This is a genomic window from Pseudoalteromonas maris (assembly GCF_049257235.1).
In the GTDB taxonomy this organism is placed as follows: Bacteria; Pseudomonadota; Gammaproteobacteria; order Enterobacterales; family Alteromonadaceae; genus Pseudoalteromonas.
The window spans coordinates 57,672-173,014 of the sequence record NZ_JBMMUF010000004.1 but is presented as its reverse complement, the minus strand read 5'-3'; the positions used below and the strand labels follow the sequence as shown (position 1 = coordinate 173,014).

The 115,343-nt window shown below is 45.5% G+C and carries 84 protein-coding genes, 1 tRNA gene, 1 other RNA gene and 1 pseudogene (1 of these 87 only partly in view); 31 read left to right on the top strand and 56 right to left on the bottom strand.

Features of this window, described 5'->3' with window-relative positions:
- Positions 1–142 precede the first annotated feature (142 nt).
- The gene (locus tag AAEU32_RS07600) at positions 143–355 is read right to left on the bottom strand and encodes a hypothetical protein (protein ID WP_421969929.1); all 213 of its coding nucleotides are present in this window, start codon (positions 353–355) and stop codon (positions 143–145) included.
- 70 nt (positions 356–425) lie between these two features.
- Here AAEU32_RS07600 and AAEU32_RS07595 point away from each other — a divergent pair, with 70 nt between their 5' ends.
- Positions 426–725, top strand: a complete 300-nt coding sequence (locus AAEU32_RS07595; RefSeq protein WP_421969928.1) for a prephenate dehydrogenase — start codon at positions 426–428, stop codon at positions 723–725.
- Here AAEU32_RS07595 and AAEU32_RS07590 read toward each other — a convergent pair.
- From AAEU32_RS07590 to AAEU32_RS07565, 6 genes are all read right to left on the bottom strand, one after another.
- Positions 722–1,648 carry a sulfite exporter TauE/SafE family protein gene (locus tag AAEU32_RS07590; RefSeq protein WP_421969927.1) on the bottom strand — a complete coding sequence of 309 codons (927 nt, stop codon included), beginning with the start codon at positions 1,646–1,648 and terminating at the stop codon, positions 722–724. The genes AAEU32_RS07595 and AAEU32_RS07590 overlap by 4 nt on opposite strands.
- Before the next feature lie 170 nt (positions 1,649–1,818).
- Positions 1,819–2,334, bottom strand: coding sequence for a DUF3016 domain-containing protein (locus AAEU32_RS07585; protein ID WP_421969926.1), 516 nt, complete (start codon positions 2,332–2,334; stop codon positions 1,819–1,821).
- A 227-nt stretch (positions 2,335–2,561) separates the two neighbouring features.
- Entirely contained in the window at positions 2,562–6,656 is a 4,095-nt protein-coding gene (locus AAEU32_RS07580; protein ID WP_421969925.1) for an Ig-like domain-containing protein, read from the bottom strand.
- A gap of 575 nt (positions 6,657–7,231) precedes the next feature.
- Entirely contained in the window at positions 7,232–8,875 is a 1,644-nt protein-coding gene (groL, locus tag AAEU32_RS07575) for a chaperonin GroEL (RefSeq protein WP_421969924.1), read from the bottom strand.
- Positions 8,876–8,931: 56 nt separating this feature from the next.
- Complete coding sequence (locus AAEU32_RS07570) at positions 8,932–9,219, bottom strand: co-chaperone GroES (RefSeq protein ID WP_105188484.1); 288 nt, start codon at positions 9,217–9,219, stop codon at positions 8,932–8,934.
- 113 nt (positions 9,220–9,332) lie between these two features.
- Complete coding sequence (locus AAEU32_RS07565) at positions 9,333–9,827, bottom strand: FxsA family protein (protein ID WP_421969923.1); 495 nt, start codon at positions 9,825–9,827, stop codon at positions 9,333–9,335.
- Between the two features lie 139 nt (positions 9,828–9,966).
- Between AAEU32_RS07565 and cutA the strand changes: the two genes are divergently transcribed.
- The 7 genes from cutA (at position 9,967) to AAEU32_RS07530 (ending at position 16,419) form a co-directional block, all read left to right on the top strand.
- Positions 9,967–10,287 (top strand): divalent-cation tolerance protein CutA, encoded by a 321-nt coding sequence (cutA, locus tag AAEU32_RS07560; RefSeq protein WP_421969922.1) that lies wholly within the window; start codon positions 9,967–9,969, stop codon positions 10,285–10,287.
- A gap of 11 nt (positions 10,288–10,298) precedes the next feature.
- Complete coding sequence (locus AAEU32_RS07555; RefSeq protein ID WP_421969921.1) at positions 10,299–12,113, top strand: protein-disulfide reductase DsbD; 1,815 nt, start codon at positions 10,299–10,301, stop codon at positions 12,111–12,113.
- A 421-nt stretch (positions 12,114–12,534) separates the two neighbouring features.
- Positions 12,535–12,987, top strand: coding sequence for a type II 3-dehydroquinate dehydratase (gene aroQ / locus AAEU32_RS07550; RefSeq protein WP_421969920.1), 453 nt, complete (start codon positions 12,535–12,537; stop codon positions 12,985–12,987).
- Between the two features lie 25 nt (positions 12,988–13,012).
- The gene (accB, locus tag AAEU32_RS07545; RefSeq protein ID WP_421969919.1) at positions 13,013–13,465 is read left to right on the top strand and encodes an acetyl-CoA carboxylase biotin carboxyl carrier protein; all 453 of its coding nucleotides are present in this window, start codon (positions 13,013–13,015) and stop codon (positions 13,463–13,465) included.
- Positions 13,466–13,492: 27 nt separating this feature from the next.
- Positions 13,493–14,833: an acetyl-CoA carboxylase biotin carboxylase subunit gene (gene accC / locus AAEU32_RS07540; RefSeq protein WP_421969918.1), complete on the top strand. Its 1,341-nt coding sequence runs from the start codon at positions 13,493–13,495 to the stop codon at positions 14,831–14,833.
- Between the two features lie 549 nt (positions 14,834–15,382).
- Positions 15,383–15,459: transfer RNA gene (locus AAEU32_RS07535), tRNA-Ile, on the top strand.
- Between the two features lie 246 nt (positions 15,460–15,705).
- The gene (locus tag AAEU32_RS07530) at positions 15,706–16,419 is read left to right on the top strand and encodes a zeta toxin family protein (RefSeq protein WP_421969917.1); all 714 of its coding nucleotides are present in this window, start codon (positions 15,706–15,708) and stop codon (positions 16,417–16,419) included.
- A 515-nt stretch (positions 16,420–16,934) separates the two neighbouring features.
- On the opposite strand, the gene AAEU32_RS07525 is transcribed toward AAEU32_RS07530, so the two are convergent.
- The 4 genes from AAEU32_RS07525 to AAEU32_RS07510 all read right to left on the bottom strand — a co-directional run bounded on the left by AAEU32_RS07525 (position 16,935) and on the right by AAEU32_RS07510 (position 39,499).
- Positions 16,935–19,028 (bottom strand): TonB-dependent receptor, encoded by a 2,094-nt coding sequence (locus AAEU32_RS07525; protein ID WP_421969916.1) that lies wholly within the window; start codon positions 19,026–19,028, stop codon positions 16,935–16,937.
- A 525-nt stretch (positions 19,029–19,553) separates the two neighbouring features.
- Complete coding sequence (locus AAEU32_RS07520) at positions 19,554–20,237, bottom strand: outer membrane beta-barrel protein (protein WP_421969915.1); 684 nt, start codon at positions 20,235–20,237, stop codon at positions 19,554–19,556.
- Positions 20,234–38,629, bottom strand: coding sequence for a tandem-95 repeat protein (locus tag AAEU32_RS07515; protein WP_421969914.1), 18,396 nt, complete (start codon positions 38,627–38,629; stop codon positions 20,234–20,236). Before AAEU32_RS07515 ends, AAEU32_RS07520 begins: the two co-directional genes overlap by 4 nt.
- Before the next feature lie 408 nt (positions 38,630–39,037).
- Entirely contained in the window at positions 39,038–39,499 is a 462-nt protein-coding gene (locus AAEU32_RS07510) for a TlpA family protein disulfide reductase (RefSeq protein WP_421969913.1), read from the bottom strand.
- 153 nt (positions 39,500–39,652) lie between these two features.
- On the opposite strand from AAEU32_RS07510, the gene AAEU32_RS07505 reads away from it, so the two are divergent.
- From AAEU32_RS07505 to yjjG, 3 genes are all read left to right on the top strand, one after another.
- Complete coding sequence (locus AAEU32_RS07505) at positions 39,653–40,510, top strand: HDOD domain-containing protein (protein WP_421969912.1); 858 nt, start codon at positions 39,653–39,655, stop codon at positions 40,508–40,510.
- 71 nt (positions 40,511–40,581) lie between these two features.
- Positions 40,582–41,142: an inosine/xanthosine triphosphatase gene (gene yjjX / locus AAEU32_RS07500; protein WP_421969911.1), complete on the top strand. Its 561-nt coding sequence runs from the start codon at positions 40,582–40,584 to the stop codon at positions 41,140–41,142.
- Complete coding sequence (yjjG, locus tag AAEU32_RS07495) at positions 41,142–41,825, top strand: pyrimidine 5'-nucleotidase (protein WP_421969910.1); 684 nt, start codon at positions 41,142–41,144, stop codon at positions 41,823–41,825. The genes yjjX and yjjG overlap by 1 nt, the downstream gene beginning before the upstream one ends.
- Positions 41,826–41,903: 78 nt before the next feature.
- On the opposite strand, the gene nagP is transcribed toward yjjG, so the two are convergent.
- The 6 genes from nagP to secA form a co-directional block, all read right to left on the bottom strand.
- Positions 41,904–43,211: an N-acetylglucosamine MFS transporter NagP gene (nagP, locus tag AAEU32_RS07490; protein WP_421969909.1), complete on the bottom strand. Its 1,308-nt coding sequence runs from the start codon at positions 43,209–43,211 to the stop codon at positions 41,904–41,906.
- Positions 43,212–43,450: 239 nt separating this feature from the next.
- Positions 43,451–46,066 (bottom strand): beta-N-acetylhexosaminidase, encoded by a 2,616-nt coding sequence (locus tag AAEU32_RS07485; RefSeq protein ID WP_421970094.1) that lies wholly within the window; start codon positions 46,064–46,066, stop codon positions 43,451–43,453.
- Positions 46,067–46,260: 194 nt separating this feature from the next.
- On the bottom strand, positions 46,261–47,970 hold the full coding sequence (ggt, locus tag AAEU32_RS07480; RefSeq protein ID WP_421969908.1) for a gamma-glutamyltransferase: 1,710 nt from the start codon (positions 47,968–47,970) through the stop codon (positions 46,261–46,263).
- Positions 47,971–48,155: 185 nt separating this feature from the next.
- Positions 48,156–50,243: a M13 family metallopeptidase gene (locus AAEU32_RS07475; protein WP_421969907.1), complete on the bottom strand. Its 2,088-nt coding sequence runs from the start codon at positions 50,241–50,243 to the stop codon at positions 48,156–48,158.
- Between the two features lie 270 nt (positions 50,244–50,513).
- Complete coding sequence (gene mutT / locus AAEU32_RS07470; RefSeq protein ID WP_421969906.1) at positions 50,514–50,903, bottom strand: 8-oxo-dGTP diphosphatase MutT; 390 nt, start codon at positions 50,901–50,903, stop codon at positions 50,514–50,516.
- Positions 50,904–50,959: 56 nt separating this feature from the next.
- Entirely contained in the window at positions 50,960–53,662 is a 2,703-nt protein-coding gene (gene secA, locus AAEU32_RS07465) for a preprotein translocase subunit SecA (RefSeq protein WP_421969905.1), read from the bottom strand.
- A gap of 420 nt (positions 53,663–54,082) precedes the next feature.
- Between secA and AAEU32_RS07460 the strand changes: the two genes are divergently transcribed.
- The gene (locus tag AAEU32_RS07460) at positions 54,083–54,583 is read left to right on the top strand and encodes a DciA family protein (protein WP_421969904.1); all 501 of its coding nucleotides are present in this window, start codon (positions 54,083–54,085) and stop codon (positions 54,581–54,583) included.
- A 40-nt stretch (positions 54,584–54,623) separates the two neighbouring features.
- Here the strand turns inward: AAEU32_RS07460 and lpxC are convergent, their stop codons facing one another.
- The 16 genes from lpxC to mraZ all read right to left on the bottom strand — a co-directional run bounded on the left by lpxC (position 54,624) and on the right by mraZ (position 72,426).
- A complete protein-coding gene (gene lpxC / locus AAEU32_RS07455) occupies positions 54,624–55,535 on the bottom strand; it encodes a UDP-3-O-acyl-N-acetylglucosamine deacetylase (protein WP_421969903.1) in 912 nt (303 codons plus the stop codon).
- 85 nt (positions 55,536–55,620) lie between these two features.
- Positions 55,621–56,898, bottom strand: coding sequence for a cell division protein FtsZ (gene ftsZ / locus AAEU32_RS07450; protein WP_421969902.1), 1,278 nt, complete (start codon positions 56,896–56,898; stop codon positions 55,621–55,623).
- Positions 56,899–56,921: 23 nt separating this feature from the next.
- Positions 56,922–58,151 carry a cell division protein FtsA gene (ftsA, locus tag AAEU32_RS07445; protein ID WP_421969901.1) on the bottom strand — a complete coding sequence of 410 codons (1,230 nt, stop codon included), beginning with the start codon at positions 58,149–58,151 and terminating at the stop codon, positions 56,922–56,924.
- On the bottom strand, positions 58,148–58,927 hold the full coding sequence (locus AAEU32_RS07440; protein ID WP_421969900.1) for a cell division protein FtsQ/DivIB: 780 nt from the start codon (positions 58,925–58,927) through the stop codon (positions 58,148–58,150). The genes ftsA and AAEU32_RS07440 overlap by 4 nt, the downstream gene beginning before the upstream one ends.
- Entirely contained in the window at positions 58,928–59,839 is a 912-nt protein-coding gene (locus AAEU32_RS07435) for a D-alanine--D-alanine ligase (RefSeq protein ID WP_421969899.1), read from the bottom strand.
- Positions 59,836–61,311 carry a UDP-N-acetylmuramate--L-alanine ligase gene (gene murC / locus AAEU32_RS07430; protein WP_421969898.1) on the bottom strand — a complete coding sequence of 492 codons (1,476 nt, stop codon included), beginning with the start codon at positions 61,309–61,311 and terminating at the stop codon, positions 59,836–59,838. The genes AAEU32_RS07435 and murC overlap by 4 nt, the downstream gene beginning before the upstream one ends.
- Positions 61,311–62,366: an undecaprenyldiphospho-muramoylpentapeptide beta-N-acetylglucosaminyltransferase gene (gene murG, locus AAEU32_RS07425; protein WP_421969897.1), complete on the bottom strand. Its 1,056-nt coding sequence runs from the start codon at positions 62,364–62,366 to the stop codon at positions 61,311–61,313. Before murG ends, murC begins: the two co-directional genes overlap by 1 nt.
- Positions 62,363–63,586 carry a putative lipid II flippase FtsW gene (gene ftsW / locus AAEU32_RS07420; protein WP_421969896.1) on the bottom strand — a complete coding sequence of 408 codons (1,224 nt, stop codon included), beginning with the start codon at positions 63,584–63,586 and terminating at the stop codon, positions 62,363–62,365. Before ftsW ends, murG begins: the two co-directional genes overlap by 4 nt.
- Positions 63,583–64,911: a UDP-N-acetylmuramoyl-L-alanine--D-glutamate ligase gene (murD, locus tag AAEU32_RS07415; protein ID WP_421969895.1), complete on the bottom strand. Its 1,329-nt coding sequence runs from the start codon at positions 64,909–64,911 to the stop codon at positions 63,583–63,585. The genes ftsW and murD overlap by 4 nt, the downstream gene beginning before the upstream one ends.
- Before the next feature lie 3 nt (positions 64,912–64,914).
- Positions 64,915–65,997, bottom strand: coding sequence for a phospho-N-acetylmuramoyl-pentapeptide-transferase (gene mraY / locus AAEU32_RS07410; RefSeq protein ID WP_421969894.1), 1,083 nt, complete (start codon positions 65,995–65,997; stop codon positions 64,915–64,917).
- Positions 65,997–67,382: a UDP-N-acetylmuramoyl-tripeptide--D-alanyl-D-alanine ligase gene (locus AAEU32_RS07405; RefSeq protein ID WP_421969893.1), complete on the bottom strand. Its 1,386-nt coding sequence runs from the start codon at positions 67,380–67,382 to the stop codon at positions 65,997–65,999. Before AAEU32_RS07405 ends, mraY begins: the two co-directional genes overlap by 1 nt.
- Positions 67,379–68,848 (bottom strand): UDP-N-acetylmuramoyl-L-alanyl-D-glutamate--2,6-diaminopimelate ligase, encoded by a 1,470-nt coding sequence (gene murE / locus AAEU32_RS07400; protein WP_421969892.1) that lies wholly within the window; start codon positions 68,846–68,848, stop codon positions 67,379–67,381. The genes AAEU32_RS07405 and murE overlap by 4 nt, the downstream gene beginning before the upstream one ends.
- Positions 68,841–70,664 (bottom strand): peptidoglycan D,D-transpeptidase FtsI family protein, encoded by a 1,824-nt coding sequence (locus AAEU32_RS07395; protein WP_421969891.1) that lies wholly within the window; start codon positions 70,662–70,664, stop codon positions 68,841–68,843. Before AAEU32_RS07395 ends, murE begins: the two co-directional genes overlap by 8 nt.
- On the bottom strand, positions 70,661–70,987 hold the full coding sequence (gene ftsL / locus AAEU32_RS07390) for a cell division protein FtsL (protein WP_421969890.1): 327 nt from the start codon (positions 70,985–70,987) through the stop codon (positions 70,661–70,663). Before ftsL ends, AAEU32_RS07395 begins: the two co-directional genes overlap by 4 nt.
- Positions 70,984–71,922 (bottom strand): 16S rRNA (cytosine(1402)-N(4))-methyltransferase RsmH, encoded by a 939-nt coding sequence (rsmH, locus tag AAEU32_RS07385; RefSeq protein ID WP_421969889.1) that lies wholly within the window; start codon positions 71,920–71,922, stop codon positions 70,984–70,986. The genes ftsL and rsmH overlap by 4 nt, the downstream gene beginning before the upstream one ends.
- Positions 71,923–71,967: 45 nt before the next feature.
- Positions 71,968–72,426 (bottom strand): division/cell wall cluster transcriptional repressor MraZ, encoded by a 459-nt coding sequence (mraZ, locus tag AAEU32_RS07380; protein ID WP_421970093.1) that lies wholly within the window; start codon positions 72,424–72,426, stop codon positions 71,968–71,970.
- A 421-nt stretch (positions 72,427–72,847) separates the two neighbouring features.
- On the opposite strand from mraZ, the gene AAEU32_RS07375 reads away from it, so the two are divergent.
- Genes AAEU32_RS07375 through AAEU32_RS07365 form a run of 3 tightly spaced genes read left to right on the top strand, consistent with a single transcriptional unit; the run spans position 72,848 to position 73,801 of the window.
- On the top strand, positions 72,848–73,153 hold the full coding sequence (locus tag AAEU32_RS07375; protein WP_421969888.1) for a DUF883 domain-containing protein: 306 nt from the start codon (positions 72,848–72,850) through the stop codon (positions 73,151–73,153).
- Positions 73,153–73,575 carry a hypothetical protein gene (locus AAEU32_RS07370; RefSeq protein ID WP_421969887.1) on the top strand — a complete coding sequence of 141 codons (423 nt, stop codon included), beginning with the start codon at positions 73,153–73,155 and terminating at the stop codon, positions 73,573–73,575. The genes AAEU32_RS07375 and AAEU32_RS07370 overlap by 1 nt, the downstream gene beginning before the upstream one ends.
- Entirely contained in the window at positions 73,562–73,801 is a 240-nt protein-coding gene (locus AAEU32_RS07365; RefSeq protein ID WP_421969886.1) for a hypothetical protein, read from the top strand. Before AAEU32_RS07370 ends, AAEU32_RS07365 begins: the two co-directional genes overlap by 14 nt.
- 106 nt (positions 73,802–73,907) lie before the next feature.
- Here the strand turns inward: AAEU32_RS07365 and AAEU32_RS07360 are convergent, their stop codons facing one another.
- From AAEU32_RS07360 to rsmI, 6 genes are all read right to left on the bottom strand, one after another.
- Positions 73,908–74,888, bottom strand: coding sequence for a glutathione S-transferase family protein (locus AAEU32_RS07360; RefSeq protein WP_421969885.1), 981 nt, complete (start codon positions 74,886–74,888; stop codon positions 73,908–73,910).
- A 12-nt stretch (positions 74,889–74,900) separates the two neighbouring features.
- Positions 74,901–75,740, bottom strand: coding sequence for a pirin family protein (locus AAEU32_RS07355; RefSeq protein ID WP_421969884.1), 840 nt, complete (start codon positions 75,738–75,740; stop codon positions 74,901–74,903).
- 148 nt (positions 75,741–75,888) lie between these two features.
- A complete protein-coding gene (locus AAEU32_RS07350) occupies positions 75,889–77,292 on the bottom strand; it encodes an MBL fold metallo-hydrolase RNA specificity domain-containing protein (protein ID WP_421969883.1) in 1,404 nt (467 codons plus the stop codon).
- Between the two features lie 125 nt (positions 77,293–77,417).
- The gene (locus tag AAEU32_RS07345) at positions 77,418–78,014 is read right to left on the bottom strand and encodes a hypothetical protein (RefSeq protein ID WP_421969882.1); all 597 of its coding nucleotides are present in this window, start codon (positions 78,012–78,014) and stop codon (positions 77,418–77,420) included.
- A gap of 242 nt (positions 78,015–78,256) precedes the next feature.
- Positions 78,257–78,607, bottom strand: an RNA gene (gene rnpB / locus AAEU32_RS07340) — RNase P RNA component class A.
- Between the two features lie 78 nt (positions 78,608–78,685).
- Positions 78,686–79,555, bottom strand: a complete 870-nt coding sequence (gene rsmI, locus AAEU32_RS07335; protein ID WP_421969881.1) for a 16S rRNA (cytidine(1402)-2'-O)-methyltransferase — start codon at positions 79,553–79,555, stop codon at positions 78,686–78,688.
- A gap of 42 nt (positions 79,556–79,597) precedes the next feature.
- Here rsmI and AAEU32_RS07330 point away from each other — a divergent pair, with 42 nt between their 5' ends.
- From AAEU32_RS07330 to dolP, 4 genes are read left to right on the top strand one after another with little or no spacing between them, the layout of a single operon-like run.
- A complete protein-coding gene (locus AAEU32_RS07330; protein ID WP_421969880.1) occupies positions 79,598–81,562 on the top strand; it encodes a penicillin-binding protein activator in 1,965 nt (654 codons plus the stop codon).
- Positions 81,507–81,878, top strand: a complete 372-nt coding sequence (locus AAEU32_RS07325; RefSeq protein ID WP_421969879.1) for a YraN family protein — start codon at positions 81,507–81,509, stop codon at positions 81,876–81,878. Before AAEU32_RS07330 ends, AAEU32_RS07325 begins: the two co-directional genes overlap by 56 nt.
- On the top strand, positions 81,879–82,469 hold the full coding sequence (locus tag AAEU32_RS07320) for an SIS domain-containing protein (RefSeq protein ID WP_421969878.1): 591 nt from the start codon (positions 81,879–81,881) through the stop codon (positions 82,467–82,469).
- Positions 82,470–83,039 (top strand): division/outer membrane stress-associated lipid-binding lipoprotein, encoded by a 570-nt coding sequence (dolP, locus tag AAEU32_RS07315; RefSeq protein WP_421969877.1) that lies wholly within the window; start codon positions 82,470–82,472, stop codon positions 83,037–83,039.
- 97 nt (positions 83,040–83,136) lie between these two features.
- On the opposite strand, the gene AAEU32_RS07310 is transcribed toward dolP, so the two are convergent.
- From AAEU32_RS07310 to AAEU32_RS07290, 5 genes are read right to left on the bottom strand one after another with little or no spacing between them, the layout of a single operon-like run.
- Entirely contained in the window at positions 83,137–85,269 is a 2,133-nt protein-coding gene (locus tag AAEU32_RS07310; protein ID WP_421970092.1) for a type IV pilus secretin PilQ, read from the bottom strand.
- A complete protein-coding gene (locus tag AAEU32_RS07305; RefSeq protein WP_421969876.1) occupies positions 85,253–85,789 on the bottom strand; it encodes a pilus assembly protein PilP in 537 nt (178 codons plus the stop codon). Before AAEU32_RS07305 ends, AAEU32_RS07310 begins: the two co-directional genes overlap by 17 nt.
- Complete coding sequence (locus AAEU32_RS07300) at positions 85,790–86,389, bottom strand: type IV pilus inner membrane component PilO (protein ID WP_421969875.1); 600 nt, start codon at positions 86,387–86,389, stop codon at positions 85,790–85,792.
- On the bottom strand, positions 86,386–86,952 hold the full coding sequence (locus tag AAEU32_RS07295; RefSeq protein ID WP_421969874.1) for a PilN domain-containing protein: 567 nt from the start codon (positions 86,950–86,952) through the stop codon (positions 86,386–86,388). The genes AAEU32_RS07300 and AAEU32_RS07295 overlap by 4 nt, the downstream gene beginning before the upstream one ends.
- Complete coding sequence (locus tag AAEU32_RS07290; protein ID WP_421969873.1) at positions 86,940–88,019, bottom strand: pilus assembly protein PilM; 1,080 nt, start codon at positions 88,017–88,019, stop codon at positions 86,940–86,942. Before AAEU32_RS07290 ends, AAEU32_RS07295 begins: the two co-directional genes overlap by 13 nt.
- Positions 88,020–88,153: 134 nt before the next feature.
- Here AAEU32_RS07290 and AAEU32_RS07285 point away from each other — a divergent pair, with 134 nt between their 5' ends.
- Entirely contained in the window at positions 88,154–90,736 is a 2,583-nt protein-coding gene (locus AAEU32_RS07285; RefSeq protein ID WP_421969872.1) for a penicillin-binding protein 1A, read from the top strand.
- Positions 90,737–90,797: 61 nt separating this feature from the next.
- Here AAEU32_RS07285 and metL read toward each other — a convergent pair whose 3' ends face one another.
- Entirely contained in the window at positions 90,798–93,143 is a 2,346-nt protein-coding gene (gene metL, locus AAEU32_RS07280) for a bifunctional aspartate kinase/homoserine dehydrogenase II (protein ID WP_421969871.1), read from the bottom strand.
- 10 nt (positions 93,144–93,153) lie between these two features.
- Positions 93,154–94,302: pseudogene (gene metB, locus AAEU32_RS07275) on the bottom strand (cystathionine gamma-synthase); the annotation flags it as partial.
- Positions 94,303–94,479: 177 nt separating this feature from the next.
- Here metB and metJ point away from each other — a divergent pair.
- Positions 94,480–94,800, top strand: coding sequence for a met regulon transcriptional regulator MetJ (gene metJ / locus AAEU32_RS07270; RefSeq protein WP_421969870.1), 321 nt, complete (start codon positions 94,480–94,482; stop codon positions 94,798–94,800).
- 88 nt (positions 94,801–94,888) lie between these two features.
- On the opposite strand, the gene AAEU32_RS07265 is transcribed toward metJ, so the two are convergent.
- Together AAEU32_RS07265 and rpmE are read right to left on the bottom strand one after the other, a co-directional pair.
- Positions 94,889–96,136, bottom strand: coding sequence for a malic enzyme-like NAD(P)-binding protein (locus tag AAEU32_RS07265; RefSeq protein ID WP_421969869.1), 1,248 nt, complete (start codon positions 96,134–96,136; stop codon positions 94,889–94,891).
- A gap of 471 nt (positions 96,137–96,607) precedes the next feature.
- The gene (rpmE, locus tag AAEU32_RS07260; protein ID WP_105253238.1) at positions 96,608–96,823 is read right to left on the bottom strand and encodes a 50S ribosomal protein L31; all 216 of its coding nucleotides are present in this window, start codon (positions 96,821–96,823) and stop codon (positions 96,608–96,610) included.
- Positions 96,824–97,101: 278 nt separating this feature from the next.
- Between rpmE and priA the strand changes: the two genes are divergently transcribed.
- From priA to AAEU32_RS07235, 5 genes are all read left to right on the top strand, one after another.
- Positions 97,102–99,273 (top strand): primosomal protein N', encoded by a 2,172-nt coding sequence (gene priA, locus AAEU32_RS07255; RefSeq protein ID WP_421969868.1) that lies wholly within the window; start codon positions 97,102–97,104, stop codon positions 99,271–99,273.
- 17 nt (positions 99,274–99,290) lie between these two features.
- Positions 99,291–99,821 (top strand): SPOR domain-containing protein, encoded by a 531-nt coding sequence (locus tag AAEU32_RS07250; protein ID WP_421969867.1) that lies wholly within the window; start codon positions 99,291–99,293, stop codon positions 99,819–99,821.
- A gap of 133 nt (positions 99,822–99,954) precedes the next feature.
- Positions 99,955–100,473: an ATP-dependent protease subunit HslV gene (gene hslV, locus AAEU32_RS07245; RefSeq protein ID WP_421969866.1), complete on the top strand. Its 519-nt coding sequence runs from the start codon at positions 99,955–99,957 to the stop codon at positions 100,471–100,473.
- 13 nt (positions 100,474–100,486) lie between these two features.
- On the top strand, positions 100,487–101,815 hold the full coding sequence (gene hslU / locus AAEU32_RS07240) for an ATP-dependent protease ATPase subunit HslU (RefSeq protein ID WP_421969865.1): 1,329 nt from the start codon (positions 100,487–100,489) through the stop codon (positions 101,813–101,815).
- A 39-nt stretch (positions 101,816–101,854) separates the two neighbouring features.
- The gene (locus AAEU32_RS07235) at positions 101,855–102,229 is read left to right on the top strand and encodes a gamma-butyrobetaine hydroxylase family protein (protein ID WP_421969864.1); all 375 of its coding nucleotides are present in this window, start codon (positions 101,855–101,857) and stop codon (positions 102,227–102,229) included.
- Between the two features lie 99 nt (positions 102,230–102,328).
- Here the strand turns inward: AAEU32_RS07235 and AAEU32_RS07230 are convergent, their stop codons facing one another.
- The 3 genes from AAEU32_RS07230 to AAEU32_RS07220 all read right to left on the bottom strand — a co-directional run bounded on the left by AAEU32_RS07230 (position 102,329) and on the right by AAEU32_RS07220 (position 105,799).
- Positions 102,329–104,209: a methyl-accepting chemotaxis protein gene (locus tag AAEU32_RS07230; RefSeq protein ID WP_421969863.1), complete on the bottom strand. Its 1,881-nt coding sequence runs from the start codon at positions 104,207–104,209 to the stop codon at positions 102,329–102,331.
- 136 nt (positions 104,210–104,345) lie between these two features.
- Positions 104,346–105,374: an MJ1255/VC2487 family glycosyltransferase gene (locus AAEU32_RS07225; protein WP_421969862.1), complete on the bottom strand. Its 1,029-nt coding sequence runs from the start codon at positions 105,372–105,374 to the stop codon at positions 104,346–104,348.
- Positions 105,371–105,799, bottom strand: a complete 429-nt coding sequence (locus tag AAEU32_RS07220) for a phosphatase PAP2 family protein (protein WP_421969861.1) — start codon at positions 105,797–105,799, stop codon at positions 105,371–105,373. Before AAEU32_RS07220 ends, AAEU32_RS07225 begins: the two co-directional genes overlap by 4 nt.
- 254 nt (positions 105,800–106,053) lie before the next feature.
- Here AAEU32_RS07220 and rraA point away from each other — a divergent pair, with 254 nt between their 5' ends.
- Together rraA and AAEU32_RS07210 are read left to right on the top strand one after the other, a co-directional pair.
- Positions 106,054–106,578, top strand: coding sequence for a ribonuclease E activity regulator RraA (gene rraA, locus AAEU32_RS07215; protein WP_421969860.1), 525 nt, complete (start codon positions 106,054–106,056; stop codon positions 106,576–106,578).
- A 4-nt stretch (positions 106,579–106,582) separates the two neighbouring features.
- Positions 106,583–107,632, top strand: a complete 1,050-nt coding sequence (locus AAEU32_RS07210; RefSeq protein WP_421969859.1) for a formimidoylglutamase — start codon at positions 106,583–106,585, stop codon at positions 107,630–107,632.
- A 44-nt stretch (positions 107,633–107,676) separates the two neighbouring features.
- On the opposite strand, the gene AAEU32_RS07205 is transcribed toward AAEU32_RS07210, so the two are convergent.
- Together AAEU32_RS07205 and hutI are read right to left on the bottom strand one after the other, a co-directional pair.
- Positions 107,677–109,407 carry an EAL domain-containing protein gene (locus tag AAEU32_RS07205; protein WP_421969858.1) on the bottom strand — a complete coding sequence of 577 codons (1,731 nt, stop codon included), beginning with the start codon at positions 109,405–109,407 and terminating at the stop codon, positions 107,677–107,679.
- Positions 109,408–109,476: 69 nt separating this feature from the next.
- Positions 109,477–110,715: an imidazolonepropionase gene (gene hutI, locus AAEU32_RS07200; RefSeq protein ID WP_421969857.1), complete on the bottom strand. Its 1,239-nt coding sequence runs from the start codon at positions 110,713–110,715 to the stop codon at positions 109,477–109,479.
- Between the two features lie 102 nt (positions 110,716–110,817).
- On the opposite strand from hutI, the gene hutC reads away from it, so the two are divergent.
- Positions 110,818–111,528: a histidine utilization transcriptional repressor HutC gene (gene hutC / locus AAEU32_RS07195; RefSeq protein WP_421969856.1), complete on the top strand. Its 711-nt coding sequence runs from the start codon at positions 110,818–110,820 to the stop codon at positions 111,526–111,528.
- Positions 111,529–111,536: 8 nt separating this feature from the next.
- Here hutC and AAEU32_RS07190 read toward each other — a convergent pair whose 3' ends face one another.
- Entirely contained in the window at positions 111,537–112,298 is a 762-nt protein-coding gene (locus AAEU32_RS07190) for a Rossmann-fold NAD(P)-binding domain-containing protein (protein WP_421969855.1), read from the bottom strand.
- Between the two features lie 66 nt (positions 112,299–112,364).
- On the opposite strand from AAEU32_RS07190, the gene AAEU32_RS07185 reads away from it, so the two are divergent.
- Together AAEU32_RS07185 and hemN are read left to right on the top strand one after the other, a co-directional pair.
- Positions 112,365–112,787 carry a BLUF domain-containing protein gene (locus AAEU32_RS07185; RefSeq protein ID WP_421969854.1) on the top strand — a complete coding sequence of 141 codons (423 nt, stop codon included), beginning with the start codon at positions 112,365–112,367 and terminating at the stop codon, positions 112,785–112,787.
- 138 nt (positions 112,788–112,925) lie between these two features.
- Complete coding sequence (hemN, locus tag AAEU32_RS07180) at positions 112,926–114,296, top strand: oxygen-independent coproporphyrinogen III oxidase (RefSeq protein WP_421969853.1); 1,371 nt, start codon at positions 112,926–112,928, stop codon at positions 114,294–114,296.
- Between the two features lie 102 nt (positions 114,297–114,398).
- Here the strand turns inward: hemN and AAEU32_RS07175 are convergent, their stop codons facing one another.
- Positions 114,399–114,899, bottom strand: coding sequence for a DUF2489 domain-containing protein (locus AAEU32_RS07175; protein ID WP_421969852.1), 501 nt, complete (start codon positions 114,897–114,899; stop codon positions 114,399–114,401).
- Positions 114,896–115,343, bottom strand: the 3' portion of a protein-coding gene (gene yihI / locus AAEU32_RS07170) for a Der GTPase-activating protein YihI (RefSeq protein ID WP_421969851.1). 131 nt of this gene lie beyond the right edge of the window; the window shows 448 of its 579 coding nt (coding positions 132–579); the start codon falls outside the window, past its right edge; its stop codon occupies positions 114,896–114,898. Before yihI ends, AAEU32_RS07175 begins: the two co-directional genes overlap by 4 nt.

Here is a 115,343-nt window from a genome sequence, read left to right as displayed (position 1 = left end):
GCAGCAATTTCTTTGTAGGTCGGGCTTTAGCCTGACAAACTAGCGATTCACCATGCAAGGCTAAAGCCTTGCCTACAACCGACTTTCACAAAAAAAGCCCGCAAATTGCGGGCTGTGGTTCATTACGGCGTATCTGCTGCGACTACACGTGGATATTAATATTATTACCCAAGGTTGATGTTACCCCTGCGCTTGGGCTTTGCGCCGCGCGGGTAACATTTGCAGCAGACTCAATCAGCGCAATAGCTGCCTGACCGTCAGCTTGCTGACGCTTCTTAGCAAGCGCTGCGCTATAGACTTCTGCGCCTTGACCGCCACTGTTCATCACAGGGAGAGAGCTTCCAGAGATATTCATAACGCTTACCTGACTTTTTAAATGAATCCACGTACCATATCGGCCAAATCCTCTAAACCTTTAGAAGAAAATGAACTCGATTATTGAAAAGTTAAACGACAACCTGAAAATTGTGTATCGCCAAGCGCTAGATGCAGACCAAAAGCTCGATCAACTTCAAAAGGAAGGGCACGGTAAATTCCAAGCGCTATTCACACAAGAAGCGGGCTTTGAATTCGAAGCCAAACGCTTCAAACCTTACGTGTTAGATGTTGCCGCTGATGTTGACGCTCTGAGTCAAAGTGAAGAGCTTGATGAAGAGCTACTTAAAAAAGCAGTATTAAAACTACAAAGCTTACTGACGCTGCTCGCTACCTTCAAAACGAACTAAGAAGACAGCTGCTTGCGGCTGCGCAATAAGCTAAATACAACAAACACAATAAGCCCTGCCAGCAGGGCTTTTATCATTGGTGCGAAGTCGATAATTAATAAAGTCGATACCACCTCCAGTGCAATGAGCAGATAGATAAAACGCATCACCACGCGCTCATGCACAATGGCCAGTATATATCCCCCCAAAGGCGCGCCCACAGCTACGATAGGTGCAGCGAAAAACCATGGCTCAAAAACCGCATGTTCAGGCGAAAAAGCACCACTGATAGTTAAGCTCGCAATACCGCATAGCGAAATCAGCGCCATAAAGCACACAGTAGTGGGAATAAGCGCTTTCGCACTCACTCGTTGGCGCAGTACAAGATAGAAAAACAATAAGGTATCTGCACCCGCCCCCACAAACGAACTTAATACACCGCCAAGCAAGGCGACTATGTATAAGCCAGTACTCCCACGCCACAGACCATCTTGCTCATTCATGCTTTTCACAAGTAAGTAACCAGACCCCAGCAAGAAGAAGCTATAAATTACCTTTAAATTGGTATTTGCGACGTTGAAGTGCAAGCCAATCGCCAAACCTAGTAAGGCAAATGGCATGATGCGCAGCAGTAAAGACCAATAGATAGTCACCCCGCGCGAGACAAAAAACAACGTAGCACAGCTCATACCCACTGCTTGGATAGCTAGCGAGAATACTTTGGCATCCATAGCGGAAAATTCTAAAAGCTTGGTAAACACGGGGAAGGCTACAGCGCCACCGCCAAGAGGGGTGGAACCCGCAACAAATGAGCCAAAAATCATAGTCACAGACGATGCCCAATTTGCCAGTAAATCACTCACACTAAATTGGCTAGCGAATACGCCAAGCCAAACACAGTACAGAATAATTAAAACACAGGGGTAGAGATAAGCTCTTTTCATGGACTATCGCACAAATGCGTAACGTAACTACAGAATAATACTGCGCGTTAGATTATCACTTGCGGTCAATCAAATCAGCACTGTTTTGTACCAATTCACTTAATTAAGTGAGTTGGTCTTACACAAATAAAAACAGCGCTGTAAAAGCGCTGTTTGCCGATAAGCAATTGTTATCGAAATTTTTTTGTTGGCTCAATACCTAGCTCTGGATAAAGCGTCTCATCGAACCATGAACTGATCAGGCGAAAATCGTAATAAAACTGCTTGTCAGCATTAAAGGTGCGGATCCTATCCATAAAGCCCATGTCTTTTATATTCACATCACCTTCACTGAGCACTTTGCCGTCTTTATCAGTTACGCTGTACGAAAACTTAATACGCGGTATATACAAATCTTCAATGATACGAAATTCATTCATGCCATAACGTACATCACCAGCAAGATCTAAGTCTTTGATCTCGGCATTGAACACATACCCTTCAGGCAAGTTATTTTGCGCCTCGAAATTAAAGTGTTTATCAAATTGCTTGATTAGGCGCTCATGAAACTTGCTTCTCACCTCATTCGCAGGGCGAGCGTCGGTGTAGTCATTTAAATCGCCCCATTTAATTTTTGCTTCTCCAGCATGAGAAGCAACTGAAGTGCACAGGGCTGTGGTAACGAGCAATAAGGTTGTTGCTTTCATCTCTATCTCCTAATTTGCCTACATAAATATAGACCTTTTTGTCACCAATTAGATTACATAACACCCAACAAGTTCGTTATCAAGTGTAATCAATGATTGCAGTTTGTATGTGAGGTATTTTTTATAACCACCCAATACGCAAAAACCCAGCCGAGGCTGGGTTTTATAGAAAATGATTTCTTGCCTCTTGCGCCATAAATCACTCTATATAGCCTAACAAGATCATATCATTTAAATGTGATACTCCAGCTTCTAAGCTCCCCTAAATTACCTCTTCTTTGATCTGACACTTTTAAACTCCACAGTCCCTGAGCTTCTGATTTTTGAGTGAGTTCTAGTTGCCAAGTTTGTCCTTTAGAATATTGCCCCGGATTGGAGAGGTTGTAGTGCTTACCTTCAGGTGAAATAAGCTGGACAGCAATATCACCGCTATCTGAATGGAATATGTCGGCTTTAACCATTACTGATTGCGCTTCAAATTGTGAAGGCACATCTATGCTAGATGTGATCCCGTATCCTCTATTGTCGGGAATAACATGCACAGTACTACTACGATACTCTGTACCGCCATCCGATAAAACATCGACATTAACCATCGCCTCATCTTTATTGCCACTGCTATCAATAATTGAGGCCGTAACCACGTGCTGACCTACGCTCAATTCAGCTGATACTTCAGCCCCACTTGCTATATCGCCATCCAGGTTTGAAGCCCAAGAAATATTCTGGCTGATATCGCCATCTTCGGGATCTATAGCAGTTGCAACAAATGCGATTTGCGTATTTTGTGGAAACTGTTGCCCCGAACTAGGTTGTTGAATTCTAATTGAAGGATAGCTGTCTGGTGGTTCTTGAATATTCACAATAACCACTCCTTGGACGGGTATAGAACCATCAGAAACGGTATAATTAAATTGCACTACGCCAATATAATCACTAGGTGCAAAGAAGTGCACTTTATTCATTTCTATCGCCACGCTGCCATAGTCAGGCTCAGTGATGTCAATGATCGTTAAAACATCGCCATTTTCGTCGAGGTCATTGGCAAGAACGTCAATCAACATAGACTGTCCCTGATAGAGAGTAACTGAGTCTGCGTAAGCAACTGGTGCAATGTTGTCATCAGTAACAGAAACGAATACAGATGCCTGACTCAAGCCACCATAACTATCATCTATTTGATAAGTGAATATGTCTTCGCCTATAAAATTGAAAGAAGGACTGTATATCAAGTTATTACCTAATAACGTAACTTCCCCGTTGCCCGGCTGGCTAAAACTTGTGATGCTAAGACTATCAGAATCGGTGTCGGTATCATTTGCCAAAACATCAATACTTACTGGCTCATTCTTAAATGTGGAAACATGGTCACTTTCAGCCACCGGAGCGACATTTACTCTAATAACTTTAACTATTACAGAAGCTCCGCTAATCCCACCATTTCCATCTGATATTTCATATGTGAAGTTATCTTCGCCAATAAAATCTTGGCGAGGTGTGTACACAAGAGTATTGCCAGATTGGGTTACGACACCTTGAGAGCCTTGTGTAAAGCTTGAAATATTAAGAGGATCACCGTCCGCATCTGTATCATTTTCAATGACATTAATTGCTATGGTTGTGGATTCAAGAGTTTCAACAACATCATTTTGCGCTTGAGGGAAGTTATTTGATACTGAGCTTTGTTCTATGTTTATCACAACGTTTCCGCTAGCCGTCCCGCCCTTAGTGTCTGAAATGGAATAACTGAATGAATCCTGTCCCACAAAGTCAATTTCTGGTAAGTAGCTAAACTCATTGTTTTGTATAGTTAATTCACCATTCAATGGTGATGTATAGGAATCTATGATTAACGCGTCTCCATCTTCATCATAGTCATTTTCCAATACACTAAACTCAACAGCTAAGTTCTGCTTCGTATAAACTAAGTCATCTATAGCGACAGGCGCTTTATTTGGAGCTTGGATGTTAATAACAACGCTACCAGTAGCCTCACCACCATGGCCATCAGCCACTTTATACTTAAAACCATCTTCGCCCTGCTGCCCGTCACGTGCTGTATAGAGAAATGTATCGTTTTCAACTTGCAATAGTCCCTTTAGAGGTAAGGTATATGCCGAAAGGTACAGCTGATCACCATCCTTGTCAGTGTCATTTTCAATAACATCAAAAATTGCAGTTTCACCCACATTTACAGCGTAGAAATCACTGTTCGCCACAGGCTGAGAATTAACAAACTCGATTACATTTAGGCTCACTTTCGCTGTATCTGAACCCTTTTTCCTTAAATTAGTTTCAACATCAAAGTCTTCTATCGTGTACTCAAAACTATCCGAGCCAATAAAGTTTTCAGCTGGTACGTATAAAATTTCATTCCCGTAGTTAATAACCGAGCCATTTGAAGGAGCGGTTATTTGGACGATATGTAATCGATCATTATCGAGATCAACGTCATTATCGAGTACTTTTAATGCGGATTGCTCCCCTGAGTAAACAGTGTAACTATCGTCGTTTGCAACCGGCGGGGCGTTCTTTACGACATCAATTATGACCGAAGCCGTATCAAAACCATTTTTTTTGACGTGGTTAGATGGGTAAACATCGACAATTTCATATGTAAATTTATCACTCCCAAAGAAGCCCTCGTTAGGAGTATATGTTATGTAGGAGCCATTATTTTCAATTGTGCCATTGGCAGGTTGAGTGACAGACTTGATATATAAGAGATCATCATCACTGTCTGTATCATTGTCTCGAACATGGAGTGTAATTGCCTCTCCAAATGAGACCGCATTGTCATCTACAGCATCGGGGTAGTTATTTGGCCCATCTTTACAACCAACAAATTGCCAACAGCTGTAAAAACGAGTCGTACCAACGAACTCCTCTTTGCCAGTCAAGTACTGAGTAAATTTTGCATGTATAAAGAAATCAGTCAGCGTCACTACTGTGCTTTCACCTGCCAGAGTGAACTCCCTTGCAGGCACCTTGTAGCGAATTTTGTTGACGCCTTTGTTTATATCAACTGAACTAACTCCAAAATTAGCTATACGCTGACCTTGAGAGTTTCTCGCTTTCACGGATATACCAAACTCCCCCTCAATTTGAGAATCCACTTCATAAGCGAGATTGATACCTTCGTATACGCCATCACCATTCTCATCTAACGGTGACTCTTCAAAGTTACCAATATACATTAACTCGGGACGCTCCCACTCTTCAAAGGAGTAGTAATTAGTCTGAGCAAACTCATTGTATGAAAAATGAACATCGCCTTTATAAGACAATCTCAAAGTATCGACTACGAATGAACCAGAGTACTCAGTTTGTCGTAACTCTCTTCCTGAAAACTCAAATATTAAATAATCACTTGTGCTGTCAGCGGTGATTTTTGCTCTTTGAGTAAGTCGAACCCCATCCTCTGTAACCAAACTCACTATAGCATTGAGGTGATCACTGAATGTACCAAGGTATGTGATTGCAAAAGAAATCTGGAGGATATCGAAATAGCCATCATCATCAGTATCAACCGTTTCTTCCAGTAGATTTTTAGATAGACCAATGTATTTTTCATACACACGAAACTTTTTAGTGAAATTAGTTACTAGTACTTCGCTATCAGCAGATAAATCAAAAATTTCAACATACAGTGTGTAAACTCCAACAGTTAAAGGTTCAAAATAAAAGCTATATAAGCCATCTTTAGCTTGAAAATCACCATACATGCCATTATCGGCTATGGTGAATTCGTGCATTTTTTGCCCCCCTGTACTGATCGTATACCTTACTTTTGCATCAAGATAAGGCTCAGTTCCCTGGTTAATTGCCGTATATATAGGGATTGGTGTATTAACAAAAACCTTAGTGTCCGACTCACCGATGTTGGTGAGGTAAGATAAAGGGTGTGCTTCATTGACTATATTAATTGAAAATTGATTAGCACCTGATATTTCCCCACGAAGTAAAAATTTCCCTACTGGGGCATTGTTTATTTCGATTACCCAACTAGCACTTGGTGATAATAATGCTTGAAGAATATTCTGAGGTTTAAAATCAATTATTTTCGTATTGAAGGAGCTAGAATTCATGGCGTTAACAACACTACCATCTGGCATCACAATCTCAATATTTGAAGTCTTGATGCTTGCGGTATTGGGAATTCTTATCATCAAATTTCCGCTCTGATAATTATCAAAGTTGCAGGTAAAATACCCCCCTTCAACTTCAACTTGCTTATTAAGACTTAACGAATTAAATGATATGAACGCGTATAAGTTGAACGATAAAAGAAACAAAAATAAGGGAATCTTAAAAATTTTCATTTTCCACCCCCCAATTCAAAACACCATCTAACCCTTGATTAATCACCTCATTCTGAGCACCCGTATGAGGACCATAAATATCGGTGTTAAACAGTATTGTTTTGTGATTCCCTAAACTCTCTAATTTTAATGTTGAATCAGAAGCTAAAGCACTGTAAATATCCACCATAGTATCGTTGTACTTATCTTCACCATTGTTAATAGGAACTGCGACATATTTAGTGATGGTAAAATGATGGCTAGAGGCTCCTCCCGATGAAAACGCAATTAACGAAACTTCTTTTTTCTCATACTTTGATCATATGGCGTATCTGAGCGCCCATAGTGAGATTTGTAAGTATCTGCGAAAGAACTAACAGTAAATATAAAAATTGAAAGCAATAGTAGCTTCATAACAACCTCCTTGTTGGTTATAAAATAAATAAAGCTCACAGCTCTTATTTTGTAAATAAAAAAGGAACAGGTGATTGTATTTAATTACTCTGAATAACTATCTCTAAGCTTGCACAATTAATTACCCCATAAAAAAACCCAGCCGAGGCTGGGTTTTTACGAAGCTAGATAGCGGGGGATGATTACATCATTCCCATGCCACCCATTCCGCCCATGCCGCCCATATCTGGTGCAGCTGGCTCATCTTTAGGAATTTCAGCAACCATTGCTTCGGTTGTGATCATAAGACCAGCAACTGATGCAGCGAACTGTAGTGCAGAACGCGTTACTTTAGTTGGGTCTAGGATACCCATTTCGATCATGTCATTGTATTCGCCGTTCGCTGCGTTGTAACCATAGTTACCTTCACCGCCTTTCACTGCGTTAACAACTACTGACGCTTCGTCACCAGCATTTGAAACGATTTGACGAAGAGGCGCTTCCATTGCACGCAGTGCAACGTTGATGCCGTGGTTTTGGTCTTCGTTTTCAGCTGTGAGTGATGCAATCTTAGACGCAACACGTACTAGCGCAACACCACCACCCGGTACAACACCTTCTTCAACCGCAGCGCGAGTAGCGTGTAGTGCATCTTCAACGCGGTCTTTCTTCTCTTTCATTTCTACTTCAGTTGCTGCGCCAACTTTGATTACTGCAACACCGCCAGCTAGTTTAGCCATGCGCTCTTGTAGCTTCTCTTTGTCGTAGTCTGAAGTTGCTTCTTCGATTTGTGCTTTGATTTGCGCAACACGGCCATCGATTGCGCCTTGTTCGCCGGCACCATCGATGATGGTTGTATCATCTTTTGTGATCACTACGCGCTTAGCTGTACCTAGGTCTTCTAGTGAAGCTTTTTCAAGCTCTAGACCGATTTCTTCAGAAATCACAGTACCGTTAGTAAGGATTGCGATGTCTTGAAGCATCGCTTTACGGCGATCACCAAAGCCAGGTGCTTTAACCGCAGCAACTTTCACGATACCGCGCATGTTGTTTACTACCAATGTTGCTAGTGCTTCGCCTTCAAGATCTTCAGCGATAATTAGCAATGGCTTACTTGTTTTTGCAACTGCTTCAAGTGTAGGAAGTAGCTCACGGATGTTAGATACTTTCTTATCAACAAGAAGAATATGTGGGTTGTCTAGTTCAACCGCACCTTTCTCTGGGTTGTTGATGAAGTAAGGAGATAGGTAACCACGGTCGAACTGCATACCTTCAACAACGTCTAGTTCGTTTTGCAGTGATTGACCTTCTTCAACAGTGATAACACCAGATTCACGGCCTACTTTTTCCATCGCTTCAGCAATGATGTCACCGATTTCTGAATCAGAGTTTGCTGAGATAGTACCAACCTGTGCGATAGCTTTAGTGTCTGAACATGGTACTGAGAGCGCTTTTAGCTCTTCAACAGCAGCGATAACCGCTTTGTCGATACCACGCTTAAGGTCCATTGGGTTCATGCCAGCTGCTACTGCTTTTAGGCCTTCGTTTACGATTGCTTGCGCAAGTACTGTTGCAGTTGTTGTACCGTCACCCGCTGCATCATTGGCTTTAGAAGCAACTTCTTTCACCATCTGCGCGCCCATGTTTTCAAACTTGTCTTCAAGTTCGATTTCTTTCGCTACAGATACACCATCTTTAGTGATTGTAGGTGCGCCGAATGATTTGTCTAAAACAACGTTACGGCCTTTAGGACCTAAGGTAACTTTTACTGCGTCTGCTAGTACATTCACGCCTTTTAGCATTTTAGTGCGTGCGTCATTTGCAAAACGAACTTCTTTTGCTGCCATTATTCTTTCCTCTAAATTCTGTTTAATTCGGGTCTTAAGAACATCAGGGAGGCGTATTAGCCTACGATACCTAGGATGTTATCTTCACGCATGATTAAGTATTCTTGACCTTCGATCTTTTCAGTTTTCTCAACGTAAGAACCGAAAAGTACTGTGTCACCTGCTTTAACTTCTAACGCGCGTACTTCGCCGTTATCCAATACACGGCCATTACCTACAGCAACTACTTCACCACGTGAAGATTTTTCTGCCGCAGAGCCAGTAAGCACGATGCCGCCAGCTGACTTAGTTTCTTCTTCAAGACGCTTAACGATCACGCGATCATGTAAAGGACGAATGTTCATTTGTTTAGTTCTCCTAACAGTTTCTGAACAACTACAGAAAAGTCTTAAAATTTGGTTGCTTTCATTTATGGGGGTGAGCAAATTAAAACCCAAGAGCTAAATTTAAAAATTTTTTACTCTTTGCGCTCAAATTCACCCTCAATTGTGGTATTCGATTGCTGGTGCTCTTTGTGCACCGAATGTTGCTCTGCTGAGTGATGACGTGTGTGGCTGCTCTGATAATGCGCACTAAAGCCACCACCTTGCGTCATATGCACCTGTGCGTGTGAAGCAAATGCTTTAGCCATGCGTTTGCGCACAGCTGGAGTTAGCAATAAAAAGCCAAATACATCGGTCATAATCCCTGGGGTAAGTAGCAGTACACCGGCAATAATCACACAGATGCCGGTAAACATTTGTTCTGCTGGTATTTGCCCTTGTGCCATTTGCACTTGTGCATCACGCATTGCGCCTACGCCTTGTTGCTTCACAAGCTTGGCGCCAATAATCGCTGTAATAACAATTAATGCGATGGTAGCAAAGCCACCAATCACTTCACTGACTTGAATTAATAAGGCGATCTCAACGATGGGAATAATGATAAAAAGTAAAAAAAGTGCTCTAAACATGAGTAGTCTCGTATAAGTCGATGAAATAAATGTGTGGTTGGCAAGGTCACTTTTCAAGTCTTCTGTCGAGACTCTATAGGCTTTAATCTTGCTATCCGCTAGTATGGGGTTAGAAAAAGAGCACACTAGAAGGTTCACTATGACAACACATTACCGGTTGATCTTCACAACCTGCGCAAATAAAGAAGAAGCCAGAGCCATGGCAGAGCAATTGGTGCAGCTTAAACTTGCTGCGTGTGCAAATATTCTTCCAGAGATTGAGTCTATCTTCTCGTGGCAAGGTGAAATCACGTATGCAAATGAGACCAAGCTGTTAATTAAAACTAAGTCCGAAAAAATGAACCAAGTGATTCAGACGATTAAGAAGCTACACAGCTACGAAGTACCTGAAATTCAGGTCGTCGATGTAACCACTGGCAACTTGGCATATTTTAACTGGATGGATGAGGTACTAGGTTAATGCGAATGCTAATGCGAGTACAGCTGTTACTACTCACGTTGCTATTTAGTTCGTTGAGCTTTGCGAGTAATTCGGTTTTAAGTAGCTTACTTGAACCTTCACAAAACACATTTTTACCTGTTGATGAGGCTTTTAAGGTCGACTTCGACCAACAAGGCAGCACCCTTTTTGTTGGCTGGGACATTGCGCCTGGGTATTACCTTTATAAGCACAAGCTTGAATTTATTGCCAAAGGTGCAGACTTACAAGGGCCAAACGACTTACCCGCAGGGCAGATGATTGAGGATGAATTCTTTGGTCGCACCGAAGTTTATTTTGAGTCTTTAAGCACACTCTCTAAAGTCACCAATATTAGTGATGGCGCTGTCGTAAAAATTCGCTACCAAGGCTGTGCAGAAGCCGGGTTGTGCTACCCACCTGAAGTGATTGAGATACCGCTGACAATGGTTGCCTCAGATACCCAAAGCACCGCGAGTGCAATTGAGAGCATGTCGGATTTTGTTGAGGGCGAACAACAAAGTGAGCTTTCTCTGACCGATAAGCTTGCAAGCCAAAGTCTCATGACAAACTTGCTGTTCTTCTTTGTCGTGGGCATTGGCTTGGCATTCACACCATGCGTATTCCCAATGTTTCCTATTCTATCTAGCTTAATCGCTGGGCAAAAGAATTTATCAACCAGTAAAGCGTTTAGCTTATCGTTTGTGTATGTGCAGGGTATGGCGATTACCTATGCCATTTTAGGGCTGGTAGTGGCATATTTTGGCGGCCATATCCAAGGGTATTTGCAGCATCCTTACGTACTTATTAGCTTTAGTTTGTTGTTTGTGTTGCTTGCCCTTTCGATGTTCGGCTTTTACGACATACGCTTGCCTCAGGGCATGATGGAAAAACTCACCAATGTGAGTAACAAGCAAAAAGGCGGCAATTATGCTGGTGTGTTTTTCATGGGCGTGCTCTCTGGGTTAATTGCATCTCCTTGCACCACCGCACCACTTTCTGCAGCTTTATTGTATGTGGCACAAAGCGGTGACTTTGTAGTTGGAGGCCTGACGCTTTATGCACTGAGTTTAGGCATGGGCTTACCTCTACTACTGTTGGGTACGTCAGGCGGTAAATTACTGCCAAAAGCCGGCGGCTGGATGGAGCAGGTAAAAACCTTGTTCGGCTTCTTGATGCTTTTCGTACCCTTGATCTTGCTTGAGCGTATCTTAGCGTTTGAGATCATTTTGCTCATGGCTGGTTTACTCGCGATTGCTACGGCAATTTATTTGCATCACTGGCAAAGCGGACAAACTCAAGGTGCAGGTAAAACAACCTTATGGAGCTTTGCAATGCTGCTGTTTGTGGGTGGTCTGTTACTCGTGCAAAACTATATTTGGCCAAACACGCCTGCAAACACAGTAAACCAAACGGTACAACCTGCGGGTGGTTCTCAATCGTCAGGCATTAAAACCAAAAAAGATCACTTTGTTCAGGTAGCAGATCTTAAAGAGCTTAACGAGCTGCTGGCAAATACCGATACTCTGGTGATGGTGGACTTGTATGCTGATTGGTGTGTAGCTTGCAAAGAGTTTGAGAATTACACCTTCCCTAAAGAACAAGTACAACAGCAGTTTGAACATTTCACCTTGGTGCAAATAGATTTGACTGAGACCAATGACACCACCATTGAGTTTATGGAAGAGTTCACGGTATTTGGTCTGCCAACGATTATGTTCTTCGATACCAATGACAAAGAGCTATCAACGCTGCGCGTTACTGGCTTTTTAGGTGCTGATGAGTTTGCTGCGCACTTACAAAAAGTACGCGATAAAAGCGCTAACTAAACTGCATTGCCAAAGGCGAGGTGCAACACGCGCTTCGCCTTTTCAAAATCCCTGCCTCCACACCTGCCCGTACATTGGCCCAATGAGTTCTCGAACATAAACATGTTACGTTAGCCTACCGATTTAGCCATTATTTGCGGTTTCTTCTGAGAAAACGCTAAATTTGGCAAAAATGAAGGTAATGCGTTTCGCCACGTGGCTAAATTCAATTTAAATTTGGCAATAAAGTATTATTTTGTTCCCGCACTCGCATGGAGCTCTGGGTGATTAGACCAGTATTTTGCTGCTATTTACCGCGAACTCACTATAATAGTGCGCTAAAGTGAGAAAAGTTTGCTATTCGCAGCTTTTACCCTTAAGTTTATTACAGACATTCGTATAAACACTTATAACTCACAAGATAAAGGATTTTAGTCGCAATATGGCTGCAAAGTTTAAGATTTTAGTTATCAACGGCCCAAACCTAAACATGTTAGGTCGTCGTGAGCCTGAGAAATACGGCTCGAAGACATTGGCAGAAATTACCGATGAGCTAAATCATGCAGCAGCGGCGCTCAATGTTGAACTTGAGCATTTTCAAAGTAACAGTGAAGCAGCCTTAATTGAGCGTATTCATGACGCATGGCAAAGTGTTGATAGCATTATCATCAACCCTGCGGCATTTACGCACACCAGCGTGGCGCTTCGCGACGCATTATTAAGCGTTGCCATTCCTTTCTTTGAAGTGCACCTGAGCAACATTCATCAACGGGAAGCCTTTCGCCATCACTCTTATTTTTCTGATGTGGCGCAAGGTGTGATCTGTGGTTTTGGAGCAATGGGCTATCAATTCGCGCTACAAGCAGCGGTGAGCCGGTTGCAAGATTCGAATTAAAAACTAACTAACAGGCGGGTTTTTCATGGACATTCGCAAAATTAAAAAACTAATCGAACTTGTTGAAGAAACAGGTATTGCTGAACTAGAAATCACTGAAGGTGAAGAGTCAGTACGTATTAATCGTCATAGTCCAGCACCAGTTGCTATGCCACAACAGTACAGCGTTCCTGCTCCAGCAGCTCCTGCACCAGTTGCAGCTCCTGCAGCAGAAGCACCAACAGCAGAGCCTGCTCAACCTACTGGTCACCAAGTTAAGTCACCAATGGTTGGTACTTTCTACTCAGCATCTTCACCTGAAGCTCCTGCATACGTAGAAGTAGGCGCTAAAGTAAATGTAGGTGACACGCTTTGTATCGTTGAAGCTATGAAAATGATGAACCAAATCGAAGCTGACAAAGCTGGTACCGTTAAGGCTATCTTGGTTGAAAATGGCGAGCCAGTAGAGTTCGATCAACCACTTTTCATCATCGAATAATCGCGCAACCTAAACAAGGCATCAACTATGTTAGATAAAGTTGTTATCGCAAACCGAGGTGAAATTGCACTTCGCGTGTTGCGCGCCTGTAAAGAGCTCGGCATTAAAACCGTGGCGGTACACTCTACCGCCGACCGTGACTTAAAACACGTGCTCCTTGCAGATGAGACTATTTGTATTGGTAAACCCGCAGCTTCTGAAAGCTACTTAGACATTCCGCGTATCATCGCGGCAGCTGAAGTAACTGACGCAGTAGCGATTCACCCGGGTTACGGCTTCCTTTCTGAAAACGCTGACTTTGCTGACCAAGTTGAGCAAAGTGGCTTTATCTTTATCGGTCCAAAGGGCGACACGATTCGTCTGATGGGTGACAAAGTATCAGCTATCGAAGCAATGCGTAAAGCGGGTGTTCCGTGTGTACCAGGTTCAGACGGCCCACTAACAGAAGACAACGAGCGCAATATGCAGATCGCTAAGCGCATCGGTTACCCTGTGATCATCAAAGCTGCTGGCGGCGGCGGTGGTCGTGGTATGCGTGTTGTTCGCAGTGAAAAAGAGTTAACTAACTCAATCGCACTTACACAGCAAGAAGCTAAACAGTTCTTCGGTAATGGCATGGTTTACATGGAAAAATTCCTAGAAAACCCACGTCACATTGAAGTTCAAGTACTGGCTGACGGCCAAGGCAATGCTATCCACCTAGGTGAGCGTGACTGTTCAATGCAACGTCGCCACCAAAAGGTTGTTGAAGAAGCGCCTGCGCCGGGTATCACTGCTGAGATGCGTAAGTACATCGGTGATCGTTGTACACGTGCATGTATCGAAATCGGTTATCGTGGTGCGGGTACGTTCGAATTCCTATATGAGAACGGTGAGTTCTACTTTATCGAGATGAATACGCGTATTCAGGTAGAGCACCCAGTGACGGAAATGGTTACAGGCGTTGATCTAATTAAAGAGCAGCTGAAAATTGCTGCAGGTCAGCCTTTATCAATCACTCAGGAAGACGTAGTGATCCGAGGCCACGCTATTGAGTGTCGTATTAACGCGGAAGACCCGAAAACCTTTATCCCTTCTCCGGGTAAAATCACTCGCTTCCACCCTGCGGGCGGTTTAGGTATTCGTTGGGACAGCCACATTTATGCGGATTACACAGTACCACCGCATTATGACTCAATGATTGGTAAGCTGATCTGTTACGGTGAAAACCGTGATGTAGCGATTGCACGTTCACGCAACGCGTTAAACGAGCTAGTGATTGATGGCATTAAGACCAACACTGAACTACACAAGATTATTTTAGCGGACGAGAACTTCAAAAATGGTGGCACAAACATCCACTATCTTGAGAAGAAGCTTGGCCTATAAATAACATGTTAAGCAAAGCAAAAGCCGACCCTGAGTCGGCTTTTTTTGTTTTAATGAACGCGTTAGCGCGGCAATACCAATCAGCATCACAATGTGAACCGATATAGCGTTGTATAAATAACGTGCTAACAAGGAAGTGTTTTCTTACGCCCTTGTTTTAAATGGAAAAGCTTTAGCGAGATGGGCACAATATTTAGCCCGCTAAAATGATTGGCTATTTAGGCTGATTGCTACAAAAACAGACCATCGTTTAATTAGTAAGCGATTGATTTATTCAAACATAAATAATCACCCGCTTGCTAGTGACAAGGCCTCTAAAACTTTTTATACTGCTCGGCGCTTGCTTAAGGATATCTCCTATCCTAGAAAATCATAGTGAGCGTCTAAGATACAAAATGGCCCTATAGCTTAGGTGATGAACGTAAGCTATAGGCTTTGAGAACTGATTTAACATCACTTCGAAAGTGAAGAACGCGAGGTCGTGGATGACCGAGCTGAGTGCAGATCATCATGGACGTGTATACTCCGACTGCACCAATGACAAAAAATGGCCCTATAGCTCAGTTGGTTAGAGCACACGACTCATAATCGTTAGGTCCCTGGTTCGAGTCCAGGTGGGGCCACCATTTTTCCTACTCTTCCATGTTATTAACGACTAACCGAATCCCTTCGGTGCTACCTCTGTGCTACTTTGCAGTATAGGTGAAGTGGACACCACCGCTCATGATGCCTTGGGCCCTTGGAAATACGAGTGACTGATTTCGTATAAAAGAGGCTCTGATGCGCTTCGATAAGGCATAAGTCGATAACAGAGATGAGCTTACTTGCTGAAAGCCACATTAATGACATAATGAAGTCAAATGGTGGGAAAAATGGATTTCATGGATAAAACTGAAGAACAGATCATCACCGATGCTATCGCTTTCGCTAAAGCCAACAAGACGAAAATAGCAAAAGAGCTTACGGATAAGTCTTTTTTTCTCCCAGATGATAAGCCCGTTTCTGTCTTTATGAGCGGCTCCCCTGGTGCGGGTAAAACGGAAGCCTCTAAAGCATTCCTTGAGGAGCTCGGTGATGACTGTGTTATCCGCTTAGATCCGGATGACCTAAGAGAGCGCTTTGATGATTATACAGGTGGCAACTCATACCTTTTCCATAGAGCAGTATCACTGCTTATAGAGAGAGCACTCGACCGTGCTTTCAATAATAAACAATCTTTTCTATTAGATGGTACGCTTTCAAGCTATAAGGTTGCAGAAAAAAACATTGAGCGCTCCTTGCGTAATAAAAGAGCTGTCTTGATTTTATTTGTATATCAGCACCCTGCGCTTGCGTGGGAATTTGTTCAAGCAAGGGAGCAAATAGAAGGCCGTAGGATATTACCAGCAACGTTTATCGATCAGTTTTTTGGCTCACAAGAAGTGATTCGGGAACTAAAAGCAAGATTCGGTAATAAGATAAAAGTAGACTTGCTAGTAAAAAACAATGTGGGCAAAACGCGCTTTTATCACGATAACATCCAAGCGGTAGAACACCATGTTGGTGAAAAATTTACTCGCGAAGAGCTTGAAGTGTTGATAAGATAATCATTCAGCTTAGAATTTTTAAGCCCTGAGAGGACTATAAATGTTAGCTACCTTATTAAAATCAAAGAGTTCGCATAGCTCAAAGCTGTCTGAATTTGTTCTTAACGCTAACTCGAGTGAGAAAAAGAGAGTTTATTCTCACGTAATAGACAAAGCAATTGCTTCCCAAAATCAAATTACCCATCAAAGCAGCCGCCCAAATAAGTAAAGAAGCGCCAACTTAGGCGCTTTTTTATTGCCCATCATAATCTCAACTCCAAGAGCATAAAATAGGTTGCCTTTACAGACATTACATCTGAAGGACCGGCCTTGCTCAACCATCTATCGCAACGCTCAATCTCACTAGGAGGTGCCTAGGAAATTAGTGTCGAGTGAAATAAAAAGTTAGGCGAGCGTGAAATGCAAGTGCTTTGAAAGGGAGTACTTGAAAGGGAGTACTTATTGGATAGGTGAACTCTGCGCAAGGGCGATAAAAGCAAGGTTAGCCACGGGGAGTGGCTAACCTTTTATGGTGCTTAGAATGTGCCTACAAGCGTCAGTTTAGCGTTTGCAGACTCACCTACTGTTGCTTGGTGAGTTGAGTGTGCTGTAGGGAAGTACAACTCATCTGTGAAGTTTTGAACATTCAATTGAATGCGCAGATCATCAGACACATCGTAGTAAGCAGCGGCATCAAAACGCGTGTAGCTTGGCAATACTGCGTTGTTACTATTATTGATGTAGCTCTCATCTTGATACGTCGCACCAATACCAAAGCCAAATACGTCATTCACTTGGTATGAACTCCATACTGAGAAAGTATTCTCAGGTAGCTCGCGTGGTGTTCTGCCCGTTGGGCCATTGCGGTCAACAATTTCGCCATCTAGTGTGCTGTAGTTAAGCGATAGTGACCAATCATCTGTGATGTTGCCAGCCAATTGCATTTCAAAACCAGAGATTTCAGAGTCAATTACATCCAATGTTTCTGGATCGTTGTCTGCAACTTGTGGTGAGCTTTGCGTGTTCTCAAAGATTGCCGCTGTGAAGCTCAAGCCGCGCTCAAAATCCCATTTAAGACCGATTTCACGGTTGGTGTATGAGTCTGGATCCAACTGGTTGTTATTGCCGTTGATATTCGCGTACTGCTCACCGCTTCGTGGTAGGAATGATTCACTGTAGCTTGCGTACAACGAAATGTTTTCTTGTGGCTTATAGATAAGGCCTGCACGTGGCGACACTTCTTCGTCTGTGCGAGTACGAGTTTCTAGAACACTTGGGTCAGCGTTGAATACTTCGATGTCAAAGCGGTCAAAACGTGCGCCAAGAACAACATCAAACTGCTCAGTAATTTCAATTTCATCCTGCATGTACAATGAAACTACATCTAGCTTAACGCGAGTGTCGTCATTTAAATCAGAGAACGCAACGGTGAACTCTTCACCACTGGCGTTCATGCCTGTTAGGCCGTCAAAGTTAAGTGGGCGCTCAACATTGAAATATTCTTTGTCTGAATTAGTGGTGCTAAATACAGGGTTGAAACGGTTTTGATCAGAGTTAGTTTTCACCCACTCACTACCAAACATCAAAGTGTGACCAATGTTGCCTGAGTTTAATTCTGCAATAATGTTACCTGATAAGATAAAGCTATCACGTACCGTGTTATCAACGTAGCCATCTAGCTGCACAACATTTGTTGACTCGTCATAGTTGTTTGCATAGAAGTTCGAGTAAACTTTATCGTAATCACCATAAAACGCGTTTAAGTTACCCTTCACTGAGTCATTAAACTGATGCGAAAGGTTGGCTCTGAACGTGTGAGCTTCGATTTCATGGAAGTTATTTTTAGGGTCTGCAAACACCACATCTTTTAATGACTCAACCGGACGGCCATCTTCACCCGTTGGGATACCACGGTCGATAAATCGCTCATGGTTGATGTATTCATAGCTCACGTCTAAAGCAGTGTCATTATCAAGTTCAAAGTGCATGGTTGGGTTAATGCCCATACGCTCACCGTCGTAAAAATCGCGATGATTCTCTAGCTGTTCGAACATGGCATTAATACGTAGCGCAGAGTTTTCGCTGGTTACAATATTGGTATCAACCTGACCACTGAAACCACCAAACGTGTCCAATGAACCTTGATAACCCGAGAACTGATTGTCTAGCTTCGCTTTCTTTGATACACGGTTTAAGATACCGCCTGTACCACCACGACCAAATAGTAACGCATTAGGGCCGCGCAGAATCTCTACTTGTTCGATGTTGTATAGCGCGCGGAAATATTGCACATCATCACGATTACCATCAATGTAGAAATCAGCTGTTGAGCGAACGCCACGAAATACAATTGAGTCACGGTGACCTTCACCTTGCGAGTTGTTTACGCCCGGTGTGTAATCAATAATTTGCCCAATGCTGTTAATACCACGCTCAGTGATTTCTTCTGATGTCATGATTGATAGGCTTTGAGGTACATCAATGATAGGAGTTGGTGTTTTTACTGAGTTAGACTCATTAATCGATAAGTAGCGGCCTTCAACAACAATCTTTTCAAAATCACCACTTTCAGCCAAAACGTTTTGGCTAAGAGCTAAGGCAGCAGCAACACAAGTCAATTTAAACTTCACAACTCAATCCTCTTATATTTTTCGCTTATAGCTACTCGCTAGATGAATCAGCTACGGCGATGTCATTAGTATTTTAACTGGCGAGGATCTTAATGATAATAATTACTATTTACAACATTATTAACGAAAAAAGATAGATCATTATGTTATATGTATCTAATCAAATAGAATTAATACTTATATTTATGTGGTAGCGTGGTACCGATGAGAAGCGTGGTTTTCGTGGCGCGAGCATACTTATAGAGACCCAGTTAGACCTAGGGCGTGTTGACCTTTGCTGTTTTTTTACAGCAGTCATTGGGGTATTTTGGCAAGGCAGAGCCTGCGTCGCATAGTCATTCTATGTAAGTCAGGTGATAACGCAGACAAAATCAAAAGCCCGCCGTAAACGCCTTTAAACACGGCATTGATAGTATGAGTATCAATACCAAGAGCTCTTTTACACTGCGCTCAGCAATAGAAGGTGCCCTGTGTTATGAGGAATATATGAAACAGATAGAAAAAAGCGCCACATTGGCGCTTTTCTCAAAACTGGTAACGGGCGCTAAGCCACACTGCATCGGATTCGTCTTTATCAAAGTTGATGCGCTCCCAGCTCAGACCAACGCGCCACTCTTGCGACAGCCGATACTCCCCTTTGATACCCAAAAACATATCAGTGCCACTGATTTTATCTCGACCTTTGAGCTCTCCCACATTAGTGGTTTTGAACTTCCCTTGCCAATCAAACAGACCTAGTTGTGGCGCAATAGTGAAATCATCATTGATGTAAAAGTGATAGCCAAGCGCAATAAATAGCCCATCACCGGACTCTGGGTGAATCTTTCTTATCTCATCAAAAAAAGCAACTTCATCGTCATAAGTCGCACTAATATTGATTTGCACTTCACCAATGTCTTTGTAGCCACCTTGCAAATACCAATGTTGATTAAAATCATAACCAAGGTACAAAGATACAGCCATGTCGCTGTTGTCCAACGCAGTCACACTTGCGTCTAAGCCGACGTTAGCAAACTGCCTATCGATACTGCCAATAGATGCATCACTACTGGCGTAACCGATTGCTCCGCCGACATACCACTTTTTGTCTTCGTCGCTCTGTGCTGATAGCGCCGGTGTTGATACCACCAGCAACACTGTGCTGATAAGTGACGCACGCCCAAACGGCTTTAACTTAGTGCGAGTGATAACCCGGTTGTTGTTCATCATATCCATTCTCCAAAGCGGCGTATGTTCGCGACACGCCTATGAGCAACGCATCGCCAAATACCAACCAGACATAACAGTAACCACCACATACCCAATGCTCCCCCCCCTTTGGTGACGATGTCGTCAGTTTGTGTTGGTGGTTCAGGTGTAACCTCGGTGGCTGTGATCGTAACGGTTACGACTGCACTTGCAGTCCCGCCTTGACCGTCACCTATAGCATAGGTAATTTCGTCGCTACCGACATATCCCGCTAATGGGGTGTATACCAATTCGCTGCTCTGGTTGATTTGCACCGAGCCAAGCTGCGCTGACGCTGCCAACACTGTTAAATTGTCACCGTCTGGGTCGCTGTCATTGGTAATGACATCAATCGTGACACTGGTGTCTTGTTCAATCGACACTTCGTCATTGAGCGCCACAGGTAGCTGATTCGCACTGATAAGAACAGCCACACCGCCTGGGTCAACAATGGTGCCATTAGCTTGGCCATCTGCATCATTAGGGCCGCCATCTTCAATAGTTAGCTGCACACACCAGTGGCCCGCGTTTAATCCTGCTTGCCAATCACTGCTCCCTGGAGGCGGACAGAAACCTTTATCCCCAGAGGCACTATGAAGCTGATTATTATCGTCTTCCATAAAGGTGAACCAACCAGCTTTAGCCGTAAACTTACGATATACAGCTAGCTCAGGAATGATCTGTCTTTGTGGAATGGTGATTTTATAACTGCTGCCAAACTCAGGTAAGCCACGGGCAATAAAGTCGAATACACCATCTACATGATCCGCCTCGTCGTCAGGCGTCAAATCATCACCTGGCTTGTTGATGTCTCCATCTGACAATTGTGCCCCTTTAAACTCGCCACTATGCGCATAGAAGCCAACGCGCAGACACACCCCAGGCTCACCTTCAACCAAGAATGCATCTTGTTCAGAGCCCTGCTCCATCAGCACATTACACTCATCTCTAGAGTCAAGGTAATCAGGAATGCCATCTTCATCTGCGTCGGCAAAGCCTTCAATATCATCAGGCAGCAAATCCCCATCGCTGTCTTGAGAACCCGGTTCAGGCAACTGCGCAACAACATCAAAGTACAAGTCTACTGTTTGCGATAATGCAGGAGCACCATCGTCAGTGACTGTCACTTGCACAACATAGAGGCCCTCTGGCATCAAACTTGGGTCAATCGTAAAGGTGCTATTCTGTGCATCGATATCAACAGCTTCACCTCTTAGCATCTGCCATTGATAGCTGTGTGTGTCAGACACATTAGGATCAAACACGTCCGCTGTAATAACGGCAGCCCCTTCACTTTGACTAATGGTCAAGCGCTCTTTGGTATTTTGCTCCATGATTAGTTCCACCCGCGGAGCGATATTACCTTCGGTGATAGTCATCACATGTTCGCGTTTGATACCTAAGTTACTCGCATCTGTTAGTGTAACAATCAGAGTTTCATCTTCTTCACTGATTGCATCTTCTAGGATAGAGACATTAATAACGCCTTGAGTACCCTCGTTAATAACTACTACACCCGATGCCAAGGTATGGTCGCTACTATCGCTGGTGCCAGACACGGTGTAGGGGATCTCCAACGGATAGCTTGGCGAGTAACCGTTGAGGTAGACACCAATTTGCACATTCATTCCTTCGGCAACAAACTGATCCTTAGCCAGCGATACAAGTGGTCTAACATATACAAGCTGCTCAGCGGTAGACACGTTACCGTCTGCATCGGTAGCTTGCCACAGCGCATAGTTAACGCCTGGTTCAAAGTATAATGAGCCACTCACAAATGACACAGGCAATGGGTTACCATTACGATCACGTGCTGATGCTACACCCAAATCTACTTTGGTATACAAAGCATTAGCATCAACAGTTACCGAATTAGGCGCTGTTACCACAGGCCCTTGCCCATCACCAATAACTGTTACGCTAACCACTGCTGTATCATAATCACCGCGCTCATTGCGCACCAGATAGCGAATAATCACGGTGCCGCTAAAGCCCGTCGGCGGTATGAATTGCACCTGAGAATCAACAATAGCGACCTCACCATAGGTGCTCGAAACAGATACTAGGGTTAAGGCGCTACCATCAGCACTGGTGTCGTTTGCTAGTACATCGAGCAATGAGCCACTATTTGCAGCCACCTCAAACTCATCGTCTACAGCGTTTACAGCTGGCTCAGCTTCGTTAACGATAATAGACACGGTTGCAATTGCCGAATCTTCAAATCCATCATTGACGTGATAGGTAAAGCTATCTTCACCAAAGAAACCTGGATTTGGTGTATATATCCAGCTTCTTGCAGAGCCTGACAACATGCCATTTTCTGGCTGAGTATCAATTATGTAAGTGAGAACATCACCATCAATATCTGTACCTTCAAGAGTGATGGGCAGTGCTTGATCTTGTGTAGTCACTAACGATAGCGGCAATGCCACTGGCGCATCGTCTACCGGACTCACTGTAATGGTGACCGTGGCAATATTAGACGTCGCACCTTGGTCATCAACTGCACTGAAGGCAAAGCTGTCTATACCAAAGAAGTTGGTATCTGGGGTATAAACAAGCTCAGGCGCGTTGCCAGAAAGGACACCATGACTAGGCTGAATATCAACGAGGTAGAAAGCAATCGCACCATCAACATCCGAAGCACTAAGAACAATACTTGAACTCGTATCTTCCAATGTTGTGATGCTCTGGTCTTGAGCAAATGGCGCGTCATTCACCGCCGTGATGGTTAACGTCACAGTGGCGATGTTACTCGCTAATCCGTTGTTATCATCCACTTGATAGGTAAATTCATCAGCACCGTTATACTCAGGCGCAGGTGCGTATCGTACTAACCCAGTTGCCGTATCAACGGATACAGAGCCAAATTGTGGTGCCGTTAATATAGTGAGCGAACTCGGGTTCAGCGTCCCATCAACATCGATATCATTACCCAGTACATTGATATCAAGCGGCGCATCCAGTTCTTCATGCACAATCACGTCGTTACGTGCCATTGGGGCGTCATTCACCGCATTAATGGTGATAGTCACGGTTGCTGGGTTCGAATGCAATGGCGGCTCTGACGGTGATGCATTGCCAGTATCATCAGCGAAGTACACAAAACTGTCTGTGCCAAAATAATCTTGCGCTGGGGTATAGGTGATCACACCGCTAGCCGCATCAATTGCCACGCTGCCATGCTCTGGCTGCTCAATAACATGCACCGTCTCTGGGTTTGGTTGACCATCTTCGATATCCGTATCATTGGCAAGCACGTTTATCTCAACAGCAATATCTTCATTGGTTTGCGCAATATCGTCTAATGCGACTGGCGCATCATTAATACCAGTGACTGTCACATAAACGGTGGCAATATTGCTTTCAAGGCCCTGTGAATCGGCCACTTTATAGGTAAAGGTATCGTTACCTACAAAATCCGGCTCAGGGATAAAATTGAGCTCGCCATCAACAAGACTAACTGCTCCGTGGCTAGGTTGTGCGGTGATAACAATACTGTTGCTATTAAGCGTATCACCATCAACATCTATGTCATTAACCAACACATTGATGTTAGTGGCTGTATCTTCTGGCATGGCTACGGCATCAGACTTAGCAATTGGCGCATCATTTACTGCACCAACATCAATGCTGACCGTTGCTTCATTAGAGGTTAGATCGGTACTGTCTTTCACCCGATACCTGAAGCTATCAGCGCCATTAAAGTTTTCGTCTGGGGTGTAAAATACCAGTCCGGTCGTTGGCGTAACAGACAACTGGCCATTCGCTGGCTGTACAGTGATCAACACACTTGAAGGTACAATATTACTCTCTGAATCAAAGTCATTGTCCAGAATATTGATCACAACTTGAGTGTCTTCCGGTGACGTTGCACTGTCATTAACAGCAATAGGCGCATCATCAACAGGATTAACGGTAACAGTAATGGTCGCTGCGCTTGAGATACCACCATCGTTATCAGTCACTGTGAATGTGAACGAGTCTACACCATTGAAATTATCAAACGGGGTATAAGTCACATTAGGTGCTGTGCCACTTACATCACCATTACTTGGCTGGGTTGCAATGTTATAGCCGGTGATGGAACCATCGCTGTCGCTGCCCGATAAGGTAATGGCAAGCGCCGAATCCTCGTTGGTCACCACATTTTGGGCAACGGCTGATGGCAAGTCGTTCACCGCGCCAACTGTCACCAATACGGTTGCGCTGGCAGTCCCGCCGTTACCATCTGATACGGTATACGTTATTGTCACCGTACCAAAGAAGTCAGGCACAGGCGTATAGTTCAATGTTCCATCTGAATTAATGCTGACTTGACCAGATGAGGCCTGAGCTGCAGTTACACTGAGCGTGTCACCATCAATATCACTGTCGTTACTCAAAACATCTATGGTGTTATTGAGGCTGTCTTCTGCCACTGTTGCACTATCATCTTGTGCGACTGGAGCATCATTGATTGCGCTGACAGTGATCGTTACGGTTGCCGTTTGGGTGCCACCATTGCTATCTGAGACCGTGTAAGTGATAGTCACTACGCCGTTAAAGTCAGGTGCTGGTGTAAAGGTCAGCGTACCATCTGAATTGATGCTCACTTGCCCTGAAGTTGCAGTTGCCTCAGTTACTTGCAGTGCATCACCATCTATATCGCTGTCATTGCTCAGTACATCAATAATGTTGGCAGTGCTATCTTCGGCCACTGTAACGGCGTCATCTTGGGCAATTGGAGTATCATTAACAGCATTGACAGTAATTGTGACAGTGCTTGCTTGCGATGCGGCGCCTTCGTTATCAATGGCAACAAAACTGAAGCTGTCTGCACCGTTGAAATTAGTATTCGGCGTATACACTAAGTTAGCGCCACTGCCAGAGAGCTGCCCAAAGCTTGGCTGCGTCTGTACACTATAGAAATCCACAGTACCGTCTACATCGGTGGCTTCGAGTACAATATTCAAACTTGTATCTTCATCTGTGCTCACAGACTGTTCTAGCGCCACTGGCGCGTCATTGACCGGCGTAATAGTGAGAAGTACATCGGCTACGTTACTCAATACGCCATTGTCGTCTGCCACTTGATAAGAGAAGGTATCATCACCGTTATATTCAGGAGCAGGGGTATACTTAACCAGCCCAGTAACGGTATCAACCGTCAACGTACCGAATTGTGGTTGAGTGATAATTGCCAATGAAGAAATATCAATTACACCATCTACATCAACATCATTACCAAGGACATTAATTCCGATTGGTTGATCGATTTCTTCATGAATAACAACATCATCAGCGGCGCGTGGCGCATCATTTATCGGATTAACAGTGATGGTCACGGTTGCTGGGTTTGAATGCAGCGGAGGCTCTACCGGTGACGTATTCCCTGTATCATCAACGAAGTAAACAAAGCTGTCAGTGCCAAAGTAATCGGCCTCAGGCGTGTAAGTTACCGCACCTGTAGTACTGTTGACTGTCACAGAGCCATGCTGTGGCGCCTGTATTACTTGCACAGTGCTAGAGTTTGGTTGGCCATCCTCAATATCAGTGTCATTACTTAACACCTCAATTTCAATCGCAGTGTCTTCATCAGTAGTTGCGGTATCATCAATGGCTGTAGGCTGATCATTAATGCCTACAACGGTTAGATAAACGGTTGCGATATTACTGTTGAGGCCCTGATCATCCGAGACTTGATATTCAAACGTATCGTTACCTGCATAATTGGCATCTGGCGTAAAGGTGAGAGTACCGTCAGCATAACTCAGTGAGCCATTAGCTGGCTGGCTCACAACCGTTACATTGTCAGCAAGTAACGCTGCACCGTCTATGTCCGAATCATTGACTAACACATTAATTTGCAGCGCGGTGTCCTCATCAGTACTGAGGGCATCGTTATTGGCAACCGGTGCATCATTCACCGCGCCAATATCAATGGCGACAGTCGCTATATTCGAGGTCAAGTTACCATTATCATTAACTTGGTAAGTAAAGCTGTCCGCACCATTGTAATTGGCATTCGGAGTGTAAATGACACGTCCGGTTGTTGGTGCAATTATTACCGAGCCATTGGTGGGCTGCTGAATAATAACTAAACTCGACGGCGTTAACGCATTTTCTGCATCTATATCATTCGCTAACACTTCAATCAGAGTTTGGGTGTCTTCTAATGTTGATACATTATCATCAACCGCGATAGGCGCATCATTAACCGCCGTCACAGTAATAGCCACTGTCCCCACTGCCGATGTGGTGCCTTGGTCATCGGTTACAGTGAAGGTGAAAGAATCCGCGCCGTTAAAATCTGTGCTTGGCGTGTAAGTCAGATTTGGTGCTGTTCCAGTTAAAGTTCCGTTAGACGGAGCTGTAACCACGGTATAGCTTGCAATCGAGCCATCAATATCAGCGCCAGCAAGCGTCACATTCAACGCCGTATCTTCTGCTGTGGACAGCGTTTGTGATGTCGCAATAGGTGCATCATTGACGGCTGTCACTGTGACCGAAATGATGGCTGCAGCAGAGGCTAGACCGCCGTTATCTGTCACAGTAAAGGTAAATGAATCTGCTCCACTGAATTCGGCACTTGGTGTGTAGTTCAAGTTCGGTGCTGTGCCACTCAAGGTGCCACTACTTGGCCCAGTTACCACAGCGTAACTGGCAATGGTGCCATCCACATCGAGGCCGCTTAATGTCACTGCTAGAGCAGCATCCTCTGTAGTGGTGACGCTTTGTGCAGTGGCAATAGGCGCATCGTTCACTGAGTTAACAGTGATGCTTACGGTTGCCGCTACTGAAGTTGCGCCTTGGTTGTCGGTAACGGTGAAAGTAAATGAATCACTACCATTGTAATTACCGTTTGGCGTATAGGTGAGGTTAGGCACTGTGCCACTCAAGGTGCCATTAGCTGGTGCATTGACCACTGCATAACTCACTATGGAGCCGTCAATATCTGTTCCGGCTAAGGTCACGGCTACAGCACTATCTTCATTTGTCGACACGGTTTGTGCAGTTGCAACCGGTAGATCATTAACCGAGTTCACCGTGATGCTGATGGTCGCCGTGTTAGAAGTCAAAACGCCATCAGAAACGGTAAATGTAAAGCTATCTCCGCCATTGAAATTTGCGCTTGGCGTGTAAGTCAGATTAGGAGCAGTCCCGGTTAAGGTGCCACTACTGGGTTGCGTTGCCACAGTGTAGCTCAGGTTATCACCGTCGACATCAGAGCCCGTTAAGGTAACGCTAATCGCGCTATCCTCGTTGACGGAAACACTCTGGTTATCGGCCACTGGGGCTTCATTGACATCAGTAACAGAGACTGTGATATCTGCCGTCGATGTGAGTGAGCCATCGCTTACGGTTATCGTCAATGTATACGATGCGGTGGTTTCAAAATCCAGTGCCCCAATCAGAGTAATTACCCCTGTATTAGCATCTATGGCAAACAGACCTGCGCCATTACCTGCACTAATGCTATAAGTCACAGCATCACCGTTATCATCACCGGATACTACTGTGCCTATCACGGTCGATGTCGCTGCATTCTCGGCCACAGTGAAAATCTCTGGGCGTGCCCAAGGCGCCACATTAATGAATTTACCAAAGCGCACGGTTGCCGTTTGCCCAGCCTCAGCATATAGCTGAATGCTCGTTACTGTTGTATCGGTATACCCTGACAAAGCGGAAATCGATACCGTATTGAGTCCGGGGGTTATGCCGCTTAAACGTACTAGCCCATTGACATCTGAAACACCGGTCTCGCCTGATAGCATAGAAACCGTAGCTCCGGCCAAAGGCGTTTCCTCACCGTCTTGAACGCCATTCCCATTCGCATCGCTAAATACGTAACCCAGAACCGTAGCATCTGGCTGTAAACCGTAGTTACTACTGCCATCATAAGCAGTCATATCAATAGTTTCAGGGTTGTTGTTAGTGGTCACTGCATATCCATTTGGCACCGCCGCCGACAGACTCAGACCACTGCCGCTCACTTTAACGAACTCAAAACTGCCACTGTTACTTGAGAGTGTGTCGACAAAGCCTGTGAGGCTCATCACAACGCCGGGTAAGCTTTGCTCTAGCGCATCTTGGGCACCATTGGCGTCTATATCCTCAAAAACAGTGCCTGCAACGACCCCTTGGAACTGATCGCCAAATGTCGCAGCTCTATCAGCACGACCATTAGCATCTAGGGTTACGGTAATGTTATTTGTGGTAGTACTTACATAGTTGGTCGGGTCTGTTTCAACTACTTCATAGGCTTGATTCGCTGTCAGCCCAGTGAAACTGTAATGACCATTAATAAGAGAGGTCGTTGTCGCACCACCATCAAGTGTGAGGGTTACGCCACCAATACCTTCCTCACCCGCATCACGGCGTAAATTACCATTGAGATCATGATAGATTTCACCATCAATAGTTCCTGATATCTTAACCCCGAACTGCAGGCCTGCATTGACATTAGTATCACTGATGGTTACAGACTGACTCTCTTGAGTGGTGGAAACAAATCCTGTTGGCACAGTCATCGTCAGTGTGTAACCGCCATCTGCAAGATTGCCAAAGTAGAAGCTACCATCTGATTGCGTTGTGTCGACTACTGGTCCTGAGGTTATGGTCATAGTCATACCATTAACGCCAGGCTCACCGGGATCTAATTTGCCATTGGCATTAAGATCATTAAATACCAAGCCAGTTACCACGCCCTGCTTCATATCAGCAAAGTTCGCGATAGTCTGGGTACTGGGTAATGTTACGTTCTTAGAATTTGAGCTTACACTGACATAACCAAGCGGGTCTGTCTCTTCAATGCGATAGCGTCCCTCAGGTAAAGTAGCCTCGTAGAAACCATCAGCATTAGTGCGAACTGCAGTAACAATGTCACCAGGTTGATAGCTTGTGCCACTAATCGAAATGGCGCTATTACCTTGGTTATAAATAGTGATGGTGACAAACTGCAAACCTTGCTCACCATCATCGACTCGACTGTTACCATTGTCATCACTGAAAACAAATCCCGATACTTTACCCTCTAAAACATCACCAAAGTTAATGACCGAACTACCACCAGAACCAAACGACGTTGGCAACAAGTCACTGGTAGTGCTGGCATATCCAGCAAGGTTCGATTGAGCAACATAATATTTAGTGTTCGGTGTTAAACCAGTGATTCGGTATGAACCATCGCTTCCTGTAGTAGCACTACCTACCACGGTGTCGGCTTCATTAGTCACCGTGATACTCACTCCTGACAACCCTGACTCAGAACTGTCTTTGGTCGCATCGCCGTCTTTGTCGTTGTAGACCACGCCCGATATTTCACCGGCCTTGACCACACCAAAACTGACAGACAAATTGGAGCCGCTAGTATAGTTTACGCTTACATTGACCGCTGAGCTGGCAACATAACCAGCAGGCACTGCGGCTTGTGTAACGGTATAAGGGCCATCGGCCTTGGCGGTAAAATCGATGGTGAGGAAACCACCACCAGCAGTATTACCTTGGCTAACGTTATCCAATTCAATACCAGCGCCATCAATACCAGACTCCCCAGCATCATAGAAGCCGTCACCGTCGAGGTCTTCATAGACGAAAACGGTTATTTCAGAGATGGCTCGCACAGGTATATCAATGGCTGCTGTCGCCGCGCCCTGTACCGTGACATTTTTAGTAAGCTGAGTAACCCCAGCTGATGCTGTATTTTGAATTCGATAATTACCTGCTGCTAGGTTTGTAACACCATAGCTATCGCCATTATCGGTAAAGGTGTAGTCTGTACCAGCGACAAGCTGCACACCTGCTTCGGTGAAAATATCAATGCTTTGAGTACTGTGTGCACTTTCAACAGCGCTTTGATAAAAATCGTCGCCATTACTATCTACAAAAACACTTCCTGCAATACTGCCTACTGGCGCTGCAAAACCGCCATTAACAGCTTCAAACGTATCTGGCGGTACATCACGGAAACCCTGCCAGTCTTTTTGCAATGGGTCGGTATTCGACGCTGATGACGAATAGAACACACCAATACCCACATTCGCATCATAGTTAGCGAAGCCATCAGGGAAATCGTCCACAGGAATTCGTACGTCAAGGAAGAAGTCATAACTGCTGCCGCACACAACCGACTGATCTTCTGTGATAGTCACAACTGATGTTGCTTGTTCTGCACTGGTTGCATTAGAGCCCGCTGCAATATAAGAATTTACCGCAGCACCATCGTCAATCGTGAAGTTGTTGTTATCGTCTTGATACATCCACACCCTATCGACTAGGTTCGACGCAAAGGTACCGTCAACATCAATGATGTAGTCGTTACTGCCATCGTTTTCGATATCGATCATGAAGTTCCAATGCGAGCTGATTAGCCCAGAACCGTTACGGCCACGCTCAGAAGGGTTTGCATCCAAACGCATACGCATTACGAGGTATGCATCATTGGTGGTATTTAGGTCGGTATCTGTATCTTCATACTTAATCCATGTACTTGGTTGATTGCCTGGGGTTGCCCCATCCGCTGAACAAGAACTAATGTCAATTTGTGTTGGTTGCACAGACGCACCGCCATTAGTTGGGTCACTCGAGCCTTCATGGTCATATACCGGCAAACCACTGACGGTATAAGGTATAAAGTTATTGATAGCTGAAGCCCCACCCGCTGCTGGGTCTCCAGGCTCGGGCTGAGCATTAACAATTACTTTGATAGACAACGTGTCTGACTCTGTGCCATCGCTGACGGTGAGCTCAAAGTAATCAACCCCGTAGTAATCAGCATCCGGGGTGTAATCTAAGGTAGCTGGGCTGCTGCCAGTTCCTGATACCAATGCAGTACCGTGTAAGCCGTCGCGACTAAGCGTCCAAGTAAGCGTGTCACCATCAAGATCACTAGCCACAACACTGGGTGATACCCAAGCTGTAGGGCTTTCATCTTCATCTATGGTTATCGTGAGCGGGCTGTTTTGAGCTATCACAGGAGGTGCATTTAAAGGGTTACCACCATTAGCAACTTCATCACCATCGGAAATGCCATCGCCATCGGTATCAACAACCAGAGGGTTTGTGCCAAGTGTTAACTCATCACTATCGCTAAGGCCATCATTATCATCATCCGTGTCGGTAATATCAGGTTCACCATCGCCATCGGTATCAATCAAAGGATCCATTGAGCCGGTCCAAACAGAAAACCCATCTAAACCAGACAAGGTCATGGTATTCGCTGTTGTATCAAGCACAGTTGCACTTTGGCTTGTCCATGTCGCACCACTATCTGTTGACTTATACAAGAGTAAAAAGTCTTCGTTGATACTATTGAGCTCGGTATCGTCATACTCAAACACCAGTGTTGCATTTAAGCCGGTATTCGTAGTGGGTGTGATGTTATATTGGCGCTTAATACTAACGGGATCTGTCAATGCCGCGTGGCTACGGGTTATTGTGGTAACGCCCATATTCGCAGTCGTCGTAAGTATGGCGCCCAGACCACCAACGTTTTCTGAGCTGATATTGCTTAATGCCCGAGTTGTAGTGATGCCGCCAAACTCGAGAGAATCGCTGATCAGTGCAGCTTCAAACAAGGTAGCAGTAGCTCCCAACGTAATTGTTTGACCATTTAAGTCGATATTACTATTTACAAAAAGATTGTTGGCAACCGTAAAGCCGGTGTTAATGGTCAGTACCGCGCTGTTTGACAGATACATATCATCAAACGCAATAGTGCCGCCCGTAAATATTGATGACGCATTAAAGCTTGGTGCATTTACAACACTCCCTGGCTGATCTCCTCCCGCTGAATCCAAGACGTCCCCATCAAGTTTATAGTAACCAACCAATCCACTCTCAGAGCCACTTAGTGTACGCTTCATGTTGTCGCGAATATCCCCCAGAGTTCGGGCGCTATCCCAAATTCTAAGTTCATCGATATCACCCGCGTAATAAAGGCTTTGTGGTGTAACGTACCAAGTGTTTCCTATTAGCATGGTTGCCAAAGACACTACGTACTCCGATGTTGTAGAGGCCGCCTCAATTTCTCCGTTGATATACAGGGTCACTTTGCCTGCGCTTGTAAACGTGACGGCAACATGAGTCCACTGCCCCGTTGGAATAGATTCAGTGCTGGATAAACTTAACGAACTCTCTGCAGAGCTTGCATTACTCATGTATATGTTGAGTTTGTCGCCGAGGAGCCTAAACTGCACATCAGCGGAATTGTCCGCTTTACCAAAACCGGCAATAACCTGCGTATCCGCTAAATCTGCGGGCTTAATCCACGCCTCTATCGTCGCCGTATTAGTATTACCAATATCAGCCAATGGGCTTGGTGTGACGTTGACGTACTGCGTAGTACCATTAAGCGTGATGGCACTGCCCGTGCTATATGCACTCGCAGCACTCATAATGGGCTGGTTAGCGGTGGTATAAATACCAATATTATCTTGCTCTATGGGTACGTTTTTGAGGCTCCAGTTACTCGGATCATGCCAATTTGTGCTGATACCCACCCAGTTGTTGAAGGCGGTGGAAGGCACCCAAGAGTGGAGCGTATCCATGTTAGTAAGGGTACCATTGGCACCAGTTACACTGGAGTCCACGGCTGTACCACCTGCACCATCATCTAACCGGTAATAAGCAACTAGATTGGCTTCATCCCCCTGTAGTTGCTGCATCATGAACGTACGAAGCTCTTCTTCAGAGCGGGCATCATCCCAGATGCGAACTTCATCGATCTGGCCTGGGAAGTAATCACCTCCTAGTGAGTGGCTACCAATGGTGAGATTTTTTTCAGCTAAACCACTTTTGTCTGCCATAGCGCCTGAAGTTTGAGTGCCTCTTAGTACGCCATCGATGTAAATACTAATATTGGCCCCATCATAAACACCCGCAATATGGTGCCAACGACCTACTTCAAGCGTTGATTCGCTGAATACATCCCAAGGCGCGACCTCACGGTGAAATTTAACCGTTAAATCATTATTTACTGCTAAAAACCAAAGCTCTCGTTGTCCACCACCTGGGGAAAACTTCGACAAAATATACCCAGTTGAAGCTGGCGCAGAGTCGAGCTTCACCCAAGCTTCCACTGAAAACAGTTGAGCAACTTGGAAATCAGCAACCCCTGTACCGACGTTGACATAGTCATTCACACCATCAAAAGCGAGTGCTAGTGCGGCGCCAGCCGTGTTCCTGTTAACTTCCAAACGATCTGCTATGCCGCTGCTGTCAGCGTCAGCAACCCCTTCAATGCTATCGGGAATATTGTCATTGTCTGAGTCGGTATCAATGTAATCGGCAATGCCATCACCATCGGTGTCAGTACTGGCAGTGCCAGTATTACTATAACCTTCATCAAAATCGCTAATGCCGTCATTATCGCTGTCAGCAGTAGTCACATCCGCGGCAGTCCAACTAGAAAAGCCAGATAACCCAGTAACTGTCAGGGTATTATTAGTGTCATCAAGTGTGGCCTCTACTCCTTGCCATGTTGAACCTGAGTCAGTGGACTTATATAAACCCAGATCGGTTTCCGTGATGCCATTAAGTTCATTGTCGTTGTAATTAAGCACCAGCGTCGCATTCAAGCTGCTGTTATTGGTAGGGCTAATATCATAGGCACGATTGATGCTGACAGGGTCACTCAGGGCGCCATGAGAGCGGGTTATGGTAGTGCTTCCCATATTCGCAGTGGTCGTTAACAACGCCTTTAACCCTGCGACATCTTCTGCACTGATATTTGCAAGCTCACGAGTTGCCACAATACCACCACTGCCCACAGAGTCAGTGAATAAGCCAGCCATTTCATACAAGTACCCCGTTTCGCCTAAGTCAACGGTGTTTCCGTTGAGGTCGAGGTTGTTATCCAAAAACAAATGACCGTTAACATCTATCGATGTATTCAGTGTGGGCGTAGCAGTAGACTGGACAAAAAGATGATGCACTGCAGGATTACCAATATACGCGGTTGACGTAACCCAGTCACTGTCATCCATGAACGTTAAGGTACCGTTGTTTCCATTCGCAGTGAGGTCTGTCAGAGTGGTTCCTGAACCCTCATCGAATTTGTAATACGCTATCAACCCCGCTTCAGAACCACTCAAGGTAACATTCATGGTGTCACGGATCTGAGCTTCAGTCCGCGCGATATTCCAAATACGAACATCATCGAGTTTACCCTCATGTTTGTATGTAGAGGGCGGCGGATAGCCTCCTATGCTGAGCCCATTAGCATTGCTACCCGTATCGGTATCAACACCACTACCCACAAAGATACCGTTTACGTAAATATTTACATTGCCACTGCCATCGCGGGATGCAGCAATATGATTCCATTGGTTATCTTTAAGCGCACCGGTGACAATCGTATCAGCGCCGGCAGATGTTGTTGTGCCATCACCGAAGTACATGGCAATATTTCCGGTGCTGCCCGTTTCTAAAGAAAACACACCATCTTTGGTGACTACAGCCGAGCCGTCAGGGTCGATACCCCACACCCATACTTCAATCGTCATGGCACTCAAACCATCAAGGATGTCGGCATCAGCAAAGGAGATATAATCATCAACGCCGTCAAAATCTAATGCACTTCCGGCTGCTCCTGAGCCATTTGCAGCTATTGTGGGACTGTTTATCGAAGCGTAAATGCCAACATTATCTGAATGCACGGGCACATTACCCAAACTCCAGTTCGCCGCATCGTTCCAATCTGTTGAGTTATCAAGCCAAGAGTTAAACGCGCGAGTGTCTATCCAATTACTGTCACTGCCAGTGAGGGTGCCATTGAGACCATTACCCGATACATCACTGACAAATGTGCCGCTGTCGTGCTCAAAGGTATAGTAAGCGACCAACCCCACCGAGTCGGCTGGTACAGTACGCATCATGTTTTCGCGGATTTGCTGCTCTGTGCGTGTGGTGCTCCATACCCGCAATTCATCCATACTACCAACGAACGGACTGCTACCATCGTAGTAACGACCAATTAACGCATTGACGCCAGAATTTGGAATGGTCAGATTTAACCCTGTTCCTACTGTGACGCAGTTTTGTACTTCTTCTTCAACACCGTCGATAAAAATACGAATGCCTACCCCGCTCTCAAACATCGCTGCAACATGATGCCATTTGCCATCGGCATTGGGGTCAGTTTGCGAGGTGCAGCGATAATGATTAGCAGTATCAGAAATATGCAGCATGAAGGCGTTATTACGGTAACGAAGCCCCCAAAGCAGCTGCACTGTAGCAGTAGAGTTATTATGACGCGTTATAATGTCACCATTAGCACTGCTATCGACTTTAAACCAACCTTCGATAGTTATGGTATTGCTAATATCAGCCCAACCGGATGTGGGCAAGGTCACGTATTGACTTGCACCATTAATCTTTAATGCTTTGGGTAATGATGCACTACTTTGACGATACACCACGTTGATACTTGAGGTAAAAGACAATCCGGAGCCATCGGAATTATAGAATGCACTGCCAGCGCCACCTGCAACTAGCCCCCCCAAACCAAATGAGTCATAATAATCACCAGTATAAACAGTGATTCTTCCACCACTGCCAACACTAAGATTACCCGAATTTAAAATAACATTACCGCCACTACTATCCCCTGCACCTGCAGCGTCACCGGCATTAAGCACGATAGCGGTACTATTTGTTGATGTAGTGGTAATATCCGCGCCAATTATAATATCTCCACTTTGTGTGCTGATATTAATATCTGCGCTACCAGCATCAAGTGCCCCATTAACGGTTATCGCCTCTGCGCCATCAGCATGATCCGTTTTATTAGAAATATAATTAACGCTACCACCAGTAGTGACCGTGCCAGACTGGATAATATCTGAGCCATAAACAGTGAACGTACCACCTAAGTTTGTATCTCCGGAGATAAGTACACCAGACTCGTTTGTTGCCTTTCCTATCACAACACCAGCCATGGTATCGGCGTTTTGGATAATGGTGTTGGCCAGACTCCCGCCGACTGTGATATCTGGTGATCCTGATGCAGACCAAGTGAATGAATCTTGATCAAACTCGCCATAATTAGCGTCTAAATCCGAATTGAAGCCAATATTGGTAGGTTCAACGGTAAATATGCCCGGAGTGCTGATTGTTAGTGTATTACTACTAACATTAAAGTCATTACCACTCAATGTGATATTGCCGCTGCCAGTAGTAATGCTATTAGTGCCTTGCAAGGTGAACTGATCATTGATTTGCGCACCTACTGAGGTTATGGAAATATTACCCGAAGTACTGGTAATACTTGCGCCATTGAGATTAATATCCCACACCGCATTAGTGCCTGATGAACCAACAAGGGTAATATCACCTCCCGCACTCAATGACGTGCCAATGACATCAATGCCACGATTAGCGCCTGAAGCAGGCCGCGTACTTGTAACTGACAATGTTCCTACTGCGCTCACATTCACGGCGCCCAGCGTGATCACATTACCTGTGCCAGTATGACCTCTGGAGAGCATAGAAATATTGCCGGTCCCTACCGTGGTAACGTTAGCCCCGATACTCATTGATACGACGCTGCCTGCAAGGTCACTCCCTGTATCGGCATCAAGAATTATGTCGCTGTTGTTAGCGCTAAGAGCTCCCGTTCCGGAAGTCGCAATACTTCCACCGTAAACCGAAATAGGTCCATTCACGTTGATGCTATTAGTTATTGAGACTGCACCGGTGTAATTGAATATCACTGGGCTCATGCCTGTGTAGTCACCGAGCGTAACCCCTGACAGAGCTGAAAAATCAGAGCCGAAGTAAAGGTAGTTATAGTCACCGCCAAAATTCAATAAGCCACCAGCATTCTCACCGTGCGACCAAGTCAGCGACTTAGATGGGGAGTTAGGTAACAGGGTAAAGTGCCCTTGACTCGAAATATTGAGCGACAATGAACCGGCTGTCGAATCCAGAATGTAGTCTGCTATCAGCGTGACGTTCCCTGTGCCTGCATCAATGGACGAGCCTCCTGCTGCATCAACTTGAATACCACTTCTGTTGGCGTCGTTACTAACGCCAGAGCCAGCCCAAATAAGGACATCGCCACCTGATGTGGCGATATTCGCGCCGAAATCAAGAGCGTTATTATTGTAACCGCTTGCTCCAATACTTGGGCCATCTCCAACAGTAAGGCCGTTCCAAGTGCTTTGTGTCGCCCCACCTGCGGTACTCCCTCCCGCCCAAACATGTCCGCCATAGGTGGTAATATTCGTTCCAACTAATGAAACACCACCTTGATCGCCGTCGTCGTAATCACTCCACAAAATGATATTGAGCGGGGAGCCAGAAACACTAGCAATATCACTGTAAACGCTGACTCTCGCAACACTTTTTAGGGTAAGAGTTGAAGTCGAGCCACCAGTTTTATAAATGCCCGAGTCAATTTGAATGCCAGCATTGGCGACGGTCTTACCTTGAATAAAAATGTCACCCGTATTAGAACTGGTGATTGAACCTGTACCATTGGTTAAAACCCGCCCGCCAATAAGAGTAATTGGACCTGCTGCTTCAAGACGATCACTAATGGTTATGGTACCCGTGTAGTTAAACGTCACCCCACTCATACCGGTATAATCGCCGAGTGTGATGCCGGTGACATTCGCTAGATTAATGATCCTTAGATAGTTGTATTGCGCATTATTGAAGTCAATGTCAGTTGCCCCTTCATTATGCGACCAACCGAGTGCTTGGGAAGAAGTGTGCGGTAAAAGCGTAAAAACGCCAGTGGTCGTGACAGGCATCGAACTAGCGCCAGAGCCTGATACGTTATCAGCGATAATAGTGACGTTACCGCTGCCTGAATTGATACTGTTGCTATTCGCTCCGTTGACAAAAACCCCGTTCACACCAGGTCCTGTCCCCGCCCAAATTAACACTTCACCACCAGCTGTGGTGATGTTAGCGCTCACCCACTGTAGCGCATTACTATTAACTCCTGAACCACCATTTGACGGGCCATTCCCCACGGTAATTCCATTCCAAGTACTGCTACCCCCACTACCATTGGTGCCACCAGCCCAAAAATGGCCACCGTTTGTGTTGATGTCTGCTTCTAATTGCACGCCGCCGCCAGTGTCATCATTCGTATCGCCCCACATAACAACATTTAGAGTACCGCTTGTGCTTGTTATAGATGCGAAGTTGGTTACTTTGGCGCTAGATTTTAGTGTGAGGGTCGCACTGCCCCCCGCTGATTTTGTTATGGGCGAGTTCACATTTAAGAAATTTGCCCCAGTCAATTCAACAACAACATCTGAACCAGCGTTTAAATACGCTTCAATTTGTGAGGGGGAAATCTGGCAATTGGAACCAGTAAATGTGCCGCTACTGTCAGCGCAGGGGGTGGTTACAGTGGTGGAGATGTTTATGTCTGCCACACTATGCCACGAACATAACAACATTAGTCCACCCAAAACACCACGCATTCTTGGCATAGTCGTAACAGTCAATCGAACATGGTTAATCAGCGAGTTCTGAGCAGAAGCCGAAATTTTAAAACGTTTAAACGGTGTAATGAGTTTGTATTTTAATATTTTTAAAGGCGTCGAAAGTACACTCATGAATTTAAGTTCCTATGTCCTGTCACGGCACCGGGGTGTGAACTCATACAGAAACTATCTGCATAGCTTTGGGCGACCAGTTAGGGTATATACGTTTATCCGACTAAGTTTAGTTCAAAAATTAACCTCTCATATTTTTTTGTACCTATAAGAAACATAAAACCCCCAACGACAATGCTGCCAATGGGGGGTGAGGATGAGGGTCTGACGAGTTGTATTAGGTGATTAAAAAGACGTTAAATCGTGGGCGAGAGTCCCTTGTGGCTTTTCAATAACACGGTGAATTTCGTCACCATCAGCAAGAATGATGAACGTCGGTGTATATTGAAGCGCGAATTTTTCTGACAGGTGTTTGTCATCTTTTTTATCAAAATCGACACCGACTAACTCTAATTTCGCCAACTCTACTTTGCTCGCATCTAGCAACTTTAAAAATCGCCCCACTTCCCTTTTACTGTCATGACACCACGTGCCCATCAACACCAACACAGATTTTCCAGCGAGCTTTTGCATATCTTTAATATCTTGCTCGCTCACCTCAAAACTTTCATATTCCTTGCTAAACTCCTCATAATTGGTAAGTAAATCAGCAGGGCTTATTGACCCAATATGCATAGGTGCAGCCCAGCTCGATAGCGAAAAAGTAATTAAAAAAGACAGGCTTAGGCACTTAACAAAAGCAAACATGGTGTTTTTATCTCCTTGTAAAAATTACTCTCGAGTATGAACTGATAACGTTAAATTGTCTCTTTATTTTAAACAAATACAGATAATTCATGTATTTACTGGTGTGTTGTTGATTAATTCGGCTAAACTTAGGCTTACAAACGCGGGGGTAGTATGCAACGTATTGATGAGCAAATACTTTCACAGCTAGAAGCTGGCTTTAAATTGCCAGTAAAGCCGAAAGCTTTACATCACTTACAAGAAGAATTAAATCAACCTGAACCTTGTCTCGATAAGGTCAGTGAGCTGATTGCTGCCGATGTAGCAATGTCGGCTGCTGTGTTGCGCGTTGTGAATACACCCGGCTTTGCTCCAGAACCAGAAATTGCCGACATCAAATACGCGGTCATTTTGCTTGGCCTTAACACCATTAGCCATATCACTTCACGCTACCTGCTAAAGCAGATTTTTCGCCAAGAAAACAGCTGCATATCGCTTGCGCGGTTTTGGGATACATCAACTGAAATTTCTCGGTTATGTGGTTATTTAGGACAAGCTATAAAGCAAAAAACCATTCCAACAGATAATCTCCAAACGCTGGGACTATTCCATGACATAGGCATCCCAATGATGGCTATGAACTTTCCAGATTATGTCGATGTGCTCAACGAGGCAAACGACAGCATCAGCACCTGCCTCACCGAATTAGAAGACAAGCGCTATCCGTGTAACCATGCAATTTTGGGCTTTTACATGGCTCACTCTTGGCACTTGCCGAGAATATTGTGCAGCACGGTACTGCGTCATCACGATATTGATTTTTTGGATGAACCGCATACGCAAGAAGAAAAGATATATTACTCAATACTCAAAGTTGCGGAAAACATTGCCCACGTCCACAAACGTTTTCGCAACATTAATCATTGGGCAACCCTCAAACCAAAAATACTGAAAACACTAGACTGGCAAGAAAGCGAGTACGAAAAATACGTTAACGCCGGTGAATCACTACTTATTTACAACACAGATTAACGTGTATCCCCCACCACTATTTTGCAATGGCCATGTTACACTGATGCCATGATTTCCTACTGGTACGTATAATGGCCCTTGGCAACGAAATAAAATGCTTAACCCTGATTGTCGGCTCAAAGAACCCTGTAAAAATAAATGCTGCGAAAGCCACTTTGGCCACCTATTTCCCCAACCATGACATTGAATGCCAAGGTGTTGATGCACCATCGGGGGTTGCCGACCAACCTTTAGGCGAGACGGATACATTATTAGGTGCCAAAAATCGTGTTGCATATTGCCAAGAACATTATGAGGCCGATTTTTACATGGCGATGGAAGGTGGCGCGGCACGTTTTGATTATGGCACCGCCACATTTGCTTATGTTGTCATCGCGCACAAAGGCGCATCCAGTGTTGGCCGTAGTTGTAATTTGCCACTTCCCGCATCTCTATACAGCAAACTTGAACAAGGCCAAGAACTCGGTGATGTGATGGATGAAGCATTCAACACCACCAATATCAAACAGCAAGGTGGTGCAATGGCGCTGCTAACCAATGGCCATGCAACGCGCCAAAGCACTTATCAACAAGCACTCACCCTTGCCATGGCACCTTTTAACCACCCAACTTTGTTTGCTGCGAGCTGCTAATGCGTTATCCATGGATTTTGTTTGATGCCGACGAAACTCTGTTCCACTTCGACGCCCTTGCGGGTTTGCAGGCACTTTTTAACACGCTGGGCGTTAATTTCACCGATGCCGATTATCACGAATTTCAGCGCGTGAATAAGCCTTTGTGGGTGCAGTATCAAAATAATGAAATCTCTGCCAAACATCTGCAAGAACAGCGTTTCATGCTGTGGGCTGAGCGTTTAGATATAGCCCCAAGCACACTCAACCTTAAATTTATGGAAGCCATGGCGAATATCTGCCAACCTCTTCCCGGCGCAATAGAGTTACTCAATTCCCTAAGAGGTAGGGCGAAACTTGGGATCATCACCAATGGTTTTACTGAGCTGCAACGTGCTCGTTTGCAAAAGACAGGTCTGAAAGATACCTTTGAGTGGTTAGTGATTTCCGAGCAAGTGGGCTATGCAAAACCGCACATGGCCGTGTTCGAGCATGCCTTTGAGTTAATGGGTAATCCCCCAAAAGAGCATATTTTAATGGTTGGTGATACCCTCGAGTCGGATATTCAAGGGGGTATCAACGCAGGTATAGACACGTGTTGGCTCAATCGCTTAGACAAAACTGCACCTGAACATTTAACACCCACTTTTGAAGTGCGATCTTTGTGTCAGTTACGTAGTCTATTACTTGATATTGAGAAATAAAAAAATGCCAGCATTCGCTGGCATTTCACATGGGATGGTTTCAAAAAATTGGAGATAGATCTGCCTCAAACGACCGCATTATTTCCATGACGTCATCTTATGGCCTTTTACAGCATAGAAAAGAATGAAGAGATAACAAGGCAACATCACTAAATATGCGCCTTGTTGTCCTTGCGCAGTACCTTGGGAACCACTCGCCAGTCCCCAAAATAGAGGGCCAAACGCACCACCGGCGATCCCCATAATCAGCAATCCTGAGCCAACGCTGGTAAGTTTACCTAAACCTGATAGAGCCAACGGCCACACTGCTGGCCATACAATCGCATTAGCAAAGCCCAATACTGCGATTAATACCAACGGATCCGGTAATGCTACGGCTCCAAAAGGCACCAAAATCATAGTAGCAATCACCGTTGATTGCGTATCACCAAAAACGATGGCTAAGGTCAGCACGCATCCCAATATCGCCGATACGGTTAATGCCGTTTGTTGCGAAATAATACGCGGAATAAGCGCAATACCAAGGGCATAACCAATCACCATACAGATCATGGTGTAAGAAGTCATAACACTATATTTTTCAACACCCAAGGCGAGCGCAAACGTACCAATTGTGTCGCCCGCGATTACTTCAACCGCAACATACACAAATAACGCCACCACACCTAACGCCAAACTTGGACGAGATAATGCAGCCTTCACTTGGCCTTTTTCTTGATTTTGCTCTTCATCATCTACGAGCTCCGGCAAAGGTGAAAACTTCACAGCAAGTGCCAAGGCGCCAATGAATAACGCCATGCCGATATAAGGAAGGATCAGGCTATTAGCCATGGCATCTATTTCGGCCTGTGTCAGCTCTTTACCTACTAACCCTGTAAAGTTACTCAGGATCAGTGCGGTGAAAACCCAAGGTGCGAGAACTCCTGCGCCCTTATTGAGAATTCCCATCACGCTCACACGTGCGGCTGCTGACTCTTCAGGGCCTATACGCACAACATAAGGGTTAACAGCAGTTTGCAGTAGCGTTTGTCCCGCGCCCATCACTAATTGCGCAAATAAGAATAACGCAAAGACCTGTGTTTTAGCGGCTGGCACATACAAAAGGCCGGCAAGCATCATCACCGCCATTCCCAACGCCATACCATTCTTGTAGCCAATTTTACGAATGATCATCGCCGATGGCACTGCGGTAAAGGTTACTGCGATGTAGAAAGAGAACAAAATCAATGAAGCCTGCAACGGCGTCAAGTCTAGAATTTGCTTAAGGTAAGGCATCAAAGAGCCATTTAACCATGTTGCAAACCCTAAAATGAAAAAGAGGGTTGCAACTATAGCCATAGGCACAAAGTTGCTTGTTTTGTTGGTTGTAGACACTGTGGCTTCCATAAAATCTTCTCGTTGTCGGATTTTTATATCATCAAAACAGCTATTGCGATAACCCTAGATGCATGCGCATCTGGATGTTGAGTGCACCACAACAGCTTCATTTTTATTCTTTGTACATTTTATCGTATGACTCATCAACAAAATGACAGCGCTATCATTTACTTTACGTTAATTATCTCAGCTTGACTAGTTAGATTTAGCCTCACCAAATAAGCAATTTAAAATCAATGTATTATGAATTAGTAACTTGCTTGAACTGCTGAAAACGTGACGCGAGCTGCTCGACTCACCTGATCATTAATACGCGAACGAACCAACACATCCCCCTTGCTCGGCACACTCACTGGTGAATGATAACTCAACCATGTCGCGCCATTATCAACGCTGTATTGCAGTGCTAAGCCTGCAAAGGCCACATTCGCATGCAGCTTACCATCTTTGATTACAGCGCCCGGCACAGGGAGACGCAAGGCAATGCCGTCACGATCTAATTTAGGTAATTCTTTTTTAGCTAGCGTGGCAGCAAACCTCTGCCAATCTTGCTGGCGCTGCTGTGCATTGGGTTGTTCTCCTTCCCAAGAAGCCTTATTCCAAGCACGCTCTGCTACAGCGAGCATACGAGGAAAGACCATCTCGAGCATTTGCTGTTCCGTGCGTATGGTTTCAGACCACACTTGACCTTGCATACCGAGAATATTCTCAGGCTTTTGCAAAGCCGGCATTGGACGGCCGACCAACGCCTCAAGATTGTCTATTTTCTCTCGTGTACGAGTGTAATCCGCATTGGCATACACATCATCTGGCATATAACCAAACACCTTTTGGGTATCGATATAGCGGGTCGCCCAGTAATAACCGCGCTCAGCGGGGTGCGCTTCATATGGGTGGTCAAAGTACAAGTGCGTACCATGAGAGAGCACCACCTGATAACCCGAGTTTGCTAGGCGGTATGCCCTATCTGCTACCCCCCACTCCCAAATATTGTCCCACGCATTAGTAAAGAAGGTTTTGTTCGCATATTCATCGCGATTAAATGAATTCACCTTGTCATACATAATGCCATCTTCCCAGATACCCGGAGATATCCCGCGCTTGTGCAACAGATCTGCCACGCGTTTGGTGAAATAAGGTTTTAAATCCGCCACACCAGCAACACCATTGTTAGGCTGAGCGAATAACGCCTGACAGGCTGGCGAACCCACCCAAGAACCCGCCCCCACTTCATCGCCACCAATATGTAAATACGTCAGCTTAGTGCCAGCCTCTCGATACATTTGCTGTAATTCGTAGGTAACCTTATCAATAAAGGCATAGGTTGAGTCCATACATACGTTCATAGAATTATCTGTGTAGTTCTGCACGGTAATGTAGCTGGACGTGTCTTTAGGATCTGTGAGTAGATACTGCGTGGCTTTAGATAAATCGGCACTTGATGTTTCTTGCGCGCCTAACTGCTGATTGAAAAGTGTATTTTGTGCTTGGCGCTCAGCATCTTCTTTAAGTTTACGATAACGCGCTTCCATTGCTTTAATTGACGCGCGCGCATGGCCTGGCCCTTCAATTTCTGGAATGATCTCTACATGCCTCGCTTTGGCAAACTGTAACAGCTCAATAAAATCGCTGCGGCTCATATAACCATTTCCCGAGCCGGATTTAAACGGGCCTGTGCCAAGCTGCGTAAGTAAACACTCGTTTTCAGCCAAATCGAAACAACGGTACGCCCCTACTTCAGTTAACTCTGATAGCCCAGGAATTTCTAACCGCCACCCTTCATCTTCTGAGAAGTGCCAATGTAAGCGGTTCATTTTATAACGTGCCATCTGCTCAACGAGCTTAAACATGGCTTCTTTGCCATGAAAGTTTCGCCCGTTATCGTAGTGCATGCCGCGCCATGGGTATCGCGGTGCATCGGTAATATTTACATACGGCAGTATCAACTCACCATTGGCAGGCAGAAGTGCCAGCAAGCTTTGCATACCATAGAAAGCACCCGCATTATCCGCACCGATAATGTCTATTCGCTCTTTGCCAATCTTTAATTGGTAACCTTCGGCGTTGGCGATGTGCTTATCAATTGTTATTGAAAGTAGTTTGCTCTTTGGTGGTTGAATATGATCAGGGTGGGCACTGAGCTGCAGCGTGTATTTACTCGCCAAATCATCTTGAAGCAACTTTACCTCAGACTCTAACTGGCCCGCATAGCGGATTTGCCACTGCTCATTTAAGCCCAGTGAGCCTTTTCTGAAATCAAGATTGCGTGGCTTGGGTATAATGCGCGGATTCGCCTCATCAAAATGAGTCGTGGTATTTGCTTGGTTGCGCTCAAAACGCATTCGCGCATCAGCGAGCACCGTTTGATCGTGCGGCTGGCTATAACGGCGCAACTGCTGTTCTTGTGTGAGCGGGGCGACAAAGTCAGTAAAGTCTTCAGAGTCGGTATTAGTAAAAATAGCAGGCTTGCTATCACCTGAAACAATAAAGGCTCTGGGCATAAAGTCACTGTATGCAACTATCCAAACCGCGGCTTCAAAGGGTACTTTTAATGTTTCCCCTGGCGCTAAACCGGGAAAATCCTTAGTCGGAGTTAGGCGGTGCAAATCACCATTAACATGCTCAATGTATAGCCCCTGACTGATCCCTTGTGTCATTTTACGCACACTGTGCAGGTATATTTGCCAATCTTGCTCGCCTGCGGGTAGGGCAACATCAGAACGATTTGTCACGGTGATAGTACCGAGAAAGCTTTTATCTTCGTTATGGAAGTTACTTTGCACCGAGAACATCAGCTCAGTTTCTTTAGCAAACTCATTCACTTGCTGTTGCGTTAACTGGGCAACAGATGCAAATGGCATCATTAATGCGGCGATTATGCTCGGTGTTACTATTTTCACTTCTACCCTCAGTTGTTCATTATCGTTTCGATGCGATGATTAACATCATATAAAAATAAAAATGACAGCGCTATCATTTGCGTTAATTTTTAACCATTTTGCATTGCATAAGATATAAAAAAGGCGGCCTAAGCCGCCTTCAGAAACACTTTTTTATTTTAGTAACCAGCAGCTTGGCCGTCTTTACGTGATTCAGAGGCACCATAATAAACGCCGTTGCTTAAATCTTTTAAAATAGCTTGGTACCCGCCATACGGCCCCACAGCTTCACGCAAAATATGTCCTTTTTTCATCAGTTCGCGTCGTGTTTCCATACTAAAACCATTTTCCAGAGACACATATCCACCATCTGTCATGATTTCATCGGTAGGCTGGCTTGAACCTGAGTGCAAGATACGCGGAGCATCCCCTGCTTCTTGCAGGTTCATACCAAAATCAATCATGTTGATAAGGATCTGCGCATGCATTTGTGGCTGAGTCGCGCCACCCATGACGCCATAACTCATGTAGGGCTTGCCCTCTTTGGTAACAAAGGCGGGAATAATTGTGTGAAATGGACGTTTCCCTGGTTCGTATTGATTGAGGTGCCCTTGTTGTAAAGAGAACATTTCACCACGATTTTGTAATACAAAACCCAGCTTTTCAGGGGTCATTCCCGAACCCATGCCGCGGTAATTACTCTGAATGAGCGACACCATGTTACCGTGCTTATCGGCAGTGGTAAGGTAAATGGTATCCCCTTCAATTGGCCCTGCATGGTCACGTTTCATGGCTTTGTTAGGGTCAATCAGCTTGCGGCGCTCATCTGCATATTCCTTCGAAATCAAATGCTCTACAGGAATGTCGCTAAATGCTGGGTCAGCATAATATTTAGCGCGGTCAGCAAAGGCCAACTTTTTAGCTTCCACAAAGGTATGAATATACTCAGGGCTATCAAAGCCCATGCTCGTCAGGTCATAGCCTTCTAGAATATTGAGAATTTGCTGCGCGGCGATCCCTTGGCCATTTGGGGGTAATTCCCATAAGGTATAACCACGATAATCAATGGACACTGGCTCTACCCACTCACTGGTGTGATTTTCTAAATCTTCGTAGCGAATGTAACCGCCATTGTCTTTCATGTAACGGTCAATTTCTTTAGCAATTTTACCTTTATAAAACGCATCACGACCGCCCATTGCCAATTGTTTATAGGTGTTAGCGAGTGCTGGGTTTTTAAAAATATCGCCTTTTTGTGGCATTTCACCATCTGGCATAAAGACTTCCTGGAAACCTGGATACTGTGCTCGCGCTGACACACTTCGCTGCATGTAATACGCAATCAGTTCACTCACAGGAAAGCCTTTTTCTGCATACTCAATGCTCGGCTTTAAAATTTGCGCCATGGGCATTGAGCCAAACTTTTTGTGAAGCTCAAACCAGCCATCTACTGCGCCGGGAACAGACACTGGTAACGGGCCGTAACTTGGGATTTTTCCCTCTTCTTTGGTCAGCTGTTTCATCTGCTCGAAGCTCAAACCCAAAGGTGAGCGACCAGATGCGTTTAAGCCATGTAATTTACCGTCCTCTGCCGAGTAAACAATAGCGAAGAGGTCACCACCGATACCACAACCGGTAGGCTCAACCAATCCGAGCATCGCATTAGCTGCAATAGCGGCATCAATAGCATTCCCCCCTTTGCGCATCACCTCGAGTGCAACTTGTGTTGCCAATGGCTGCGATGTGGCAGCCATCGCTTCTGTGGCAATGACTTCAGAGCGCGTTGCGAACTGCTTGCCGGTGATCCGATCTTGGGCAAAAGTGAGTCCTGATGATAATAAACTAAGCGAGATCCCTGCTAAGCATAATCCTCGTGTTATTCGCTTCATTGTTATTCTCTTTTCTTGCTTAGGTAGACATTTAACTTAGTAGAAAAGTAGGAAGTGATGCAATGGGGTTGCGTTAATGTGGGGGTGAAGTGCGATAAAACAGGCACAAAAAAGGCGCTAGCCTTTATTTGCAGCAACTGATTTTGCTGCGAATAAATCACTAACGCCTGTCAAAAAGCGCTTAATTACCAGATTTTTACGCGCTCTTCTGGGTTGATGTACATTGCATCGCCTTCTTTAACGTCAAACGCTTTGTAGAACTCAGGCATGTTTGGCAATACACCAATTACACGATAATGACTTGGGGAGTGTGAATCAGTCATAAGACGATTACGCAGCTCTTCGTCACGGTACTTGCGACGCCAAATTTGCGCCCAACCCATGAAGAAGCGTTGATCACCCGTATAGCCATCGATTACCGGCGCATCAGTACCAGCAAGTGATAACTGATATGCTTTATACGCAACGGTCAAACCACCAAGGTCACCGATGTTTTCGCCTAGCGTCAGTTGACCATTTACATTCGCATCTTCAAATGGTGCGTACTCGTTATATTGCGACACTAGTTTTTGACCACGCTCTTGGAATTGCGCTAAGTCATCTTCACTCCACCAGTTACGCAGGTTACCGTCGCCGTCATACTTCGCGCCTTGGTCATCAAAACCGTGACCTAGCTCGTGACCAATTACCGCACCAATTGCACCGTAGTTTACGGCGTCATCCGCTTCTAAGTTAAAGAACGGCGGCTGTAGAATCGCTGCAGGGAACACAATTTCATTGTTCACTGGGTTGTAGTATGCGTTTACTGTTTGCGGCGTCATGAACCACTCACTGCGATCTACAGGTTTACCAAGCTTATTACGCATGTCGTCATATGCCCACTCGCTATGGCGGATGAAGTTGCCCGCTAAGTCGTCTGCTTTAATCTCAAGCGCTGAGTAATCTTTCCACTTATCAGGGTAACCAATTTTCGGAGTGAACTTGTTCAATTTCTCTTTGGCTGCAACTTTAGTTTCTGCACTCATCCACTCAAGGCCGTCAATGGCTTGATCGAAGCCTTTGATCAGATTAGCCACAAGCTCTTCCATACGCGCTTTCGCTTCTGGTGGGAAGTTATCCTTCACGTACACTTTACCTAGCAGTTCACCAAGTACCGAGTTTGCAGAATCAACGGCTTTTTTCCAACGCGGTTGTTGCTCTTCGACGCCACGCAAAGTGGTGCTGTAAAACGCAAACTTACGGTCAACAAACTCTTTGCTTAGCTCATCTGCGTAGTTACTGACAAAGTGGAAAGACAAGTAATTTTGCCATGTGGCAAGACTCGTTTTCGCAAAGATTTCACCAAGCTTTTCAAAGTATGAAGGCTGGCGAACAACAAGTTCTTCAACACTCACTTGTGACTGCGTCAAGAATTGTGCGAAATCAAAATCACCCATCAATTCATTTACTTGAGCAACGGTCATTTTATTGTATGACTTAGTGGCATCACGGCTTTCAACACGGCTCCACTGCGCTGTAGCAAGCTCGGTTTCAAGCGCGAGAATGTCAGCGGCTGCTTTCTCAGCGTTTTCAACACCTGCTTTGGTAAGCATATCAGTAACATAAGTTACATATTGAGCACGGATTGTTGTGAATTTTTCGTCATCTTTGAGGTAGTAATCACGATCTGGTAGACCAAGACCCGATTGCGTCACATAAAGCGCGTACTGACTTGAGTTTTTCGCGTCGTTATTTACCCACCAAGCAAATGGCGTTGTGCCACCTTGGATGCGAAGATCAGCCATCAAAGATACTAATGCACCTTTGTCTGCCACTGCTGCAATATTGTCTAGGTATGGCTTAAGTGGAGAAATGCCTTTTGCTTCCAACGCCTCTAAGTCCATGTAGCTGCTGTAGAAAGCGCCTAGCTTTTGCTCATCACTACCTGGCGCAGCATCGGTATTCTTTGCAGCGGCTTCAATCACTTCTTTTAGTGCAGCTTGAGACTGGTCATACAGAGCAGTAAATGAACCGTAGTTTGATTTGTCACCCGGAATTTCAGTGCGCTCTAGCCATTTACCATTGATGTGGTAGTAAAAATCGTCTTGAGCACGAACCGCTTTATCAATGTTGTCTAACTCGATGCCTGAGCTAAGCGGCTGTACTGCTGCTGTTGTTGTATTTTGTGCAACTTCCTGTGCGCTATTGGTTTGTGCTGTTTGTGGTTGTTCGCTACAACCAGCAAGGCCTAAAGCAATGGCTGTTGCAGCCGCTGCTAATGTTACTTTATACATTTTGTTGTCCTGATTTTTTAATTATTAGGGTTTTGTCCTAGGGCGTGTTGATCTTTGCTGTTTGTTTTTGCAGCTGTCATTGGGGTATTTTGACAAGGAAGAGCCTGCGTCGCATAGTCATTCTATGTAAGTCAGGTGATAACGCAGACAAAATATCCCAATGACGCTGCCCAGAGGGTTCAACAAAATTCATACCTCAAAGTCCAACGCGCCGTAGCTTCCTCATTCTAAACCCAAGTGTTAAGACTGAGAAATACTGTTTGTAACATTTTATGAACATAATTTATCGAGTATGGCTTCATTGGCTTTGGGGAACGAAAATGAGCTCAATTTATCAATATCAACCCATTGTCCTTGCTGCCCTTCAGCGCCATGAGGTTCACCACTGAAATGGCTGACCGTATGAATATCTAGACGTACTTTTTTATCGCCATAATCGTGTTCAATGAGCATAAACGGTTCACTACTGTGAACATCTATAGCAATTTCTTCTTTTAGCTCTCGGGCGAGCGCTTGGGTGGTCGTTTCATTGTCTTCGATTTTACCACCTGGAAATTCCCACAGACCGCCTTGATGTTTATCATCTGGGCGCTTGCAAATGAAACTCTGCTCACCGCGAAGGATAATACCCACGGCCACATTGACTATCTTCTGACTCATTATCAACTCCATAAAAAAAGCGGCTAAGGCCGCTTTTTCTTTACACCGTGGTTAGCTTAACTAAGCTTGCCACAACATTGCTTGTACTTTTGACCTGAACCACACGGACATGGTGAGTTACGACCCACTTTAGGTTCTGCGCGCGCCGATACAGGTGCTGGCGCTTCACCACCGACATGCTCGGCTTCAGCATGTTGATACTGACGAGGCGCTTCTTCAGACTTGCGGTGCTGCTCTTCAACCTTTTCTAAGTCTTCCTCAGCGCGTACTTGTACTTTGCTTAGGATATTTACAACGTCGGTTTTGAGATTTTCTAGCATATCTGAGAACAATTCAAATGACTCGCGCTTATACTCTTGCTTCGGATTCTTCTGTGCATAACCACGTAAATGAATACCTTGGCGCAGGTGATCCATCGCAGCAAGGTGATCTTTCCAATGCTGGTCCAAGCTTTGTAGCATAACGGCTTTTTCGAACTGGCGAAGAACTTGAGGACCCACCATATTCTCTTTTGCTTTATATGCGTTAGTCGCCTCTTCGATAATGCGGTCGCGAAGCTTCTCTTCGAACAGTTTGTTGTCTTCTGCTAGCCATTTCTGGATAGGAAGATCTAACAAGTAATCGGCCTTCAAGCGCTCTTCAAGTGCAGGAATATCCCACATTTCAGCCAATGACTGCGGTGGAATGTATTGGTCAATAACACCATGGATAACATCACTGCGAATAGCATCGATTGTTTCTGAGATATCACCTTCTTCAAGAAGCTCGTTACGCTGTGCATACACTACGCGACGCTGATCGTTAGCGACATCATCGTACTCAAGTAACTGCTTACGAATGTCGAAGTTACGTGCTTCAACTTTACGCTGCGCGTTTTCAATCGCTCGGTTTACCCAAGGGTGCTCAATTGCTTCACCACGTTGCATACCCAGTTTACGCATCATGTTCGTCATGCGCTCGCCGGCGAAGATACGCATTAGCGCGTCTTCCATCGATAGATAAAAGCGGCTAGAACCAGCGTCACCCTGACGACCAGAACGACCACGTAACTGGTTGTCGATACGACGTGACTCATGGCGTTCCGTACCAATGATGTGTAGACCACCCGCTGCGATTACATCGTCATGGCGTTTCTGCCACTGCTCTTTGATTTTGGCGATTTGCTCGTCAGTTGGGTTTTCAAGTTTTTCAACTTCGCTTTGCCAGCTACCACCAAGCACGATATCGGTACCACGACCTGCCATGTTTGTTGCGATAGTCACTTTGCCCGGAAGACCCGCATCAGCAACAATGTCAGCTTCTTGGGCGTGGAATTTTGCGTTCAGTACGTTGTGTTGGATTTTCTCTTTACGTAGGAACTGAGAAAGATACTCTGAGCTCTCAATTGAAATAGTACCTACTAACACTGGCTGACCACGCTCTTGGCAGTCTTTAATATCTGCCAAAATCGCTTCGTATTTTTCTTCTTGCGTTAGGTATACCAAATCAGCACGGTCATCACGGATCATTGGCTTATTGGTAGGAATTACCACTGTGTCTAGTGCATAAATTTGCTGGAATTCGAACGCTTCTGTATCAGCAGTACCTGTCATACCAGCAAGCTTGTCGTAGATACGGAAGTAGTTCTGGAATGTGATTGACGCAAGCGTTTGGTTTTCGTTTTGAATACGAACACCTTCTTTTGCTTCCACCGCTTGGTGCAAGCCTTCAGACCAACGACGACCTTCCATCGTACGACCTGTGTGCTCATCTACGATGACGATTTCGTTGTCTTTAACAACGTAATCAACATCTTTTTGATACAGCTTATGAGCTCGAAGTGCCGCGTATACGTGGCTCAACAGCGTAATGTTACCCGCTGAGTAAAGCGAGTCACCCTCTTCAATCAGCCCGCGAGCAGTAAGAAGTTCTTCAACTTTAACCTGACCACGTTCTGTCAGGTGAACCTGCTTCGCTTTTTCGTCGATAGTGTAATCACCATCGCCTTCAACACCTTCTTCGTCCTCTTTTTCTTGAACTTCAAGTTCAGGAACAATGGTATTGATTTGGGTGTATAGCTCAGATGAATCTTCTGCAGGGCCAGAGATAATAAGTGGCGTACGCGCTTCATCGATAAGGATTGAATCCACTTCATCGACGACCGCAAAGTTTAGTGGACGCTGTACGCGCTCTTCGATGCTAAATGCCATGTTGTCACGCAAGTAGTCGAAGCCAAATTCGTTGTTGGTACCATAGGTAATATCTGCAGCGTACGCTTCTTTTTTCTGCATTGGCATCATGCCAGGCACATTACAGCCAACACTCAGACCTAGGAATTCAAATAGCGGACGGTTGGTTTCAGCGTCACGTTTAGCAAGGTAGTCGTTCACGGTAATAACGTGTACACCTTTACCTGAAATACCATTTAGGTAAGCCGGCAGCGTTGCTGTTAATGTTTTACCTTCACCAGTACGCATTTCTGCAATGCGGCCTTGGTGCAACACCATACCACCGATTAACTGTACGTCGAAGTGGCGCATACCGTATACACGTTTTGACGCTTCACGGACAACTGCGAACGCTTCTGGTAATAAGTCATCAAGGCTCGTGCCGTTGTTATAACGTTCACGAAACTCAGCTGTTTTTGCTTTTAGTTCTTCATCGCTGAGAGACTCTAGCTGACCTTCCAATGCATTAATTAAAGCGACCGTTTTGCGTAAGTTTTTAATTGTGCGGTCGTTGCGACTACCAAAAAGTTTGGTAAATATTTTCGTGATCATGATTTAACCGTTACATTCTCATCTGCGTTAAGTGCTCTTTCCTCGATAACGAGGCTGTTAAGTCACTTGCGAACTTATCTAATCCATTTAATACCGCGCTCAAAAGAAATAAGGGCGTTAGGCGTGGACCTTTGAGTGTGACTGCTTGAGCGGTGTACTTTTGAGCGACATCATAACAAACTCAATGAATTGCAGCACCCAATAATACCAATTACATAAGCCCGACTGGTAACTAGCCTTTACAGCTTTGAACCATCAAAAACTAATGGCATTGGTATTATCGCTGGCCTATCATAACGTTCAGAGAAATCTTTGCAAACTACGATTTGGTAAGTGAGTTCAAAGTACCCACTACTTGGCTCTAGCATTGCTTTAAGAAGTGGTGACGATTTGGACAAATTCAAGGGGTAAGTGCTATTTATGGCTAAAGATCGCTATGCACCAAAGCAATTAACGGACGTCTTGGGGAAATTAAACCCTAGAATTGGCTCCCGTATCGCTGGCTATGGTGCAAAAACGCAAGCGCTTGCCTCGCAGCAACAGATTCTGCACGATGCAGTGGGTGAAAACCTTGCAAAAAAATGCAGCGTAGCAAATGTGCGTGATGGCACTCTTGTTATCGAGGCCATCAGTGCGACTGTGGCGATGAAGCTCAATTACATCAAGATGGATATTCTGTCAGCGTTTCGCCAAAGTGGCATGGCTGATTTGTGCCAAGTAAAGATTAACACTTCACCGAATGCCGCTCAGCGCACATCAACGCAACTAAAAGCCCAAACAAAAGAGCCAAGCAGCACAGCAAGTTCTCGTAATATGAGTGAACAAACGGCCGATTATTTGGAGCACATTGCACAGAACGCGCCACCTTCACTGCAGCAAAAACTGATACGTTTAGCCCAGCATGGCAGACAAAAAAAATGACGCTCTAGGCGTCATTTTTCTTTTAATCTGTAGTGAGCGATTAAGCGGTATGCAGCTCAAACGCTGGTGCAGGCATAGACACTGTGTCTTCAAATGTAGCCCACTCCCACGCTGACTCAGTTGCCATGATTTTACGTAGCAATTTGTTGTTCAAGTCGTGACCTGATTTGTAAGCGGTTAACTTGCCAAGAATATTATGGCCAGTCATGAACATATCGCCCACACAATCTAGGATTTTGTGTTTTACGAACTCGTCTGCGTAGCGCAAACCATTCGGGTTTAATACTTTAAATTCGTCAAGCACCACTGCGTTATCCATGCTGCCACCTAGTGCAAGGTTATTTGCATGCATGTACTCAATGTCTTTCATAAAGCCAAACGTACGCGCGCGGCTGATTTCTTCAATGAAGTTTTGCGGCGTAATGTCTAGACCAATACGCTGACGGCTTTCGTTGATAGCTGGGTGATTAAACGCAATCTCGAAATCAATGTGGAAACCATCGTATGGTTCGATTTCAGCCCACTTATCACCTTCTTCAACACGTACTTTTTCTTTGATGCGGATGAAACGCTTGGCAACATTTTGCTCAGCGATACCACCTTTTTGCAGCAAATAGATGAATGGTAGCGCACTACCATCCATGATCGGTACTTCGCCACTATCTAACTCTACAACTAGGTTATCAATACCTAGTGCAGCAACCGCAGCGATAAGGTGCTCTGTGGTAGACAAGCGCACGCCGTCCTTGTTAGTTAAACAGGTACACAATTGCGTATCACCCACTGCTTCCGGGGTTGTTTCGAAATCCACAACCGGATCAAGGTCCACGCGACGAAATACTATCCCAGTATTCGCATTCGCAGGTCGGAGAGTTAAGGAAACCTTCTCACCTTTGTGGAGACCAACACCCGTGGCTTTGACTACTTCTGCAATCGTACGCTGTTTGATCATAGGCTTTCGCTCACTGTTTAACTAAAATTAGACGGCGGAGTGTATCACACATCGCACCAGTTAACAAATTAGTTGATTTTTCGTACTAATCTGCTTGTTTACGCAAAAACGCAGGGATGTCGAAATAATCACCGGCATCTTCTTGCTTCTTACCAACACTTGCTGAACCTGATGTCTTATTCTCTTGATTAGGAACAGAAGCGCTAGTTTGCGATGTCGTACCTGAAGCTGAGCTTACTGACTCATCAGCGTGGCTAGTGTCTTGATAGCTACTTGATGAACCTTGGGTCGCAAAACTTGGCACGAACATCGATGTATTCGACGTGCTTTGTGTGCTTTGTGCGTTCACGTCAGAACCGGCTGCACGTTTAAAACCATTATCAACAACACCAAACTGTGGACGGCGATCACCGCCAAGACCAGTGGCAACAACAGTAACGCGAAGCTCGTCACTCATTTCCATATCAATCGCAGTACCCACTACAACCGTCGCGTTCTCGGACGCAAGCGCTTTAACGTGGTTACCTACAATCTCAAATTCTTCAATTGATAGGTCCATACCAGCAGTGATATTAACGAGGATACCTTTGGCACCGGTTAAATCGACGTCTTCAAGTAGTGGGCTTGAAATAGCTGCTTCAGCCGCTTCTTGCGCACGATCTGGACCTGATGCTGATGCAGAACCCATCATTGCAGTGCCCATTGCCGACATAACAGTACGTACGTCTGCAAAGTCAACGTTGATCAGGCCAGCACGAGTAATTAACTCAGCAATACCTTGTACCGCGCCATAAAGTACGTCGTTCGCTTTAGCGAAAGCATCCAACAAGGTGGTGCCTTTACCAAGTACTTTCAGTAGCTTGTTATTTGGGATAGTGATCAATGAATCAACCATTTCGGCAAGTTCACTGATACCTTGATCCGCTGCTGCTGCACGCTTTTTACCTTCGAAATCGAATGGGCGCGTTACCACCGCAACAGTAAGAATACCGAGCTCTTTAGCAATGCGTGCCACTACCGGCGCAGCACCAGTACCTGTTCCACCGCCCATACCAGCGGCGATGAATACCATGTCGGCACCTTCTAGAGCACTCTTAATGGTTTCGGCATCTTCTTCGGCACTTTTCTTACCGACTTCAGGGTTCGCCCCTGCACCCAAACCAGAGGTGATTTGTGTACCTAGCTGCACGGTTACATCTGCTGATGATTTACGTAGTGCCTGCGCATCGGTATTTGCAGCGATAAACTTCACGCCTTCGATGTGCTGTTGCACCATATGCTCTACGGCGTTACCGCCACCACCACCAACACCAATTACCTTGATGACAGCTTCTTCGCTGTGTTCTTCCATCATATCAAACATTTTTTTACTCTCCGACTTGAGTATTAAAACTCACCTTGGAACCACTTCGTAACACGGTTCCACCAGTTACCCTCGTCCGCTTTTGCTTTTGTTGCGTTGATCGACTGCATGGTCCGACCATATTGTAACAAACCTACAGCAGTTGCAAACGAAGGATCGCTAACATAATCAGTTAATCCAGTTATCCCTATAGGACTACCGATCCGAACTGGCATTTGGAAGATGTCTTCAGCCACTTCCAACGCACCAGTCATTTTTGAACTACCACCGGTAATAACTAAACCAGCGGCAATTTGATCCTCAAAACCTGAACGGCGGATCTCTTCGAGCGCCAGTTCAAATAATTCTCTAAAACGCGGCTCTACCACCTCAGACAAAGTGTGGCGCGACATAATGCGTGATGGACGACCACCCACGCTTGGCACTTCAATTTGCTCTTCATTGCTTGCCATTTGGCTACTTGCACACGCATGTTGCACTTTAATAGCTTCAGCATGAGAAATTGGTGTGCGGAAAATTTTGGCAATATCACCCGTTACCTGGTTACCCGCGACTGGAATAACGGCAGAGTGACGCAAGGCACCATTGATATAAATGGTGATATCCATAGTACCGCCACCAATATCAAGCACCGCTACGCCCAATTCTTTTTCATCTTCTGTGAGCACGGAGTAGCATGATGCCAAGGCATTGAAGATAAGTTGGTCAACTTGCAGACCACAGCGCTCAACACATTTTTCAATGTTTTTTGCCATGTCGTTTGAGCAAGTAATAATGTGGGCTTTAGCCTCCATGCGCACACCACTCATGCCAAGCGGGTTTTTAATACCCTCTTGCATATCAATGCTGTATTCCTGTGGTAATGCATGAAGCATTTTACGCTCGGCAGAAATAGGCACTGAGCGTGCGATGTGAATCACATTATCAATGTCTTCATCGGTTACTTCAGTGTTGTTAATTGCAACCACACCCGTTTCGTTTTGACACTGAATGTGTTTACCTGAAATACCTAGATACACTGAACTAATGCGGCAATCAGCCATCAATTCTGCTTCGTCGATAGCGCGACGAATAGACTCTGAGACCAAGTTCAGATCATTTACACCGCCTTTATCCATACCATGGGATACTTGGCGGCCAACACCGACGATGCTGAGCTTATTGTCATCGGTGATCTCTCCAACTGTCGCCACGACTTTTGACGTGCCGACATCCAGACCGATAACAAGGTTACGTTCTACTGACTTGGTCATACCTTACTCTTTTTTTCTTCTTCCGTTACTGCAAGCGGCTTAAACTGCACCGCCAGCCCGGTATCATATCGCAAATCAACAACATCTACCTGCACATCTTGACGTTTTTTCAGATGCGGATAGACATCAATAAATCTTTGCACTCGCTGCGCTTTATCATCACGCCCCAGATTTAAACGAATGCCGTTATCAAGCCACAATTGCCATGCAAATCGCTCTGACAATGCCAAGCTTGAAAGCGTTAATCCATTCACTGCAAACAGCTCGTGAAAACGAGAGAATGTCTGCCATGCTTCAATTTCACTGCCTTCAGGACCAAATAAAGCGGGTAAATCTTTACTCAACTTATGTTGTGGTGCTGAAAACACTTCGCCTTTGGCGTTAAGCAGCTGATCATCATTCCAAAAAGCGACCACATCATGTTCTACCACGTACACTTGCAAGGTGTCGGGCCACTGTTTGCGCACAGAAGCGCTGGCAACCCAAGGTAAATCGGTGACTAGGGTTTGCACTTGCTTTACATCAAGGTCAAAGAAGCTATCTAACTTCGCTTTTTTAATGGCGCTGATGATGTCAGCTTCCTCTGTATACTTTGGCTGTCCTAGCACTTGCAATTGACGCAACTGCGCGTCTTTATCTCGCACTAACCAATCAGAAAAGTTGAAGGTTAGTTTGATAATCAACACCAGTACTACAAGAAAAAAGCTCATGCCGAATAGCAACGACCAATTGGCACGTTGTTTTATGTCGCTCAGCTTTTCTCTTATCACCGCCATTTACAGTGTTTGCTCCAAAATCTTCACTACTAACTGAGTGAAATCTAGGCCCGTCGCTTTTGCTGCCATCGGCACTAACGATTTCTCTGTCATACCCGGTACGGTGTTGACTTCAAGCAAGTAAAACTCGCCATCAGCACCTTGCATTGCATCAACACGGCCCCAGCCTTTTGCGCCGACCAGTGCAAATGCTTTCTCTGCCATATCTTGCAGTTGTGCGCTTTGTGCTGCGGTTAAGTCAGCTGGACAGTAATATTCTGTAGTACTTGATTGATACTTGGCTTCATAGTCATAAAAACCACTTGGTGTACGCATCTCTATCACAGGTAAGGCACTGTCATTTAGCACTGACACGGTGAATTCGCGGCCACTTAGCCACTGCTCAACCAATACTTGATCATCGAACTTGAATGCCGCTTGTAATGCCTGCTCAAGTTCATCTGCACTTGTCGCTTGCGCCATGCCGATACTTGAGCCTTCATGAGATGGCTTAACCATCACATGGCCCAGCTCTGCCATAATCGCTGCGCAGTCATAACCCGCATTTTTATCAACCACTGCATAGGGAGCAGTGCGCAGACCTGCGACTTGGAACAAATGCTTGCAACGAATTTTATCCATCGCCAAAGCCGAACCTAATACACCTGAACCTGTGTATGGCAGCCCCATAAATTCCAATGCGCCTTGCAACGTGCCGTCCTCACCACCACGACCATGCAGGGCGATAAATACGCGGTCAAAGCCACCTTGCGATAACTCGTGCAAAGGGCGACTCGCTGGGTCGAATAAATGTGCATCAACTCCTGCCTCAACGAGCGCGCTGTGCACTGCAGTGCCTGATTTAAGTGACACTTCACGCTCAGCAGAAGACCCGCCTAGTAATACAGCTACTTTGCCAAACTGCCCACTCATGATGCCACCTGCTCTAACTTCTCAATCTGTAATTCTGTTTGTGCCAACTTTTTCACAAGTTGACCTATGTTGCCCGCACCTTGGGTGATAACAAGGTCATCCTCACCAAGAGTGGTTGCTAATACACTTGCGAGTTCATCATGATCAGCGACATGAATTGGCTCAACACCACGCTGGCGTAAACTGCGGCATAAGCTCTTTGAATCAGCGCCCACAATAGGCTCTTCGCCTGCTGCATAAACATCAAGCAAGATAAGTTGATCAACCTCGGCTAATACTTTGACAAAATCTTCGTACAAATCACGAGTACGACTATAGCGATGCGGTTGATAAATCATAATTAGGCGCTTTTGCGGCCAGCCATCACGTGCCGCTTTGATAGTTACAGCCACTTCACTTGGGTGGTGACCATAATCATCAACCAACATGGCTTTACCACGTTCATTGGCAAACTCACCATAGTGCTGGAAGCGACGGCCAATGCCTTCAAACTTCTCGAGTGCACTCAAAATTGCGCTATCACTAATGCCTTCATCTTTAGCAACTGCTATCGCTGCTGTGGCATTGAGGGCATTGTGCTTACCTGGCATATTGAGCTTCACCTCAAGACGCTCGCCTTGTTTTGAGATCACGCTGAACTTGCAGGTACTGGCATCTTGGCTGAAATCTTCAAGACGATAATCAGCATCGTTACTCTCACCATAGGTGGTTACTTGACGTGAGAAACGCGGAATAAGTTCGCGCGCAACAGGCGAGTCAATACATACCACCGCAAGACCGTAGAAAGGCAGATTGTGAATAAACTCCACATAGGTGTCTTTCATTTTTTCAAGACTGCCCTCATAGGTATCCATATGATCTTCTTCGACATTGGTGATCACTGACACCATAGGCTGAAGGTGCAAGAATGATGCATCACTCTCATCTGCTTCAGCGATTAAGAATCGGCTCGAACCCACACGCGCATTACTTCCCGCGCTGTTAAGTAGACCACCAATAATAAAGGTTGGATCTAAGTTTGCCTCAGCGAAGATACTGGCAACTAAGCTTGTTGTTGTGGTTTTACCATGAGTGCCCGCAATGGCGATGCCATGGCGAAAACGCATTAACTCAGCCAACATTTCCGCACGGCGTACAATTGGAATTCGCGCTTGGCGCGCAGCGATGATTTCAGGGTTTTGTTCATTGATAGCTGTAGAAACAACGACTACTGACGCATCTTTTACATTGTTTTGATCGTGGCCAATAAAGACCTCTGCACCTGCTTTAATCAGGCGCTCAGTCATCGCGCTCTGGGCAATGTCTGAGCCTGTGATGCGGTAGCCTTCGTACGCTAAAACTTCTGCGATGCCGCCCATACCGGCACCACCAATTCCTATAAAGTGGATTGTTTCAACGCGTCGCATTGCTCTGCGTTCTGCGCCTTGTTGCTGCGTGCCTTGACGTGAGGCTGTGCTTATTTTTGTTGTCATTAACTGTACTGCTCAATTTGTTTCGCAACTTGCTCGGTTGCGTCGGGCTTGGCTAGGGCTTTCGCACGTTCACCAAACTCACTTATTAATTCTGGTTTTTGGAAATAAGGCGCGAGTAACTCAGTCACTGACACCTTATTAAAGTCGCTTTGGGGCATACATAATGCAGCCTCACCTTCAACTAGATAGCGCGCATTCGCTGTTTGATGATCATCCACTGCATGAGGGAATGGCACAAACAATGCCATCCTTCCTGCTGCTGCAATCTCACTCACTGTCAATGCACCCGCACGACAGATGACAAGATCAGCCCAGCGATAAGCCTCATCCATGTCATCAATAAATTCAGCCACTTTGGCGTCAAGGCCTAGGGCTTGATAGTGCTCATTGACCTTGTTTGAGCGTCCTTTACCGGTTTGGTGCCACACCGATACCGGATATTGTTGCGCAATTTCAGCAAACGTCTCAGGCAACACATCATTAAGTACTTGAGCGCCCAAAGAGCCTCCCACCACTAACACTTTTACTGGCGAGCCAACACTATTTGGTTCTATGCTCAGTAAAGAGCTACGCACGGGGTTACCAACCACAGCAAAATCTCTGTGTGGCAGAGCGCCAGGGAAAGCGCCCAAGCAACTGGTTGCTATTTTTGCCAACAATTTGTTGGTCATACCGGCTACCGCATTTTGCTCATGGATAACCAAAGGAACACCTAAGCTTTTGGCAGCCAAGCCCACGGGGCCTGTAACATACCCACCCATAGTAAGCACTGCACTTGGACGGCGTTGTTTCAATATTTTGCGCGCTTCGAAGAACGCTTTTGCGACCATAAACGGCGCTTTCACTAAACGCTTCAAGCCATTGCCACGAACGCCTTGAGCGCGAATAAAGTCAATCTCGATACCATGATTGGGCACAACCTGTGCTTCCATACGGTCGTCAGTACCAATCCATGACACTTGCCATTGTTTGGCAATGAGGTGCTGCGCTACAGCGATCCCTGGGAAGATGTGCCCACCTGTACCACCTGCTGCGACCACTAAACACTTACTCATGCTGCCTCCTGAACTACTGCGGCAGGACTACTGGCTGTGCGTCGACTCGCACGACCATTACTTCTCGATGTGGCTTGTTTGGTTGCCATCTTGGTTTCAAAATCAATACGCATGAGCACACCTGCAGCAATTGCCATCACTAGCAGGCTTGAACCACCGTATGAAATGAAAGGTAACGTTAATCCCTTCGTTGGCAAAATACCGGCACTGGCTCCGACATTAACCATGCTTTGGAACGCAAACCAAATACCAATTCCCAAAGCAAAGTAGCCTTCAAATTGCAGATCGGCTTTAAGTGCACGTTGGCCAATAAGTAAGGCTCTAAACACTAACGTACCAAGCAACATTAAAACGGTGAATACACCAACAAACCCCAATTCTTCCGCTACAACGGCAAAAATAAAGTCATTATGCGCGTGTGGCATATATTGAAGTTTCTGCACGCTATTGCCAAGGCCCTGACCAAACCAACCGCCCTGACCATAGGCCATCAAAGATTGCACTAATTGGTAACCTTTGCCGAAGGGGTCATCCCAAGGGTCAAGAAAACCGACTACTCGCGCCATACGGTATGGTTCAAGAACAATCAATGAAATAACCAGCGCAAAACCCAATAGAATGAGTGCAAAAAACTGCAATAAGCGAGCACCCGCTAAAAACAGCAAACCGACTGTGGTTACAAACATCACCACAACCGTGCCTAAATCGGGCTGTAGCAAAATCAAAAATGCATAGGCGCCAAGTACACCCAAAGGTTTCACAAAGCCTTTTAAGTTCTTTTGCACTTCATCGCGTTTACGCACCAGATAACCCGCTAGATAACTAAAGAAAAACAGCTTAGCGACCTCGGATGCTTGGATATTAATCGGTCCAAATGGTATCCACCGTTTTGAACCGTTGATCTCATTACCAACCACTAATACCGCGAGCAACAAACCAATGCCCATTAATAACAGATATGGGTTGGCGACTTTCCACCACTGCATTTTCACGCTGGTTGCAATCATAAATAAGAACGCACCGAGCATAATAAACGCGGCTTGACGGTACATGATGTGATATGGGTTATCAAACAAGCGCTCAGCTTCAGGCATTGAGGCACTGGTTACCATGATAAAACCCACACCAATTAAACATATCAAGCTATAAAGCAGTGGCGCATCGTAAAGATGACCTGAGGGCTTTAATTGGAAAAAGTCTTTGATGCCTTCCCACGTCATGATTGCTCCTCCTGCACATGCTGCGCGAAGTCATTACCGCGAACCATATAATTTGGATACATATCTAAACTTGCACAGGCCGGTGCCAACAGCACAATATCGCCACTATGGGCGAGTGATTTTGCCAAACTCACAGCTTCTGCCATGGTTTTGACTTGATGGCTGCCCGCTTTTAATTGTGCAATCGCAGCACCGTCTTTTCCTAAGCAAATCAGCTCATCAACAAAATCACCTAGAGGCTGCTTGAGTCCTGATAAATCAGCGCCTTTGGCATCTCCACCCGCGATGAGGATCAGTTTTCCTGGCTCTTGGGATAAACCACTAATCGCAGCAATGGTAGCGCCCACATTGGTGGCTTTAGAGTCGTTGAAGTAACGTACACCCGCACGCGTATCCACATACTGACAGCGATGGTCTAAGCCTTTAAACTCTTGCAGAGCCCGCTCAAATATACCCGCATCAAATGCAAATTCGTGGCACAGCGCCATAACCGCTAAAATATTAAGACGATTATGCGTGCCCGGTAGAAATGTTTTCGAACAAGCCAAGATAGGCGTATTTTGGTATGCAAAATAGGCCTCGCCTTGGTGGAGCATCACATGGTAGTCAGCATTGTCTAACCCAAAGCTAATCTGTGATTGTGTATCTGCCGGGGTCGTGTCTTCATCATGAGCATTAAATACTGCAAGCTCACAGCCTTTGTAGATTCGCTGTTTGGCAGCAATATAACCGTTCATGTCGTCGTATCTATCCATGTGATCTTCACACAGATTCAAAATACAGGCGGCTTTGGCTTGAAGGCTCGATGTTGTCTCAAGCTGAAAACTTGAAAGCTCTAGCACATATGCGTCCGCATCTTGGGCCAGCAGATCAAGCACAGCGGTACCAATGTTGCCGCCTAAGCCAACATGCAAGCCGCCAAACTCCAGCACATTGGCAAGCAGAGATACCACTGTCGATTTACCATTAGAGCCCGTCACAGCTAGCACTGGTTTGGTGTTGATGCGCGCGAATAGCTCAACATCACCAATCACTTCAACCCCAGCGCTAATAGCCTCTTTTACTTCGGGTGTTGATAACGCCAAGCCTGGGCCAATCAAAATTAAATCAAAATCGCTCAAGTGTGCATCCGCTAACGAACCAAAACGGCGCTCTAGCTGGGGCACTTGGGAGTCAAGCCAAACCCGTGTTGGCACTTGCTCGCGAGAATCAATCAACACCGGCTCTAAACCATGAGCATGCAAAAAGCGCACAGTGCCAAGACCGGAAACTCCAAGCCCCAGCACAGCAATGCGTTTGTCTTTAAGCGTGTCTAAATAGCTCATTGCTTACCTAATCTTCAGTGTTGCTAATCCAGCGAGAACCAGCACTATAGAAATAATCCAAAAACGGACAATAACCCGCGGCTCTGGCCAACCTTTTAATTCGTAATGGTGGTGAATAGGTGCCATACGGAAAATGCGCTCGCCACGCAGTTTGTATGAGCCAACTTGTAATATCACTGACAACGCCTCCATCACGAACACGCCGCCCATAATCACTAACACCAACTCTTGGCGCACTAGAACCGCGATAATGCCAAGGGCACCACCGAGAGCTAGTGAGCCAACATCACCCATAAATACTTGCGCAGGGTACGTGTTAAACCACAGGAAACCCAATCCAGCACCTACAATTGCCGTACACACAACGACTAACTCACTGGTCAGTGGTAGATGCGGTAAATGCAAATAGCTTGAGAAGTTTGCGTTGCCTGTCACATAAGCCATAATCGCCAACGCTGACGCCACTAAAATAGTCGGTACGATAGCCAAGCCGTCAAGACCGTCGGTGAGGTTCACCGCATTGGATGTCCCTACGACAACAAAATAAGTCATCACGATGTAGAACAAGCCCAACTGCGGCATCACATCTTTGAAAAAAGGCACAATCAGTGCTGTTTCAGCCGCTTGTTGTGAGCTTGCATACAAAGCAAACGCAACAATCAAAGCAATAACCGATTGCCAAAAGTACTTCCACTTTGCAATCAGACCTTTAGGATCTTTGCGGATCACTTTACGGTAGTCATCAATAAAGCCAACGATGCCCAGTGAGCCGATTACGAACAAGGTTGCCCAGACGTATTTGTTGCTCAAGTCCGCCCACAGCAATGTGCTGGCAAAAATAGAGCCTAAAATTAGCAAGCCACCCATGGTTGGCGTACCTGATTTGCTCAAATGCGACTGCGGTCCATCATCACGCACTGTTTGACCAATTTGCATGCGCTGAAGCGCTCTGATCAGCTTGGGACCAAAGTACAAAGACAACATCAATGCGGTCAAAATACCGAGAATGGCTCGCACCGTTAAATATGAAAAAACATTAAACCCACCGTAGAACTGGGTTAGGTATTCAGCTAGCCAAACTAACATTACTTCTCTCCCTCGCTGGCTAACTGTGTGCCATGCGCAACTAAATCTTCAACCAAAAGCTCCATGCGAGAACTGCGTGATCCCTTCACGACTACCGTTATTTTTTCTTGTGTATGTCGGAAGTCCGCAAGCATTTGCTCAAGTAGTTGGTCGCGCCCAGAAAAGTGGCGTGCAGGTTGTTCATAGACATCACTGGCGTAACGGCTTAATACGCCCAGAGAGTAGACGGCTTCAATACCTTTTTGCTTGGCATACTCGCCAACTTGTTGATGATATTCACGTGCCCCGTCGCCGAGTTCGTTCATATCACCGAGCGCCAACACCCGATATCCGGGGACGTTAGCAAGTAAATCAATGGCAGCTTGTACCGACCTCACATTGGCATTGTAAGTATCATCAATGACTGTGAGCTGACTTGTGACTTCTTTGAGGTTCACGCGTCCTTTGACTGGCTGCATGTTGGTAATACCTTTTGCCACATCTGCAAGGTTACATCCCACACCACTGGTGAGTGCTGCTGCAATAATGACATTGGTAACATTGTGCTCACCTGGCATTGGCAAGCTGATTTGCACGCGCTCATCTGCGGTGCATAACATAAATGTTGGGCGGGCAAAAGCATCGAGGGTGACATCTTCGGCCCACACATCAAGCTGCTCAGTGCGTGATATTTGTTTTACTTTGCGCGCCCCCATAGCATCAAGCCACTGTTGCTTGAATTCGCTATCAGCATTAATGACAGCTAAGCCATTGTCGGGCAACCCTTGGAATATTTCACCTTTGGCTGTGGCAACGCCTTGCAGGGAACCAAATCCCTCAAGATGAGCTTCAGCAACGTTGCAGACCACGGCCACATCAGGCTTTGTCAGAGAAACGGTATAGGCAATTTCACCAATGTGGTTGGCACCGAGTTCAATCACTGCATACTCGTGATGCTCTTCAAGACGTAACAAGGTCAGTGGTACACCAATGTCATTGTTGAAGTTCCCGTTGGTAGCAAGCACTGAGCCCTTGGTCGCTACGATCGCAGCGCACATTTCTTTGACTGTGGTTTTACCTACACTGCCTGTGATTGCGATGGTTTTAGGCGCTACTTGTGCTTTTACTGCCGCACCAATCACTCCCAGCGCAATACGAGTATCTTGCACCACGAGTTGCGGTAAATTTGTTTCCACTTGATGATCAACAATAACAGCCACCGCACCTTGCTGCTCGGCAACATCAATGAACTTATGGCCATCAAAGTTCGGTCCTTTAAGTGCCAAGAACACTTCGCCTTGTTTAAGCGTACGGGTATCGGTGTTGATATTGGTAACATCACAGTTATCACCAATAAGACTGATTTCAAGTGCCTTGGCTAGCCAGTTTAAATCCATCTTGATCATACGCGGCCTCCTTGTGCCAATACTTGCTGTACAAGTGCTCGGTCACAAAACGCCAATGTTTGATCGCCAATAATCTGATAATCTTCGTGGCCTTTTCCCGCAACCAATACAATGTCACCCGGTTGCGCTTGGGTAATAGCCATAGTGATGGCTTTTGCTCTGTCTACTTCGTACTGCACGTCCACGTTGGCACTAAAACCTGTTTTTATATCGTCTAAAATCGCTTGTGGGTCTTCACTGCGCGGATTATCACTGGTTACAACAATGCGCTGGGCATATTTTTGTGCCGCTTTAGCCATCATCGGGCGCTTGCCTTTATCTCTGTCACCGCCACAACCAAACACGCAAGTCACTTTCCCTTTGGCATGATTGTGTAACGCTTTGAGTGCCAGCTCCAGTGCGTCTGGGGTATGGGCATAATCAACAACACACGTTGGGCCGTTGTTCGCTGTGTAAGCTTGCATACGACCAGCAATCGGCTGTAATTGCTTACAGCCATCTAGTAGCTGCGCCAATGGGTAACCTAATCCCAATAAGGTGGCCATGGCACCGCAGGCGTTGTAAAGATTGAATTCACCATACAGAGGTAACTCAATGTCGCCATCCCCCCAGCTGCTGCTGATGTGTGCCTTTATGCCATTTGGCAAAAAGGTAACGTCATCGAAATACACATATTGACCTTGCTGTGGTGGTAGCGTTTTGCGGCCGTAACAAATAAGCAATTCAAACGGATACTTCTCTATCCACTGTTGGGCAACACCATCATCTTGATTGAGCACCACAAACTCGGCGTCACAGTCACGCATTAAAATAAGTTTGGCATCAGCATAGCTTTGCATATCGCCATGATAGTCAAGGTGATCTCGAGATAGATTGGTGAATACAGCCGCTTTAAAACGACTGTTGCTAACGCGCCCTTGGATTAATCCATGAGACGATACCTCCATCGCCACCAAGTCTTTTTGTTGTTCTTTTAGCTGCGCAAATATCTGTTGTAATTCCACACTCGAAGGAGTGGTGTTAGCCAGTGTATGCAAGTGCTCAGGCTCACCCCATCCGAGTGTACCGATTATCGCGGAGCTCTTAGCGCAGTGCTTGGCCAAATGGGCAATCATTGCCGTTGTCGATGATTTACCATTGGTGCCGGTCACACCGACTAAATCAAAGGCATGACTTGGCTGACCATAAAATTGTGCAGCTAGCTCGCTCAAACGTAGACTCAAGCGCTCCACAACAATCACGCGTTCATCTTGGTAATTTAATTCGCAGCGAGCATCTGCTATCACTGCATTAGCGCCGCGCTCAATTGCTTGCTTTACAAACTGACCACCATCAAGCTGATGACCTTTGATTGCGACAAACACATCGCCGCTACTCACGCGACGACTATCTAGTTGTAACTCATTAACCAAGCCTATCTCGGTATCTATTCCCCAAGGGGCGAGTACTTCGCGAAGATTACGCATCTCCACCTCCTTTTACTGCTAGGTTGGCAACGGGTTCTAAATCTGGCGCCACGTTCAAAATACGCAGCGCATTGGAAATAATTTCAGCGAAGGCAGGGCCTGCAGTAGCACCGCCATAATACACATCACCGCCCGGTTCGTTGATCATCACGACCACCGCAAGACGTGGATCGCTCACAGGGCCTATGCCAGCAAAATAACCAACATATTCATCACCATAACCGCCAGCAACCGCCTTTTTCGAGGTTCCTGTTTTTCCGGCAACGCGATAACCATCCACTTTCACTTTCGATGCTGTGCCGCCTTTTTCGAACACACTTTCCATCATTTCAACCACAGATTTTACATCGTGCTCTTGGAAAACGCGCTCCCCATGCATGGGCTGTTCTTGTTTTAAAATGGTCAATGGACGGGAAATACCACCTGAACCCAAAGTGGCATAAAAGCGCGCAAGCTGTGCAGTGCTTACTGAAATGGCATAGCCGAATGATAAGGTCGCAATTTCGAAATCTGACCAACGGCGGTTCGGGTAGAACAAGCCGCTGCTTTCACCGACCATCCCAGTGCCCGTGTCACTGCCAAAACCAACACGCTCAAACAAACCTACGAAGTAATCTTTAGGCAAATCTTGGGAGATCTTTGCGACCCCCATGTTGCTTGAGACTTTTAAGATTTCACGCAACGTCATCTCGCCATGGTTTTGCGTATCTTGAACTAAACTTCCGCCGACGCGCATCCACCCTGGATACGTATCAATGGTGTCATGTGCGCGAATATTGCCGTAGTCCATACCAGCCAAAATCGACAACGGTTTAATCGTTGAGCCGGGCTCAAATAAATCGGTGATAGCGCGGTTACGACGCTTGTGTGGCGCAGCATCTTCGAGATTATTAGGGTTGAACGATGGGCTATTCACCATCGCCAAAATTTCACCCGTTTTGACGTCAACCACCATCGCCGAACCTGACGTAGCCTTGTACGTGAGCACTGCAGATTTTAATGCTTTATAGGCAATAACCTGAATACGCTGATCGATAGATAACTGAATGTTCTCAGGTTCTACGCGTTGGCGTTCATCAAGTACAGCGACTTCACGACCTCGCGCATCTTTACGAATAGTGCGGCGGCCTTCTGTGCCAGTCAGTGCTTCATCATAGAGCTTTTCAATACCTTCGATACCGTGGCCGTCAATATTGGTAAAGCCAAGTACGTGAGCAGTTACCTCACCAGCAGGGTAGTAACGTTTTGATTCATCGAGTAGGTGTACGCCTGGTAGATTCAGATCATCAATATAATTGGCAACCGCAGGAGTCACTTGGCGTTTTAAGTAAATAAAACGGCGGTCTTTATCGCCCGTCAAACGAGTATCAACATTAGTACGCTCAAGACGCAAAACGTCGGCCAGTTCACGCCAACGCATATCTTGTTTGTAGAAATCAGCTTTGAGCTTGGCCAACTGGGCTGGCCTATCGAGTATGTCTTGTGGGTCCTGCCCTTGCTTTTTGGCTCTGGCAGTCACTTTTCGTTGTAGGTATTTATCTATCGCTTTTGGGTCAGCATAGACACTCACTACGGGCACACTGACCGCAAGCTCTTTGCCTTGACGGTCAAAGATCATGCCTCGTTGCACATGAAGCTTTTCAATACGTACCGTACGTTTGGCGTTTTCACTACGCGCTTTATCAGGCTCAATGACTTGTAAGTAAGCGGCACGCGCAACAAGGGTGACAAACACCAACACCACAGCACCGCATACAAGTAAAAAGCGCCATGTTATTAGGTTATTTGCTGCCTTTTTGCGTTTGCTGGCATTCATTGCACGATCACCACTTCTTCATCTTCGCTGGTTGGGCGTTTCATATTTAATTGTTCTGTTGCAATTTGCTCAATACGAGCGTGTTGCGAGTAAAACTCTTCTTCAACTAACAAGTAGCGCCAATTTAAATCGAGTTCATCGCGCTCTTGTAATAGCTTGTCTTGCGCAATCAATTTTGCGCGTGATAAATGCGTCACCTGTACGATGGCAAACGCAGTTACCAAGATAGAAAAAAGCAGCCCCAACGTTATTTTATGGTCAAACAATCCCCGTATAATTTCGACGAAGAGATTTGGATGGCGTCTTGTTTGTTGTTGGCTCATCCCAATCTCTCGGCTACACGTAGGACGGAGCTGCGCGCACGGCTATTGCGAGCGATTTCTTCATCGCTCGGCTTAATGGCTTTGCCTACTGCCTTTAACGTCAACTGCTGTTTTAGTTGTGCGTCTGTTAACGGCAGACCTCTAGGCACAGCCTCTCCCTTGCTCTGTTTTTTAATAAACTGTTTTACAATTCTGTCTTCCAATGAGTGGAAGGAAATTACCACTAATCGACCACCTGGCTTTAGTACTTCAAGTGATGCTTGTAGCGCTGTTTGAATCTCTTCAAGCTCGCTGTTGATATAAATACGGATCGCTTGGAACGTACGTGTTGCTGGGTGCTTATGCTTGTCTTTTACAGGCACCGCTTCATCAATTAACTGCGCCAGTTGCGCCGTTGATGTAATCGCTGTGTGCTCACGTGTTTCTATGATTTTGGTGGCAATTCGACGAGCGAATTTTTCTTCACCGTATTTTTTAAACACAAACACCATGTCTTCAAGCTCAGCTTCTTCAAGCCACTGAGCCGCGCTACGACCTTGTGTCGGGTTCATGCGCATATCCAACGGGCCGTCTTTCATGAAACTAAAGCCACGGTCAGCGTCATCTAACTGTGGTGACGAAACGCCGATGTCCAACAAAATTCCGTCCACCTTGCCTGTAAGTCCTTGCTCACGGGCCACTTCATCAAGACGTGAAAAACGGCTATGTGCAATGCTAAAACGTGCATCATCAGCAAAGCGCTCAGCGGCTTTAATCGCTGTAGGATCTTGGTCAATGGCTTGTAAGCGTCCGTTTTCCCCCAAACGCGCGAGAATTTCTGCTGAATGGCCGCCACGGCCAAAAGTACCATCGATGTAGATGCCGTCTGGCTTAATCGCTAGTGCTTCGATGGTTTCCGTCATTAACACGGAAATATGTTGAAATTCTTCGCTCATGCGTTACTCATACCCTTTGGATTTGTGGTGGATTTATCCGCCGGTTTAGAATGAAAAATCAGCAAGATCATCATCCTGTTCAAATTCTTGTCCTAGCTCGAGGGCAATGTCGTTTTGCATTTGCTGCTGCCACAATGTTTCATCCCAAATCTCAAACTTATTGAGCTGTCCCACCAGCACGATTTTCTTACCCAACTGGGCATAATCACGCAGATTAGGCGCAAGCAGTACACGGCCATTTTTATCAAGTTGGTAGTCCATGGCGTTACCCAAAACCAAACGTTGCATACGCTTGGCTCGTGGTTTCATGTTTGACAGAGATGCGAGGCGTTGTTCAACGAGTTGCCACTCACTTAGGGGATACAGCAATAAACACGGATCACTGATATTAATGGTGCATATAATTTCGCCGCCATGATCCGCAAGCAGCTGATTACGATACTTGGTAGGTATCGCAAACCTGCCCTTGTCATCAAGGCTGAGTGTGCTTGTGCCGCGAAACATATGTGATATGCCATCCGTTTTGTTGCTGTTATTTTTTGCAGGCTGTTGATCCACATTGATCCACAATTACCCACAATTTCCCACTGAACTACAGTCTAGGGCTTGACAAGGCTTTTTGTCAAGCAATGAAAATATCTTGACCCGCGCTTAAGGCCAGAAAAAATGCGGTCTGAAGGGAAGTTTATGAATTAGGTGGAAAAAAGTGGATCAGAATCTTACCCAGAACAAACAAGATTATTTTTTAAACAAAAACCTGTTTTCAATTAACGTAATCTAATGATGCAAAATAGGTACAAAATGATAATTTTATACTAGCCTTAAAGGAGTAATTTTAACTGACGCTAAGTGTATGTTTTCACATCCATTGTAAACACACATCGCGTGCTTAAGTTTCGCCCAATTTGGTTTTTAGGAGAGCACAGTGAATAACAACCCAGAGCAATCTCAAGGTAATAATTACCCATCCCCTACAACTCAAGAAGCAGCAAAAGTGGCACATGAAGCAATTGATAAATTTGCAGCTAAGGCAGCGAGTGCCGAAGAATATGTGCGCACCCAAGCAACACAATCATCTGCACGTGCAACCGAGCAAAAACAGCAACTTGAGCATGATCTAGCGGAATCAATCGCTAAAACCAAAGGTTTTATCAAGGAGAACCCATTGCTTTGTGCTGGCCTAGCCTTTTTAGCTGGCATGATATTTTCATCATTATTGAGCCGCAAATAATGGACTCATCAGCAAACACGCACACTCAAAAGCCCGAAGATGATGTTACTTTTAGTGCTTTGAAGGCTGCTCTCACTCGCTATCTATCTCACCATGCGGCTCAAGCTCAGTGTGTAAGTGAGTTAGCGAAAACAGAAGCGCAACTTAGCCTTCGCGCTGTTGTGACCATTATTGCCCTCATTGTGGTGATGGCGGTGAGTGCCACATTCATATGGTTTAGCGCACTTGCAGCTATCGGTTATGGCATTTTTTCGCTATGGCACTCGCTATTGCTTAGTGTCACCGTAGTTATTGCTTTGCAAATTCTGTTCATTTGGTGGTTAGCCATGCAGCTAGTTGATGCTATTGCCCATATTGGCTTTAGTAAAACCTTGCATGTGCTCACATCTAAACACTCGAAGGAAAAAGATGATGCTGAGTAAACTTCTATTTGAGAAGCACAGTGCTTATGCACAGCTGCTGCAAGAGCAAGCGCTAATTAGAAAGCAGTTATTAGCCATTGAAAAAACTGAGCTCAAAGAGCAAGTGGGTACTTTGGCAACTCAGCCACCAGGACTCATCGCGGCGTTTTTGGCGGGGGTCTTAATAGGCTTTGCGAGAAATAGTCTCGTCCGTGATGCGTTTCGCGTTGCAAAGTTGCTGCTGTAACAAAAACGCCAGCATGATGCTGGCGTTTTTGTTACAGCAGCATAAATATGTGGTCATATATAGCGCTGGATAAATGATGTGCTAGTTAAGTTGATTGGTATAACCATCACTTCATAAAGGTTCTATTGTGAGGGCGAGTGTAATCCACTTTGGGACCCACTGGCACAACCTGAGTAGGATTAATCATCGTGTGGCTAAAGTAATAATGACGCTTGATATGCTCAAAATTAACGGTCTGCGCCACGTGCGGCACTTGATATAAGTCGCGAACATACTGAGAAATGTTCTCATAACTCTCGATCATGCGCTGATTACACTTAAAGTGCCCAAAGTACACCGCATCAAAACGAATTAAAGTCGTAAATAGACGCCAATCCGCCTCGGTAAGTTGCTCACCTACAAGATAACGTTGCTTGCTTAAACGTGTTTCTAACGTATCCAATGCAGCAAACACGCTCTCATACGCTTGCTCATAGGCCGCCTGTGTTGTCGCAAACCCGGCTTTATAAACCCCATTGTTGATTTTGTCATAAACAAAATCGTTCACTTCATCGATTTGCTCACGTAAAGATGCTGGGTAAAAATCGAGTTGATTGTCAGTTAAATGGTTAAATGCACTGTTAAACATACGGATGATCTCCGCTGACTCATTACTCACAATACGCTGTTGCTGCTTATCCCAAAGCACGGGAACGGTTACTCTGCCACTGTATTTGGCATTATTACGCGTATAAATTTGATGCATAAACTGGCTTTGATACAGGCTGTCTCCTGTACTTCCAGTAGCTGTATCGAACGTCCATCCGTGCGCCAGCATGTCAGGACTCACTACTGACACACTAATATAGTCTTCTAAGCCCTTTAGCGCTCGAAAGATAAGCGTGCGATGTGCCCAAGGACACGCCAAGGACACATACAAATGATAACGGCCTTTTTCAGCCTTAAAACCCGCTTCACCGCTTGGGCCAGCACTCCCATCGGCTGTGATCCAATTGCGCAGCTGCGCACTTTCGCGTTTAAACTGGCCCTTATTAGCACTGGTGTCATACCACTTGTCGTGCCATTGACCTTCTACAAGTAAACCCATGTGACCTCCTCGCTAGCTTATCGCGCCGAAGCGCCCATTTCGATAATCTTCTACAGCTTGGTGCAGCTGCTCTTTGGTATTCATTACAAACGGTCCCCAATGCGCTATTGGCTGGCGCAGAGGTTGGCCTCGTAATATTAAAAAGCCACTTTGTTCATCGCTACTAGCATGCAGTGGTGAGCGAGGGTCGAGCACAAATAGCGTCCCTTGCTCATAGGTATTGCCATCCACTTTTAACGACCCTGAGTGGATATACACCAATGCTGTTTCGCTGTTCAGTGCACCCATTTTAAAGTGAGCGCTCGCTTGCATTGAAACATCACCTATCGCTGCCTCACTAGATAAGCGTGTAAGCGGTGACTGCACCACTTCGCTGGCAAAGTGCCAGTGCCCTGCTAATGCTTTGAGCGTCGCACCTTGACCATTAGCGTGCTCAGGTAAGCCACCGTCTGTCGAGTCTTGATACGAGGGTTCATTCATTTTGTCTTTGGCGTCCATGTTTATCCATATTTGAAAGCCATGAAGACCCTGTGCCTCGGCTAATGGCATTTCGCTATGAACAACCCCTCGCCCTGTGCTCATCCACTGCACATCACCACTACGAATCGCCTTCTTGTTGCCCATTTGATCTTGGTGTTCAAATCCACCTTTAATAATGTAGGTGAATGTTTCAATGCCCCGATGTGGGTGCGCAGGAAAGCCACCGATAAAATCTTGGCGATTATCCGACTTCAGTTCGTCTATCATCAAAAAAGGATCAAGTAAGCGACCATCAAAGCCAGCGATGCGTTGGATGTTAACGCCATCGCCATCTTGAGTAGGCTGAGCTTTTAGCGCTTGTAAGATTTTCATACACACCTCCAAAAAATATGGGGTCTAGTTTAGTGTGCATTTTTGTTAAATGTAATGCGGGAAATTAGCATAAACGACGCTAAAAATTAGCATACTCATAAAGCCGTATAGGTTGCCTTTGGTGGTGGCTATGCACAGATACCATACCTTAAAAAGAAATAGCCTCACCTAAAACAGGAACATCTGCATGAATGTTGTGCACATGGTCAAGGCGACTCGCTAATGTCTGCAAGGCGTCAAACTCGCCATGAACAAGCACTACTTTGGGATTTGATTTAAAATGGGTAAGCCAATCAATCAGTGCCCGCTGCCCAGCATGAGCAGAGAATCCACCAAGCGTTTCAATGTTAGCTTTGACGATAATATCATCGCCAAACAATTTAACGTGTCCTGCGCCTTCAACCAAAATGCGCCCAAGCGTACCATTTGCTTGATAACCCACAAAAATAATCGTGTTACGACTATCCCATATGCGATGTTTAAAGTGATGAGTAATACGCCCTCCTGTACACATGCCACTCCCTGCAATAATCAGCGCACCTTTACTTATTTTGTTTATCGCCATTGAATCTTCTGCAGCCACCATGAGGTGAAGCTTTGAAAGAAAGTCTTTCAGTAACGTTTGCTCGCCAGTGCACAGTGTTTTTACTCCCTCACAGTCCAGTATGGGCAACCACTGATCATAAACACTGGTTACCTCTATCGCCATTGGACTGTCGAGAAATATCTGCCAATTATCCAACTCCCCCGCTTGTTGCAACTTACCCAAATACATTAGTAACTCTTGCGTTCTACCTACGGCAAAGGCAGGGATCATTACGTTACCACCTTTTGCAAATGCGTCTTTTAATATTTCTTTGAACTGGGTTTGCGTATCCCCAAGCGATTTGTGCTCGCGATCGCCATAAGTGCCCTCCATCAGCACAATATCAGCATGCTCCAACAGTGTTGGGTCATTCATGAGTAACGTGTCTTTGTTACCGAGATCACCTGAGAACACTAACGTCTTTTGCACACCTTCATCATTAAACTTCAACTCAATAATGGCTGAGCCAAGAATATGACCCGCGTCATAAAAACATACGCTAGCGTCATGAGTTATGCTTGTTGTCTTTTTATAGGGCAAAGGTTTAAGTAGCTCTAAAACATTGAGTACATCTTCTTTAGCGTACTGAGCGACTATTTCAGGTTTACCTTTGCGTGCACGCTTGCGGTTCTCTCGACGCAAGTCACTTTCGTACAAACTCCATGCGTCAAACAACATAATGGGGAGCAACTGCGCGGTAGCTTGAGTGCAATAAATCGGCCCATCGAAACCGTCATGTACTAAAGAAGGTAGACGGCCACTGTGATCTAAATGCGCATGAGAGAGCACAACCATATCTACCGTGCTCGGAGTAAATTCAAATTGATCGCGAGAAATGAGATGTTTTGCCCTGATCCCTTGATGTAACCCGCAATCAAGTAGGAGTTCACCAAATGCGTCTGAGCGCACCAAGTGACATGACCCTGTCACCTCTTGCGCCGCACCATGAAATGTAATAGTTGCCATTGATTTCACTCACAAAGTCGTTGGGCTGAATAGCCAATAGATTATTGTAAGTTTAGCGATATATGAGTAAATCGCTGTGATTATGCACTAATAATTATTAGTCAACACAATACTCGCGATTGTAATCAATCACTGATAGTGAATTCGATATGGTATGCACTCTCGCCCGGTCCATCTGGTTTGCCTGGCCAATAGAAGCGACTCTTGATAACTGCTTTATGCTTCATCACTGCCGCCTTAAATGATTTATGATCAGCGATAGAAGAGGGCTTAATATCAACAGCATAACGCCCTTTCAGGGGCACATGCGCCATTTGATTACGCTGCTCCCCCATTGCTGCAACCTCAGTTAAGATAACCTGCGTCATTTGGCTAATTGATTTTTCTCTGTTGCCCCCGTCGGTAATGGCCTCGATAGCTGCATCACCGATAGAGTCATAAGACATTAATGCGCACGCCTTACGCACAGAAAACGTCGAGCAATCAGCACATTTACAATTTGCCGCCCCTGCAGCTAAGTAGTAATCATACATAACCTGTGCCTGCTTCGCCGCGCTGCGACTGCCGGATGATATACTGAGTGAGTCTAGCTTTGCTGTTTGGGCTATCTCTTGTAAATATTTAACCACCTCTTGAGGTGCCTTGTGTGCCCCCTCAACAGTGACGGCCAAACTACTGCAACTAACCAGTGTAAAAAGTATGAATACAAATATTCTGCGCATAGTCATCCTTGCTTGTGTGGTAATGAGCAATATGTAGGTATGGTTTTCTTTTATTAATGGCTTCAGATTTTCTTGATGCGCATTAACAAAGAGCATTTTTTATGACAGCTAACCACTATTTTTTATAGGTTGGCACACATCACACAAAAAGTGAAAAAGGAAATGCCCTGGCAGATGATTGAATTGGCGAGAATTTTAGAAAGCCGCTTGTTTTACATAAGCAAATCAAGCGGCTACTAAAATTGATGAGTCAGCTTATAAGCCGGGTTCTGTCGTGGATAATCATTCGTCTAGGCCTTGGATCACTCCAAGGCTCAAGCAACCTACCCGGTTCCGATGTGGGCCACACCATAAGGAACCCTATTTGGTCTTGCTCCGGGTGGAGTTTACCTTGCAACCAACTGTTACCAGTGGCCCGGTGCGCTCTTACCGCACCCTTTCACCCTTACCAACCGAAGTTGGCGGTCTCCTCTCTGCTGCACTTGTCGTAGGCTTGCGCCCCCCAGCCGTTAACTGGCACCCTGCCCTGTGGAGCCCGGACTTTCCTCCCCCTGATCATTTTCGTCACAGGCAGCGATTATCTAGCCGACTCTGCGCGGTATTATACTTATTTACCTGAAACTAGCTAGGCGAAGTTGAACCTAGCCATGAGATACTTTTACTTAAAGAGGCTATTGCTGTTCTAAGATACTCTTATAGAGCGCATTTTTCTTAAGGCCAAAATATTCAGCAGCAATGCCACAGGCTTTCTTAAGCGGCATATCAGCCTTTAATAGCTCAATTAATTTCAGTGCCTCAGGATTAATGTCACTGCTTTGGTCAGGCTGACCCGGTAGCATCAACACAATCTCGCCTTTTTGACGTGCAGTGTCTTGCTCTAAAAATGCAATCAGCTCTGTCACAGTGCCATTAAAAAAGGTTTCAAAGCTTTTGGTTAGTTCTTTAGCTAGCACCACTTGCTGATGGGCACCCAACGCCTCTTTTAAATCATTGAGACTCGCCATGATTCGGTGCGTACTCTCGTACATAATACTGGTCATGCCAGACTCATAAGCTCGGGTGTAAAACTCCTGTCGCGCCTTACTTTTGGCTGGCAAAAAGCCCACGAACTGAAACTTATCTGTTGGTAACCCAGAGCAACTCACCGCAGCTATCGCCGCGCACGCGCCAGGAATTGGCGTAACGGTAGCACCTTGTTCACGACATAAACTAACTAGGGCGTAGCCAGGGTCGCTGATAAGTGGCGTTCCTGCATCACTCACCAACGCCACATTCAACCCTTGCGATAACCAATCAACAACCTGCTGTGCTTTTTGCTTCTCGTTATGGTCATGCAGGGCCATTGTACGCTTACTGATCCCCAAATGAGACAGAAGCTTTGCTGTATGGCGTGTGTCTTCAGCCGCTATTAAGTCCACCTCTGATAGGGTCTTGATGGCACGCTGGCTAATGTCTTCCAAATTACCGATGGGCGTGGCAACAATATATAATGTTCCCGCACTGGTGTGTTGAAGATCGGTTGAAATATCCACATTGGACATTGAGCTCTCCTGCATCAGTCAGTAAGATAAGCGAATCACACGATGACCAATTGGAATGTAAAGACTGTGCGACTCAAATCAATTGCTTTTATGGTGTTATTGTCAGGCTTATCGGCCTGTAGCACAACACAAAAGCTCGAAGAAAGTGAAATTCAGACCGTAAACACCAGTGAACCTGAAGTTGCACCGACTTATACAGCGCAAGAAACTTATCAACAGGCGCTAACGTTAAACGCTGCTGCGCAACAAAATAAATTAATTGCAGCACAAACGCTCGCCCTTGAGGAGCAAGATTGGCTTACCTTACAACAAGCCAGTGATACCTTGTCTCGCTATTTTCCAAATGAGCGCATTCAAGCGCGATTAGTGTCTGCTTTTGCGCAGTTACAGCAAGGTCAGCCACAACTAGCTTTGCTTGAGACCAAGAAGCTTCAAGCCTTATTAGATACGCCAAGCGAGTATTATTGGCATCAATTAGTGCAAGGCTCGGCCTACAGTGCAATGCAATTAAATACTCAAGCCATCCCATTTTTGCTGCGCGCCGCAGATGCTGCTGGTGATGCAAGCTTTGGAAATCAAACTGTTAATCCAATACTGTGGTCAAGCTTACAGTCACTAAGCTTAACGCAACTGCAAAAATTGGACTCTGGCTCTGATATACAAAGAGGCTGGTCGCAACTTGCACAAATTAAACAAATCTATTTAGGTTCACCTATTGAGCTGCACAGTGCCACCAACAACTGGCGTCGCAAATTTGTGGATCACCCAGCGGCGTTTGCGCTTGATGAGAAAGTAGCGCAATTGATGGAAGTCGAGCCTTTTGCAGTGAAGAACTTAGGTGTATTCCTGCCGCTTACAGGTGCCAACCGAGCGCTTGGAGACGCAGTTAAAAGCGGTATAATGGCGGCACTGGATAAGCATCAATTTGAAAACGTCTATTTTATCGATGCTAACGCGTCGGATGACGACATTCGCACTGCAGTGCAAACCCATGAACTCGATTTCGCAGTGGGCCCTTTGTTAAAAGCAAACATCAATCGCTTTGAGCAATCTGGCTTGCTTGAAGGACTTGCCAGCATTTACCTCAACCGAGTTGATGTCGAGCGCCAATCAAGTGAACATTTTTACTTTGCTCTAGCCCCTGAACATGAATTAGATCAAGCGCTAGCGCACTTTATGGCAAGAGGTTTTGAAAAGCCATTACTGCTATCAACAGCAGATCGTACTGGCGAGCGTCTTACACAGTACTTTACCGAGCAATGGCTGCGCTATAACAAGCAAGCTCCAATAGTGGGCTTATACAAAAGTAATGAGGAGATGGAATCCGTCATTACTGAACTGCTGGAAGTTGGACAAAGCGAACAACGCATTGATGCGATTAAACGTCTGTTCAAAGCAAAAGTTGAGAGTGAGACTCGCTCGCGCAGGGACATTGATGTTGTCTACTTCTTAGCAGATGCGACGCAAACACGCCTGCTCAAGCCCTACTTAGATGTGAATGTAAGTACCTTTGTTGAGCGGATCCCTCTTTACGCGAGCTCTAAGAGTCACAGCACACAAATTGATAGCACGGATAAACGTGATTTAAGTGGATTGTATTTTACCGAGTTGCCGTGGATGTTGCCCACATCAGGCGTTGCTAACCTAAACAACAGGCAACTTAGAGAAACCGTTGAGCAGCTTTGGCCTAATAAAGGTGACTTGGAGCAACGCTTATTCGCAATGGGGTTTGATGCTATTGCTATCATTCCTGAATTACGCCAACTTAGTATGCTTCCTGGCAAGCGAGTAAGCGGGCTAACTGGTGCGCTCAGTGTCAACACGACAGGAGAAATAGTAAGACACCTGCTCTGGGCAAGGTATGATGCTAGAAAAATTACCCCTGTTACTCTGGAGCACATTACACCTCAGCCCCTACAAAAAGAGGCGCTGAAATCACAAGGAACTGAAGATGTTTTGGCAACCGAAGGAATGGCGCCACAGTCGACACAAGGGGCAGCATTATGAGCGCCTTGCACAAGATTATTTAGTGACGCAGGGGTTAACTCCAGTTACAACTAATTATCACTGCCGTTATGGTGAAGTGGATTTAATAATGAAAGATGGCGCCACTTGGGTATTTGTTGAAGTAAAATTTCGCAAACATGGTAGTTTTGGTGGCGCACTTTGGGCGCTAACTCCAAAGAAACAGGGGCGATTGCGTAAAACCATTGCCCACTACGTACAAAAGCATGATCTCATGCACTGCACACTGCGTGCAGACTATGTTGCCATCGACGGACAGCAAGATACGCAATTCCATTGGATTAAGAACGTACTGTAAATGCAAGAACAAATAAAAACACTATTCACAGAGAGCATCCAAGCCCAAATCGCCGCTGGGGAAGTATTGCCCAGCGCATTGGAGTCAGGTGCTATATCAATTGCCCAAGCATTAATTAATGGCAATAAATTGCTGTGCTGTGGCGCATCAAGCTGCCATATGTTGAGTGATCATTTCGCGGGGTTACTGGTCAATCATTACGAAACTGAACGCCCATGTTTACCAGCAATCTCTTTGTCAGCTCACGCAATGAATTTGAGCTCTACTGCATCAGGCACTAAGGCCAGAGACATCTATGCAAGACAAATTAGAGCGTTGGGCGAGCAAGGTGATTTATTGTTGGTTTTGGCCATCAATGGCAATGAAAAGTCAATTATAAGCGCGGTGGAAGCGGCATTAACCAAAGATATGACCGTAATCGCACTTGTTGGTGACGACGGTGGCGAACTGGCGGGCCTTCTTAATGCCAGTGATGTTGAAATCCGCATTCCAGCAAAACGCCCTAGCCGTATTTTAGAGTCGCACCTCGTGAACTTGCATTGCTTAAGTGAGCTTATCGATATGACTCTGTTCCCACAAGGAGAAGAATAAATGAATAACAAACACCTCTTAGCAATTGTTGTGAGCAGTGTTCTACTTCAAGGCTGTGCAGCTGCAGTTGTTGCCGGAACTGCCGGTGCAGTAACGTCAGCAAACGACCGCCGTACTATTGGCAGCCAAATTGACGACAATAACATCGAAATAAAGGCAACGCTTGCTATCAAAGAAGTCACAGGCGAACGCAAAGACACCAATGCCACAGTTGTCAGCTACAACGGCATTGTCTTGCTTCTTGGTCAAGTCCCCTCTGAGCAACTCAAGTCAATGTCGCAAACCGCAGTGGAGAAAGTGCAAGGCGTACGCCGTCTTCATAATCAGTTGCGCGTAGGCTCACCGACCAGCATCACGACACAAAGCCACGATACTTGGCTTACTTCAAAGGTGAAGTCACAGCTTCTTGCAGCTGAAAATGTGAGCGGTAGTAACATCAAAGTGATCACTGAAAATGGTGAAGTATTTTTGATGGGCTTAGTCAACAAGACTGAGGCTGAAGAGGCTGTTAATATCGCCCGTAATATTTCAGGTGTGGAGCGTGTTATCAAGGTTTTTGAATACATCTAGCCCCTTTGTTCTACGCCTATAGCGCTACCTGTGAAGCACAAAAAAAAGATATAAAAAAAGCCACTTTAATAAGTGGCTTTTTTCTGGGTTTATTTCGCTACAGCGTGCTTTCAACCATAATCTTCGGTGTAACGAAGATAAGCAACTCACGTTTCTCATTGCGCTCACTGGTATTGCGGAATAGCGCGCCAAGGTAAGGAACATCACCTAGTAATGGCACCTTATTCGCTGAGCTGATGATTTGCTGCTGATAAATACCACCTAGTACAACCGTTTGGCCATTCTCAACAAGAACTTGCGTTTCAATGCGTTGTGTATCGATTGCAACCGCTGGGCCTGTAGGTGTATCAACTGTATCACCACGTGTATCTTGAGTGATAGCAAGGTCAAGAATCACCTTGTTGTCTGGTGTGATATGTGGCGTTACTTCCAAGCTCAATACCGCTTTTTTGAATGTTACTGTCGTCGCACCACTAGAAGCTGATTGAACATATGGAATTTCGGTACCTTGTTCGATACGCGCTTTTTTCTGGTTCGCAGTAGTGATACGTGGACTGGCGATAATCTCACCTTTGTTTTCTTGCTCTAGCGCAGAAAGCTCAAGGTCAATCAGTTGGCCGTTAGCCAGTTTCGCTACGTGCATACCAATGCTGCCAGCTGGGTTAGCAACAGGTAGGTTTACATTAAGACGGTCACCAATACTTGAACTATTGTTAAACGCCATATCATTCGCGCCAATAATAGAACCTGATACACCCGTTAACGTACCTGTTGAATTAGGACCAACATTGTTTCCAAAGCCACTGTTGCTATCGCTGAAGCCCCAGCGAATACCTAAGTCTTCTTGAACGTTATCGCGAACGGTAACCATGCGTGATTCAATCACTACCTGTTTGACTGCAACATCGAGTGTTTCAACCATACGGCGAACGCTTTCAATACTCTTAGCAGTGTCTTTAATAAGTAGTGTATTGGTACGCGCATCTACCGACACGCTTCCACGCGCAGATAAGATACTGTTAGCCTCTGTTTTCAGTAAGTCAGCAAACTCTTGCGCTTTGGCATAGTTCAACTGGATATATTCACTGTAAAGTGGCTCTAGGTCTTCTACCTGCTGCTTCGCTTTAAGCTCTTTTGCTTCACGTGCTGCCAACTCTTCTGTTGGAGCAACCATCAGGATAGAGCCTTCCATACGTTTGTCTAAACCTTTAACACGCAGCACGATATCCAGCGCTTGGTCCCAAGGCACACCATCAAGACGCAAAGTAATATTACCGTCTACCGAATCGCTCACCACAAGGTTAAAGCCGTTGTAATCTGCAATAATCTGCAGTACTGCGCGGATTGAGATATCTTGGAAGTTCAGAGACATAGGACGACCCTGATACTCTTTACCATTACCAAGGAAACTGCGCTTAGATTCATCTTTCTCTACTGTCAGAGTAAAGATGTTGTCCAATTGCTGGTAGTTGTAATCGAACGCATCGGTAGTTTGGATTTCAATTCGGCTGTTTGCGCCTTCTTTGAACGTTTCCACCATATTCACTACGGTGCCGAAGTCCATCACATCCAAGGTATATAACAAGTCGTCGATGATGTCGGTGTTGTGGAACTCAACAATAATCTTGCCTGCTTGCTCCTGAACATCAATCGCAGCCATGTTCTCTTGTAAGAACACGAGTACGCGTGCTTCACCTTCTTCACCTCTGCGGAAATCAAGGGCCTGAATACGGTTGATATAGCTATCACCTTCATCTTCTTGCGCAACGGTTTGGTTCGCATCTTGTGTTGGGTTATCTGACACGTGTAGGTAGAACAAGTTCTTGTCTACGCGCGTTTGATAAATCTTCAAGCGATCAAGGTAAACAGTGACCTTAAAGCCATCATTAACGAATTCATTCGTTACCTTTTCAACACCCGCGGTGTTCACCAATACTTCACCCAAGCTCTGCTCAAAGTCTGCCTCATCGAAGAACATCTCGATACGTGCAGGTTCGCTGAATACCTGGATCTGAGGCTCTACATAAATCTCTTCATCAAAGACGAATTCGACTTCCGTTTCACCTTCTAGCAATGGGTTGTAGCGTACGTCGTACAATAAAGGCACGGCGGTCGCAAAACTCGACATAAACAGAGTAGCTATTACGAGTATGAAAGAATAGATACGATTCATTTTGAATGCGTTATTTTGCATTGTGCTATTACCTTGATTTTTATGAACTGGAATCATCACCTGCCTCCAACATTTCTAGCTTGGTCAGGCGTTCTTTCCAACATCCTGCTCCATCAGGGATTAACTCTAATAATTCTATATAGTTACTGCGTACCTGAGTCACTTTACCGTGATACAAGCCAACATAGTTGCCGCGCGAGATTCGATGCAATGTTGCATCAGAAGCTTTCACTAGTGCCCATGTTTGCGCGCCAGCACCCAACGTCCCTTTCATTGAAAGGTTATCTAATGGGTATCTCTCCAGCGGTTCTTTCTTACGCTGAGGATCTGGATGCAAACAGTTTTGCACTTGAATCAATTTATCTTGAATTACTTCTGGTCTTGGTGCCACAAAAGGACTACGTAAATCAGAAGCGCTGTAGGCAAAGTGCTCAAACTGGGCGATCTCGGGGATCGGCTCCACCTTGGGCTGCGTACTTGCTTTCACTTGGTTTATAAACTCATTTTGCTCGGTAGTGTCGTCAAAACAACCACTTACCAACAGCGATAATGAGGCTACTGCGAGGAGTTTTTTCATTTATTCATCCCCCTCATAACGATATGTCTTAGCAATCACACTAAACACCAATTGGTCATCACCTGTTGCTTGTATTTCAAAGTCATGAAGACTGATGATACGAGGTAACTGAGCGACCTTACCAACGAACTCTCCAAATTCGTGATAACTCCCCTCTACTTCAATTTTAATTGGCAGCTCGGTGTAGAACTCTTTTTTCACTTCAGGCAACCAACCGATCTTTACGAACGTCAAGCCACTGGTCGTGCCTACATATGACAAATCATCGAGTAGTCCTGGCGTTTCGTTTGAGGTTGGAAGCTTTTTCAACAACTGTGAGAACTTCTCTTCCATCTCTTGCATTTGTTGTTTGTAAATTTCTAAGCGACTCGCCTTTGCATATTTGACGCGATAGCTGTCTCGAAGCTCTGTTTCTTTATTGAGTGTTGTTTCATAAACACCAATCTTGTCTTCAACTAAAAACTTGTAGCTAAGCCCTAGTATTATGATGAAAACAAAAATAAAGACTAACGACTTAACCAGTGACGGCCACTCGCCTATGTTGTCGAGTGTTAAGTCGCTCCAATCTATATCGGTTAAGGCTTTTAAATCCGTACTCATTCTTTCACCTCACCAATTTCATCGAATGACTTCACGCTAAATTGCATGTTGAAATCACTTAACAGACGAGAGTCTTCTTCACCAGCAACAATGCCTTGCAAAGATGCGCGCTCCAGTAAGTACGAACCTTCTACTTGGCGGATCATGGTTGACAGACGGTTGTTTGACTCACTCTTACCAGTAATTTGAATGGCGTTTCCACGGCGCTCTAGGGTAGTAAAATACACACCTGAAGGTACGATTTTAGCTACTTCATCCATAATGCGCGTGCCGAGGTTTCGGTTACTTTGCAGCTCTTCGATTAGGCGCATACGCTGTTGTAAGCTTTCTTTTTTCTTGTCAAGCTCACGGATTTCAGCGATCCGCTTATCGAGTATTTGAATTTCTTTGGTCAAAAAGTTATTGCGTACATTTTGCCCATCAATCATAGCGTTATAGACCATGCTCAGCGCAAACATAGAGGCAAATGCAGCGAAAACAACAACCACTAAAACCGTGACGAAGTTCTGCTGTGCTTCCTTGCGCGCGGCTTCACGCCAGGGCAGTAGATTTATATGTGGCATGTTGAGAAACTCCTCAAAGCAAGGCCGGTGGCAACTGCAAACTGCGCCTTATGCTTTTGTAACATTTCCTGATCCACGCGAGGACCGATATCCATATTCACAAATGGATCAACAACAACAGTGTGTATACCCAGCTCGTCTATTAACAGGCGATCTAGGCCATCAATCATTGTTGTTCCACCTGATAAAACGATGTAATCAACTTGATCTTTACCACTGGTCGTTAAAAACATTTGGATTGCGCGACGAACCTGCTGCAACAATGATGTTTGAAACGGAGCCAACACTTCAAAGGTATAGTTTGGTGGGAGGTCACCTGAACATTTTGCGCGCTCGGCATCGTCAAAGTTCTTGTTGTAGTAAGACACAATGGTGTTGGTATATTGCTCACCACCAAAAACTTGGTCACGGGTGTAAATGGTCTCACCTTTTTGCACCACACTAACCAGTGTCATTACCGCACCGATATCCACTAAAGCGACTACTTTGTCCTTAGCGTCTTCGGGAAGTGACGCATAGGCCACCTCAAGACTTCGACTAAGTGCGTAGGTCTCTACGTCAACAACCTTAGTTACGAACCCGCCTGTTTCTACAGCGCCCGATCGTGCTTCAACACTTTCGGTTCGTGCAGCGGACAAAAGCACGTTAACTTTGGAGGGGTCAGCTTCATTGATCTCTAACTTTTCGAAATCGATGCTAACTTCATCCAGTGGGTATGGGATTAAGCTGTCAGCTTCAATTTCGATTTGAGATTCAAGTTCGGCATCACTCAAAGACACATCCATAAAAATCATCTTAGTAATCACCGTTTGTCCCGATACTGCAACAACGGCGTGACTAACAGATTTTGGAATGCGCTTTCTAAGCTTTGAGATTACGCGACCAATAGCCTCTATATCCTGAATGTTACGCTCGGCCATTGCCCCTTTGGGCATGGGTTCGATCGCAACCGCGTCAAGGCGATAACCCTGTTCGTGCTGTGTGAGTAACACTGCCTTTACAGAGTGTGAGCCGATGTCGATGCCTACCATGGCGGGCAAAGACTTTTTGAAAAGTCGATTTAACATATGAGCAACGTGAAACCTTTTTTTATAATTATAATAGACTTATAAATTATTAATGAAAAAATTTTATTCACTTCCTAATCAAGATATACTAGCAACGTCTGCGCTCAATTGGGAGTCTAATTAGGGAAATATCCGTGAAAATATTTAAAAAGTTTTTACAAATCCTTTTCATTTGTATCCTCCTCGGCTGTATTGCCATCGCTGTATTATATCTATATGTAAAGCCTGACTTACCAAGTGTAGCAGTTTTAAAAGACGTCAAACTACAAACTCCCATGCAAGTGTTCACACGGGACGGCGCTCTCATCAACCAATTTGGTGAAAAACGCAGAATACCAGTAAAAATCAATGATGTACCAGAAGAATTACGTTTAGCATTTTTGGCAACTGAAGATAATCGTTTTTATGAACACTACGGAATAGATCCAATAGGGATAGTGCGTAGTGCTTTAGTACTAATTTCCACAGGTGAAAAACGCCAAGGTGCCAGTACTATTACCATGCAGCTGGCACGAAACTTCTTTTTAACACGTGAAAAAGCGTATATTCGAAAAGTAAAAGAAATATTTATCGCCATTCACATTGAGCAACTTTTAAGCAAAGACGAAATATTTGAGCTGTATCTAAATAAAATTGAACTAGGTAATCGCTCGTTTGGTATTGGCGCTGCCGCACAAGTTTATTACGGAAAACCGCTTAATGAGTTAAATCTTGCACAAATGGCAATGATTGCAGGTTTGCCGAAAGCCCCCTCTGCTTTAAACCCAATTCGCAACCCTGAGCGCGCAAAAGCGCGTCGTAATGTGGTACTAGGACGTATGTTGGATGAGGGATATATCACCGAGCAAGAATTTGCTGAAGCTTCTTCACAACCAATTACTGCAAAATTCCATGGTGCTGAGATCGATCTATACGCACCGTATATCTCTGAAATGGTGCGAGCTGAAGTGGTTGCACTGTATGGCGAAGAAGAAGCATACAACTCAGGGATAAAAGTATTCACATCGGTAGAATCGAATGTTCAAGCGGCTGCGCAAAAAGCACTGCGTGATAATCTTTACGCCTATGACATGCGTCACGGCTATCGCGGCCCGCAAGCATACCTATGGCAGCATGACACCGAGCCTCCAGCCAACGAAGAGACCATGCTGACCTACCTAAAGTCAGTCAATGCACTTGCTGATTTGCATGGTGGAATTGTTACGGCAGTCAATGAACAATCCATTCAAGTCTTTAACAAAACTGGTGAATATGTAGATATCGACTGGGATGGTCTTAAGTGGGCTCGCAGTTTTATTTCAAACACACGCCAAAGCCAAGCACCGCAAACTGCCGCTGATATTGTTAATCCAGGAGCGCATGTTTGGTATCGCTTTAATGACAATGGACACGCTATGCTGGCGCAAGTGCCTGACGCGTCCAGCGCTCTGGTATCACTCGACCCAACCGATGGACGTATCAAAGCCATTGTCGGTGGGTATAGTTTTGAGCAGAGTCAATACAATCGAGCTGTGCAAGCAAAACGCCAAGTTGGTTCAAACATTAAACCGTTTATCTATTCCGCAGCGCTTGAGAATGGTTATTCACTCGCTACTGTTATCAATGATGCACCAATCAATCATTGGGATAAGAGTCAAGGTGTTGCATGGCGTCCGAAAAACAGTCCAGCGGTGTATGTAGGGCCAATCAGAGTGCGCCGCGCCCTAGCTCAATCTAAAAATGTGGTGTCAGTAAGATTGCTTCGTGGTGTGGGCGTCGACCCTGCCTCAGAGCATCTACTGAAATTCGGCTTTAAAGATGAAGACTTACCTCGCAATGAAACGCTCGCCCTAGGTAGCGCCTCTTTAACTCCACTAGAGTTAGCCCGAGGTATGAGTACTTTTGCCAATGGCGGTAACCTTATCGAGCCTTATTTCATCTCTGAAATTCAAAACGCAGAAGGGGAAACTCTGTTTAAAGCGCAACCAGTTGTGGCATGTAACGCTGAACAAAGACGCAAGAATGAGGTGTTAGCAGAATTTGCACAACTGGCTGAACTGGAGCCGGATTTACAACAAACCAACCAGGCTGACAGCACGCTAAGCACTGAACTAGAAACAGAAAATCGCATCGCTCAATGTGCACCACAAGTGATTTCAGAACAAAATGCCTTTTTGATTGCGGACGCAATGAATAGTGCAATATGGGGTGGCGGTAGTTGGCAACATGGTAACGGTTGGAATGGCACAGGTTGGCGTGCAACCAGGTTAAAACGCCGAGACTTATCTGGCAAAACGGGCACGACAAATGACTCGGTAGACACTTGGTTTAGCGGTTTTAATGCCAACGTGATGACAACTGTGTGGGTCGGTTTTGATAACCCTGGTAATTCACTAGGTAGAACCAGTTACAACAACAATCTCGACAAATCGCAGATTTTCGGCGCAGAGTCTGGCGCTAAAACAGCACAGCCAGCGTGGGTCGACTTCATGGAAGTGGCACTCAAAGATGAGCCATATGCACCGATTGACACGCCTGAAGGGCTAGAATCGGTGCGCATAGATCTCAAAACTGGCCTGTTAAGCCATAACAATGATCATACCAGCCGCTTTGAGTACTTCATGAAAGGGACTGCACCCACTCGCTACGTAGAAAAATCCCTGCCTAGCATCTTTGAGTCTCAAACAGATAAGACACAAGAAACTGAAGAAGAGATATTTGAAGACGAGCTGTTTTAATCCTTGTACAGAGCATCTCTCTTTAAAAAAGCCAGCGTAAGCTGGCTTTTTGTTTGTTACGCTAGGCAATTTTTGCAGCTAACCAATACAAATCAGAATGCACTCCAGCCGCGGTAACTTCCCGCCCTGCTCCGGGCCCTTGGATAACCAAACTATTATCTGCATACCACTGGCTATTGGTGACAAAAATATTATCGCCGGGAGGCAAAGCCCCCAACGCACTATCCCTATCAACAGCAACTAAGCCCACCTTTGCTTTTACTTTGCTATCACGGAGGTCAATCTCGGCATTGTATCGCAATACCTTGCCCTGTTCGTGAGCAACAGTCGCACGCGTTGCTACAAAGTCATCCAATGCCGCTAAGTGCTCTTTGCATTGCTCCCATGAACCGTTTGCCAACTGCTCGGGCATAAGAGGCTCTAACTCTATGTCATCCAAATCGAGTTGCAAACCCAGCTCTCTGGCAAGGATCAGTAACTTTCTTTGTACATCACGTCCAGATAAGTCTTCACGGGGATCAGGCTCACTCAATCCCAACGCTTGTGCTTCTAGCACCAAGTCAGAAAAAGGCACCTCACCGTCGTATTTACTGCACAGCCAAGATAAAGTGCCAGAGAAAACCCCCTGTATACGGCTGACTGCATCACCACTTTGCTGTATATCTGCCAAGGCAAAATTGATCGGCAGGCCAGCTCCAACACTGGTGTTATAGCGCCACTGTAAATTCCTTTGTGCCAGTTCATTTTTTAGGTTTTGGTACCAGCGAATAGGTGCAGTGTTAGCATACTTATTGGCACTTATAAGGTGACAGCCCGCTTTTACAAACTGCGGGTAAATATCACTGAATGACTCACTTGCAGTGATATCAATAACCACTTTGTGCTCATAATCAAGTTGCTCTAAGCACTTAACTAACTGTGCTTGGTCATAGCTAACAGCACCACGTTGCCAATCTGCCTGCCAGTCGCACACCTCTATTCCAGCTGGGTTAAACAGCATGTGTTGCGAGCGCAGCAACCCCACCACTTTCACATCAAGGTGTTGTGCTAAACGCGCCTTTTGCTTTTCTAGCTGCGCAACAAACTCCTCTCCAACATTACCAAGCCCAGCCACCACAATAGCGAGCTGTTGACGTGAATTTAGCAGGTTAGCATGCATGTATGCGAGACTATCGGCGTCTAGGGCCTGATCAGTTAACTGCAATAGATGCCCTTTCTCAGTATGGCTGAGACGACTGGTAAAATTTAAGTGTGATAATGCCGACTGCGCTCGTTGCTGGATAAGCTCAAGCTCAGCATCAGGAGCCACGACAGCAAAACCATAGACGTTCGATTCTACCAATTGCGCACGACCATCAAAGTAATTAGACAGGTCATGACTAACTTCTTGCGGCACTACCAATAACGTACCATCTGCTAGGTTGCAGCCAATAATATTACTTTGCAGTTCATCATTAAGACGACGTAATTCATCCGCGTCAGCGCTGTGCACTTTATACACATCATGCACTCCCAAAGTAGTGATGAAGTGCTTGTGCTTACACACCCCTTCAGGGACGACTTCTGTCGCATTGGCGTCTCGGTCAAAGGAGCTGCGAACCGACAACTTAATATTTGTGCCTTCAAGGGGAGATAACGTCTTCGCATGCAGTACGGGGTTACCTAGTCGTGCGAGTAACTGCGCTTGTAAGCGACACACTTTATGATATTTCTGAGCTTGTGCCACTTTGCGAGGATCGGTACTGTAAATACCCTGTGTATCGGTCCATATGCATACTTCGTTGGCATTGAGATAGCGCGCCAGCAAAGTCGCACTGTAGTCACTACCATTACGCCCAAGCGTTACCGTATTTCCGTGCTTATCGGCAGCGATAAAGCCTGTAATAACATTGATATGCTGCAAACTTACCCCTTGTTGGCATTGTTGCTCATTGAGTGTATGCAACAATTGCCCGCACTCGTACACCATAAGGGTGCGCGCATCAATGCTGTGTGCTGGTGTGCCTAGCTGCTGAATATATGTGGCCAGCAAACGAGCTGACCACAGCTCGCCATGCGCTAAAAGGTGCGCTTCATTCAGACGTTTTTCTTCAATCGCGTAACGAATATTATCTAGCTCATCATCAAGCGTTGTTTTAACAGTGTGCACCTTTGACACACCAAGTAACTCATCAATTAACGCTCGCTGATGCGTTTGAATGACGCTGAGCACTTCAAGGCTCCCATGAATATCTCCTTGCTCATACGCTTGCCACAAGCTTACCAGCGTATCCGTTGTTTTACCTGCTGCAGAGACGACCACCACATCACCTAGTTGTGCGTGTGCAAGCACAATGTTGGCAACCGCATGATAGCGCGCAGCGCTGCTCAGGCTCGAACCACCAAACTTATGTACAACGTGTGTCATCTCAGCACTCCAACAACGCAAATGCGCGCTCTAAATCAGCGATTAGGTCTTCTTTATCTTCGATTCCCACGGAAATACGTATAAGCGTGTCACCGACACCCGCTTCTAAACGCGCCTGTGCATCCATGCCTGCATGGGTCATCGTTGCAGGATGGCAGATCAAACTCTCTACCCCTCCTAAAGATTCAGCAAGGGTGAATTGTTCTACAGAAGTAAGTAGCTTGGCACTGTCACTAATTGTGCCTTTAATATCGAAACTGACCATACCACCAAAACCACTTTGTTGGGCTTTAGCAAGTTCATGCTGAGGGTGCGATGCTAGACCTGGGTAATACACCTTCTCGATTGCACTGTGCTGCTCTAAAAACTCTGCAATGGCCTGTGCATTCTCTTCGTGTTGGCGTAAGCGTAACGATAAAGTGCGCAGTCCTCTGAGTGCTAAATAGCTATCAAATGGCGCACCTGTGACACCAATATTCTTTGCCCACCACGCAAGTTCTTCGCCCAACTCTGGAGTTTTTGCTATCACCGCCCCGCCAACTACGTCTGAGTGCCCATTGATGTACTTGGTAGTCGAATGCACAACAATGTCACAACCCAGAGTTAATGGCTTTTGCAGTGCTGGGGATAAGAAGGTGTTATCGGCAGCAACCAAAGCACCTACTTGCTTTGCTGCGTCGCACACAGCGCGGATATCTGTTAAACGCAAAATAGGGTTACTGGGTGTTTCTATCCATACCAGTTTGGGTTTTGCGTCGATAATCTGCTGATAACAACTTTGCTCAGTGAAATCGACAATCAACAACTTGAGTAAGCCTCGCTTCTCTAGCGACGTGAACAAGCGGTAACTGCCACCATAGCAATCATGAGGGATCACTAAGGTGTCGTCGGCATGAAGCAACTGTGTAACAAGGTGGACACCCGCCATGCCGGTTGCCGTGATAATACCACTGGCACCGCCTTCGAGTTCCGTTAAGGCTTCAGCAAGAATGTCGCGATTAGGATTACCGCTGCGGCCATAGTCGTAAGCTCGCTTGGTATCAAAATCAGCAAAAGAGTATGTACTAGACAGGTATAAAGGAGGCACAACGGCACCATGATGTTTATCGGCATCGATGCCGTGGCGTACCGCGATGGTCTGAGGTTTTAACGTAGACATGCTGCCTCCAGTGAATTTTAGATGTTTAGACGTCCAAAAGAGTAAATTATGACATTTCAGATGTCAAAACATTTATACGTCTAAATAGCCAAATGAGGAATATTTGACTATCCTTTCCAACACGATAAAATTTCGGCCTTATTGATGCCTAAGTGACCAAAAAATAAGACGCAAATTATGGCCAAGTGGAATGGTGAGTATATTCACCCCTATGCGGAACACGGTAAGAAAGCCCAACAGGTGAAAAAAATTACCGTTTCAATCCCGCTAAATGTATTAAAAGTATTAACTGATGAGCGTACACGACGTCAGGTGAACAACCTACGCCATGCCACCAACAGTGAGTTGTTGTGTGAAGCATTCTTGCACGCTTTTACCGGGCAGCCGTTGCCAAGTGATGAAGATCTGCGCAAAGACAACCCTGAAAAAGTACCACAAGAAGTACGAAAAATTATGGAAGAAATGGGGCTAGAAGTACCCATAATCGGCGACGATTAAATATTTTTGTGGGCAAAGTAGTGACTTTTGCCCCGACCATAAAAAAAGCCCCATGTGCGAACATGGGGCTTTTTCTTAGCTCAAATTATTATTTTTGGTTCATATAATCGGCTGCTAATTCTACTTGTGCAACGCCAGAATCAACAGCGGCTTGTGCCACTGCTTTGGCAACACGAGGAAGCAAACGAGGGTCCATCGGCTTAGGAATAATGTACTCGGGACCAAACTCTAACTTGTCCACACCTGCAGCGGTGAGCACCTCTTGCGGCACTGGCTCTTTAGCAATGCTACGAATTGCTTCTACCGCAGCTATCTTCATCTCATCATTAATTGCTGTCGCACGAACATCCAACGCGCCACGGAAGATGAATGGGAAGCAAAGCACATTGTTAACTTGGTTTGGATAATCTGAACGACCCGTTGCCATAATTAAATCTGTGCGAGCACTGTGAGCAAGCTCAGGTTTAATTTCTGGGTCTGGGTTTGAACATGCAAACACCACTGGCTTATCAGCCATCAGCTTAAGGTCTTCCGCTGAGAGCAAATCAGGGCCTGATACACCCACAAACACATCAGCCTCAGCAATTACGTCTTGCAAAGTACGCTTGTCAGTGTTGTTAGCGAATAACTGTTTGTATTCATTTAAGTCGTCACGACGAGTATGGATCACGCCTTTGCGATCAAGCATATAGATATGTTCACGCTGCGCTCCACATTTAATAAGCAATTCCATACAGGCAACCGCTGCTGCACCCGCACCTAAACACACAATCAGTGCATCACGAATGTTTTTACCTTGGATCTCCAACGCATTGAGCATACCCGCAGCGGTAACAATCGCTGTTCCGTGCTGATCATCGTGAAACACGGGGACATTACAGCGCTCAATCAAGGCTTTTTCGATTTCAAAACACTCTGGTGCTTTAATGTCTTCTAGGTTGATACCACCAAACGTGTCAGCGATATTCTCAACGGTATTAATGAAATCTTCAGTCGTGCGGTGCTTCACTTCGATATCAATCGAGTCTAAGCCAGCAAAGCGTTTGAATAGTAACGCTTTACCTTCCATCACAGGTTTAGAGGCTAGCGGGCCAAGGTTACCTAAACCAAGAATCGCTGTGCCGTTAGAGATAACAGCAACCATATTACCTTTGGCAGTGTACTTATAAGCATTGTTAGGATCAGCGGCAATTTCGCGGACAGGTTCAGCAACACCTGGACTGTAAGCTAGAGCTAAATCACTTACTGTCTCGGCACTTTTTGTAAGTTCAATGCTGATTTTACCTGGAACGGGGTTAGCGTGATAATCGAGCGCTTTTTGACGAAAGTCTGACATGAATAAGTATCCTGCTAGATAGGTTTGTGAGAGTTCTGTATAGGGCGCAAACAATACTGCTTTTACGCGCATATTCCAAGCAATATCAGGTCTATCCTGTTACGCGTATTTTGACGTAGTTAGCGCCATATTCATGGTCAATTATTCTAATTTTCGAATGAATGCTAGGTGACTCACCACATCCAAAGTACAAAAATTAGCTGACTAAACCACTTTAGGCTTACAAATCGCTCTATTCAATCTGATTCTTATATCAAAATGAAATATAAAATTAATCATCGAGCCGTCTATGCAAGTTATTAGCATGTTTGACGCTTATCGCAGCAAAGCCTGCCTGAAAGTGATGATTTATAGTGACTTTAGTACAAAGGAAATAAAAGTGAATGTGATGAATAGTGGGAATGAATAACACCAATAAACACGAGGCACAAAAAAAGCACCCGAAGGTGCTTTTTTCTAATAAGCAATGAATTACTTCTTGCTGCTAAGCGCACCGAAACGCTTATTGAAGCGGTCAACACGACCACCTGTGTCAAGAATCTTCTGCTTACCAGTGTAGAAAGGGTGACACTCTGAACATACGTCAAGGTGAATGTCTTTACACAAAGTAGAACGAGTTTCAAACTTGTTACCACAAGAGCACGTTGCTGTGATTGCTTCGTACTTAGGGTGGATACCTTCTTTCATGGGGATAACCTCTAAATAGGCCGTATCGCTCTCCAAACCCGGAGTTTGGCACCATACGCGTTAGTTTCAATGTGCCAAGACGAGAATAATTCTGCCCAGCACCCTTAAGGCCGCGTATTTTATTTAAGTAATGGTTAATGTTCAAGCATTAATTGCAGCTATTCACTGCGCCTCGAATTTAGTACATTAAGTCTAAGAACTTTGAAGCGAGAACAACCTTGTCGTCCCAGCCCAGCAACCAGTCAAATTTTGCTTTTACATCAGGTACATCTGCGTATGTGGAAGTGGCAGTAAAAGTGCCACTGCACCGTAGTTTTGACTATGTGTTGCCACAATCAATTTCAGCCCAAACCCTCGCTGTTGGAATGCGAGTGTTAGTGCCTTTTGGCAACCGACAAGTAACCGCTTTAGTACTGCGCATAAAGAACAGCTCAGAGTTGGCTGCGGATAAAATAAAAGCAGTCATAAAACTTATCGACAATGCGCCAATTATTGATAGCACCCATATAGAGTTGCTGAAATTTACCGCCCGGTATTATCACTATCCGCTCGGTGAAACACTATTTTCGGCCTTACCCAAAGCGTTACGCATTGGTGAAGATATCGATAAAACCAGTATCAATTACCTTCAACTGACAGAAAAAGGTGAGCGCTTACCTACACTGCGCGCAAACAAACAACAAGCCTTGTTATCACAGCTAGCAAAGTCAGGAAAATCCCCCATCACTGAAGTCAAGGCACTCGGATTTTCTAAAGCAACGATTGATGCCATTGTTGAAAAACAGCTAGCTGAAGTGAGCATTGAGTTTGCAAGCCATTGGCGTACCGACGAGTTAAAAGTCGCTCCTAAGCCTAAATTAAATGCTGAGCAAGCCGTCGCCTGTAGCACAATTAACCAAAGCGCGGGTTATGCAAGCTTTTTACTTGAGGGTGTAACCGGCAGCGGCAAGACCGAAGTCTATTTACAATGCCTTGAAGAAGTACTTAAACAAGGTAAACAAGCGCTCGTGCTGGTCCCCGAAATTGGCTTAACCCCACAGACAGTTAACCGCTTTCGTCGCCGCTTCCCCAATACACCGATTATGTTGTGGCATTCGGCGTTGACCGACAACGAAAGACTGCAAACATGGCGGTTTTGTCAAAAAGGCAGCTGTGCCATAGTGATCGGAACACGTTCAGCGATTTTTATGCCTTTTTTACAACTGGGCATGATCATTGTTGATGAAGAACATGACAGCTCCTTCAAACAACAAGACAGTCTGCGCTATCACGCCCGTGATTTAGCCGCTTATCGCGCTCAGCAACACCATATTCCTCTCGTACTAGGAACGGCAACGCCTGCACTTGAGACCTTACATCGAGCTATTGGCGGGCGTTACCACTTACTGTCGCTCACCCAACGAGCACAAACATCGACTGACAATCACTATCAACTCATTGATATAAAAGGTCAGCATTTGGATGCTGGCTTAAGCCATGCCAGTTTGGCATATATAAAGCGCGAACTCGCTCGTCAAAAGCAAGTGATGGTGTTCTTAAACCGCCGTGGCTTTTCGCCTTCATTGATTTGCCATGAGTGCGGTTGGTTGAGCGATTGCCAACGCTGCAGCACCAGTGCCACTTACCATAAATCAATGCGTCGTTTAGTTTGCCACCACTGTGGCGAGCAGAGCGCACCGCCAATGCAGTGCCCTGATTGTGGAAGCACGCAAATAAACCCTGTGGGTTGCGGTACAGAGCAGCTAGAAGAAGCGTTGAGTGAGCAATTTCCTGACGTTGCACTAAGCCGTATAGACCGTGATTCAACACGCAAAAAAGGCAGTCTCGAAGAAGAGCTTGAGCGCATCAATCAAGGTGGTGCTCGCATTTTGATTGGTACCCAAATGCTTGCCAAGGGCCACCATTTTGCCGATGTTAGCTTGGTGGTTATTTTAGATGTAGACGCCGGGCTGCACTCTTGTGACTTTCGTGCCACCGAACACCTAGCTCAATTGATCACGCAAGTCGCGGGGCGTGCTGGACGCAGCGGTGAACCAGGCACTGTACTACTGCAAACGCATTTTCCTGAGCATCCTTTACTGCAAGATTTGGTAAACAATGGCTACCAACATTTTGCCCGTTATGCGTTAAATGAGCGCCAAGAAACCGATTTACCACCCTATACACATTTGGCCCTTTTACGAGCAGAAGCCCATGATTTATCGCTATTATTGCGATTTTTATCGGATCTAGTTCCCGCAGCCCCCGTGCCTAAGATACAATTACTCGGGCCCATACCCGCCCCGCTAGAGCGCATTGCAGGTAAGTTTCGCTATCAGCTACATATTCAAGGTGAAGACAGAGGAGCGTTGCATGCATACTTGGGGCAAATGGTAAGCTATTTAACGAATAATAAATTAGCGCAAAAAGTGCGCTGGAATTTGGACGTAGATCCAATCGACATGATGTAAAGAGATAACACACTCATATGGCGCAACACGACTACATAAATAAAAAAAGACCACAACGTGGTAATAAGAAAAAAGCTCCGCCGAAAAAGCCCTTCCCTATTTTCGCAGTGCTAGCGGCTGCTCTTTTAATTGCGGGCTTTGGCTATGGCCTTTGGTACATAAAAAACAACGCCGACCCCGAAGTCGTAGAGCAAGCAAAGAATCAGCCTGAAGAACAAAAGCCAGTGATTCAAAAGCCAAAGACACCCGAATTTATCAATGAAATTAAAGAAGCCGAAATAGAAGTTGAGGTTAAGGAAGTTGAGCAAAAAGGTCCTTATGTAATGCAATGCGGGTCTTTTCGCACGTACGACCAAGCAGAAACACTCAAAGCTAAAATCGCATTTGTGGGCCTCGTTGCTGATATTCGTCGCACCGAAGGCAGTAATGGCGTGTGGTACAAAGTTCGCCTTGGCCCTTACCCAACTAAGCGCGGCGCAGAAAGTGATAAGAATAAGTTAAAGCGCCAAGCGAAAATCATGGGATGTGGTATCTGGCTTTGGACATAACAAATACAATCAATCATTCCCCCATCTAATATCTAGGGGATTTCACTTTTTAGCTTGAAATCCCCGCCATCTGCCCATATTTCCCCGCTATTAGACAAAGAAAACACCACACTCTGGGGTGCTAAGGATTCTCATGACTACGATAGTTTCAGTTCGCCGCGAAGGCAAAGTCGTTATCGGCGGTGACGGCCAAGTGTCACTTGGCAATACGGTGATGAAGGGCAACGCCCGCAAAGTACGCCGTTTATTTAACGGCAAGGTAATCGCCGGTTTTGCAGGCGGCACAGCCGATGCATTTACGTTGTTTGAGCGCTTTGAGAGCAAGCTAGAAATGCACCAAGGTAACCTGACTAAGGCCGCGGTTGAAATGGCTAAAGACTGGCGCAGTGACAGAGCTCTAAGACGTTTAGAGGCGCTATTAGCTGTTGCAGACGAAACGGCCTCTCTGATCATCACAGGTAACGGTGATGTAGTACAACCAGAACATGATTTAATCGCCATTGGTAGTGGCGGTAACTTCGCCCAAGCTGCGGCGACCGCATTGTTAGAGAACACCGAACTATCAGCACGAGAAATCGTTGAAAAGAGCCTTAAGATAGCCGGTGATATTTGTGTATTCACTAACAACTTCCAAACCATCGAAGAATTGTAATTAAGGAGCCACCATGTCAGCCATGACTCCACGAGAAATCGTTCACGAACTTGACCAACACATTATCGGTCAAGGCAACGCAAAAAAAGCAGTGGCGATTGCCCTTCGTAACCGCTGGCGTCGTATGCAGCTTGATGAAAGCTTACGCCAAGAAGTTACCCCAAAAAATATCTTGATGATCGGCCCTACCGGTGTCGGTAAAACCGAAATTGCGCGTCGTTTAGCAAAACTTGCTAACGCGCCGTTTATTAAAGTTGAAGCCACAAAGTTTACCGAAGTAGGCTATGTAGGTAAGGAAGTTGAAACGATTATCCGCGATCTTGTTGAGATAGCCGTGAAGATGGTTCGTGAGCAACAAGCGAAGAAGCATCACTTCCGTGCAGAAGAAGCCGCGGAAGAGCGTATTCTTGATGCCCTACTACCACCAGCAAAAGATGCATGGGGCGAAACACAACCAAGCGAAAATAGCTCAACACGTCAAACATTCCGCAAAAAGCTGCGCGAAGGCCAACTTGATGATAAAGAAATTGAAATTGATGTAGCTGAGCAAGGCCCGAGTGTTGAAATTATGTCTCCACCAGGCATGGAAGAGATGACCAACCAACTGCAAAGCATGTTCCAAAACATGTCAGGTGGTAAAACGAAAAAGCGCAAACTGAAAATCAAAGAAGCATTCAAGCTATTGGTTGAAGAAGAAGCGGCTAAACTCGTTAACCCTGAAGACGTAAAGGAACTGGCGATTGAGGCTGTTGAGCAAAATGGTATCGTGTTCTTAGATGAAGTGGATAAGATTTGTAAGCGCGGCGAAAGCAGCGGCCCAGATGTGAGCCGTGAGGGTGTGCAACGCGATTTACTGCCTTTGATTGAAGGCTCAACTGTGAGCACAAAACACGGCATGGTGAAAACAGACCATATCTTGTTTATCGCCTCTGGCGCATTCCAAATGGCCAAGCCGTCAGATTTAATTCCTGAGCTTCAAGGTCGTTTGCCTATTCGCGTAGAACTAGACGCTCTTAGCGCTGGCGACTTTAAACGCATTTTAACTGAGCCTCATGCTTCACTTACCGAACAGCAAGTAGCACTGTTGAAAACCGAAGAAGTTGATGTGGAGTTTACCGATGATGCCATTGAGCATATCGCTCAAGCGGCATGGCAAGTAAATGAAAAAACTGAAAACATCGGTGCTCGTCGCCTGCACACGGTGATGGAACGTTTAATGGAAGAGATTTCATTTGATGCCAGTGATAAAGCCGGCTCCCGCCTTGTTGTTGATGGCGAATATGTTGAAAAACACCTTGGCAATTTGGTCCAAGATGAAGACCTCAGCCGCTTTATTCTATAATCAAAAGGCCTTCGGGCCTTTTTTGCTATAGGAACGCAGATGCTAGTTAGTAAATTGCATTATCACCGTGTATCTAAACAGCTTGATATTTATTTCGAGTCTGGACAAATGAGCTCCCTCAGTGCCGAATTTCTGCGCGTGCACTCACCTTCTGCTGAAGTTCAAGGGCACCACAGCGGCGAACCCTTACTGGTTACCAATAAAAAATCGGTAGCCATAGCAAAAATTGAGCCTGTTGGTCACTATGCGGTGCGTTTACTCTTTGATGATGGCCATCACAGTGGCTTGTACAGCTTCACCTATTTAGCGCAGCTTTGCAGCGACACTCAACAGCTCTGGCAAACCTATCTTGAGCGTTTAAAAGCGGCTAATGCCCAACGAGATGCCAGCATAGCGATTCGCGTCACACCTTAAGCTCATCTATTTTGAATAATAAAAAAGCCGCAACGTGCGGCTTTTTCTAATTATTGGTCATGAGCACGATATTGAGCCCGCTAGCGTAAGTTGATGGTATTACACCTTGTACTTGGCTACCGCTTGGTGCAAGACACGAGCCTGCTCAGCAACTTCCTCACTGGTATGCGCATTGGTGCTTGCATGCGTGCTTGCCTGCTCGGCAATATCGCGAATGCGCACTACATTTTGATTCACCTCAGAAGCCACTTGTGATTGCTGCTCAATAGCAACGGCGATTTGCGTGCTCATTTCCATGATGGTTTCAATCTCTTGAGTGATTGAACTCAACAGATCACCTGCACGTGATGCTTGATCTGCACTCTCACCTCCTTGCTCTTTGCAACGCTGCATTATATTAACCACTTCCTGTGTGCGCTGCTGCAAAGCGGAAATTATATTTTCAATTTCTTGGGTTGAGTCTTGGGTGCGCTGAGCAAGCGATCGCACTTCGTCAGCAACCACCGCAAAGCCTCTGCCTTGCTCACCTGCTCGCGCGGCTTCTATTGCCGCATTAAGCGCCAAGAGGTTGGTTTGCTCAGCAATACCTCGAATCACATCCAACACCGACCCTATCGTATCGGCATCTTTTTCTAGTTGACCAACAACGTCAGAGGCGCCGCCAAGAGAATCTGAAAGCTGAGCAATGCGCGACACGGTTGAGTCAACTTCGTGGCGCCCTTGCAAGGCATTTTCATTGGTAGACTGCGCGCGCTTGGCCGCCTCTTCAGTATTACCAGAAATATCGTGGATTGTTGCCTGCATCTGTGTAGCGGCAGTCGCAACCATATCTGCCTCTTGGAGCTGTTCTTGCACCCCTGAACTTGTCGAGGCAGTCGTCGCGGCGAGCTCTTCTGTCGCCCCATTGAGCGTTTCTAAAGCGCCATTGACTTCGTAAATAAGATCGCGGAAATCAGCAGTGAGACCATTGATATTCTTAATTAAGTCAGAGATTTCATCTTTGCCCTGCATCTCAATTTGAACACTTAAATCATTGCTTTGACGAATACGAGCAATGGCTGACACTGCGCGGTCAATTGGTTGGATAATCGCGCGACTGGTCATTATCAACAAAGTAGCGACGATCATCGCAGCAATAAATAATATGGTAATTGCCATGATTTGCGTGGCACGCATTTGTGCCTCAACATTCTCTTTAGCAGAGTCTACAAGCTGCTGTACGCTTCGATCGCTTTGTTCCACTACACTTACTAAGTCAGCCAACGCGCCGGACTCCAAATCAAGACCGAGCTTTTGTTGTGCCTCCACCAGAGCTTTGAATTTACTGCGATACTGATTTAATAAACCGCTAAGACGGGTACGATAGCTGTTATCTAGTTCCGCTTGCTGGACTTTGGAAATAAAGGTATTAATTTGTTCTTCGAACTTGGTGAGATATTTTAAATCTAGGCGCAACATAAAGTCTTTTTCAGCTCTGCGAAGCTGCAACATAATGCTCAACAGCTCAAAGTTTTGTTGCTGCTTTAATAGCTCCTCAACCTCATGTACAGCCCCTCTGAGTTCACCATAGAGTGCGTCTTTGGGATGTAAGCCAATTACTCGCTGCAATTGTACAACCCTGCTGAACTCACGTTCATAGGCAACCACGTGCTTAGCAAACTCATCCACCAACACAGTGTCTTCACCCAACTCGGTATATTGAGCACGTAACTCATCGATTCGCTTTTGCATTGCCGCGAATTCTTTATCAAAACTTTCTAAATCTTGCTCACTTTTGTAGAACAAGAAGTTCTTTTCGAACTTTCGCAGCGACAGTTCATGAACATTAAGCTCTTCAGCATTGACCAAGATATCATTAAGCGAGCTCATCATCCGTGCTTGATATATCAACACCATAAACATAACCAACAAGGCTAAGGCAACCACACTGCCATTCACTTGAAGGCGGCGTTTGATGGTGATTTTTTTCATAAAGTTCATGGTGTTTAACCTATTAGGGACAATTACGAAGTGCATTTAAAATTTTAGCTGGGTATAAACAAATGTCGCAATAAATTTCATTTATAATTGAGCAACATACCTGAAAAAACGCACAAAACTATTAGAAAATGCGGCGCTACAGCACGCCTTGCCACAACTGTTCTGTCAGGCGAGAGGGATTATGCCAACTGCCTGATAGCAGCCAATTAATCAACGGCTGCGGATCTTGAGGATAGTTAATGCGTTCCTTTTTTGCCACATTTAGCCACTCATCTAGCGCGCTTTGGTTAAGGTAATGCATCACCTTAGCGCGTTGCATTTGCGCTAAGGTGGCGGCATTCGAGTATTGCTCAAATTGCCCTTTTAACGGTTTGATGAGCAATTTTTTACCCATACTCAAAGCTTCACTGGAGAGTTCAAACCCAGCATTAGCAATGACCCCACTGGCGCTAGCTAGATCACGCAAAAATCCCTTCCTCGATGGCTTGCGAAGATGAACGTGAGTATAAGAAGTATCGATAGCATCTGGGTGATAACAGTAAAATTCAATTTCAGGAAAATCTTTCAAATAACTCACCACCTCTGCGAGGTCTTCAAATGGCAGATAAACAACAACCTTATTCTCAACATGGTCACAATCAATATCATGAACTTGCTCAATAAAAGGTGGAATAATCGCGCTATCAAAGGGATGCCAATGCACCCCTAAGTACACATCGGCAGGAGCGAAATGGCGGATGACCGCTTTACTGAATAACCTTTGGCCGACAATAGGCACTCTGTCAGATAGAAATGCCGCTTGATGGCTGATGCCGAGCACTGGCACCTTTTGCCGCTTTGCTGCCCAGGCACTGATAGGCTCAAAGTCATTAAGCACACAATCGTAAGCGCTGAGTTCCAAAGCGCGAATATCCCTTATAAGTTCGCACGCATGAATATTTTTTATCGACTTGAGTGGATGTATACGCCCTTTTTCACTCACAAAGGTGAGCCCTCTTCGCGTTTGGTAACGTCCAAATTCTTGCATATCGAAGTAGCGCTCAGGCTGCCTACCAGAGAAGAAGTAGTCGACTTCTATGTTCATTTTTGCCAGTGTTTTAGCCATCACTCGAGCACGCGTAGTGTGACCATTGCCTGTGCCCTGTATCGCATAGAGGATCTTCATACCACCTCAAGTATTAATAAGGCACTCAAAGCACAGCAAGCGCCAAACAAAGACCCAACCAAGGTATCTAGTGGATAGTGCACACCTAGTAACACTCGAGAGCACGCCACACTCCCAGCCCAAATATAAAGCAGCGACTCGAAGTTGGGATAAAAGTGACCAACAGCAACAGCAAAGGCCCATGCCGCCGCACTGTGCCCAGAAGGTAGACTGAACTTATCGTTAGGTTTGATATATGCGCCACAGATCAGGGCGTCGCACGGACGAGTGCGTTGAATAAGGTTTTTACTGACATAATACAGAGGGCGCTCTATGCCAAAGGCAATGACTAACGTATACAGCAATTGCAGATGCACAGCACTGCCTTGGATCACTAAGAAGCCCGCAAACACGAGATAAACCATGCCATCTGCCGATGCCGACACCCACCGAATCCCAATACACTGCCAGCACCGATAGTGTGGCCGAAATAGCACTTTAAATAGTGCATGGTCAAAACGGTCTATAAAAGCTAATATCAACCAGGGTCGCTCCTTCGTACAGGTATACAGCCACTGTAAAAAACCGACGTAACAATTCCATGACAGTTTCTAGACAATTATATGTCTACCAGTACCTTAGCTTGCTAAGCCCCATAACCTAGGTATACTGGGATCATCAACGTCCCTAGGAGAGTCCAATGGAATACAGTACCTCTGAGCTGTGCGATCACTTTGCCGACGTAGTCGATGTGCTCGAGCCTATGTTTATTAATTTTGGCGGTCGCAGCGCGTTTTGTGGTCGTATTAGAACGATTAAATGTTTTGAAAGCAGCCAACTTATTCGCGAAGTGTTGCAACAAGATGGCACTAGTTCCGTTCTTCTAGTCGATGGCGGTGGTTCTACGCGTCGTGCGCTTATTGATATTGAACTGGCAGAGTTAGCCGTTGAGAATAACTGGGAAGGTATCATCGTCTACGGTGCTGTGCGCCATGTGGATGATCTCGAAGAGTTAGAACTAGGTATTCAAGCCATCGCTTCTATCCCTGTAGCCGCAGACGATTTGGCCCCTGGAGAAGAAGGGATCCCAGTGAATTTTGCTGGCGTTTCTTTTTACGAAGACGATTATATTTATGCCGATAGCACGGGCATCATTATCTCTGCTGAAGAGCTTGAGCTCGAGTATGTAGAAGATGAAGACTTAGTCGAGATGGAAGACGAATAACCCCATGAATCATGCAGTAACGATTTATGATGAAGCCAGCATCGCTGAGCTGGCTGTTGAGCGCAATGCAGAGCAACGCGTGTTCCAATCACTTGCTCTGCTAGACACCGAAGTTGAATTCACCCAAGCCTTAAAAGATGCACGTGACTTTGGCATTCGCTATGTCATTTTTGGCATTCCTGAAGACATAGGTCCACGTGCAAACCTCGGTAAAGGTGGCGCTGATTCGGGTTTTAAAGCCTTTTTATCAAAGTTTCTTAACTTCCCCGTAAACGAGTTTACTCAAGCGCACAACGTATTGCTGTTGGGCGAGGTGAATTGCAGCGACTTACAAGCTCAAAGTGAGCACCTAGATAACACCAACCCTGACGATTTGGCGACCTTAAGAGCACTGTGCGCCGAGATTGATGCTCGAGTAGAGCCGGTGATTAATGCGGTATTAAACGCAGGACTTACACCTATCGTCATTGGTGGTGGCCACAACAACTGTTACCCACTACTCAAAGGCAGTGCTGCCCATTTTGGCAAAGCAATCAACGCTATTAACCTTGACCCCCATGGCGACTTTCGCGCATTGGAAGGTAGACACAGTGGCAATGGCTTCCATTACGCTGCCAGTGAAGGTTTCCTCAATGATTACCACGTCATAGCCTTGGATCAGCAAAAAAATAACAGCACCATCTTGGGCACAATGCAGAAGTACGGTAACACTTACACCAGTTATCACGACTTGAAAGTGTTAGCGAAAAAAAGCATGGTTCAAAGCGTAAATAATGCTAAATCTGCTTTTTCAGCAACGACTCCACTCGCTATTGAATTGGATATTGACGCCATTACTTTAGCGCCAGCGAGCGCATTTAACTATCGTGGAGTCAGCTTAAGTGAGGCTGAGCAATACGTCTATCACGCAGCTAACAATAGCAATATAGCGTATTTACATTTGTGTGAGGCGGCACCAAGCCAAGACCCTAACGGTATCAATGCAGGTATGAATGCCGCTGGGCAGTTATTAAGCGCCTTAGTCATTGCCTTTTTACGAGCACAAGCCGACTAGTACTACCAATTGACGTAAAAAAAGGGCCTTGAGGCCCTTTTTTGTTAGTAAGGCATTTCTTGCTTTTGCAGCTTGTGCTGCCATTGCCGTGCCCAGCCTAGCACTCCGTCGGAGCGCAATGGATGGGTGAATAAAAACCCTTGTACACCGTCAATACTAAACTCTTTCACATAACTGAGCTGTGCTTGAGATTCAATTCCTTGGCAAATGACTTTTGCTTTGAGGAAGCGGTGCATATCAATCAAACCATTGAGCAGAGCTTTGTTGCCACTGGTGTAATCCACTTCTGCTGTGAGAGTCGGGTCTACTTTTACGTAATCCAGATTCACTCGTGGGAATTTCGCCAAGAACAGCGGTGTGTCTCCCAGACCATCTAAGCAAAGGTGAATACCGACCTGACGCAAACGAGTCAACAGCGACAATAGGCCATCATCCAAAGACATAAATACCGGCAGCGGACATTCAATGATTAAATCACCACCTTTCAAACTGTGCTCGCGTAGCATTCGCTCGGCGAAATCAACAAACTCATCATGCAGAATTTCTTCACCAAAGAGGTTAATACTGACAGGAATATTGAGTCCGTCTAGCTTCAATGCCATGGCCATTTCTGCTGCGCGTTCAAGCACATAAAAAGCAAGTTTGTAACCTCGTCCAACTTCTCGTAAGTCTTGGATAAACTCACGCGCATCGATCACACCGCGCTCAGGGTGCCGCCAGCGTAAAAGCAACTCCACATACATGATTTTATTACCTGGAGTCGCCACCACTGGCTGAAAGTACAGCTCAAAATCTGAGTCAAAGCTTACTGTTGTCAGCTCTTTAAGTTGCTGGCGATGAGCCTTTGCCATTTGCTCTAACTCTGCGTTATACACGCACACCCGTTCACTTGGATTAAACTCAATGGTTTTAAAGGTTTGCTGCACTAAATCATCAAGCGGAGTTTGCTTAGCAATGGCTTTGGTCAACGCAATGCGCGAAGTGAGTTCAATAACACCTTGGCGCGAATTGAACGGCTTATGGATGGAATCCGCTATTTGTCGGGCAAGCTGCTCATGGCTGTGACTTTGGGGTTCAATTTCAACTAGTAAACCAAAACACAACGGAGACACTTGAAACACTTCCGGGTTCTTGTTTTTGTTGCGCTGCAAATTGAGTACGCTAGGTTGTTGCGCATATTGATTGATACGCGCCAAGCTCTGCATCAAAATGAGCTCACCAAATTCTTGACCCAAAAGGCGATTAAGCTGCTCATATCCTTCAACTTGTATCATGATCATGGCCACCTGAGACGGGTTGTCATCGCGCCACTGGTTATATTCCATAACCGCTTGAGACCAAGAAATTACAGGGAAAGTATGATCATCAAATTCATTACGACTTTGATCAAAGAGCACTTGTTCGTCATCGTCGCTATCGAGCTCCATAAACGCCATCATTTGCAGCGCTAAAGGCACCATAGCTAACCATGCCGAATGCAATGTAAACGCGAGAGCAAGTCCAAGCAGCAAGAGCTGCGCAAGCAGTAAACCGCCCCTAATAGCGAGTACCTTGCGACCCTGTTGGCGATACAATAACCATGCCCGTACAGCCAAAGTTATTGCTAGTATGGTGGCACCAATAAGCCAAAAGCCACTAATAAAGGCTAAGCCTGAAACAGAATAAAACATGGCGCTGATGCCATCTTTTCGCTCACTGATCAACACCACACTGACCACCAGTGCCATGATGAACAAACCACTTATAAACGCACTAAGCTGAAGACTCGTTATCATATTTATTGTCGTTATTTAAAAAGTGCCCAAAGCCATTAGTATAGACCGATACTCACAAGCCGCCCATGATCAGAAAGCTTTACTTAATATTCCCTGAATCCATAGGTTTTTCAATGTTCTGGTACCGTATTCGTAACTTAGCTGTGACGGGTGTTCGATATCCCAAAGGGCAATATCTGCACGCGTTCCTGCTGCTATACGACCGCGATCCGACAATCCTAGCGCTTGTGCTGCATGGCATGTTACCGCCTGTAAACTTTGACCTGGAGTTAACCTGAACAAGGTGCACGCCATGTTCATCATTAACTGCAATGAGCATAAAGGCGATGTGCCTGGGTTAAAATCCGTGGCGATTGCGATTGGTACTTGATACTGCTTTAGTAAATCCAATGGTGGGTACTTCGTCTCACGTAAAAAGTAAAATGCCCCCGGCAATAATACTGCTACCATGCCAGACTCTTTCATTGCCTTAACGCCAGCTTCATCCAAATACTCTAGGTGATCCGCAGACAACGCCTGATAGCGCGCAGCCAACTCGGTGCCATGCATGTTCGATAATTGCTCAGCATGAAGCTTTACATTGAAGCCTAGTTCTTTCGCACGTTTAAATACGCGTTCAGTTTGTGCTTGGTTAAAGCCTACGTTCTCACAAAACACATCAACTGCTGTAGCCAACTTCTTTTGTGCAACAACAGGCAACATGTGATCACATACAAGGTCAATATAGCCATCGGCATCATCTTTATACTCAGGCGGTAAGGCATGCGCGCCCAAGAATGTGCTTTGTACACTAATTGGGTGATGCTCTTCTAAAATCGCCGCTACTTCGAGTAGTTTGATCTCATTTTCTACATCTAAACCATAACCCGACTTTGTTTCAACCGTTGTCACTCCTTCTCGCAAAAGCGCATCCAAACGTTGCTTTGCTTTAACAAAAAGGGTTTCTCTATCAGCTTCTCGCGTGGCTCGAACCGTCGTAGCAATCCCTCCACCACTTTGAGCAATGCTTTGGTAGCTCTCACCTTGCAAACGGCGCTCAAACTCTTGTGAACGATTACCGCCAAAAACAATATGGGTATGGCAATCAATTAACCCTGGAGTTAACCATGCCCCTTGAGCAGAGTGCACTGGAGTGCTAAGCAAGTCGACTTCTGGCAGCTGTGACATGGGACCCACCCATGCGATTTCCCCCTCACTGATAAACACGGCCGCGTCATTGATAATGCCGTATTCGTCATCTGGGGTTGCTACCATAGTTGCGATATTCGCATCGATAATGACCTGATCAACATTGCTAAAAGTTGTCATGGGAACTCCTAATTCTTGCCAGCTTGTATATACAACAAAGGTGTGCCATGTTTACACAAACACCCCATCAGTGCAAAGAATAAGTATAAGCAAGGAGTGAGCGTGGCTGAGGCAAAATACGACCAAATTAAAAACCATATTTTAACGCAAATCCGCGGCGGTCATTGGCAGGAAAATGAGCGTGTGCCATCAGAAAATCAATTAGCGCAGCAATTTAGTGTAAGCAGAATGACCGCTCGCAGGGCCTTGAGCGAACTCACCGATGCAGGCATTTTGACTCGCACACAAGGGTTGGGCAGTTTTGTAGCCAGTTTTAAGTCACAGTCTTCATTACTTGAGATCCGCAATATTGCGGATGAAGTGAGAGAACGTAATCATGACTATTATTGTGCTCCGATTGCGCTCGAGTCCATGGAAGCCCTCGCCCCTATTGCTATCGCTTTGGGAGTAGAAGAAGGCGCGCATGTTTATCACTCTGTGTTAGTGCATTATGAGAATGACGCACCGCTGCAAGTTGAGGAGCGCTTTGTGAATCCTAAGCTGGCTCCCCAATACTTGCAGCAAGACTTTAAGGTCATTACGCCCCATGAATATCTATCCAAAGCAGCGCCCCTCACGGAAGTGCGCCACACCGTAGAAGCTATTACTCCGAATGCACAAATGTGCGAATGGCTTAACCTCTATAATGAAGAGCCATGTTTACAGATTATTCGTCGCACGTGGTCGCAACAAGGGATAGTGAGCTTTACCCGTTTAGTGTCACCGGGTAGCAAATACCGTTTAGGCGGACACCTTACTTTCGGTAAGCGCTAACCTTTGCATTAAATATCGTATTGATAGTTAAAGCCAAGCTGCTCAATAGCACTGCCATGGATCAGCCTTTGGGTTGCGTCACTTGCCGTGTAGCTTGGCTCTTCAGTACCCTGCGCCTGACAATGCTTACGATAGTATTCACTCTTTTTGGGGTGTGACGGGTGCACTATGTTGTATATATCATCACTGCGCTCATAGTTACTAAGAATCGCTAAAATACCGTTCACTGCATCTTGTTGGTGCACCATATTCACTACGTCATCGCCGTGTGACGAGAGGGCCTTACCACTGACAAAACGACCCGGTTCGCGATGCGGACCAACAAGCCCTCCTAAGCGCACAACTTTAGCGCTAGCTGACACCGCCAGTTGTTCTGCTTTGTGTAAGCGTTGTTGACGCTCAGTGCCCAGTGCCAATGCGCTACTTTCATCATATTCCCCTGAGCTCGTATCATAAATGCCAGTACTTGAGCACAGCACAAAACCTTTGGCGCGCATAGAGTGAGACAATGCCAACGCCTGCTCCACACTCTCAAAATAATTACTAGGCCCCATGCGCATCCCCGGACTCATAGCGCACACCCAGTATGCGTCCTCAAGAGAAACGTTATGTTCCAATTGCCCTTGTTCGTTCAATACAAAAGTACGCTCGTAGCTTTTACTCCCTTGATGGCGATGTGTTGCTTGCACTTGCCAACCTTGATCCATCGCTGTAAGTGCCAAGGCATCTCCTAACCAACCGGCACCGATCACCACTAATTTTTTATCCATCTATTTATCCTATTGCCTACAATCGGACTACACTTTCAAACATTAACCCAGAATGAGAGCTCATCTATGTACCTGATCCGCTTAATATATGCCTCGCGTGTGCAAGACAATTTTAATACTGATGACGTTGCCCAAATTTTAGAAGCATCGCGCAAAAATAATCGCAAAGCAGATATTACCGGGCTCCTTTGCTTTAACCATAAATACTTCTTACAGTGTTTAGAGGGCTCTCGAGCACGGGTGAATTCACTGTATCAACGTATTTTACATGACCAGCGCCATCAAGATATTCTACTACTGAGTTATGGCGAAGTCGCCGAGCGCCATTTCAGTAACTGGAGTATGGGTTATATTCCTGAAACCGCTATAACCCGTGACGTTGCTTTGCGCTTTTCAGGTAAAGGTGAATTTAATCCTTATGAGATGACTGGCCCAAGCGCTCATGCTATGATGGTTGAATTGGCTCACAAAACCCCGACCTTAGACTAGGACGCACTGCTCTTTGCTGCTTAATTTTGCAGCAGCCATTGGGGATTGCCTAGCAACCAAGTTGTTGCTTTAGATCAAAGCTGGTTTTAACCAACTCATCTAGAATTGCACGCGAACTGAAAAATGTGAGCGTGCGTCGTGATAGAACAAGTCCAATGGCAAAACCATCTAATTAATAAGTACAATGTATCTGGCCCGAGATACACATCCTACCCTACTGCGTTGCAACTTGAGTCAGGTGCTAACACACAAACACTCACTAACGCATTAGAGCACTGTCAACAAGGGGGAATGTCGTTATACATTCATATCCCATTTTGTCATCAGCTCTGTTACTACTGCGGTTGCAACAAGGTGGTCACACGCCACCAACACAAAGCTGACTTATATCTAGACTACTTAAGCAAAGAAATGGCGTTAATCAGCGCTCATTGTAAACACCTTACAGTAGAACAGCTGCACCTTGGCGGTGGTACACCGACGTTCTTAGATGAGCAGCAAATGTCGCGCTTGATGAAGATGATTGACACTCATTTTGCTATCGCACCTAACAGTGAACGCAGTATTGAAGTCGACCCGCGAGCCCTCCCCTTGGCACGCATAGATGAGTTATACCAGCTTGGCTTCAATCGCATATCTTTTGGTGTTCAAGACTTCAACGACGATGTACAAAATGCAGTGAACAGGCCTCAATGTGCAAATGAGGTCGAAGCACTGGTGCGTCGCGCCAAAGAGGTAGGCTTTAACTCCGTCAATGTCGACATGATTTATGGCTTACCTCTGCAAACCACCCAATCATTCGCGAAATCTATGGAGCGATTAATTGATATTGGTCCCGACCGTGTCTCGGTGTTCAACTATGCGCACTTGCCTAGTCGCTTTGCCGCTCAGCGTAAGATTAAAGATGCTGATTTACCCAATGCAGCCGCGAAGCTCACCATGTTCAAGCAAACTTTGGAGCGCATGATTGCCGCCGATTATCAGTTCATTGGCATGGACCACTTTGCCAAGAAAGACGATGAACTAGCCATTGCTCAACGCGAAGGTCACCTACATAGAAACTTCCAAGGGTACACGCTTGGCGGTGACTTGCCACTTTTAGGGTTGGGCGTGTCAGCAATTTCACAATTAAATGGCCACATCATTCAAAATGAGAAAGAGTTAAAGCACTATTATCACGCTCTGGAAAACGAACAATTGAGCGCATGCAAAGAGATCCGACTCAATGCTGAAGACGAACTGCGCGCAGCAGTGATCAAACAGCTAATCTGTCACTTTGAACTTGATATGGATGACTTTTCAAAGCGCTATCAATTCGACTTTAAACAGCACTTTTCGCAAGAGTTACAACAGCTACAACGCTTTGTTGATGATGGCATGTTGGAATTCAATAACGCTCAAATCAAAGTCACTGCGTGCGGTATTCTTTTTATCCGTATCATTTGTATGTGTTTTGATGAATATCTGCAAAGCCAACTTAACCAACAACGCTTTTCTCGGGTTATCTAAACCGCATTAGCAGTCATTGCGGTGTTCTGGAAGGCTGAACCAGCCTTGCACACATAAAAAAGCCGCCTAATTAGGCGGCTTTGTCACATCATAAGAATGCGTTTACATAAACACGTGCTTTGTATTTGAATCTGCAGCAAAGGCGTCTACCAGCTTTTCACTGTCTTTGAGAATTTGCTCCTCAAGTTCTTGCTCTTTGCGCCAACGGGCACTGTCTTGCTTAAAAATTTCTTTCTTAGAGTATTTCTTGCGGGCATCGTGAGTTGGTAAGTCCTTCACGGCTTCATACATGGCGAACACTCCTGGATACTCAGATTCCAAATTCAACTCCTGTTCGAAGTTGTATTGGCTCATCAGCACCCACACACGCAAACACCCTTCAGAATATTCACACTGACCTTCTTTCATTGCCTTAGCAATGAGGTTAATGCTATCACTTAGCTTTGCATTACGCGCTGCGCGCTTTTGCGCATATTGTGCACGTTTTTGCTCGACTAAACGATTTTGCTCACGCACTTGCCAAAGCAAGCGGCCTGCGTAAAACGCCAGCCCGGCAATTATCAACACACCAATAATCATTGCGATGAGCCAAGGTGTACTCATTTTTCATCCTCGTCTTCAAGCCATTCATCTGCCAAAGAGTCGTTCATGTAACCCTCAAGCATATCTTCATCATCATCAAAGTCTTCATCGTCCAGACCCAAGATCTCACACAGCTGCTGATGACGTTCAACTTTAGCATTAAAATATTTTGCATCTTTGCCCTGCAAAATTTCGCCATTGTCATGACGTTCGATTAACGCTAACAAACGCTCATCTGACTCAAGCTGCTCAAGCTCTTGCTCTGGCGTTAACTCAGGTTCTTTATACGTAGACAACACTGCCTGCGGTTTAAGATCTTTGCGAACTTGAGGCTTTTTAATTTGTTCTGGCTTATTGGCGCTTGCCGTCAGATCAACGGGCTTTTTACTACCAACGCGCTTATCCGTATTGCTCTGCGATGTGCTCTCATTGGTCTCAACTTTAAGTAGCTGCGAGTTACGATTC

Excerpts from the sequence above, each read along its gene's own strand:
- AAEU32_RS07600 (WP_421969929.1), bottom strand. The coding sequence starts at position 355 with ATGAATATCTCTGGAAGCTCTCTCCCTGTGATGAACAGTGGCGGTCAA.
- AAEU32_RS07595 (WP_421969928.1), top strand. The coding sequence starts at position 426 with ATGAACTCGATTATTGAAAAGTTAAACGACAACCTGAAAATTGTGTAT.
- AAEU32_RS07590 (WP_421969927.1), bottom strand. The coding sequence starts at position 1,648 with ATGAAAAGAGCTTATCTCTACCCCTGTGTTTTAATTATTCTGTACTGT.
- AAEU32_RS07585 (WP_421969926.1), bottom strand. The coding sequence starts at position 2,334 with ATGAAAGCAACAACCTTATTGCTCGTTACCACAGCCCTGTGCACTTCA.
- AAEU32_RS07580 (WP_421969925.1), bottom strand. The coding sequence starts at position 6,656 with ATGAAAATTTTTAAGATTCCCTTATTTTTGTTTCTTTTATCGTTCAAC.
- groL (WP_421969924.1), bottom strand. The coding sequence starts at position 8,875 with ATGGCAGCAAAAGAAGTTCGTTTTGCAAATGACGCACGCACTAAAATG.
- AAEU32_RS07570 (WP_105188484.1), bottom strand. The coding sequence starts at position 9,219 with ATGAACATTCGTCCTTTACATGATCGCGTGATCGTTAAGCGTCTTGAA.
- AAEU32_RS07565 (WP_421969923.1), bottom strand. The coding sequence starts at position 9,827 with ATGTTTAGAGCACTTTTTTTACTTTTTATCATTATTCCCATCGTTGAG.
- cutA (WP_421969922.1), top strand. The coding sequence starts at position 9,967 with ATGACAACACATTACCGGTTGATCTTCACAACCTGCGCAAATAAAGAA.
- AAEU32_RS07555 (WP_421969921.1), top strand. The coding sequence starts at position 10,299 with ATGCGAGTACAGCTGTTACTACTCACGTTGCTATTTAGTTCGTTGAGC.
- aroQ (WP_421969920.1), top strand. The coding sequence starts at position 12,535 with ATGGCTGCAAAGTTTAAGATTTTAGTTATCAACGGCCCAAACCTAAAC.
- accB (WP_421969919.1), top strand. The coding sequence starts at position 13,013 with ATGGACATTCGCAAAATTAAAAAACTAATCGAACTTGTTGAAGAAACA.
- accC (WP_421969918.1), top strand. The coding sequence starts at position 13,493 with ATGTTAGATAAAGTTGTTATCGCAAACCGAGGTGAAATTGCACTTCGC.
- AAEU32_RS07530 (WP_421969917.1), top strand. The coding sequence starts at position 15,706 with ATGGATTTCATGGATAAAACTGAAGAACAGATCATCACCGATGCTATC.
- AAEU32_RS07520 (WP_421969915.1), bottom strand. The coding sequence starts at position 20,237 with ATGATGAACAACAACCGGGTTATCACTCGCACTAAGTTAAAGCCGTTT.
- AAEU32_RS07510 (WP_421969913.1), bottom strand. The coding sequence starts at position 39,499 with ATGTTTGCTTTTGTTAAGTGCCTAAGCCTGTCTTTTTTAATTACTTTT.
- AAEU32_RS07505 (WP_421969912.1), top strand. The coding sequence starts at position 39,653 with ATGCAACGTATTGATGAGCAAATACTTTCACAGCTAGAAGCTGGCTTT.
- yjjX (WP_421969911.1), top strand. The coding sequence starts at position 40,582 with ATGGCCCTTGGCAACGAAATAAAATGCTTAACCCTGATTGTCGGCTCA.
- yjjG (WP_421969910.1), top strand. The coding sequence starts at position 41,142 with ATGCGTTATCCATGGATTTTGTTTGATGCCGACGAAACTCTGTTCCAC.
- nagP (WP_421969909.1), bottom strand. The coding sequence starts at position 43,211 with ATGGAAGCCACAGTGTCTACAACCAACAAAACAAGCAACTTTGTGCCT.
- AAEU32_RS07485 (WP_421970094.1), bottom strand. The coding sequence starts at position 46,066 with ATGATGCCATTTGCATCTGTTGCCCAGTTAACGCAACAGCAAGTGAAT.
- ggt (WP_421969908.1), bottom strand. The coding sequence starts at position 47,970 with ATGAAGCGAATAACACGAGGATTATGCTTAGCAGGGATCTCGCTTAGT.
- AAEU32_RS07475 (WP_421969907.1), bottom strand. The coding sequence starts at position 50,243 with ATGTATAAAGTAACATTAGCAGCGGCTGCAACAGCCATTGCTTTAGGC.
- mutT (WP_421969906.1), bottom strand. The coding sequence starts at position 50,903 with ATGAGTCAGAAGATAGTCAATGTGGCCGTGGGTATTATCCTTCGCGGT.
- secA (WP_421969905.1), bottom strand. The coding sequence starts at position 53,662 with ATGATCACGAAAATATTTACCAAACTTTTTGGTAGTCGCAACGACCGC.
- AAEU32_RS07460 (WP_421969904.1), top strand. The coding sequence starts at position 54,083 with ATGGCTAAAGATCGCTATGCACCAAAGCAATTAACGGACGTCTTGGGG.
- lpxC (WP_421969903.1), bottom strand. The coding sequence starts at position 55,535 with ATGATCAAACAGCGTACGATTGCAGAAGTAGTCAAAGCCACGGGTGTT.
- ftsZ (WP_421969902.1), bottom strand. The coding sequence starts at position 56,898 with ATGTTTGATATGATGGAAGAACACAGCGAAGAAGCTGTCATCAAGGTA.
- ftsA (WP_421969901.1), bottom strand. The coding sequence starts at position 58,151 with ATGACCAAGTCAGTAGAACGTAACCTTGTTATCGGTCTGGATGTCGGC.
- AAEU32_RS07440 (WP_421969900.1), bottom strand. The coding sequence starts at position 58,927 with ATGGCGGTGATAAGAGAAAAGCTGAGCGACATAAAACAACGTGCCAAT.
- AAEU32_RS07435 (WP_421969899.1), bottom strand. The coding sequence starts at position 59,839 with ATGAGTGGGCAGTTTGGCAAAGTAGCTGTATTACTAGGCGGGTCTTCT.
- murC (WP_421969898.1), bottom strand. The coding sequence starts at position 61,311 with ATGACAACAAAAATAAGCACAGCCTCACGTCAAGGCACGCAGCAACAA.
- murG (WP_421969897.1), bottom strand. The coding sequence starts at position 62,366 with ATGAGTAAGTGTTTAGTGGTCGCAGCAGGTGGTACAGGTGGGCACATC.
- ftsW (WP_421969896.1), bottom strand. The coding sequence starts at position 63,586 with ATGACGTGGGAAGGCATCAAAGACTTTTTCCAATTAAAGCCCTCAGGT.
- murD (WP_421969895.1), bottom strand. The coding sequence starts at position 64,911 with ATGAGCTATTTAGACACGCTTAAAGACAAACGCATTGCTGTGCTGGGG.
- mraY (WP_421969894.1), bottom strand. The coding sequence starts at position 65,997 with ATGTTAGTTTGGCTAGCTGAATACCTAACCCAGTTCTACGGTGGGTTT.
- AAEU32_RS07405 (WP_421969893.1), bottom strand. The coding sequence starts at position 67,382 with ATGATCAAGATGGATTTAAACTGGCTAGCCAAGGCACTTGAAATCAGT.
- murE (WP_421969892.1), bottom strand. The coding sequence starts at position 68,848 with ATGCGTAATCTTCGCGAAGTACTCGCCCCTTGGGGAATAGATACCGAG.
- AAEU32_RS07395 (WP_421969891.1), bottom strand. The coding sequence starts at position 70,664 with ATGAATGCCAGCAAACGCAAAAAGGCAGCAAATAACCTAATAACATGG.
- ftsL (WP_421969890.1), bottom strand. The coding sequence starts at position 70,987 with ATGAGCCAACAACAAACAAGACGCCATCCAAATCTCTTCGTCGAAATT.
- rsmH (WP_421969889.1), bottom strand. The coding sequence starts at position 71,922 with ATGAGCGAAGAATTTCAACATATTTCCGTGTTAATGACGGAAACCATC.
- mraZ (WP_421970093.1), bottom strand. The coding sequence starts at position 72,426 with ATGTTTCGCGGCACAAGCACACTCAGCCTTGATGACAAGGGCAGGTTT.
- AAEU32_RS07370 (WP_421969887.1), top strand. The coding sequence starts at position 73,153 with ATGGACTCATCAGCAAACACGCACACTCAAAAGCCCGAAGATGATGTT.
- AAEU32_RS07365 (WP_421969886.1), top strand. The coding sequence starts at position 73,562 with ATGATGCTGAGTAAACTTCTATTTGAGAAGCACAGTGCTTATGCACAG.
- AAEU32_RS07360 (WP_421969885.1), bottom strand. The coding sequence starts at position 74,888 with ATGGGTTTACTTGTAGAAGGTCAATGGCACGACAAGTGGTATGACACC.
- AAEU32_RS07355 (WP_421969884.1), bottom strand. The coding sequence starts at position 75,740 with ATGAAAATCTTACAAGCGCTAAAAGCTCAGCCTACTCAAGATGGCGAT.
- AAEU32_RS07350 (WP_421969883.1), bottom strand. The coding sequence starts at position 77,292 with ATGGCAACTATTACATTTCATGGTGCGGCGCAAGAGGTGACAGGGTCA.
- AAEU32_RS07345 (WP_421969882.1), bottom strand. The coding sequence starts at position 78,014 with ATGCGCAGAATATTTGTATTCATACTTTTTACACTGGTTAGTTGCAGT.
- rsmI (WP_421969881.1), bottom strand. The coding sequence starts at position 79,555 with ATGTCCAATGTGGATATTTCAACCGATCTTCAACACACCAGTGCGGGA.
- AAEU32_RS07330 (WP_421969880.1), top strand. The coding sequence starts at position 79,598 with ATGACCAATTGGAATGTAAAGACTGTGCGACTCAAATCAATTGCTTTT.
- AAEU32_RS07325 (WP_421969879.1), top strand. The coding sequence starts at position 81,507 with ATGTTTTGGCAACCGAAGGAATGGCGCCACAGTCGACACAAGGGGCAG.
- AAEU32_RS07320 (WP_421969878.1), top strand. The coding sequence starts at position 81,879 with ATGCAAGAACAAATAAAAACACTATTCACAGAGAGCATCCAAGCCCAA.
- dolP (WP_421969877.1), top strand. The coding sequence starts at position 82,470 with ATGAATAACAAACACCTCTTAGCAATTGTTGTGAGCAGTGTTCTACTT.
- AAEU32_RS07310 (WP_421970092.1), bottom strand. The coding sequence starts at position 85,269 with ATGATTCCAGTTCATAAAAATCAAGGTAATAGCACAATGCAAAATAAC.
- AAEU32_RS07305 (WP_421969876.1), bottom strand. The coding sequence starts at position 85,789 with ATGAAAAAACTCCTCGCAGTAGCCTCATTATCGCTGTTGGTAAGTGGT.
- AAEU32_RS07300 (WP_421969875.1), bottom strand. The coding sequence starts at position 86,389 with ATGAGTACGGATTTAAAAGCCTTAACCGATATAGATTGGAGCGACTTA.
- AAEU32_RS07295 (WP_421969874.1), bottom strand. The coding sequence starts at position 86,952 with ATGCCACATATAAATCTACTGCCCTGGCGTGAAGCCGCGCGCAAGGAA.
- AAEU32_RS07290 (WP_421969873.1), bottom strand. The coding sequence starts at position 88,019 with ATGTTAAATCGACTTTTCAAAAAGTCTTTGCCCGCCATGGTAGGCATC.
- metL (WP_421969871.1), bottom strand. The coding sequence starts at position 93,143 with ATGACACACGTTGTACATAAGTTTGGTGGTTCGAGCCTGAGCAGCGCT.
- metJ (WP_421969870.1), top strand. The coding sequence starts at position 94,480 with ATGGCCAAGTGGAATGGTGAGTATATTCACCCCTATGCGGAACACGGT.
- AAEU32_RS07265 (WP_421969869.1), bottom strand. The coding sequence starts at position 96,136 with ATGTCAGACTTTCGTCAAAAAGCGCTCGATTATCACGCTAACCCCGTT.
- rpmE (WP_105253238.1), bottom strand. The coding sequence starts at position 96,823 with ATGAAAGAAGGTATCCACCCTAAGTACGAAGCAATCACAGCAACGTGC.
- AAEU32_RS07250 (WP_421969867.1), top strand. The coding sequence starts at position 99,291 with ATGGCGCAACACGACTACATAAATAAAAAAAGACCACAACGTGGTAAT.
- hslV (WP_421969866.1), top strand. The coding sequence starts at position 99,955 with ATGACTACGATAGTTTCAGTTCGCCGCGAAGGCAAAGTCGTTATCGGC.
- hslU (WP_421969865.1), top strand. The coding sequence starts at position 100,487 with ATGTCAGCCATGACTCCACGAGAAATCGTTCACGAACTTGACCAACAC.
- AAEU32_RS07235 (WP_421969864.1), top strand. The coding sequence starts at position 101,855 with ATGCTAGTTAGTAAATTGCATTATCACCGTGTATCTAAACAGCTTGAT.
- AAEU32_RS07230 (WP_421969863.1), bottom strand. The coding sequence starts at position 104,209 with ATGAACTTTATGAAAAAAATCACCATCAAACGCCGCCTTCAAGTGAAT.
- AAEU32_RS07225 (WP_421969862.1), bottom strand. The coding sequence starts at position 105,374 with ATGAAGATCCTCTATGCGATACAGGGCACAGGCAATGGTCACACTACG.
- rraA (WP_421969860.1), top strand. The coding sequence starts at position 106,054 with ATGGAATACAGTACCTCTGAGCTGTGCGATCACTTTGCCGACGTAGTC.
- AAEU32_RS07210 (WP_421969859.1), top strand. The coding sequence starts at position 106,583 with ATGAATCATGCAGTAACGATTTATGATGAAGCCAGCATCGCTGAGCTG.
- AAEU32_RS07205 (WP_421969858.1), bottom strand. The coding sequence starts at position 109,407 with ATGATAACGAGTCTTCAGCTTAGTGCGTTTATAAGTGGTTTGTTCATC.
- hutI (WP_421969857.1), bottom strand. The coding sequence starts at position 110,715 with ATGACAACTTTTAGCAATGTTGATCAGGTCATTATCGATGCGAATATC.
- AAEU32_RS07190 (WP_421969855.1), bottom strand. The coding sequence starts at position 112,298 with ATGGATAAAAAATTAGTGGTGATCGGTGCCGGTTGGTTAGGAGATGCC.
- AAEU32_RS07185 (WP_421969854.1), top strand. The coding sequence starts at position 112,365 with ATGTACCTGATCCGCTTAATATATGCCTCGCGTGTGCAAGACAATTTT.
- AAEU32_RS07175 (WP_421969852.1), bottom strand. The coding sequence starts at position 114,899 with ATGAGTACACCTTGGCTCATCGCAATGATTATTGGTGTGTTGATAATT.